At 69.8% G+C, this 115,343-nt stretch carries 86 protein-coding genes and 6 tRNA genes (2 of these 92 running past the window's edge); 27 read left to right on the top strand and 65 right to left on the bottom strand.

Going from position 1 to position 115,343, the window contains the following annotated elements:
• Positions 1 to 60 carry the 5' portion of a hypothetical protein gene (locus D7Y04_RS10305; protein ID WP_121759334.1) on the bottom strand. The gene continues 618 nt to the left of window position 1, outside the view, so 60 of the gene's 678 nt are visible here — the first part of the coding sequence; its start codon is at positions 58 to 60; its stop codon lies off the left edge, out of view.
• A 281-nt stretch (positions 61 to 341) separates the two neighbouring features.
• Between D7Y04_RS10305 and D7Y04_RS10300 the strand changes: the two genes are divergently transcribed.
• Positions 342 to 1,646, top strand: coding sequence for a pectin acetylesterase-family hydrolase (locus tag D7Y04_RS10300; RefSeq protein ID WP_120595624.1), 1,305 nt, complete (start codon positions 342 to 344; stop codon positions 1,644 to 1,646).
• A gap of 94 nt (positions 1,647 to 1,740) precedes the next feature.
• On the opposite strand, the gene D7Y04_RS10295 is transcribed toward D7Y04_RS10300, so the two are convergent.
• From D7Y04_RS10295 to D7Y04_RS10280, 4 genes are all read right to left on the bottom strand, one after another.
• The gene (locus D7Y04_RS10295; RefSeq protein ID WP_120595625.1) at positions 1,741 to 3,120 is read right to left on the bottom strand and encodes a DUF1552 domain-containing protein; all 1,380 of its coding nucleotides are present in this window, start codon (positions 3,118 to 3,120) and stop codon (positions 1,741 to 1,743) included.
• A 12-nt stretch (positions 3,121 to 3,132) separates the two neighbouring features.
• The gene (locus D7Y04_RS10290) at positions 3,133 to 4,755 is read right to left on the bottom strand and encodes a DUF1592 domain-containing protein (RefSeq protein WP_233601343.1); all 1,623 of its coding nucleotides are present in this window, start codon (positions 4,753 to 4,755) and stop codon (positions 3,133 to 3,135) included.
• Positions 4,756 to 4,951: 196 nt separating this feature from the next.
• The gene (locus D7Y04_RS10285) at positions 4,952 to 5,362 is read right to left on the bottom strand and encodes an SET domain-containing protein-lysine N-methyltransferase (protein ID WP_120595627.1); all 411 of its coding nucleotides are present in this window, start codon (positions 5,360 to 5,362) and stop codon (positions 4,952 to 4,954) included.
• A gap of 115 nt (positions 5,363 to 5,477) precedes the next feature.
• Entirely contained in the window at positions 5,478 to 6,515 is a 1,038-nt protein-coding gene (locus D7Y04_RS10280; protein ID WP_120595628.1) for a lysylphosphatidylglycerol synthase transmembrane domain-containing protein, read from the bottom strand.
• 154 nt (positions 6,516 to 6,669) lie between these two features.
• Between D7Y04_RS10280 and D7Y04_RS10275 the strand changes: the two genes are divergently transcribed.
• The gene (locus tag D7Y04_RS10275; RefSeq protein ID WP_121759087.1) at positions 6,670 to 7,041 is read left to right on the top strand and encodes a Spx/MgsR family RNA polymerase-binding regulatory protein; all 372 of its coding nucleotides are present in this window, start codon (positions 6,670 to 6,672) and stop codon (positions 7,039 to 7,041) included.
• A gap of 70 nt (positions 7,042 to 7,111) precedes the next feature.
• Positions 7,112 to 7,969: a general secretion pathway protein GspE gene (locus tag D7Y04_RS10270; RefSeq protein WP_120595630.1), complete on the top strand. Its 858-nt coding sequence runs from the start codon at positions 7,112 to 7,114 to the stop codon at positions 7,967 to 7,969.
• Positions 7,970 to 7,982: 13 nt separating this feature from the next.
• Here the strand turns inward: D7Y04_RS10270 and D7Y04_RS10265 are convergent, their stop codons facing one another.
• Both D7Y04_RS10265 and D7Y04_RS10260 read right to left on the bottom strand, forming a co-directional pair.
• Positions 7,983 to 8,873: a DUF459 domain-containing protein gene (locus D7Y04_RS10265; RefSeq protein ID WP_121759086.1), complete on the bottom strand. Its 891-nt coding sequence runs from the start codon at positions 8,871 to 8,873 to the stop codon at positions 7,983 to 7,985.
• Between the two features lie 102 nt (positions 8,874 to 8,975).
• On the bottom strand, positions 8,976 to 9,770 hold the full coding sequence (locus tag D7Y04_RS10260) for an alpha/beta fold hydrolase (RefSeq protein ID WP_120595632.1): 795 nt from the start codon (positions 9,768 to 9,770) through the stop codon (positions 8,976 to 8,978).
• 337 nt (positions 9,771 to 10,107) lie between these two features.
• Between D7Y04_RS10260 and D7Y04_RS10255 the strand changes: the two genes are divergently transcribed.
• Positions 10,108 to 10,383 (top strand): hypothetical protein, encoded by a 276-nt coding sequence (locus tag D7Y04_RS10255; protein WP_120595633.1) that lies wholly within the window; start codon positions 10,108 to 10,110, stop codon positions 10,381 to 10,383.
• Positions 10,384 to 10,403: 20 nt separating this feature from the next.
• Here the strand turns inward: D7Y04_RS10255 and D7Y04_RS10250 are convergent, their stop codons facing one another.
• Positions 10,404 to 14,393: an AAA family ATPase gene (locus tag D7Y04_RS10250; protein WP_121759085.1), complete on the bottom strand. Its 3,990-nt coding sequence runs from the start codon at positions 14,391 to 14,393 to the stop codon at positions 10,404 to 10,406.
• A gap of 215 nt (positions 14,394 to 14,608) precedes the next feature.
• On the bottom strand, positions 14,609 to 15,757 hold the full coding sequence (locus D7Y04_RS10245) for a hypothetical protein (RefSeq protein WP_121759084.1): 1,149 nt from the start codon (positions 15,755 to 15,757) through the stop codon (positions 14,609 to 14,611).
• A gap of 350 nt (positions 15,758 to 16,107) precedes the next feature.
• Between D7Y04_RS10245 and D7Y04_RS10240 the strand changes: the two genes are divergently transcribed.
• From D7Y04_RS10240 to D7Y04_RS10230, 3 genes are all read left to right on the top strand, one after another.
• Positions 16,108 to 18,135 (top strand): YgiQ family radical SAM protein, encoded by a 2,028-nt coding sequence (locus D7Y04_RS10240; RefSeq protein WP_120595636.1) that lies wholly within the window; start codon positions 16,108 to 16,110, stop codon positions 18,133 to 18,135.
• Between the two features lie 86 nt (positions 18,136 to 18,221).
• Positions 18,222 to 18,722, top strand: coding sequence for a hypothetical protein (locus D7Y04_RS10235; RefSeq protein WP_120577814.1), 501 nt, complete (start codon positions 18,222 to 18,224; stop codon positions 18,720 to 18,722).
• A gap of 201 nt (positions 18,723 to 18,923) precedes the next feature.
• Positions 18,924 to 19,355: a hypothetical protein gene (locus D7Y04_RS10230; protein ID WP_147454533.1), complete on the top strand. Its 432-nt coding sequence runs from the start codon at positions 18,924 to 18,926 to the stop codon at positions 19,353 to 19,355.
• A 7-nt stretch (positions 19,356 to 19,362) separates the two neighbouring features.
• On the opposite strand, the gene D7Y04_RS10225 is transcribed toward D7Y04_RS10230, so the two are convergent.
• A complete protein-coding gene (locus tag D7Y04_RS10225; protein WP_121759082.1) occupies positions 19,363 to 22,323 on the bottom strand; it encodes an ATP-binding protein in 2,961 nt (986 codons plus the stop codon).
• Between the two features lie 380 nt (positions 22,324 to 22,703).
• Between D7Y04_RS10225 and D7Y04_RS10220 the strand changes: the two genes are divergently transcribed.
• The 6 genes from D7Y04_RS10220 (at position 22,704) to D7Y04_RS10195 (ending at position 32,532) form a co-directional block, all read left to right on the top strand.
• Positions 22,704 to 23,684, top strand: coding sequence for a ChaN family lipoprotein (locus D7Y04_RS10220; protein WP_120595640.1), 981 nt, complete (start codon positions 22,704 to 22,706; stop codon positions 23,682 to 23,684).
• Between the two features lie 149 nt (positions 23,685 to 23,833).
• Positions 23,834 to 24,223 carry a hypothetical protein gene (locus tag D7Y04_RS10215; RefSeq protein WP_120595641.1) on the top strand — a complete coding sequence of 130 codons (390 nt, stop codon included), beginning with the start codon at positions 23,834 to 23,836 and terminating at the stop codon, positions 24,221 to 24,223.
• Positions 24,224 to 24,241: 18 nt separating this feature from the next.
• The gene (locus tag D7Y04_RS10210) at positions 24,242 to 24,778 is read left to right on the top strand and encodes a hypothetical protein (protein WP_147454534.1); all 537 of its coding nucleotides are present in this window, start codon (positions 24,242 to 24,244) and stop codon (positions 24,776 to 24,778) included.
• Positions 24,779 to 25,127: 349 nt separating this feature from the next.
• Positions 25,128 to 26,129 (top strand): hypothetical protein, encoded by a 1,002-nt coding sequence (locus tag D7Y04_RS10205; protein ID WP_233601342.1) that lies wholly within the window; start codon positions 25,128 to 25,130, stop codon positions 26,127 to 26,129.
• A 184-nt stretch (positions 26,130 to 26,313) separates the two neighbouring features.
• A complete protein-coding gene (locus D7Y04_RS10200) occupies positions 26,314 to 31,365 on the top strand; it encodes a hypothetical protein (protein ID WP_233601341.1) in 5,052 nt (1,683 codons plus the stop codon).
• Between the two features lie 66 nt (positions 31,366 to 31,431).
• Complete coding sequence (locus tag D7Y04_RS10195) at positions 31,432 to 32,532, top strand: ADYC domain-containing protein (RefSeq protein ID WP_121759079.1); 1,101 nt, start codon at positions 31,432 to 31,434, stop codon at positions 32,530 to 32,532.
• Between the two features lies 1 nt (position 32,533).
• On the opposite strand, the gene D7Y04_RS10190 is transcribed toward D7Y04_RS10195, so the two are convergent.
• A complete protein-coding gene (locus tag D7Y04_RS10190) occupies positions 32,534 to 33,466 on the bottom strand; it encodes a sigma-70 family RNA polymerase sigma factor (RefSeq protein WP_120597798.1) in 933 nt (310 codons plus the stop codon).
• 128 nt (positions 33,467 to 33,594) lie between these two features.
• Between D7Y04_RS10190 and D7Y04_RS46505 the strand changes: the two genes are divergently transcribed.
• Positions 33,595 to 37,524: a bifunctional serine/threonine-protein kinase/formylglycine-generating enzyme family protein gene (locus D7Y04_RS46505; protein ID WP_121759078.1), complete on the top strand. Its 3,930-nt coding sequence runs from the start codon at positions 33,595 to 33,597 to the stop codon at positions 37,522 to 37,524.
• A gap of 9 nt (positions 37,525 to 37,533) precedes the next feature.
• On the opposite strand, the gene D7Y04_RS10180 is transcribed toward D7Y04_RS46505, so the two are convergent.
• Both D7Y04_RS10180 and D7Y04_RS10175 read right to left on the bottom strand, forming a co-directional pair.
• A complete protein-coding gene (locus D7Y04_RS10180) occupies positions 37,534 to 38,052 on the bottom strand; it encodes a GNAT family N-acetyltransferase (protein ID WP_121759077.1) in 519 nt (172 codons plus the stop codon).
• A gap of 10 nt (positions 38,053 to 38,062) precedes the next feature.
• Positions 38,063 to 39,103: a hypothetical protein gene (locus tag D7Y04_RS10175; RefSeq protein ID WP_121759076.1), complete on the bottom strand. Its 1,041-nt coding sequence runs from the start codon at positions 39,101 to 39,103 to the stop codon at positions 38,063 to 38,065.
• Positions 39,104 to 39,250: 147 nt separating this feature from the next.
• Here D7Y04_RS10175 and D7Y04_RS10170 point away from each other — a divergent pair, with 147 nt between their 5' ends.
• Positions 39,251 to 39,541 carry a hypothetical protein gene (locus tag D7Y04_RS10170; RefSeq protein WP_120577824.1) on the top strand — a complete coding sequence of 97 codons (291 nt, stop codon included), beginning with the start codon at positions 39,251 to 39,253 and terminating at the stop codon, positions 39,539 to 39,541.
• A gap of 48 nt (positions 39,542 to 39,589) precedes the next feature.
• On the opposite strand, the gene D7Y04_RS10165 is transcribed toward D7Y04_RS10170, so the two are convergent.
• The 3 genes from D7Y04_RS10165 to D7Y04_RS10155 are packed head-to-tail and all read right to left on the bottom strand — an operon-like array spanning position 39,590 to position 43,600.
• A complete protein-coding gene (locus D7Y04_RS10165; RefSeq protein ID WP_121759075.1) occupies positions 39,590 to 41,092 on the bottom strand; it encodes a putative metal-binding motif-containing protein in 1,503 nt (500 codons plus the stop codon).
• Positions 41,093 to 41,115: 23 nt separating this feature from the next.
• Positions 41,116 to 42,621: a putative metal-binding motif-containing protein gene (locus D7Y04_RS10160; RefSeq protein WP_147477072.1), complete on the bottom strand. Its 1,506-nt coding sequence runs from the start codon at positions 42,619 to 42,621 to the stop codon at positions 41,116 to 41,118.
• Positions 42,622 to 42,673: 52 nt separating this feature from the next.
• Complete coding sequence (locus tag D7Y04_RS10155) at positions 42,674 to 43,600, bottom strand: RluA family pseudouridine synthase (RefSeq protein WP_121759073.1); 927 nt, start codon at positions 43,598 to 43,600, stop codon at positions 42,674 to 42,676.
• Between the two features lie 99 nt (positions 43,601 to 43,699).
• On the opposite strand from D7Y04_RS10155, the gene D7Y04_RS10150 reads away from it, so the two are divergent.
• Positions 43,700 to 44,935: an MFS transporter gene (locus D7Y04_RS10150; protein WP_121759072.1), complete on the top strand. Its 1,236-nt coding sequence runs from the start codon at positions 43,700 to 43,702 to the stop codon at positions 44,933 to 44,935.
• Between the two features lie 4 nt (positions 44,936 to 44,939).
• Here D7Y04_RS10150 and D7Y04_RS10145 read toward each other — a convergent pair whose 3' ends face one another.
• From D7Y04_RS10145 to D7Y04_RS10100, 10 genes are all read right to left on the bottom strand, one after another.
• Positions 44,940 to 46,016, bottom strand: coding sequence for a M20/M25/M40 family metallo-hydrolase (locus D7Y04_RS10145; protein ID WP_121759071.1), 1,077 nt, complete (start codon positions 46,014 to 46,016; stop codon positions 44,940 to 44,942).
• Positions 46,003 to 46,872: a [LysW]-aminoadipate kinase gene (locus D7Y04_RS10140; RefSeq protein ID WP_121759070.1), complete on the bottom strand. Its 870-nt coding sequence runs from the start codon at positions 46,870 to 46,872 to the stop codon at positions 46,003 to 46,005. The genes D7Y04_RS10145 and D7Y04_RS10140 overlap by 14 nt, the downstream gene beginning before the upstream one ends.
• Positions 46,869 to 47,645 carry an SDR family NAD(P)-dependent oxidoreductase gene (locus D7Y04_RS10135; protein ID WP_121759069.1) on the bottom strand — a complete coding sequence of 259 codons (777 nt, stop codon included), beginning with the start codon at positions 47,643 to 47,645 and terminating at the stop codon, positions 46,869 to 46,871. The genes D7Y04_RS10140 and D7Y04_RS10135 overlap by 4 nt, the downstream gene beginning before the upstream one ends.
• An 884-nt stretch (positions 47,646 to 48,529) precedes the next feature.
• On the bottom strand, positions 48,530 to 49,522 hold the full coding sequence (locus D7Y04_RS10130) for a sulfotransferase (RefSeq protein WP_121759068.1): 993 nt from the start codon (positions 49,520 to 49,522) through the stop codon (positions 48,530 to 48,532).
• On the bottom strand, positions 49,522 to 50,391 hold the full coding sequence (locus D7Y04_RS10125) for a family 3 encapsulin nanocompartment shell protein (RefSeq protein ID WP_120599568.1): 870 nt from the start codon (positions 50,389 to 50,391) through the stop codon (positions 49,522 to 49,524). Before D7Y04_RS10125 ends, D7Y04_RS10130 begins: the two co-directional genes overlap by 1 nt.
• A gap of 45 nt (positions 50,392 to 50,436) precedes the next feature.
• Positions 50,437 to 51,480, bottom strand: a complete 1,044-nt coding sequence (gene argC, locus D7Y04_RS10120; protein ID WP_120599569.1) for an N-acetyl-gamma-glutamyl-phosphate reductase — start codon at positions 51,478 to 51,480, stop codon at positions 50,437 to 50,439.
• Positions 51,477 to 52,331, bottom strand: coding sequence for a RimK family alpha-L-glutamate ligase (locus D7Y04_RS10115; protein ID WP_120599570.1), 855 nt, complete (start codon positions 52,329 to 52,331; stop codon positions 51,477 to 51,479). The genes argC and D7Y04_RS10115 overlap by 4 nt, the downstream gene beginning before the upstream one ends.
• Before the next feature lie 9 nt (positions 52,332 to 52,340).
• Positions 52,341 to 52,544 carry a lysine biosynthesis protein LysW gene (lysW, locus tag D7Y04_RS10110; RefSeq protein WP_120599571.1) on the bottom strand — a complete coding sequence of 68 codons (204 nt, stop codon included), beginning with the start codon at positions 52,542 to 52,544 and terminating at the stop codon, positions 52,341 to 52,343.
• A 1-nt stretch (position 52,545) separates the two neighbouring features.
• Positions 52,546 to 53,583 carry a transketolase family protein gene (locus tag D7Y04_RS10105; RefSeq protein WP_120599572.1) on the bottom strand — a complete coding sequence of 346 codons (1,038 nt, stop codon included), beginning with the start codon at positions 53,581 to 53,583 and terminating at the stop codon, positions 52,546 to 52,548.
• Entirely contained in the window at positions 53,580 to 54,527 is a 948-nt protein-coding gene (locus tag D7Y04_RS10100; RefSeq protein ID WP_120599573.1) for a transketolase, read from the bottom strand. Before D7Y04_RS10100 ends, D7Y04_RS10105 begins: the two co-directional genes overlap by 4 nt.
• A 199-nt stretch (positions 54,528 to 54,726) precedes the next feature.
• On the opposite strand from D7Y04_RS10100, the gene D7Y04_RS10095 reads away from it, so the two are divergent.
• Genes D7Y04_RS10095 through D7Y04_RS10085 form a run of 3 tightly spaced genes read left to right on the top strand, consistent with a single transcriptional unit; the run spans position 54,727 to position 69,556 of the window.
• Positions 54,727 to 56,394: an AMP-binding protein gene (locus tag D7Y04_RS10095; RefSeq protein WP_121759067.1), complete on the top strand. Its 1,668-nt coding sequence runs from the start codon at positions 54,727 to 54,729 to the stop codon at positions 56,392 to 56,394.
• A 19-nt stretch (positions 56,395 to 56,413) separates the two neighbouring features.
• Positions 56,414 to 56,677 (top strand): phosphopantetheine-binding protein, encoded by a 264-nt coding sequence (locus tag D7Y04_RS10090; protein WP_120599575.1) that lies wholly within the window; start codon positions 56,414 to 56,416, stop codon positions 56,675 to 56,677.
• Between the two features lie 54 nt (positions 56,678 to 56,731).
• Positions 56,732 to 69,556: a non-ribosomal peptide synthase/polyketide synthase gene (locus tag D7Y04_RS10085; RefSeq protein WP_121759066.1), complete on the top strand. Its 12,825-nt coding sequence runs from the start codon at positions 56,732 to 56,734 to the stop codon at positions 69,554 to 69,556.
• Positions 69,557 to 69,565: 9 nt separating this feature from the next.
• Here the strand turns inward: D7Y04_RS10085 and D7Y04_RS10080 are convergent, their stop codons facing one another.
• On the bottom strand, positions 69,566 to 73,234 hold the full coding sequence (locus tag D7Y04_RS10080) for a type I polyketide synthase (RefSeq protein WP_121759065.1): 3,669 nt from the start codon (positions 73,232 to 73,234) through the stop codon (positions 69,566 to 69,568).
• 137 nt (positions 73,235 to 73,371) lie between these two features.
• Between D7Y04_RS10080 and D7Y04_RS10075 the strand changes: the two genes are divergently transcribed.
• The 3 genes from D7Y04_RS10075 (at position 73,372) to D7Y04_RS10065 (ending at position 75,153) form a co-directional block, all read left to right on the top strand.
• Entirely contained in the window at positions 73,372 to 73,632 is a 261-nt protein-coding gene (locus D7Y04_RS10075; RefSeq protein ID WP_121759333.1) for a phosphopantetheine-binding protein, read from the top strand.
• Positions 73,633 to 73,727: 95 nt separating this feature from the next.
• The gene (locus D7Y04_RS10070; protein WP_120600145.1) at positions 73,728 to 74,327 is read left to right on the top strand and encodes a 2,3-diphosphoglycerate-dependent phosphoglycerate mutase; all 600 of its coding nucleotides are present in this window, start codon (positions 73,728 to 73,730) and stop codon (positions 74,325 to 74,327) included.
• A 109-nt stretch (positions 74,328 to 74,436) separates the two neighbouring features.
• Positions 74,437 to 75,153 carry a DUF4476 domain-containing protein gene (locus D7Y04_RS10065; RefSeq protein ID WP_158627478.1) on the top strand — a complete coding sequence of 239 codons (717 nt, stop codon included), beginning with the start codon at positions 74,437 to 74,439 and terminating at the stop codon, positions 75,151 to 75,153.
• A gap of 10 nt (positions 75,154 to 75,163) precedes the next feature.
• Here the strand turns inward: D7Y04_RS10065 and D7Y04_RS10060 are convergent, their stop codons facing one another.
• Entirely contained in the window at positions 75,164 to 75,667 is a 504-nt protein-coding gene (locus D7Y04_RS10060; protein WP_121759063.1) for a hypothetical protein, read from the bottom strand.
• A 169-nt stretch (positions 75,668 to 75,836) separates the two neighbouring features.
• Between D7Y04_RS10060 and D7Y04_RS10055 the strand changes: the two genes are divergently transcribed.
• Positions 75,837 to 77,288, top strand: coding sequence for a chondroitinase-B domain-containing protein (locus D7Y04_RS10055; protein WP_121759062.1), 1,452 nt, complete (start codon positions 75,837 to 75,839; stop codon positions 77,286 to 77,288).
• Positions 77,289 to 77,346: 58 nt separating this feature from the next.
• Here D7Y04_RS10055 and D7Y04_RS10050 read toward each other — a convergent pair whose 3' ends face one another.
• The 3 genes from D7Y04_RS10050 to D7Y04_RS44395 all read right to left on the bottom strand — a co-directional run bounded on the left by D7Y04_RS10050 (position 77,347) and on the right by D7Y04_RS44395 (position 79,871).
• Positions 77,347 to 77,742: a hypothetical protein gene (locus D7Y04_RS10050; RefSeq protein WP_121759061.1), complete on the bottom strand. Its 396-nt coding sequence runs from the start codon at positions 77,740 to 77,742 to the stop codon at positions 77,347 to 77,349.
• A gap of 50 nt (positions 77,743 to 77,792) precedes the next feature.
• The gene (locus tag D7Y04_RS10045) at positions 77,793 to 78,914 is read right to left on the bottom strand and encodes a cytochrome-c peroxidase (protein WP_121759060.1); all 1,122 of its coding nucleotides are present in this window, start codon (positions 78,912 to 78,914) and stop codon (positions 77,793 to 77,795) included.
• 180 nt (positions 78,915 to 79,094) lie between these two features.
• Complete coding sequence (locus D7Y04_RS44395; RefSeq protein WP_158627477.1) at positions 79,095 to 79,871, bottom strand: hypothetical protein; 777 nt, start codon at positions 79,869 to 79,871, stop codon at positions 79,095 to 79,097.
• A gap of 92 nt (positions 79,872 to 79,963) precedes the next feature.
• Between D7Y04_RS44395 and D7Y04_RS10035 the strand changes: the two genes are divergently transcribed.
• The gene (locus D7Y04_RS10035) at positions 79,964 to 81,103 is read left to right on the top strand and encodes an acyltransferase family protein (RefSeq protein WP_120600166.1); all 1,140 of its coding nucleotides are present in this window, start codon (positions 79,964 to 79,966) and stop codon (positions 81,101 to 81,103) included.
• A gap of 145 nt (positions 81,104 to 81,248) precedes the next feature.
• On the opposite strand, the gene D7Y04_RS10030 is transcribed toward D7Y04_RS10035, so the two are convergent.
• A complete protein-coding gene (locus D7Y04_RS10030; protein WP_120600165.1) occupies positions 81,249 to 82,433 on the bottom strand; it encodes a tRNA-uridine aminocarboxypropyltransferase in 1,185 nt (394 codons plus the stop codon).
• A 115-nt stretch (positions 82,434 to 82,548) separates the two neighbouring features.
• Between D7Y04_RS10030 and D7Y04_RS10025 the strand changes: the two genes are divergently transcribed.
• The gene (locus D7Y04_RS10025) at positions 82,549 to 83,289 is read left to right on the top strand and encodes a 16S rRNA (uracil(1498)-N(3))-methyltransferase (RefSeq protein ID WP_121759332.1); all 741 of its coding nucleotides are present in this window, start codon (positions 82,549 to 82,551) and stop codon (positions 83,287 to 83,289) included.
• Here the strand turns inward: D7Y04_RS10025 and D7Y04_RS10020 are convergent.
• The 15 genes from D7Y04_RS10020 to D7Y04_RS09950 all read right to left on the bottom strand — a co-directional run bounded on the left by D7Y04_RS10020 (position 83,270) and on the right by D7Y04_RS09950 (position 99,008).
• Positions 83,270 to 84,670 (bottom strand): DUF2914 domain-containing protein, encoded by a 1,401-nt coding sequence (locus tag D7Y04_RS10020; RefSeq protein ID WP_222595330.1) that lies wholly within the window; start codon positions 84,668 to 84,670, stop codon positions 83,270 to 83,272. The genes D7Y04_RS10025 and D7Y04_RS10020 overlap by 20 nt on opposite strands.
• Positions 84,671 to 84,751: 81 nt before the next feature.
• Entirely contained in the window at positions 84,752 to 85,069 is a 318-nt protein-coding gene (grxD, locus tag D7Y04_RS10015; RefSeq protein ID WP_120595424.1) for a Grx4 family monothiol glutaredoxin, read from the bottom strand.
• A gap of 17 nt (positions 85,070 to 85,086) precedes the next feature.
• Positions 85,087 to 85,344: a BolA family protein gene (locus D7Y04_RS10010; RefSeq protein ID WP_120595425.1), complete on the bottom strand. Its 258-nt coding sequence runs from the start codon at positions 85,342 to 85,344 to the stop codon at positions 85,087 to 85,089.
• Complete coding sequence (locus D7Y04_RS10005) at positions 85,344 to 85,889, bottom strand: YqgE/AlgH family protein (protein WP_120595445.1); 546 nt, start codon at positions 85,887 to 85,889, stop codon at positions 85,344 to 85,346. The genes D7Y04_RS10010 and D7Y04_RS10005 overlap by 1 nt, the downstream gene beginning before the upstream one ends.
• Before the next feature lie 60 nt (positions 85,890 to 85,949).
• The gene (locus D7Y04_RS10000; RefSeq protein ID WP_014394875.1) at positions 85,950 to 86,399 is read right to left on the bottom strand and encodes a response regulator; all 450 of its coding nucleotides are present in this window, start codon (positions 86,397 to 86,399) and stop codon (positions 85,950 to 85,952) included.
• 65 nt (positions 86,400 to 86,464) lie between these two features.
• Positions 86,465 to 87,277: an ABC transporter permease subunit gene (locus D7Y04_RS09995; RefSeq protein WP_121759059.1), complete on the bottom strand. Its 813-nt coding sequence runs from the start codon at positions 87,275 to 87,277 to the stop codon at positions 86,465 to 86,467.
• Complete coding sequence (locus tag D7Y04_RS09990; RefSeq protein WP_120595427.1) at positions 87,274 to 88,158, bottom strand: ABC transporter permease subunit; 885 nt, start codon at positions 88,156 to 88,158, stop codon at positions 87,274 to 87,276. The genes D7Y04_RS09995 and D7Y04_RS09990 overlap by 4 nt, the downstream gene beginning before the upstream one ends.
• 129 nt (positions 88,159 to 88,287) lie before the next feature.
• Complete coding sequence (locus tag D7Y04_RS09985) at positions 88,288 to 89,949, bottom strand: peptide ABC transporter substrate-binding protein (RefSeq protein WP_120595446.1); 1,662 nt, start codon at positions 89,947 to 89,949, stop codon at positions 88,288 to 88,290.
• 175 nt (positions 89,950 to 90,124) lie between these two features.
• Complete coding sequence (gene lon / locus D7Y04_RS09980; protein WP_121759058.1) at positions 90,125 to 92,584, bottom strand: endopeptidase La; 2,460 nt, start codon at positions 92,582 to 92,584, stop codon at positions 90,125 to 90,127.
• Between the two features lie 194 nt (positions 92,585 to 92,778).
• On the bottom strand, positions 92,779 to 94,965 hold the full coding sequence (locus D7Y04_RS09975; RefSeq protein WP_233601340.1) for a prolyl oligopeptidase family protein: 2,187 nt from the start codon (positions 94,963 to 94,965) through the stop codon (positions 92,779 to 92,781).
• A 191-nt stretch (positions 94,966 to 95,156) separates the two neighbouring features.
• Positions 95,157 to 96,440 carry an ATP-dependent Clp protease ATP-binding subunit ClpX gene (gene clpX, locus D7Y04_RS09970; protein ID WP_120595429.1) on the bottom strand — a complete coding sequence of 428 codons (1,284 nt, stop codon included), beginning with the start codon at positions 96,438 to 96,440 and terminating at the stop codon, positions 95,157 to 95,159.
• A 232-nt stretch (positions 96,441 to 96,672) separates the two neighbouring features.
• On the bottom strand, positions 96,673 to 97,293 hold the full coding sequence (gene clpP / locus D7Y04_RS09965) for an ATP-dependent Clp endopeptidase proteolytic subunit ClpP (protein WP_120557687.1): 621 nt from the start codon (positions 97,291 to 97,293) through the stop codon (positions 96,673 to 96,675).
• 47 nt (positions 97,294 to 97,340) lie between these two features.
• Positions 97,341 to 98,618, bottom strand: coding sequence for a trigger factor (gene tig, locus D7Y04_RS09960; protein WP_121759056.1), 1,278 nt, complete (start codon positions 98,616 to 98,618; stop codon positions 97,341 to 97,343).
• Positions 98,619 to 98,721: 103 nt separating this feature from the next.
• Positions 98,722 to 98,803 (bottom strand) — tRNA-Leu (locus tag D7Y04_RS09955).
• A gap of 132 nt (positions 98,804 to 98,935) precedes the next feature.
• Positions 98,936 to 99,008 (bottom strand) — tRNA-Lys (locus tag D7Y04_RS09950).
• A 333-nt stretch (positions 99,009 to 99,341) separates the two neighbouring features.
• Here D7Y04_RS09950 and bet point away from each other — a divergent pair.
• Entirely contained in the window at positions 99,342 to 100,433 is a 1,092-nt protein-coding gene (gene bet, locus D7Y04_RS09945; protein WP_120595430.1) for a phage recombination protein Bet, read from the top strand.
• 864 nt (positions 100,434 to 101,297) lie between these two features.
• Here bet and D7Y04_RS09940 read toward each other — a convergent pair.
• From D7Y04_RS09940 to D7Y04_RS09875, 14 genes are all read right to left on the bottom strand, one after another.
• The gene (locus D7Y04_RS09940) at positions 101,298 to 102,626 is read right to left on the bottom strand and encodes a serine protease (RefSeq protein WP_121759055.1); all 1,329 of its coding nucleotides are present in this window, start codon (positions 102,624 to 102,626) and stop codon (positions 101,298 to 101,300) included.
• Between the two features lie 176 nt (positions 102,627 to 102,802).
• Positions 102,803 to 102,876 (bottom strand) — tRNA-Arg (locus D7Y04_RS09935).
• 14 nt (positions 102,877 to 102,890) lie between these two features.
• A tRNA-His gene (locus tag D7Y04_RS09930) sits at positions 102,891 to 102,964 on the bottom strand.
• A 94-nt stretch (positions 102,965 to 103,058) separates the two neighbouring features.
• Positions 103,059 to 103,132 (bottom strand) — tRNA-Arg (locus tag D7Y04_RS09925).
• Between the two features lie 39 nt (positions 103,133 to 103,171).
• Positions 103,172 to 103,245 (bottom strand) — tRNA-Pro (locus tag D7Y04_RS09920).
• Between the two features lie 71 nt (positions 103,246 to 103,316).
• Positions 103,317 to 103,907, bottom strand: coding sequence for an RdgB/HAM1 family non-canonical purine NTP pyrophosphatase (gene rdgB, locus D7Y04_RS09915; RefSeq protein WP_121759054.1), 591 nt, complete (start codon positions 103,905 to 103,907; stop codon positions 103,317 to 103,319).
• Entirely contained in the window at positions 103,904 to 104,608 is a 705-nt protein-coding gene (gene rph / locus D7Y04_RS09910) for a ribonuclease PH (protein ID WP_120595432.1), read from the bottom strand. Before rph ends, rdgB begins: the two co-directional genes overlap by 4 nt.
• Before the next feature lie 48 nt (positions 104,609 to 104,656).
• A complete protein-coding gene (locus D7Y04_RS09905) occupies positions 104,657 to 105,463 on the bottom strand; it encodes an N-acetylmuramoyl-L-alanine amidase (RefSeq protein WP_121759053.1) in 807 nt (268 codons plus the stop codon).
• A 63-nt stretch (positions 105,464 to 105,526) separates the two neighbouring features.
• The gene (selD, locus tag D7Y04_RS09900; protein WP_120595434.1) at positions 105,527 to 106,591 is read right to left on the bottom strand and encodes a selenide, water dikinase SelD; all 1,065 of its coding nucleotides are present in this window, start codon (positions 106,589 to 106,591) and stop codon (positions 105,527 to 105,529) included.
• An 8-nt stretch (positions 106,592 to 106,599) separates the two neighbouring features.
• The gene (locus D7Y04_RS09895; RefSeq protein WP_120581232.1) at positions 106,600 to 107,544 is read right to left on the bottom strand and encodes a DUF4388 domain-containing protein; all 945 of its coding nucleotides are present in this window, start codon (positions 107,542 to 107,544) and stop codon (positions 106,600 to 106,602) included.
• Between the two features lie 37 nt (positions 107,545 to 107,581).
• Positions 107,582 to 108,304, bottom strand: a complete 723-nt coding sequence (locus D7Y04_RS09890; RefSeq protein WP_014394857.1) for a lipopolysaccharide assembly protein LapB — start codon at positions 108,302 to 108,304, stop codon at positions 107,582 to 107,584.
• A 37-nt stretch (positions 108,305 to 108,341) separates the two neighbouring features.
• The gene (locus D7Y04_RS09885; RefSeq protein WP_120595435.1) at positions 108,342 to 109,046 is read right to left on the bottom strand and encodes a hypothetical protein; all 705 of its coding nucleotides are present in this window, start codon (positions 109,044 to 109,046) and stop codon (positions 108,342 to 108,344) included.
• The gene (locus D7Y04_RS09880; protein WP_120595436.1) at positions 109,043 to 109,813 is read right to left on the bottom strand and encodes an outer membrane protein assembly factor BamD; all 771 of its coding nucleotides are present in this window, start codon (positions 109,811 to 109,813) and stop codon (positions 109,043 to 109,045) included. The genes D7Y04_RS09885 and D7Y04_RS09880 overlap by 4 nt, the downstream gene beginning before the upstream one ends.
• Positions 109,814 to 109,825: 12 nt before the next feature.
• Entirely contained in the window at positions 109,826 to 110,332 is a 507-nt protein-coding gene (locus D7Y04_RS09875) for a regulatory protein RecX (RefSeq protein ID WP_120595437.1), read from the bottom strand.
• Positions 110,333 to 110,367: 35 nt separating this feature from the next.
• On the opposite strand from D7Y04_RS09875, the gene D7Y04_RS09870 reads away from it, so the two are divergent.
• The gene (locus D7Y04_RS09870) at positions 110,368 to 111,105 is read left to right on the top strand and encodes a hypothetical protein (RefSeq protein ID WP_120595438.1); all 738 of its coding nucleotides are present in this window, start codon (positions 110,368 to 110,370) and stop codon (positions 111,103 to 111,105) included.
• Positions 111,106 to 111,135: 30 nt separating this feature from the next.
• Here D7Y04_RS09870 and D7Y04_RS09865 read toward each other — a convergent pair whose 3' ends face one another.
• The 4 genes from D7Y04_RS09865 to D7Y04_RS09850 all read right to left on the bottom strand — a co-directional run.
• Positions 111,136 to 112,554, bottom strand: a complete 1,419-nt coding sequence (locus D7Y04_RS09865; RefSeq protein ID WP_120595448.1) for a type IV pilus twitching motility protein PilT — start codon at positions 112,552 to 112,554, stop codon at positions 111,136 to 111,138.
• 143 nt (positions 112,555 to 112,697) lie between these two features.
• Entirely contained in the window at positions 112,698 to 113,099 is a 402-nt protein-coding gene (rpsI, locus tag D7Y04_RS09860; protein ID WP_120549158.1) for a 30S ribosomal protein S9, read from the bottom strand.
• A gap of 7 nt (positions 113,100 to 113,106) precedes the next feature.
• On the bottom strand, positions 113,107 to 113,553 hold the full coding sequence (gene rplM, locus D7Y04_RS09855; RefSeq protein WP_120577030.1) for a 50S ribosomal protein L13: 447 nt from the start codon (positions 113,551 to 113,553) through the stop codon (positions 113,107 to 113,109).
• A 169-nt stretch (positions 113,554 to 113,722) separates the two neighbouring features.
• A protein-coding gene (locus D7Y04_RS09850; RefSeq protein WP_120595439.1) for an ATP-dependent helicase crosses the window boundary here: on the bottom strand, positions 113,723 to 115,343 show its 3' portion. 446 nt of this gene lie beyond the right edge of the window; 1,621 of the gene's 2,067 nt are visible here — the last part of the coding sequence; the start codon falls outside the window, past its right edge; the stop codon is at positions 113,723 to 113,725.

The raw sequence follows: 115,343 nt of genomic DNA, 5'->3' as shown, positions 1-115,343 counted from the left end.
CGCCAGGGCCAGGACTCCCGCCGTGCCCAGAGGCAGCTTCCATCGCGCGTGCGTGCTCATGCCCAAGGCCATACCCCGCCCCCCGCAGCCGCCGCAACCCGTGTCATGACCTGCCAGCAACGCACCGCGCAATTGATACAATTAAGACATGACCCCATGCGTCAATTCTCAAATCCTGACTGACGCGCAACGACAATCCCAATCGTTTCGGATGGAATGCTGCACCCAACATGGAATTCACTATTTTCACCGCAAGCGAAGTTTCCCCGCTTACGACTGATAAACAAAGACGTATCATCCCCGGCCGCAACCCTATTCACTCCCCCTTTGGAGGAAGCCGCATGAGAAGTTTTCTCTGGATGAGCCTTCTGGCCCTCTCCGCCCCCGTGGGCGCCGCGCATGCCGAAGTGCTGGTCGAAGGCATCGTCGACGTGCTGGTGGACGGCGGCAACAACTACGCCTGGCAGAAGGTCACGCTGCCCGGCACCAAGTGTGGCAACGGCTCGCAGTACAAGTTCTTCGTGCACAAGACGAACTCGCCCAACCTGCTGTTCATGATGGAGGGTGGCGGCGCGTGCTGGGACTACGATTCCTGTAGCGGCCGTACGGGCATCCTGGGCGCGGCGAACCCCAACGGCATCTCCGACGACTACATGACGCAGTTCACGGCCAAGTACGTGTCCCCCATCGTCAACGGGGCGGACCCGGGCCTGCCCTTCCGTGACCGCAAGGACATCGTCACGAAGGACTGGAACATCGTCTACATGCCGTACTGCACGGGCGACGTGCACATCGGCAACAACACCAAGGTCTACACGGACACGACGGGCGGACAGGCGCCGCTGACCTGGTCGCACTCCGGCTACACCAACACGATGGCGGCGGCGAACTACGCCAAGCAGAACTTCCCCAACGTGCAGAAGCTGCTGGTGACGGGCTACAGCGCGGGTGGCACGTCCACCTCCGCCGGCTACTACTTCATCCGCAAGGCCATCAACCCGGCCAAGGGGTACATGATCAACGACTCCGGCCCCATCTTCATGGCGCCGAACGCGAACTCCCTGTCGCGCCCGCTGCACGACAAGATCCGCTCGTCGTGGAACCTGGACTCGGTGTTCAGCCAGCTGCCGGCCAGCTTCAGCATCAGCGACATGGGCTCCATCAACAAGATGGTCGCCACCGAGTTCCCGAACGATCAGCTCGCGTACACGGGCTACACGATGGACTACAACTACTCGCGCTATTCGTATGAGCGCTTCAAGACGCCCAACGACGAGGCGTCTGTCCACGCGTACTGGAAGACGGACCAGGATGCGTTCGTGAACGAGCTGAACAAGTACAACAACTTCAGCTATTTCATCCCGCACCACCGCGCCATCAACGCCAGCCACTGCAGCACCATCATCACCTTCGTGGGCGCGCACGCCTGCCAGCGCATGGAGAAGAAGTACTGGTACGAGTACGTCAACAGCCCCTGGCAGTCCTGGGCCTGCCACAGCGAGATGGTCCCCATGGACGTCTTCCTGTCGCGCTTCATCAACAGCAACCAGCGCGTCCGCATCTACGAGCCGGCCAACAACTACAACAACGAGGACGCGGGCATGAGCATCCTCGCGCCCCTCATCAACGGCGCGCTCGGCGGGTAGTCCCCACCGTCACTCGCTGAAATGAAAACGGGAGCGGGCCCCAAAGGTCCGCTCCCGTTGTCTTTTCCGGGGCCGTGCAGGCCGCCCGGAGGCGTCAGGTGAGGTTGAGCGTGCCCACGTAGTCCTCGTGGCCGAAGCGGTCCACGTTCACGCCGAAGGCCTGGGCAATGGTGGTGAGCAGCTTGTTGTGCTCCACCGCGCCCACCAGCGGCTTGCCCGGGCCAGCCCAGTCGCCCAGCGGGTCCTTCCCGGGGCGAAGGGACAGCATGCGGCCCATGCGGAACTTCCCGCCCGCGCCGCCCGCCAGCACCGTGGGGATGGACACGTTCATGTGGCCGGCCGCGTCGCCCAGCTCGTTCCCCCACAGGATGACGGTGTTGTCGAGCACCGTGCCGCTGCCCTCCGGGATGGACTTGAGCGTGTCCATCAACCGCGCCACCTGTTCGGCGTACCACCGCTGCACCGCCACCATGCGCAGGCGGATTTCGGTGCGCGCCGGCTCGGACTGGGTGTCCGTGCGGTGGGCGATGTCGTTGTGGATGTCCTCGTCGATGCCAATCCACGGCATGGACGGCCCGGGGATGGTCATGGTCACCACGCGCGTCAAATCACACGCGAACGCACGGGCAATGAGGTCCATGTGCAGCTCGGTGAGGGCGGGCATGTTGTTGATTTCGCCCAGGTCGTTCACCGCGCCGGAAGGCGCCGCCGGCTTCGAGCAGCTGAGCGCGCCGGAGCTGGTGAGCCGCCGCTCGATGTCGCGCAGCGCCGCCAGGTGCGTGTCCAGCTTGGTGCCTTCCGCGGTCGCCAGCCGCGACTTCAGCCGGGTGGCGTCCTTGATGAGGTAGTCCAGCAGGCTCTTGCGCTTGGTCAGCATGGCCTGCGCCTCCGCCTCGGAGCCGCCCATGCTGGCGAAGAGTCGCTTGTAGACGTTGGCGGGGTTCAGCTCGAACGGCACGCGCGAGCCGTTCTCCGTGAAGGAGATGCTGTTGTAGACGTGCTGGGCGCCGAACTGCTCGAAGGCGTGCAGCTGCAGCGAGCGGAACTGCGTGGAGCCGCCCACCGCGTTGCCAATCACCTGGTCCAGGGACGCGTTGTTGGGCAGCTCGTCACCGCTGGACACCTCCACCTGGCTGCCGGTGAGGAAGGTGACGGGGCCGCCCTCGTGGCCGGTGCGGCCGTGCTCGTAGAGGACGCGGTAGTCCAGGCCGTCCAGCACCAGGAGCTTGTCCCGGTGGCGCTGGAGCGGCTGGAGGACGGAGTTCTCGAAGTCGATGTTGAAGCTGGTGTCATTGCCCTTGGGCACCCAGTACTCCGGCAGGAGGCCGTGGGGGGTGAACAGGGCGATGAAGCGCAGGGGGGCGGCGTCCGCCGCTTCGGCCACGGAGCTGGTGAGCAGGTGCGCGAAGGGCGCCGCCATGGCCGTGCCGGACAGGAGCTTCAGGATGCTGCGTCGGGAGAAGTCGCGGGGCATGGAAGTCAAAGCTCAACGGGTGGGCAGACGCCGCTGGGTGAAGGAAGACGAACGCACCAGGCTGACCAGCACTTCGGTGATTTTCAGGCGGTCCGTGCGGTAGGGGCCCGTGCGCATGGCGGCGAGCAGCTCCGTGTCCGAGGCGTGCTCGTCACGCCCCATGGCGTAGCGCACGAACTGCAGTGGCACGCAGTTGGCCAGCTCCTCGCTCGTCGTCAGGTAGCGCGCCAGCTGCGCGCCACCGGTGAAGTCGCCCAGGTTGGTGGTGCCGTCCCTGGCGATCACGGCGCCGCTGGCGTCCACCTTGCGGCCGTTCTCCTCCGTGCGGTGCTGGCCCAGGCCGTCGAAGTCCTCCATGCCGAAGCCCATGGGGTCGATGGTCTTGTGGCAGCTGGCGCACGCGGGGTTGTTGGTGTGCGCCGCGAAGCGCTCGCGGGTGGTGGCGTCCTCCGACAGGGCCGGGGGAATGGTGGACACGTTGGCCGGCGGCGCGGGCACCGTGCGGCACAACATGCGCGTGAGCACGAACTTGCCGCGCTTGATGGGCGAGGACGAGTCGAAGTGGGCGTACGTGGACATCACGCCCGCCTGCGTGAGGATGCCCAGGCGCTCCGGCGGCAGCGTCACGCGGCCCAGGCCCGTGTCGCCATCCACGTTGGTGCGCTCCAGCTCGCCGTAGAAGTTCGCCAGCGTCTCGTCCACGAACGAGTAGTTGGCGCTCAGCAGCTCCTCCACGGAGCCCGAGTGCTCCTTCACGATGAAGTCGATGAACGCGTCGCGCTCGCGGACCATGGAGTCGCGGAAGTCCACGCTGTAGTCCGGGTACACGAGGTTGTTCTTGTTGACCTTGGCCAGGCCGCCCAGCCCCAGCCACTCCACGAAGAACTGGCGCAGCTTCACCTGCGCGGCCTCCGTCTTGAGCAGGCGGCGCGCCTGGGTCTCGCGCTCGTCCGCCGAGGACAGCGTGCCGGCCTTGGCGGAGGCGAGCAGCGTGGCGTCCGGCGGTCCACCGGTCACCATGAAGGACAGCTCGGAGGCGACCTCGTAGGCGGTCAGCTCCACCACCTGGCCCTTGCGGGCGGTCTCCGGCCCCAGCTCCGTGCGGTACAGGAACGACGAGGAGGAGAAGAGCGCCTGGAGCACCAGCTCCGCGCCCGTCGCCATGGTGCCGCCCTTCTTGCCCTCGTTGAAGAGGGCCAGCAGGTCCGTCTCCTCGTCCGCCGTCACCGGCCGACGGAAGGCGCGCTCACCCACGCGCTGGATGAAGGAGCGCGCGCACTCGTCCTGCGTCTTGCCCTTGGGGCACGCGTAGAGGTCACTCAGTTGTGACTTGCCCTGCTCCGCCAGCGTCACCGCGGCGGTGTCGAGCTGATCCGCCAGGAGCGACGTCACCTGGAGACGCTCGTGGGTGGAGAAGCCGAGGATGGTGTCCTCGGCCGCGAAGCCCTGGGCGATGTCGACTTCGGTGCCCAGCACCACGGAGGCGGACTTGTTGTACTCGTCGCGCGTCAGCCGGCGCACCCGAGCGGGCGCCGCCGCGCTTTCAGGCTCCGCGTCCTGCCCACCGATGTTGCCGGTGCAGGCGGAGGCGGACAGCACGAGAGCGGAGGATAGGTAGAAACGACGCAATGGCATGATGTCTGGCATTCCTCGCATCCGCGCGGCCTGAGGCACCGGCGCACAGGCGACCCGCATTGTACTGGTTGCTCCCCACGCGGACACGGGGGAATTCATTTCCGAGCGTTTCCAAGCTTCCCCGAGGAAGAAGCCACCCTCACGGAGCAGGAAGTGCGAACGCACCTGTCAGGTGCGCACACGGTGCGTGCACGACTCAGGGAGGAACTTCCTCACCTCGCGCCTTCCACCAGGTCTCCCCGTAGCTGATGAAGATCTGCTCACCAGGGTGGATGTCCCGCAGTGCGTGATAACGGAACACATCGCGATCTTCCCCGCGGCTATAGGACGCGTTGGGTTCGCTCGCGTGATTGTAGATCATCCCGTAGCCCATCACGAGCGCGACCCAGTCACCCTCGCGGGGCTCTTCGTTGCGGTGCCAGCGAATCTCGAAAACATAGTCGTCGAGCGGTTCACCCCGGAACTGCTGCTGCGGGACCTTGAGGTAGTGGCACTCCTCGATGAGTTCTCCCGCGGCGATGAAGGTGTCCGTGAAGACGCCCATGCCCCACTCACACGGCCGCACCTTCACGCCGGGGTAGAGGAACAGCGCAGGGCCCAGGTTCATGAGTGCATCGCTCTCGCTTCCGGTGGCGTCCACGCGGAAGCGAACCATCGCGCAAGACGGGCGGCCACGGGAAGCGGCGGCGAGGGCGTGAGGCCTTCCGTGACTTCCGGTGAAGTCAGCCTGCCTGCCCCCCGGGCACGGGGCGGCGGCGGAAGGTGTGGCGCAACAGATACAGGCCAGGAAGCAGGGGCAGCCAGAGCGTGAAGCCGCGCAGGAGCAGGGTGCCCGCGAGCGCCGCCTCCACCGGGACGCCGAAGAGGTTGAGCATGCCCACGGACGCGGCCTCGTAGGTGCCCACGCCGCCGGGGATGATGGACACCGTCTCCGCCATGGAGGCCACCATGAAGCTGACGAACACGGTGCTCAGGGGGACCTCCTGCCCCAGTGCGCGGAGCATGGCGCCCAGAGTGGCCGCGTCCAGCACGTAGACGCCCAGTTGCAGGAGGACGCCGCGCGCGAGCAGGCCGGGGTTGAGCAGCATGCCGGGCGGCACCTCCGCGATGGCCTTGAGCAGGGTGCCCAGGGACGGGATGCGCCGGGCGAAGCGGCCCGGCGTCCACTCGCGGTGCCGCGTGGCCCAGAGGATGCCCAGCGGGATGATCAACGCCACCACGCCGAAGCCGGTGACGAGCCATTGGATCCAGTCGTTCAGCTCGGATTTGCGCCAGAGGAAGTAGAGGCTCACGCCCACGCCCAGCGCCTGCGCGATGTAGAAGCACAGCACCGTGAGCAGCACCGCGCCCGCGGCGATGCCGGGGTTCGCGCCTTCACGGCGCAGCCCGCGGCCCACGAGCAGCGACCCGCCCACGCCGCCGGTGGGAATCACCTGGTCGAACGCGAGCTTCATCAGCGACAGCCGCGCCAGCGACCAGAGCGAGGTCTTGATGCGCGCGCGGTGCAGGACCATCCACCAGATGCCCGCCACGCACAGGTACGTGCCCACCTGGCACGCGGCGGCCACCAGCAGCCACGCGGGCCGGGCCTGCCGCAGAAGCTCCAGGAACTGCCTCTCCTCGTTGTGCCGCGAGAGGATGAACGCCAGGAGCCCCGCGAGCACCAACACCCCTGGAATCCACCAACCGCGCCGGCGCTTCGCTGGCACCTCCAGCGGCTCTTCCAGGGTGGGAATGGGTTCGGCGCGAGTGCCCTGCATGCGTCTCCTTCCTGGGAATGGGATGGCTTCGGAAAGGATGCGCTTCCCGGCCCCATGGGGCAGGTCCTGAAGCATGGCGGCCCGCCTGCCCTCCGTGCGAGGAGACAGGCGCCGTGCTGCCTGTTCGCGAGGGCGGTCTGGTAGAAGCCCGCGCATGTCCGACGACATCCTCGTGCTGGCGTACGCCGGCTGTGACACCTGCAGGAAGGCGCTGAAGTGGTTGGAGGCGCGGGGCGTGCCCCACCGCACGCGCGCCATCGTGGACCAGCCGCCCACCGTGGCGGAGCTGCGCCAGTGGATTCCCAGGAGCGGCGTGTCCGTGCGCAAGTGGCTCAACACCAGCGGCCAGAGCTACCGCGCGCTCGGCAAGGAGAAGGTGGACGCGGCCTCCGACGCGGAGCTGGTGGAGTGGCTGGCGAAGGACGGGAAGCTGGTGAAGCGGCCCGTGCTCGTCACGAAGGAGTCCGTCACGGTGGGCTTCAAGCCGGAGACCTACGAGGCGCTCTTCCCCCTTCACGCGTCTTGAGGGCGGGCGGGCGGACGAGCCCCCGTCCGACCGTCGTCGCGTGCGGAGGCGGTTGCCACGTTGAGTGGGCATGGAAATCGGATCCAGACGCCCGTTGGGGGAGATCCTCCTGGAGCTGGGAGTGGTCGACAAAGGCCAGCTCCGGTTAGGGCTGGTGCACCACCACGAGGTCCATGTCCCCCTGGGCCGCGCCCTGGTGAGCGAGGGCGTGTGCTCGGAGGCGGACGTGCTGCGTGGGCTGGCCCTCCAGTTCGACGTGGAGGCCGTGGACCTGGACCGGCATCCGCTCGACCGTTCCCTGACGAACCTGGTGCCCTCGCGCATCGCCCGGCAGTACGGCGTCGTGCCGCTGTGGCTGGAGACGCGCGAGGACAAGGAGGTCCTGCACCTGGCCGTGCCCGCGCCGCTGTCGCTGGACGCGGTGGATGACGTGCGGGCCGTGTCCGGCAAGGCGCGCGTGGAGCCGCACCTGGCCTCCGACAGCGCCCTGTCCCGCGCGCTCAGCGCCCTGTATGGCATCCGGGAGACGGCGGGGGCCGCGCAGGAGCCGCCCCGTCCCGCCGTGCCCAGCCCGCCGCTGATGCTCTACGGCTGGCCGCCCGTCACCGCGGTGCTCATCTCCCGCACGCTGGCGCGCAACGGCATCCCGTCGCGCGTCGCCACGCCGCTGGAGGTGCTGCACACGCGCGACAACGACGTGGTGCTCGCTCCCCTCCAGGCCATGGAGGGGCTGCTCGCGGGCGAGGTCCACATCGAGGGCTCGCTCATCGTCCACGGAACGTCGGACGACGAGGGCTTCGAGCGGGCGCGGAAGCTGGAGGCGCGCGGCTTCCTGGCCAACCCGCGCGACGAGGAGTTGCTCCTGCGCGCCGTGCGCAGGCTGCGTCCCGACGCGGGCAGCGAGAGTTCCTGGCCGCGCCACTCCTGAAGCGGGGAAGCCGCTACGGCGTCGTCGGAGCTTCCTGAGCCGTCGGGGCCAGGGCCTGCATCGCGGGCTTCGCCGAAGCGCCAGCGGGGCGCGTGGTGTGCTTCTCTTCGGGCTCCAGGTGCTCCAGGCCCAGCACGCCCAGCACCTCCGGGTACACCTTGTTCGCGAAGTAGCGCCCGCCGGCCACGGTGAAGTGCACGCCGTCCGTCATGCGCAGGCGCATGGGCTTGCGGAAGCCATCCACTCGGGCCTGCTTCAACGCCTTGCCGCGCGCGTCGGTGAAGTAGGGCCGCGTGTCCAGGTGCACGGCGTCCCCGCGCGCGGCGATGACCTCCCGCTGCAGGTCGCGGATCACCGTGAGCTTCTGCTCGAAGCGCTGGCGGCTCGTGGCGGGCAGCTCCAGCCACACAATCTTGCGGTTCGGCGCGGAGATGGCCGTGACGAAGTCCGTCAGCCGCTGGCGGTATTCGCCCTGCCAGTCCGGCTTGCCCCAGGCCACGGTGGCGCGCCCCTGCCGCGTGTGCAGGGCCTGCCCGTCATTGCCGCCCAGGATGACCACCACGACGTCCGGCTGGTGCTGCTGCACCTCCTGCTGGCCGACCTCCAGCCAGTCAAAGAAGTCCGGGCGCGCCAGGCCCGTGGACGACTTCGCGCGGCGCTCGCAGCGGATGCGAGGGTGCGCGGCGAGCTGGTTCTGGAGGTACTCCCCGAAGCCCGTGGCGATGAGGCTGTCACCCAACAGCAACACGGTGCGGCGGGGCACGGGCGCCGGAGCGGCGGCCTGGGCCGGAGCGGTGGGCAGCACGGGCGAGGCGGTCAGCCCGGGGGCGGATTCCGCGGAGGCCTGCGCCGCCGTGGACAGGAACGCCAGGAAGAGGAGCGCGCGAAGAGGACGGGTCGACATCGGCGGAGGCGAAACTACTTCCCGCGACCGCATCCGTACACCCCCCCGCCAGGCGGGTGGATCCGTCGAACCGCGTGTGGGTTGTCAAGGCCGCGCGCGGCGTCAGGCCACGGAGCCTGCGTCCGCCCCGAGCCCCCGGGCCGTCAGCACCGCGAGCCCCGCGGGCGCGAGCGCCTGGAGCCATGGCGTGAGCAGCCGCGCGCACTCCTCCGGGTGTGAGAAATAGGGAACGTGTCCCGCGCCGCGCAGCAAGTGCCGGGGTGTGCCCTCCGGCAGCGACGCGGCCAGCCGCTCCAACGAAGACGGCGGCACCAGCACGTCGCGGTCCCCCTGGATGCACAGACACGACACGTTCAGCGGGCGCAGGTCCGGCGGCGGAGGCTCCGTATGGATGGAGAACGCGCGCCGCAGCGTCGTCAGCTGCTCCAGCAGCGTGGTGGGCACCACGTCCGCCACCTGATGGGAGGCCACCGGGCGCCACGCCGCCAGCGACGCAGCGACGCGCCCGGGACGTCCCAGCACCGCGATGGGTCCCATCATCGAGATGAGCCTTCCGCGAGGCCCCACGTGCGAGGTGCGTGTGAACGCACCCAGAAAGGCAACGCCGCGAGTCGCGCCACCCGCGGCCAGGTGCGCCGCCACCATGCCGCCAAAGGAGCTGGCCACCACCGCGTCCACCTTGCCCGTGACGCGCAGCACCTGCTCCGCCAGGGCCCTCGCGCCACACGCCGCATGCTCGCCTTCCGGGTACTCGACCATGACGGGACGCGCCACGTCCGTCAGCCGCAGGGCGAGCTCACGAAAGCCTGATCCACGCGCGCCCAGCCCGGGCAACAAGAGGACGCGAGGACCCTCGTCATTCCCTGCCATGTCCGTCAGTTCCACCGTGCGACGCATGTCTCTCGCTTTCCTTGAAACGCGCCGGAGCAAACAACGCAGGCCCCCTGGGTCTGCCCCATCCCACCGGGTGGCCCGCACGACCCACGACCTGGGGGAAATGCTCCCGGTCCCTCGCTTGCCAGGACGGAGAGTGATACATGATTCATCCCACCACCCTTTTCCACCGACACGATTCACGGTGTCCGGAAGCCAAGGATTTTCGCGGTCGGCGTTCTGACAGCGTGGGGGCGAAGGGTTAAGAATGGTCACTGTGAATCTGCATGCCTTCGGGGAGTTTGTTCGCAAGCATCGTCCGGCCCTGGAGGTTCGGGCCACGAGGCTTTGCGCTGGGAGTGTGGTCGACTCCACGGAGCTGGTCGGCGAGACGTTGGAGCGCGCCCTGTCCGTGTTCGAGCGGCTTCAGGACCAGGACACCGCCGCCGTGGCGCAGTGGCTGGATGGCGCCATGAGCCGCTGCTTCTCGCGGATGGGCGGACAGCTGCCGGACGCGCGCGCCGCGGCGCCGGACCTTCAGCAGACGTTCGACCTGCTGCGTGCGCGCTTCCGTGAGGTTTACGCGCAGCCGGCGTTCGGCAAGAGCGCGGGCGTGCCCGGCGGCTGGCGGATGTAACAAGTCCCGCGCCCTGTGTTTCAGGGCGCCGGGCGGTGGCCGGACAGCGTCTCCACGTAGGACGCGGCCACCCGGAGGAAGCGGCCCCCACGCACGCCGGTGAGGTACTGGCGCTTCATCGCGCGGGTGGCACCCACGTAGAACATCGCGCGGCGGATGCGTTCGTTCTCGCGCTCGTTGCGCTGGCGGGAGCCCGCCATCCACGCCTCGATGGAGTCCAGGGCCTCCAGTCCCGCGAAGAAGACGACGGGGCACTCGTGGCCCTTGCATGAGAACACCGTGGTGGCGCGCACGTGGTCCACGCCGCTCACCCGGAAGTCCGTCACGTCCCGCCCGCCCTTGCCGCCGTAGGCCTCCGCGGGCACGCCCGCCTTGCGCAGCGCGTCCGTGAACGACGCGGGCATCACCGGCGCCACCACCAGGATGTCGCTGGGGTGGACGCCCTCCTCGCGCACCAGCCGGGCAACCTCCTTGGCCACCCAGCGCGCCTCGCTGGTGCTGGAGGCGAAGTCCTTCACCTGCGGCAGCACGCCGCCGCGCTCGGTGGACTGCACGCGGTAGAGGCCTTCCAGCGTCTCCTCCGGCAGCCACAGGAGCCGCTCGCGGGCCAGCTCTCCGGCCTTCATGTACTCGCGCATGCCGGGGTCGGTGACGCGGTGCTGGCGCAACGGGTCCAGCACCACGTTGAAGGCCACGTCGAGGATGTCGCGCGTGGCGCGGAAGGTCTCCTTGAGCACGCGGGTGCGGCCGCGGAAGGACAGCCCTTCGGGGAGCTGATCCTTCAAGCTGTCGATGGGCGCCTGGCCGTAGACGTTCTGCGAGTCGTCCATGAACAGCTGGAAGCAGCGGGACTCGCGGCCGTCCTCGCCCACGCGGGGGCGCACCAGCGCGTGCAGGGCCGCCAGGCCCTTGGCGTCCATGTCCTGCGCCTCGTCCACGAAGACGGCGTCGAAGGCGTGGGGTTCCAGGCGCCGCAGCGCGCCCACGTGCTTCACCGTCACCTGCGCCCTGAGCGCACGCAACTGCTCCGGTCCCGCGCGCACGGTGAGCGCCTCCATGAGCAGCTTGTCCACGAGCGGCGTGAGCGAGCGGTTGTAGAAGGACACCAGCACCCGGGCGCGCGGGTTCTCCAACAGGTAGCGCGCGGCCCAGTGCGCCAGCACGTACGTCTTGCCGCTGCCGGCCACGCCGCGCACCAGGTGGTGGCCGTCGTCGAAGCGGCGCTCGAAGAGGGACACCTGCTCCTGCGTGAAGAGCGGTCCGGTGTCCTTGCCGCCCGCGATTTCTCCGCCCAGGCCCACGGGCACCAGTGGCGGCGGCGGTGGCGGCGGAGGACGCGGCTGGGTGGCGAGCAGCTCCAGCTTCGGCGGCGTGCCGGCGTGGACGCGCACGCGAGGGAGCAGCGACAGGAAGCGCGCGGGCACGGGCGAGGCGCGGGCCTCCGCGCGCGAGGCGAGCACCAGCAGGTATTCCTTCGCGCGGCTGGCGGCGACGTTGAGGATGGGCACCAGCGTGTGCGGAGGGAAGGGCCGTCCGCCGGCCACCGTGTCCACCATCACCACGTCGTACTGGGTGCCCTGCTGGCGGTGGATGGTGGAGGCGCTGAACATGTCGTGGCGCAGCCCCGCCGCGTTGCCCAGCTTGCGCAGGAGCGCCGCCTGCGCGCGGTAGGGCGTCACGCACAACACGGTGAGGCCTAGACGCACGGACTGGCGGGCCAGCGTCACGGCGAGCTCCGCGGACAGCTCGCGCTGGTAGCCGGAGCCCGTCTCGCCTCGGCCGTGCGTGAGGCGGCGGGTGTCGCGGCTCAGTCCGTCCAGCACCAGCCACATCGCGCGGGATGGGAAGGCGGGCACGGGCGCGGGCCTCTGGGCCCGGTCCTTCACGATGTCGCCGTCCTCCAGCGCGCCGCCGTAGCAGAAGTGGCTCACCACCTTCGCGATGTCCGGGTGCATGCGGTGCTGGGTGCGCAGGAGCAGCACGTCCGGGCGCTCCGCGTCCTTCACCGCGTCCTCCAGGTGGGACAGGGCGCTGGCGCGCAGCCACGTCTGGGTGCCCTTCCCCGCCCCTTCCGCCGCGCGGCTCACGGGGCCAATCTGCTTGGGGTCGCCCGCGAGCGTCACCTGCCGGGCCAGCGGGGCCAGCAGCGCCGTCGCCGCGCGCGTCACCATGCCGGCCTCGTCCACCACGAGCCGCTGGAAGGTCTCCTCGCCTTCCAGCTCCGACACCAGCCGCAGGGCGCGGTGCACGGTGAGCACCATGAGGGGGCTTTCGCCCTTCTCCGCCTCCTTGAGCGTGGGGTCCTTGACGCGGCCACGCAAGCTGCGCAGCTCCGCCTGCATGCGGGCGAGCTCCGGCGCGGGGCCGCCCCGGGAGCGCTCCAGCGTGAGTTCGCGCTCGCGCTGCTCGATGGTGTTGAGCAGCTTGCTCGTCTTGTTCTCCTCCATCGCCACGGTGGGCAACTTGTGGAGGGACTCGCTGGCGCCATTTCCGCCCCGGAAGATGCTGCGGGCCAGGGGGCGCAGGGGGATGGGGTCGCGCTCCAGCAGGGCGCTGACGCGCATCACCAGTTCGTCCGCGGCGCGGTTGGTGGGGGCCACCGCGAGGATGCGCTCGTTCGGATAGGCGCGCAGGGCTCGGGCGATGAGGTCCGCGACGGCGGTGGTCTTACCGGTGCCGGGAGGGCCCCAGATGCTGCCCCACGGCTGGCGCCACAGCCGGTCCACGGGGATGAGCTCCGCGTCGCGCGGGGACGGCGTGGACGGGAGGAGTTCTCCCTTCGCGCGCGCCAGGGCGTTGGTGAGGTCGGAGGTGCGGTCCTCGTAGGCCGCCGCCGCCGCGCACAGGGCCTCCGCGAAGTCATAGGGCCGGTAGCACCACCGCTCACAGGAGAGGACGCGGCGGTCCAGGTCCTCACCGGAGTCGGAGGAGGCGAAGACGCGGCCGGACTCGAAGTCCAGGTGGACGATGTTCCCGGCGAAGACCAGCTCCTCGCCCAGGAAGCCGAGCAGCGAGCCGCCGGACCAGTCCGGATCCGCGGCGGGAACGGGCACCAGCCCCAGCACGCCGGGACCGGCCAGACCCACCTCGCGTGCCTCCTGGATGCGCTGCGCGCGGTACTGGCTGCGCTCGGCCACCAGCGCGTCGCGCAGGTCCTCCGGAAGATAGACGGGGGCGACCCACTGTTCCCGGCGGCGCCCGGAGGACACGGCGGCCTGCATGGCCTCGCGCTCCGCCGGGGTGACGTCGCCGGATGCTGACACGTCGCGGGCCGGGGCCTCTTCCGGGGGACGCGTTTCGGCCGCGTCGTCTACGCGGATGAGGTTTGGCGCAGGCGGCTTCGGCGCGCTGCCCTTCGACGCTCCCGAAGCGACGTTCGCGTCGAAAGGGCCCATGCCGGGCGTCAGCTGCGCCTCGTCGTCCGGCGCAAGGGCCTTGGCGGATTGCACCGGGGAAGTGCCGGCGTCGGCCGGGCGCGGAGCACCCTCCGCGGACGCACCAGTGGCGACGGCCTCCGACTCGGCGGTGCCAGCTCCGGCCGGGCGAGGAGCATCCACCTCGGCGGCTTCACCCATTGATGCGGCATCAGCGACGGGCTCCGACTCGAAGGTGCCAGCTTTGGCCGGTCGCGAGGGCTCGCGGTTCCGCGCAGGCGCGGAGGCATCGGCCACGCCCGCGTCACCCTGTGCGGCGGGACGCGCGGGCACCGCGCGGTTAACGCGGTGGGAGGCCGGCATGGACGCCAGCGCCGCGGAGTCCAGCTCCCGGAAGGTCAGCGTCCTCGCCTTCGCGGACGCCCTGCCCTTCACCTCCGTCACCTTCGGCGCGGGCTCGGCGTCCTCCGACTCCTGCGGCGGCCACGACGCGCGGACCCGGAGCACGGGCGCGGCGTGTCCCTCCTGGACGTCGGTGTCGTACTCCACGCGGAGCACGGGCATGAGGTCATCCGGAGCACGCTCGTCCCGCGGCGCCTCCCCCTGACCCGACTCCTCGTCCGTCCTGCGCATCATACGGGGTGCTCGCGGCGAGGCCCTTCCTCACTTCGGAAGCGGCGGCGCCGGGAAGCCGGCCAAGCTAGGGGAGGCGTCGATCTGCGTCAACGCGCGCGCGGGCTCCCTCGCACGCCTGCACCACCGGTGAAGCCCTCCCCTTCACGCACGACAGCCCGGGCCGCGCACACTCGCGGACCCGGGCCGTCATTCACCGCCTTGGACCTCCGCGGGGACTACAGCAGCGGGCAGAGCAGCCCGTTGCCGGTGCCCGCCGGGCAACCCTCGCCCTGGCAGTAGTTGGGCCCCAGGCCCACGGAGAGGATGCCCAGGGGGCTGGGCACCTTCACCTTGCAGGTGCCGATGGTCGCGTTACCGGACGCGTCCGCCACCGAGTACACCATCGTGTAGACGCGGCCGTTGCCCAGCAGGCTGGACTCCGCGCGCAGCTGCGCCGACTTGCGGTCCGCGCTCAGCTTGATGTCCTGGCACTTGAAGAGGGCCAGGCTGAACAGCGCGTCCTCGGACTCATCCGACTCCACGCGGATGATGGAGGCCGACTGCTGCAGGTCCAGCGTCCCGCCGCACGTGTCCGCCGCCGGCTGCGCGCAGTCCGCCAGCGTCACCGTCTTGTAGTCCGCGCCCAGGGTGCGGGCCAGCACCAGGTTCTTGCTCGCCCCGGCCACCGGCGCCGTCGCGTCCACCACCGTCACCGTCGCGCTGCACGTGGCCGAGTCCATCCCGTCCGACACCGTGAGCGTCACCGGCGTCGTCCCCACCGGGTACTGGCCCGCCGGGCTGGCCGTGATGCTCAGCGGCTGCGGGAAGCCATCCGGATCATACGAGCCGTCGTCGATGGACGCGGACGCCCCACACGACGCGTCCGCCGCCACCGTCACGTTCTTGCAGAGCGCCACCGGCGCCTGGTTCACCAGACAGCCGCCGCCAGCCGCCAGCGTCAGCGACGCCGTGTTGTTCTCCTCGCTGTCCTCCGGGAAGAAGTCGAACGCGTCCGCGACCACGAACAGCTTCTGCGTGCCCTCCGGGATCTGCACCGCCGTCTCGAACGCGTAGCGCTCCTTGCCCACCAGCCAGGGCACGTTCACCGTCGCCAGGAGCGTGCCGCCCTCGGCCGGGTTCCCCGCGTAGATGCCCGCCACCGACGGGTCGATGCCCGTCGGCGCCTCGTTGACGATGGAGCCCGTCACCGTCGCCACCTGGCCGTCGTCACACGTCACACCGAGCCCGGACACCGCCAGGTCGATGCCCGTGTGCAGCGCGGCCCTGGACTGGCCCGGTGCCGCGCCCTCCTCCAGGGTTTCGGTACCACAGCCACTCAGCATCAGCAGGGAGGCGAAGAACGACAGAGGGCGGCGCAAGGACATGACTCTCTCCAATGAGAAGGGCGGTGCAGGGATGGGGGGAGCGGGCCTGACGCCAGACAATGACAGCCAGGCCCGTGGACAATTCTCTGCCACAAACGGATTTTTCTAGCAATACGGGCAACCTTGTACCCGGGTCCAGGTATACATAGACACCCTATTGGAGCCCCAATGACCCCGCTGTCTGTCTTTGCGAGGAGTCGAGAAACGGCGCACTCCCTGTCTGGGTTTGGACGACCTGACGGGTTGCCGGTCCCTCGGGGCACAGGAGGGCAGGCGGCCGTCGCAGTGGACAGCGCCCGCCCTGATGGGGTTGGTTGGGCCCTCCCCCGCTGTTGAGGGGAACCAAGCCCATGGCCTCCATCACTCCGCGTTACGCCCACCCGTTCCTCCCCGTCACCCGCGCCGACATGCAGGCCCGGGGGTGGGAGCAGTGCGACATCATCATCGTGAGCGGCGACGCCTACGTGGACCACCCGGCCTTCGGGCCGGTGCTCATCGCGCGCTTCCTGGAGGGGCGGGGGTTCAAGGTGGGCATCATCCCCCAGCCGGACTGGCACTCGGCGGAGCCCTTCAAGGCGCTGGGGGCGCCCCGGCTCTTCTTCGGGGTGGCGGCGGGCAACCTGGACTCGATGCTCAACCGGCTGACGGCCCAGAAGAAGAACCGCTCGGAGGACCAGTACAGCCCGGGCGGGCGCACCAACTGCCGGCCGGACCGGGCCTCCATCGTCTACGCGCAGCGCTGCCGGGAGGCCTTCCCGGACGTGCCCGTCGTGCTGGGCGGCATCGAGGCCAGCCTGCGGCGCATCGCGCACTTCGACTACTGGAGCGAGAAGGTGCGCCGCTCCATCCTCTTCGACGCCAAGGCGGACCTGCTGGTGTTCGGCATGGGCGAGCGGCCCATCTGGGAGATCGCCGACCGGCTCAACCGGGGCGAGCGCATCGAGGACCTGAAGGACATCCGGGGCACCGCGCACCTCATCAACGACGCGGCGATGAAGGCCCTGGAGGCGGACCCGGCGAAGCGCGCGGCGGACCACGACAAGGTGGTGGTGCTGCCCTCGTACGAAGAAGTGGTGGCGGACACGCGCGCCTTCGCGGTGATGAGCCGGGACTTCCAGATGGAGACCAACCCCGGCAACGCGCGCGCCATCGCGCAGCGCCACGGCAACCGCGCCATCTACATGAACCCGCCCGCCCGGCCGCTGGAGGACGGCGCCGGACAGAAGCCCGGGGACACGGCCACGGTGGCCATGGACGAGCTGTATGACCTGAAGCTCAACCGCGTGCCGCACCCCATGTACAAGGAGCCCATCCCCGCCTACGAGACGGTGAAGCACTCGGTGGTGCTGATGCGCGGGTGCTTTGGCGGCTGCACCTTCTGCTCCATCACGGAGCACGAGGGGCGCGTCATCCAGAGCCGCTCCGCGCAGAGCGTGCTGCGCGAGGTGCGCGAGGTGCGGCGCATGGGGGACTTCCGGGGGACGATTACGGACCTGGGTGGGCCCACGGCGAACATGTACAAGCTCAAGTGCAAGAGCGAGGACATCGAGAGCCGCTGCCGCAAGCTGTCCTGCGTGCACCCGGGCGTGTGCGAGAACCTCCAGACGGACCACGGGCCGCTCATCTCGCTGATGAAGCAGGTGCGTGAGGAGCCGGGCATCAAGCACGTCTTCATCGCGAGCGGCGTGCGGTACGACCTGGCGGAGCGCTCGCCGGAGTACGTGAAGGAGCTGGCGGCGCACCACGTGGGCGGCCAGCTGTCCGTGGCGCCGGAGCACGTGTCGCCGCGCGTGCTGGAGAAGATGAAGAAGCCCGGCATCGAGAGCTTCGAGCGCTTCCAGAACATGTTCGCGTGCGCCAGCGAGGACGCGGGCAAGGAGCAGTACGACATCGCCTACTTCATCAGCGGCCACCCCGGCTCCACGCTGGAGGACATGGTGATGCTGGCGCAGTGGCTGAAGGAGAAGGGCAAGCGGCCCCGCCAGGTGCAGGACTTCATCCCCACGCCCATGTCGGTGGCGACGGCCATGTATTACACGGGCCTGGACCCGCTGAAGATGGAGCCCGTGTACACGGCGAAGGGCCTGCGGGAGAAGCGGCTGCAGAAGGCGCTGCTGCTCTACTGGAACCCGGAGCACTGGCCGCTGGCGCGGGAAGCGCTGAAGCTGGCCGGGCGCGAGGACCTGATTGGACGAGGGCCGAAGGCGCTGGTGCCGCCGGAGTCCGCAGCGGAGGCCTCGCGCCTGCGCCGTGCCTCGGAGAACGCGGAAGCCGGGGAGGGCCTGGCGACGAACGCGTGGCCCCGCCCGGTGCAGCCGCGTCCGTCCGGGCCTCGGGGTGGTGGCCGCACGCCGCGTCCGGGCCCGCGCGGGCGGTAGGAGCCCCCTGGCTTTCGTTCCGGGGGGAGGCTCGGGTATAGGTGCGCCGCCTTTTACGAGCGGCCACACCGCCGGAGCCCGACACCATGCCCAGGACTTCCCAGGAGCAGTCGCAGGAGCGTCATGCGTTCCTGCTCGACCTCTTCCGCAACCAGCCCGACCTGAGCCGCCAGGACGCCCTGGAGAGCTTCAAGGACCGCTTCGGCGCCACCATCAACCTGCGCACGTTCAACGAGCTGCGCGAACAGGCGAAGAAGGAGCTGTCCTCGCAGCCCGCCGCTCCGGTCGCCGCCCCCAAGGAGGAGCAGGACGTGGAAGTGCAGGACGAGCGGGCCGAGGTGACGGCGGAGGACGCGGGGACGCTGCTGAAGGCCGCGGCGACGCCGGAGCTGCACGCGGGTGCGGTGCCGGCGAAGAAGCCGAAGGCGAAGGGCCCGGGCGCGCGCAACGTGTTCGTGGACGCGTCCGCGGAGCAGCTCCAGTTCCTGGAGCGCATCGTGCAGCAGCTCCAGGAGGCCGGTGCCGCCAACCTGCGCATCGACCACGCCACCGACCGGTGGATGGTGCTGGTGGTGGATTCCAAGTAGTGGGTTGCACCTAGACGGACAGTCAAAGCCAGACATAGGGCCCGCCTCTCCTCCACGGAGAGTGTGGGCCTTGCTGCTTCAGGGGCGGCACAAAGATATACCTAAAGCAGTAATTCAGGACTAGTTTGACATAGCCCTGAAAGACAATTATCCCTTTTGTCTGTGGATGCGCTCCCGCATTCACAGACTCAGGGGAAACCGATGACCCGTTCGATTCCTGCGCTGGCGTTGATGGTGAGTGGGTTGCTGTTCGGCTGTGGTGGGATGCCCGAAGAGGGCGAAACCCAGGAGACGCAGGCCGGCTCGGAGGGCAATGTCTCCCAGAGCACGGTGACGACCATCACCGGCACTGGCGTGAGAGTGGTGTACAACTCCGTCAGCGACTCCTTCACGGTCCATGACACCCTGGCGGATGGCCACTCTGCAGTGGCGCGCATCTACAACGGCAATACCGGGTCCACGACGTACTGCTGGAATTCCAATGGTGCGGGGACCTCCGCAGTCTGCAACCGAGACTACCCGAACAACCCCCTGCTCAGGATCTCGGCATGTACGGGCGAAGCTGGGCCCGGCACGCTCGTCGCGTGCACCGGCGCCGTACCGGTCGACGCGTTCGCTCCCGAAGCGAAGTAACGCTCCGTCAGGCCTGCGGTCCCGCCAGGGGCAGTGACACCGTGAAGGTGGCGCCGCCCCCTGGCGTCTCGGACAGGCCGACGGTGCCTCCGTGGGCCTCCACCACCTGGCGGGCAATCCACAGGCCCAGGCCCAGGCCTCCGAAGTTGCGCACGGACACCGCGCGCTCGAAGCGCTGCCAGATGCGCTCCCGGTCCTCGGGGCGCACGCCCATGCCGTGGTCCACCACCGTCAGGCGCGCGCTCGGGCCCACCTGCTCCACATGCACTTCCACCGGCTTGCCCGGCCCATACTTCAACGCATTGGACAGCAGGCCCTGCACCACCTGCTCCAGGCGCGCCCGGTCGAACCGTCCCCGCACCGGCCCCCCGACTCGCAAGGTCACCTCGCAGCCCTCGCGGCACAGCTCCTCCCGCGCCTGGGCCACCTCCTCCTTCACCAACGCGGCGAGGTCCATGTCTTCCACCTTCAGGTGCACCGGCCCCGAGGACAGCAAAGACATATCGAGCAGCGTCTCCACCACCGTCGCCAGGCGGTGCACCTGCCTCCGCGTGAACAGGAGCCGCTCTCCCAACCGGGCGTGCGCGTCCGGCCCCAGGCCCCTCTCGATGAGATCCAACTGGAGCCGGAAGCCCGCCAGCGGCGTCTTCAATTCGTGGCTCACCACCGACAGGAATTCATCCCGCGCGCGGACCGCGTCCTGCAACACCGCCTCTCGCGACGACAGCTCCGCCACCTCCCTGCGCACCCGCGCCATCTCCAACTGGGTGCGCACCCGCGCCGCCAGCTCGCGAGCGGAGAAGGGCTTCACCAGGTAGTCATCCGCGCCCGCCTCCAGGCCCTCCACCGAGGCCTCCTCGCCCGCGCGCGCTGACAAGAGGACGAAGGGGATGGCCCGCAGCCGGGGATCCGCGCGCAGCTCGCGCAGCAGGCCGAAGCCGCCCAGGCGCGGCATCATCACGTCGCTCAACACCAGGTCGGGCGGGCGCGCGCGGATGGCCTGGAGCGCGGCGTAGCCGTCCTCCGCTGTCTCCACCGTCACCGACGCGTCCAAAAGCCCCGTGATGTACTTGCGCAGGTCCGCGTTGTCGTCCACCACCAGCACCCTCGCGGACATGGGTGGCAGCAGCGGAGTGGCCCTCACGCCTTCTGACGTTCGCGACCCATCCTCCGGGCCCGTCGGCGCCAGCCATCCGCGGATCTCCTCGACATAGGCGGACGCGCTCCGCTCGACGGAGTGCGCGGGACCTCTTTCCTCGGGAACGAGCTGCTCGCGCGGCAGGTGGCCGTTGCCCAGGGGCAGCGCGACACAGAAGGTCGTGCCCTGCCCCAGCACGCTCGTCACGCCCACGGTGCCGCCGTGCAGCTTCGTCAGCTCCTGCACCAGGCTCAGGCCAATGCCGCTGCCCTCATGGCTGCGCGAGCGGGCGTTCTCCACGCGGTGGAAGCGCTCGAAGACATGCGGCAGCTCCGCCTCCGGGATGCCGCTGCCGGTGTCCCGGACCGTCAGCCGCGCCTCGCCGTCCTCGGTGTGCAGCCGGACGTGGACGCCTCCCTCGAAGGTGAACTTCATCGCGTTGGAGAGCAGGTTGAAGACAATCTTCTCCCACATCTCGCGGTCCACCCAGACGGGCTCTGTCAGCGGCGGCAGGTCGAGCGTGAGGGTGAGCTGGGCGCGCTTCGCGATGGACTCGAACTGGCTCACCAGCTCCGCGGTGAAGGCGGACAGGTCCGTGGGCTGGAAGGCCGCGCGCACGCGTCCGGCCTCCGCTCGGGTGAAGTCGAGCAGCGTGTTGACCAGCTTGAGCAGCCGGGTGGCATTGCGCTGCACCAGGGACAGCCGCTCCGCCAGACGCGGGGCCAGCGGCTCCGTCGGATCCGACAGCGCGTCCTCCACGGGCCCGAGCATCAGCGTCAGGGGCGTGCGGAACTCGTGGCTCACGTTGCTGAAGAAGGCCGTCTTGGCCCGGTCCAGCGCCGCGAGCCGCTCCATCCGCTCCACGGCCTCCTGCCGCGAACGCGCGCTGGAGGCGGCCGTGGCCAGCGACCCCGCCACCAGCTCGAGGAAGCCCCGGTACTCCCCCTCGGGGTTCAGGAAGGGGCTCAGGCCCACCACCAGAAAGCCCAGGTCGCGGTCCCCTTCCGCATGCGGCAGCGGCAGCACCAGGGCGGGCCGGGGCGGCTCCGCGACCTCCGACGGCAGCGGTGCGCCAAGCCACCCATTCACGTCGCCCACCCGCCAGGCCTGGCGCGTGCCCGCCACCGGAGCCAGGAGCCCTCCGGCGGGCCCTCCAGCCTCCGGCGCGCGCAGGTCGAAGTGCGCGGGCACCGCCGCGCTCCGGGCACCCATGCCGGTGGAGCCCACGAGCGAGGCCCGTGCCCCGTCCGCGTCCGTGACGTAGAGCCACGTGAAGGGCAGGTCGGCGGGGTTCTCCTCCAGGGCGTCCAGGCCGGCCCGGCACGCCTCCTCCACGGAGCTCGCGCCGCCTGTGCGCTGGGTGAGGAGGTGCAGCGTGCGCAAACGCCGCTGCCCCAGGACCTGCCCCGTCGTCTCCAGGGCCGGCGTGTAGAAGCCCACCACCTTGCCGTCGTCATCCAGCACCGGGGTATAGGACCAGGTGAAGTAGGCCTCCTCGGCGGAGCCACCCCGCTGGATGGGCAGCGACTGGCTCTCCGCCCAGTTCGCCTGCTTCGTGCGCTCCAGCTCGTCGAACATGCTGCCAAGCGGGTGCCACAGCTCCGGGAAGACGTCGCGCAGCGGCCCCAGGGCATGGTCTGGATGCTTGGCGCCCATGATGGGAATGCCCGCGTCGTTATAGAGCTGCACGCGCTCCGGTCCCCAGTAGATGAACATGGGGAAACGCGTCGTCAGGCACATGCTCACCAGGGTGCGCAGCGTCGGCGGCCATGACGCGATGGGCCCCAGCGGCGTCCCGGACCAGTCCCGCTCCAGGATGAGCCGCCCCATCACGCTGCCGCCACGCAACGACTCCAGCCAGCCCTCGGGACGCGGCGCGGCCCCCGCGGCTCCGGCCGGCTGCGGCGCGCTCTGTTCGTTCTTCGGACGGCTCAGGGGGAGGCTCGAAGGGTGCGGGACGCGTGGACGAGGGGACCTGATGTGGACGTAGCCAGCCGGTCTCCCCACTTCAACGCCGGAGTCCGCCAGACGGCCCTTTCCGTCGCCTACCAAGCAGGGCCTCTCAGCCGAGGGGCCTCGAACCTGCCCACCCCTTCTCCATGGGGGCAGGCGGGCCGCCGCTGGTGGACTCCCCGGACGCAGTGTCCGGGAGCAGGGGCCCCGCCGTTTTCAGACGGGCAATCCCCGCGCGGTCTGGGTGAGATGGCGGGATGACGCGAATTCCCTTCGGCCTCGTCCTCGCGCTGTCCCTGGGTTGCGCCAGCAGGCAGCAGCCGTCCCCTCCTCCCGCGCGGGAGTGGGCCACGACGCTGTACCGGGACCACCCGCTGGTGGGGCGCATCTGGGACGTGGCGGGAGGCCGCTTCGTGGACGAGAGCGCCCTGCGCGCGGCCGTGGTGCCCGCGCGCTTCGTGCTCCTGGGCGAACGGCACGACCACCCGGATCATCACCGGCTCCAGGCGGAGCTGGTGCGCGCGAGGACGGACGCCGGTCAGCGTCCCGCGCTCGCCTTCGAGATGCTGGACGTCACCCAGCAGCCCGCCGTGGACGCGGCGCTGAAGGCCTGGCCGGAGGACGCGGAGGGCCTGGCGAAGGCGGTGGACTGGGCCAAGAGCGGCTGGCCCGCCTTCAGCCTCTACGCGCCAGTGTTCGCCGCGGGCCTCCAGGCGCACCTGCCCATCGTCGCAGCCAACCTGCCCCGCGCGCAGGTGCGGGAGCTGGTGATGAAGGGACCGGAGGCTCTTCCTTCCGACCTGCGCTCGCGTCTGGGGCTGGAGGCGCCTGTGCCCGAAGCGGAGGCGAAGGCGGTGCGTGAGGAGTTGGACCGCTCGCACTGCGGACAGCTTCCTCAGGAGATGCTGGAGCCCATGGCGCTGGCGCAGCGGGCGCGCGACGCGATGATGGCGGACCGGCTGCTGGAGACCGTGCCCGCGGACGGCGCGGTCCTCGTCACCGGCAACGGCCACGTCCGGAACGACCGGGGCGTCCCCGCGCACCTGGAGCGCCGCGTGAAGGACGTCACCGTGCTGAGCGTGGCGCTGCTGGAGGTGTCACCGGAGGCGCTGAATCCCCAGGACTACGCGGCTGTCGTTGGCGCCACCACCCTGCCCTACGACTACGTGTGGTTCACGCCGGCCATGCCGGAGGACGACCCGTGCAAGGCCTTGAGGGAACGAAACAAGAAGCAATAAGTCGCACGCATCTCAGGTTCTCATGTCCTGGGATTGCCACACGGGATGCGTAGCAATGTCAGCCCCCATTGCTATGGAAATGTGCAGCACCGGCCGGTGCGCGGCGTCGCCGCGTCTCATGGCCTGCCACAACATCCTGGAGACACATCATGTTCAAGAAGAAGACTGCCATTGCCCTGGGTCTGGCCATGCTCGCGGGAAGCAGCACCGCGTGGGCCGGGAAGACGGGCTCGTATTATCCCGTCGTCATCAACTCCACGGCCAACGTCATCGCGGGGAGCTTCGGGAGCGTCCGCAACAGTCCGGACACCGTCCAATCCCTCGACATCGGCTTCCAGGTCGGCAACGGGTTCTACTACGCCTATATCTATGCGTATGACGCCACCGGGACGATGGCGTCCTGCACGACCTACAACCGGGACATGATCGAGGTCATCAAGTCCGCTTCGCCGGACTCCTACATCATGGCGTACCACGACGGCGCGGGCACCTGTACCAACATCGAGATGCGGACCGCCTCCTACCTGGACCCCAAGTAGCCCCAGGGAGAACGGACCATGACGATGGCATCCAGGGGTTTGTTCCTGGCGGCGCTCGTGGCGTCCGCGGGCGCCGGCTTCGGCATGGCCCGTTGGACCGAGCCCGCCGGGGCCGCCACGGACGCGGAGCTCCCGCGACGGTTGGAGGGAGTGGAGCGGGAGCTGCGCGCATTGAGACAAGGACTGGAGGGCCTCTCCCGCCCGGCGCCGGTGGCCGTCGCGGGGCTGGACGCGAGGGCCCTCCAGGAGGACCTGCGCCGGGTGGTGCGCGAGGAGCTCCAGACCGCGACGGCCGAGGCCCGGGCGGAGTCTCCTCCGGACAGGCCAGAGCCCGCGCCGCCCATCCCTTCCGGAAATCTGGAGGCCTATGCGAAGGCCCGCCGCGTCCTGGAGGGCAGCATCGCCTCGGGACATTGGGGCGACCCGGAGCGTGGTGAATTCATGGCCCAGCGCGAGAAGCTGACCCCACCCCAGCTTCGTGAGCTGCTCACGAAGCTGTCGGTGGCCATCAACCGTCAGCAACTGCGCATCACCACCAGCGGCCCCCCGTTCTGAATCCATCCCGAACGCAATGGATGCGACGGCAATAACAGTCCCGTCGCAATGTCGAATTGAACTGTCAATTCCAGACATCCTCACGTAATCAGTAGCGCATCCGGGTTCCCCGGATCGGCTGTCTTCCCCCCCCTGACAGCCTGAACCACCATCCAAGAGAATGACAATGACGACTCGAAGCCTCGGGTTTCGTGCGTGGCGTTGGAGCGCGGTGCTTTCTTTGGCGCTGACGGGCTGTGCCGTGGAGCCTCAGCCTCAGGAGCAAGCCCCCAATCAGGAAGAGGAGGCAAAGGTCCTGGAAGCGCAGGCGCATGAGCTCACCCCACCCGCGGGGTGTAGTGAGATCACCATGGGTGCGCTGTCGAACGGCGTTCAGCTGACGCCGGTGATGTACGGCGCTCAGCCGACCTATCAGGGCACGTTCAACGGCCTGGGAGATCCGACGCTGAAGGACACCGCGTTCGTCCGGCTGGACGTGAACACGGCGACGGGCGTGCATGACCTGGCGGCCGGCGGCGCCAACACCTTCACCTGCGAGCAGTGCGTCTGGGGCTACCAGGACGCGGGCACGACGGGCCAGAAGCTGTTCGTGGCGGACACCGGCGCCCTGCTGCTGGCGCTCAAGGTGTCGCCGCAGCAGTCGGTGGGCGTGCTCTACAACGTGACGCTGCGTGAGTCGGTGAACGCGGCGCCGCTCAGCGCGCCCTACAAGGGCAGCGCGGTGGTCCCGGGTGGCGAGTGCAAGTGGATCCGCTTCGCGACCTGGAACACCCTGCGTCCCATGGGCTGCGACCCGCGCGAGGGCTCGTGGACGGCGAACGTGCCGGGTCACACCTGCGTGGCGGACAACTACTTCGCGGATGACGGCACGCTGGAGAAGTCGCAGGGCACGGGCACTCAGGGAGCGGCCTGCACGCGCACGCCCGCGGCGGATGCCAACCACCCGGCGACGACGGACTGCGCGCAGGGCTTCGCGTGCTCCGACCTGTTCACGGATGACCGGCAGTGCCTGAAGACGTGCGACCCGATGGCGGCGGTCCCCGGCTGCCCCACGGGTACGGTCTGCGGCGTCTATGGCACGTGCATCGAGCAGTCGGTCCTGGAGCCGCTCGGCTTCGACTTCGACCCCGCCCTGATTGGTGAGACGTGCACCAAGACCTACGCCGAGTTCTGCGGCACGGAAGGGGCGCGGGGCGCGTGCGTCAGCCTGAACGGGACGACGAAGTGCCAGCCGTACACCCGCGCCCGGTCGGAGTGCGGTCCGGGCGAGGAGCTGGGCTTCATCAACTACCCGCTTTCCGGTGGCGGCTACGACCGCACCACCGGCTGGTGCTACCACGACGGTCTGTAGGCCCGGCGTGGGGGCAGCCCGGCCGTGGAGGCCATGGCCGGGCTCCCTGAAGTGACAGTGTCTCCAGGGACGGCACTCCGAGTGGAGGCGGTCCGGTATGCTGACGCACATGCTCTGTCCTGCCTGTACGGAACCGCGTGCGCCAGACTCCGGGCCCCTGTGCCCGGAGTGCGGTGCCGCCCTCGTGCCCGCCGCCGGGCGGCACCTGGATGACTTCGTGCTGGCGCGGATGCGACGGCGCATCGAGCACTGGCGCTTCGACGGCTTGGTGGATCCAGCCACGGCGGACCGGCTGGAGTCCTCGCTCGCGGCGCCTGCTGAAGCGGTCGCGAGCGTTCCGGAGGTGCCCGCGCTGGAGGCCGTGGAGGTTTCGGTGGAACCGGCGCTCGACTCCGCGGCGCGCGTGGAGGCCTGGGCGGATGACGTGGCCGGTTCGCTGCGTCGCGCGGGCGGGTGGCGTCCGGGGTGGTTGGCCGCGATCGCGAACTCGCTGGATGAGACGGCGCGGGCGGAGCGGGAACAGGCGGCGCGGCGGCGGGTGGTGGTGCAGGACGTCGGAGAGTCCTCCCGCGTGGAGGACCTGGGTGAGGATGCTGCCCGGGCCGAGCGCGAACGGGCGGCACGGCGGGTGGTGGCGCTGGATGACGGCGAGTCCTCCAGCGAGGAGGACATGGGTTCGGCGTTGGGGTCGGGTCAGGCGTTGTTCGGCCGGGGGCACCTGGACTCACTGGGAGGCAGTGGGCTGGAGGCGGTCATCGCGCTCGATGAGGGCGACAACCCTCCCCGCCTCAACGAGTACATCTGGTGGTTCCTCGGCGCGGTGCTCGTGCTGGGCGGCTCGCTCATGGGCGTCCGCGAGGCGTGGCGGGCGCTGGGTGGGGTGCCCCGGCAGCTCATCGTCACGGGCGCGCTGCTGGGCTACCACGCGGCCTTCATCGGGCTGGGCACGTTCCTGGCGCGGCGCTCCCGGTCCGCGGGGCGAGTGCTCGCGGGCATCGGGCTTGCCTTGCTGCCGGTGGTGTTCATCGCGCTGTCGGCCCTGGTGGCGCTGAATCCCACGGTGGGCGTTCCCGCCGCGTTCGGTGTCGCCGCCATCGCGCTCCTGCCGCTGCGGGCCGCGGGACGGCTGTGGCGCGGGGCTTCCGCCACGTCCTTCGCGGTGGCGCTGTTCCCGTCGCTTCTGGCGGGGCTCCCGCTGATGGGTTGGGGCGACGCTCCCTGGCTGCGTACGCTGTGCGCGTTCGCGGGCGTGGTGGCGCTGGGGGCTTCGGTGTGGCGGGCGCGGGCGGGCACGGTTTCGTTCGCAGGGGTCGGCGCCGCGCTGTACGGCGCGCTCTGGCTGGCGGTCTTCTCCGTGGCGAGCGGCCCCTCCGGATTCGATGCGCTGGAGCCGGGAGCGCCCCTGTTCGCCGGGCTCGTGCTGTGGGCGGTGGCGATGGGCGCGGTGGTGGCGGCGGGAGCGTCCTCGGAGACCGTCCGGGCGGCGCATCCCCGCGCGGCTCCGGTGTTCGAGACGCTGGCGCACGCGGTGGTCGCCAGCGGCGCGCTCGCGGGGGCGCTCGGCGCCTTCTCGGTCTTCCCGGGCGAGGACACCTGGGTGGATACGGCATCCGTCTGCGCGCCCGTGCTGGCCGCGCTCATCTTCTTCCTGTTGGAGTTCCGCCGGCGGGCCCTGGTGCATCCGGCCGTCATGGCGGCGCTGCTCGCGGGGGCGTTGGTCGCGCGCGTGCAGGCGCCTGATGTTCCGGCGTGGTGGTGCTTCGGCGTCGCGGCGGTGGCGGCCGGGTTGATTCTCCTGGCGCGCGTGACGTTCTCCGCCGTCGTGCGCAACCGGATGCTCGCGTGGGGTGTCTTCGTCTCGCTGGCGACGATGCCCGCGTTCTCCGTGCTGACATGGATGCAGGGGACAAGCGCGCCCTGGCCGCAGGCGTACACGGGAGCGGTCATCGCGTTCGCGGCCCACTTCGCGGGGCGGTGGCGGTGGCGGGGTCTCCACTACCTGGGCGGTGTCGCGTTGCTCTTCGGGGCGCGCTCGGCCGTGGACGGGACTCCGTGGCTCGCGTCCAGCGCGGCGGACCTGGGCGTCTTCGCGCTCGCGGCGGTGCTCTATGGCCTGGCTGGGCTCGCGCAGTCCGCGTGGCTGGATCGTCAGAGTCTGCGTGACGCGTTCCGGCCCCTGGAGGACCTGTCGCTGGTCATCGCCGCGCTCGGGGTGGCTCGGGCGTTGGGGGTCGCGCCCGTGTTGCCGGACGTGCTCGCGGGTGTCGCGGGGCCTTTCTCGACGGTGCTTGCCTGCGTGCCCACGGCGGTGGCCACGGTGGTACTGCTGCTTCGCGTCCGGCGCGATGGCAGCCGGCTCGTCAGCTTCCTGGCGGCCATGGGGCTCGCTCTCACGGTGTCGCAGGGACTGGGCACGGTCTCCGACTTCACTTCGGCACGGGCCGCGCTCGTGGCGGCGGGCCTGGGCTTCGGCTTCGCGCTGTTCGCGATGCTTCGCGGCCAGGGTCTCGACAAGGTGAAGGGCCGGCGGCTGCTGGACGTCTTCCCCCTGCCTTTCGGTGCGCGGGGACAGCCACTGTTCACGGATGGCTTCGCGGGCGCGGCGCTCGTGCAGGCCGTGCTCGCGGTCATCACGCTCGTCAACTGGGTCGCCCTGCCGGACAGCGCCGAGCGTCCAGTGGCCCTGCTCGCAGGCGTACTGCTCACGGCGGGCGCGCTCCTGGCGTTCGTGTCGCGTGGCTTCGTGGCGTTCCAGCTGCGGGGTTCGGTGGTGACGCTCGCCTTGAGCGGTGGGTTCATCGCGCTCACCGGGGCGGTCAATCGCGCGGGCCGGCCGCTTCCGCCCGACGTGTCCGCCTGGAGATTGCCTCTCATCGGCATCGCGCTGTGGTTCCTGGCGCTGGGCCTGCGGCGCGTGGGGCCGTGGGTGGCCCAGCGTCTGGAGAGACCCAGGCACGGGCCGCTGTACCACGCGGTGCCGCACCTGGGCGTGGCCGTGCTGGCCGTGCTGCTCTTGAAGTCCTCGCTCGTCGTGGGCCTGTCGGCTCCGTCACGCGCGCTGGGCCTGGTGCCGCCGCTCCTGGTGCTGGGGCCGGCGCTGCTCACGGTCCTGCTCGCGGCCTCGTTCCGCTCGCAGCTCCTGGCGCATTGTGGACTCCTGCTGGGGATTTCCGGCGCCGCGCTCTGGGCCGCGCAACTGTCGCTGCTTGGAAGTCCGCTGGTGGCTCTGCTGCCTCCCGACGGGCAGTGGATCCGCGCCACGGCGGTGGACAGCATCAGCCCGTCACTGGACTGGCTGCACCCTGCGGCCTGGATGCCTCCGGGCAGCAGCGAGTTCCTCCTGTGGCAGCAGGCGTTCGCCGGCATCGCCGCGGCGGGGCTCGTCTACGCGGTGTTCGCGGTCGCGGTGGCCCGGATGGACGCGGCCCGTGCGTTCTTCCGCCGGCTGATGTCCCTGCGCACCGATGACACCTCGGGGCCCTTCCTCCCGGCCCTGCGCCGGGAGACCCTCTCGGCCGTGGGGCTCGTGGTGGCGGCGGCCTTCTTCCAGCCCGGCCTGGTCTCGGCGCAGCTCGTCCTCGCCATCGGGGCCGTGCTCTTCGTGGGCGGTGCGCGCGGGCCGGGGCGCAGCGTGCTGGGGGTGGGCCTGCTGCTGCTCGTGCATGCCCGTGCCCATCTGGCGCCGAACATCGAAACGTGGCCGGGGCCGACGCTCGCGATGCTGGGGCTCGCGGTGGTGGTCGTGGCTCCGTGGCTCGCGAAGCGGCGGGGGTACGACGTGGGCCGCACGCGGCTGCGCGCCCATCTGGCCGTGATGCCCTGCTTCACCGTGGCGATGCTGTACGCGCTGGCCGTGACAGGGGACACGTCCCCGACGATGGCCGTCCCCGTCCTCGTGTGGCGGATGCTCGGTGGGCTGGGCGGAACGTGGATGGTTTCCGCCGCACTCCCCCTGACGCTGGGGCTCCTCGCGGCGACGCTGCTCGTGGCGGGCTTCCAGTGGCGCGGGGCGCTCGCCGGGTTCATCGCGGGGCTCGGGACGATGGTCGCCGGAGGCGCCGTCGTCTCGATGGGGATGGTGCTCCTCGCGTGGAGCCCCGACCCGGAGAGACCGACGTACCTGGAGCTCTTCACCAAGGCCGGCGCCACGCTGGCGCTGGCCGCCGCGGGGAGCGCGCTGGCCCTCCACGTCGCTCGACGCGTGACGGCCCGCCGCCGGAGCGACGTCGCGGGAGGCATGGGCTGGGGCCGCGACCTGTGGCTGCTGGGAAGCGCGGCGCTGCTCGCGGCCGTCGCCGTGGGAGGCCAGGCCTCCGAGGATGTGCTGCCCGTGGCGCTGGCGGCCATCGGGCTGGCCGTGGGCGTGTCCCTACACGCCGCGTGGCGCGAGCACACGGGCCGCCATGTCTACTTCGTGCAGATGGCGGTGGTGGGCGTCTACGCGCTGGTGCGTGGGCTGTACGCGCAGGGCCTCCGCCCCGAACATGACGCCCTCTTCGCGCTGTCGCTGGGCTTCGTCCTCGTCGGTGTGACGGTGTTGGCGCGCAGGGCGGGCGTGCGTCCCGTGGAGCAGGCGACGCGGCGGTTCGCGGCGCTCCTGCCCATCGCGGTGGCGCTCATCCTCCCCAGCGACGCGACGGGCGACGCCGCCCTGCTCGCCGGAGGCTCCGGCCTGCTGTACGCGGCGCTGGGCGCGGTGGAGCGCAGTCGGATGTTCGGCGCGTTCGCCGCGGCGGCCTGCAACCTGGCGCTGCTCATCGCCGCGCTCGCGTTCGGCCTGGAGGGGCTGGAGATCTACCTGGCGCCGCTCGGGCTGCTGCTCCTGATGATGGGACAGCTCTTCACGTCCAGCCTCCCGCACGCGGCGCGCAACGCGGTGCGCATCCTGGGCGGACTGCTGCTCTATGTGCCCGCGGCGGCGAAGCTGACGGCCAGCATGGGCCAGTCCGAGGATGGCACGTATGCGATTGTCTTCGGCGCTGTCTGTCTTCTGGGTGTGGCCGTGGGCATGGCCCTGCGCATCCGCGCCTATCTGGCGCTGGGGACGTTGTTCCTGCTCCTGGACGTGGTGGCCAACCTGCTCGACGCGGGCTTGCGGGACCACCGCATCGGCTTCCTGGTGATGACGCTCACGGGCCTCACCATCGTCACCGGGCGCGTGATGGCAACCTTGAAGCGCCAGGAGTGGGACCTGCTGCTGCGGCGCGTGCGTGTCCAGCTGCGGGGCTGGGACTGACGGCGCCGTGCGGGGGGCGGACGGATTCCGTGCATCGATTTATGACCCGGGGTCTCATCGGAAGCGATGAACGCGCCCTTCCGAACCCTGCCGGTGTGCCTGTTCCTGCTCCTGTCCGCGCAAGGACAGGCCGCGCCGCCCGCCGCCGCCCCGAAGCCCGGGCCCGCCCGGTCCGTGAGCGGCCCGACCGACGCCGAGCGTTACGCGCGCCGGTGCCAATCCCAGACGGCCCAGCGCATCGCCCGGCCCCAGGGCACGATGCTGTGGGGAACCAAGCGCGGCTGGGATCCTGAGAAGACGACGGAGGAGCGCACCAGCGTGCTCGTCTCCGTGGCGCTGGACGCGCCCCGGCAGGCGGAGGACGGGGTGACGGGCCTGCGCTTCGAAAATGGCCGGCTGTGGGCGGTCCCCCCACCGGAGACCCGGGCGACGGTGAGCGATGTGGTGGGCACCGTGCTCCAGGGCACCGCCAGTGACGGCAAGCCCGTGGAGGTGGCCATCTGCGGCGCGGAGCCCGCGGCGGATGACCCGACCCGCGTCTTCTACCGCATCGAGGCTTGGAACCCCGTGGCGCGCGAGTGGGAGAACCCCTGCGTCGCGCTGGACCGCTCTCCCGCGCCTCGGGCGCTGGCGGCGGGTGGCGTGTGGGACGCGAGCGGCGCCCACGCCGACGCGGCGGACCGGGTCACCTTCGCGTGTGAGAACGGCGCCATCTCCAAGTGCATCCTCTGGGGCTACGCGCCCTGGGCCTCCCGGGATGGGAAGTCGCTGGCCGGACTCCATCAGGCGTGCACGCGGCTGGCCCGCGCGGACTACTGCGGCAACGGCCGGAGCCACACGCGCCAGGACACCACCATCGACATCTACGACCGGATGGGCGTGCTGGAGCGCGCGACGGAAGTCACACGGGAGTGGGATCCGGCGAAGGGATCCTTCGAAGCGGCCTGGGCACCCGACGGCGCCACCTGCCTCTCCCGCACCCGCGACGGCCGCGCGCTGGACGTCATCCTCCAGGAGTGCCCCGGCCGCTTCCAGGCGGACACGGCGGACGCACGCGACGACGGAGAGGTGTGCACGGTTCGCCGAGGCGACGTGAAGCCCGGGGCCGCGCTGCTGCGCAACCTCTCCTATGGCCCCCCGAAAGCGGAGCCCGCGCGGGTGCAGTAGTTCAGCCTTCCGACGAGGGCTCGCGCTTCTCGTCGAGGAGCTGGCTGAGGGTCAGGTCCAGCTGGCTGTCCACGAAGGCGATGAAGCTCTGGAAGTCCTCCGTGGAGAGGCCCAGCTGTTCCTGCAGGCGGCGCCGGGTCTCCGTGTAGACCTGCTGCTGCACCCGCTTCAGCCAGCGGGAGATGGTGGACTGGTTGACGCGGAAGAGCGGCGCCATCTCATAGGTGGAGAGCCGGTCGGCGAAGTGGAGGCGGAGCAGATGGCGGTCCTCGGCCGACAGCGTGGCAGCGGCTTCCCGCACGGCCTGACGGAAGGCCGCGTGGTGGCGGCGCTTCATCACGTCCAGCTCCGGGTCCAGGCCCTGCGCGGGCAGCGCCTTGAACAGCTCCTCCGCGTCGTCCCCCGTAGAAGGCTTCTCCTGCCCACGCAGCTTGTTGGTGATGCGGCTGGCGATGACGACCACCCAGCTCAAGAGGCCGCCACGCCCCGTGTAGTCCGCGATGGCGGGCGCGTGGCCCGCGTTGGCCACCAGGAGCTTCACGCCCACGCGCTGGCGGACCTCGTCGATCATCGCGTCGGGTTGGCGGAGGCTCCGCAGCCGCTCCGGCAGCCGGGCCAGGTAGTGGCGTTCGAAGGCCTCCAGCGCCGCGGAGTGGCCCTGGAGGCACGCGCACGCCAGGTACAACTCCGGCAGGGACAGGGCGGAGACGAGCGGCGCGACGGGCGCGGTGGGGCTCGCCGGGGGGATCCGCTCCGCGACGTGGGTCACGAAGCGCGCGGCGGGGAGCGAAACGCCCGGCCAGCGGGCCTGCGCGTCCTCCCAGGCGCGCGACAGCAGGGCGTCGAGTGCCGCGAGCTCTTCCGGCGAGGGGGCCACGAAGCGCGTCTTCGTGTGCGAGAGGAAGGTCGTGGCCAGTGCGGACACCTGGGACATGGCAACGCAATACCATGCCGCGCCCCGACCCGCCGCCCACGCGCGTCTCCCGCACGGTGCGGGATGTCGTGTCCGCGTGTGTCATTGAACCCCGCGCGCCACGTGGCTAGCGTGAAGGTCCCCACTCCGTGAACGCGCCCCCTTCCAGCTGTCTGACCGACGACATCCTGGTCCAGCTCCTGGAGGATCAGCTGACGGACGAGGCGCTGGCGCAGGTGCACCGCCACGCCGCGGGGTGCAACGAGTGCCGGAGCATGCTGGCCACGCTCACGCCCGGCATCCAGCGCTCGTCCGTGGAGGACCTGGAGCCCTCGGACGAGCGGGAGACGGACCGGCTGCCTCCGCCGGAGCCGGAGCCCTGGACGCCGCCGCCGTCGTTCGATGCGTTCCGCCTGGAGCGCCCGCTGGGCCGGGGCGGGATGGGCATCGTCTACCTGGCGCACGACACGTCACTGGACCGGCGCGTGGCGGTGAAGTTCATGGCGGCGACGCAGCCGGATGAACGCTTCCGCGACCTGTTCACCACGGAGGCCCGGGCGCTCGCGCGGTTGCAACACACGAACATCGTCAGCGTGTTCAGCGTGGGCGCGGTGGACGGCCATCCGTACATCGTCTCCGAGTACGTCGTCGGCGAGACGCTCGCGGAGCTGCCCCTGCCGGTGCCGTGGCGCCGGGTGCTGTCCCTGGGCGTGGGCCTGGCGCGGGGGCTCGCGGCGGCGCACCGCCAGGGCGTCCTGCACCGCGACCTCAAGCCCTCCAACGCGCTCGTCACGCGTGAGGGCGAAGTGAAGCTGCTCGACTTCGGCCTCGCCGAGCGCGTCGAGGTGGGCGCGGAGCTGGCGTCCGGCTCGCCGCTGCTCGTGGGCACCCTGCCCTACCTGGCGCCGGAGGTGCTCACCGGAGGCCCGGCGTCCGCCCGCAGCGACCTGTATGCGCTGGGCCTCATCCTCCATGAACTGTGCACGGGCCAGGTGCCCCGCCGCGCCTCGCGAAAGCCCGAGGACACCCCGCCCCGCGCCGCGCTGGGCACGGAGGTGGATCCCGACTTCGCCGCCCTCATCCAGCGCTGCCTCGCGGTGGATCCGCTGGAGCGCTTCGGTTCGGCGGAGGCGCTGAGCGAATCCCTGGAGCAGTTGGAGCGCTCCATCGCGCCCGCGCCGCTGGCGGCCGGCAATCCCTATCGAGGGCTCGCGCCGTTCGCGGCCGAGCACCGGGCGCTCTTCTTCGGACGCGAGGGCGACATCCGCGCCGTGCTGGAGCGCCTGCGCACGCGGCCGCTGGTGCTCGTCGCTGGCGACTCCGGGACGGGCAAGTCCTCGCTGTGCCGCGCGGGAGTGCTGCCCCGGGTGGCGGCAGGAGACCTGGGCGACGGACGCGAGCCGCACGTCGTCACGCTGTGGCCCGGCCATCGCCCGCTCGAAGCGCTGGCGGCGGCGCTCGCGCCGGTGCTCGGGCACAGGGAGGCGGAGCTCGTCACCGCCCTCACGGACACGCCGGCCTGGCTGGGACAGGCGCTGCGCGAGATGCATGGACGCGGGCGGGGGCTGCTGCTCTTCGTCGACCAGTTGGAGGAGCTGCTCACCCTCGCCGACCCCGGCCAGGCGGCGCACTTCGCCCGCCTCCTGGGAGAGCTGGCCCTGCCGTCGCCCGGAGTGCACGTACTGCTCGCGGTGCGGGGCGACTTCCTCACGCGCCTGTGCGCGCTCCCGGGCCTGGGGGAAGAGGCGGAGCGGGCGCTCTACATCCTCCGGCCGCTGTCGCCCCAGGGCGTGCGCGAGGCCATCATCGGCCCGGCCCGTGCGCGAGGCGTGGCCTTCGAGTCGCCGGAGCTGGTGCAGACGCTCGTCGACTCCACGGCGCATGGCGTGGGCAGCCTCCCGCTGCTCCAGTTCGCGCTCGCCGAGTTGTGGGAGCGCCGCGACGCCGCCCGGGGCCGCATCACGCGCTCGGCGCTGGAGGCGATGGGTGGCGTGGCCGGAGCGCTGTCCCGGCATGCGGACGGAGTGCTCGCGCGCATGAGCCCCGCGGAGCATGCGGCGGCGCGGAGGCTGTTGCTCCAGCTGGTGACGGCGGAGGGCACGCGCATCGAGCGTGGCGCGGAGGACCTCGCGGACGCCTCGGATGAAGTGTCCCGCGCGGCGCTGCGCGTGCTCGTCGAAGGCCGGCTGCTGCACACGCGCACGGTGAGCGGCCTGCCGCGCTGGGAGATTGCCCACGAGTCGCTCATCGCGAGCTGGGGCACGCTGCGCGACTGGCTGGACGACGACATCGGGCACCGGGTGCTGCGCAAGCGCGTGGAGGCGGCCAGCGCGGAGTGGGACCGCCTGCGCCGCTCCAGCGAAGCCCTCTGGGGTCAGCGCCAATTGGATGAGGTGCGCGTGCTGGAGCCCGCAACCCTGGGCAACCGGGAGCAGGCCTTCCTCCGGGCGTCCCACCGGGCCGTGCGCCGAGCGCGTTGGGGACGGGGCCTCACCGTGCTCGTGCTCGCGCTCGCCGTCCTCGCGTCGTATGGCGGCCTCCGGCTCCAGGCATACCTGGAGGACTCGCGCTTCATCGCCGCGGAGCTGGGCGCCGCGAAGGAAGCGCTGGCCTCGGGCCGCACCCTCGCAGCGAGGGCGCTCGCGAACCGCGAGGAGTCGCTGGCCATGTTCGACGGCCGGACGCCCTCCTCGCTGGGCCCGGAGACCGCGACGGATGCCACGGGCCTGCGCAGCGCCGCGGAGAAGCGCTGGACGGAGACGCTCGCCCTGCGCGACCAGGCGGAGGCCGCCTTCACCCGCGCCAGCCGGAGCCTGGAGCGAGGCCTGGACCGCGACCGCCACCATCTCGACACGCGCCGGCTCATCGCGCAGGTCCTGGCCGAGCGCGTCCTCCTCGCGGAAGCGTTCCACCAGCGCCACGAGCGCGACGCGTGGCTCCAGCGACTGGAGCAGGAGGTGGACTCAGCGAAGGAGGGCGAGGCCTCCCTGCGGCGGTTCCGCGAGCCCGCGGAGCTGACGTTCGAAAGCACGCCACCGGGGGCCCGCGTGTCCATCACGCGCGTCCTCCGGAGCGACGGGCCGTTCCGCCGCGAAGCCGCTCCGGGCACCGGAGGCTCGCGCTTCGTCCTCCCGGAAGGTTCCTACCTGCTCCACGTCACGCAAGCAGGACGGGTGCCCATGGACGTCCCGGTGTTCCTCAGACACGGCGAGCGTGAAGCGTTGCGCCTCACGCTCCCCACCCAGGTGCCCGAAGGCTACGTCTACATCCCGCCGGGCTGCTTCCTCCTGGGCAGCGCCGAGCCAGAGGTGGTGCGCCGCTTCACCTTCAGCCCGCCCATGCATCGCTACTGCCTCACCGGCGGCTATCTGGTGGGCCGCGACGAGGTGACGTTCGGAGACTGGCTGACCTACCTGGAAGACCTGCCGCCGGACGCGCCCGCGAGGCGGATCCTCGAACAGCCGCACTTCGGCGACGGAGGCACCATCACGCTGCGGTGGCGACAGGGCACCGGCTGGGTCTTCACCTTCCACCGCACCCGCGAGGAGTTCCGCACCGCGAAGGAAGGCGAGCCCCTGCTCTACGCGGAGCGCACGCGGCACGCGAGCGTCGACTGGAAGCAGCTGCCGCTGTCCGGCGTCTCCGCGCAGGACCTGGAGGGCTACTTCTACTGGCTCCACCGGACGAAGCGGCTGCCGGGAGCGCGCCTGTGCGGCCAGCACGAATGGGAGTACGCGGCCCGGGGCGCGGACGGCCGCCGCTATCCGCACGGCGACCAGCTCCGGCCCGACGACGCCAACATCGACGCGACGTATGACCGGCGGCCGTTGGCCTTTGGCCCGGACGCGGTGGGAACACATCCCGCGTCGGTGAGCCCGTTCGGCCTGCGGGACATGGCGGGCAACGCCTACGAGCTCACGCGCTCCGTGACGCCGGAGTTCGGCAGCGTCGTGCTCCGGGGAGGCTCCTGGTATTACGACTCGTTCGTCGCGGCGAGCGCCGACCTGTCCCCCGGTGACGCGACCGCGCGGGACGTCCGCATCGGCGTGCGCGTCTGTGCTTCGTTCGACCCGCGCTGAAAGCGCTGCTCAGCCAATCACATACACGCGGTTCGGGATGCCGTCCTCGGTGACATGGCGGTCCAGGCGCATCCCCAGCCGCTCCGCCACGCGGACGGACGCGGTGTTCTCCGGGTGGATGATGGCCACCAGGGGAACCTGCGGCAGGTGACGGGCCGCCAGCGCCAGCGCGACGCGGGACACCTCCGTGGCGTACCCGGAGCCCCAGGTCTCGGGCGTGAAGCGGTAGGCCAGGTTGAGCACGCGCTGGCCCTCCAGCTCCTTGTGGCGCACGCCGCTCAGGCCCACGACGACGCCGGGCGCTTCCAGCCGCTCCACCAGCCAGTACCCCACGCCGTCGCGCGCCCAGTCCTCCAGCCAGATGCCCATGATCCGCCGCGCGTCGTCCAGCGTCTGCATGTAGCCGCGGAGGCTGAACCGGTTCGTCGTCGGATCCGAGTGGAGGGCGAAGACCGCGTCCAGGTCGTCTTCGCGAACAGCGCGGAGCAGCAGCCGGTCGGTGGTCGTGCGTTCGAAGTGCTGAAACATGCCGGACAGCTTACGTGAACCAATCCCAGTCGATGTCGTCCGGAAGCGGGGACGGCGCACCTCGGCGCCGGGCGGAGACCTCCTCGCGCCAGGCAGCCCGCCCTCTCGGGAGCGGCCAGGCGCGCGAGACGGTTCCCCTGGGGTCGGGGGTGAAGTTGAGCAGCAGCATGCGGTTGACGCGGTCGACGGTCTCCGGCGTCGCGCCCGCGCGCAGCTGGAACTCCGCGCTGAACAGGGCGCCCTCCTCGCGGACGGCGCTCGCGGCACGCGGCGGGGTGACGAAGGGCCACAAGCCCAGCAGCTGAGGCTCCACGCCTTCGAGCAGCGCCGCGTGCAGCCGGTCATGGCCATCCAGCACCAGCCACTTCGCCAGGATGTCCACGTAGAGCAGCAGCACGGGAGGCAACGTCCCGTCCCGTGCGCGCTTGCGCCAGCTCTTCACGCGTCCATCCTCGGCTGAAGAGGGCGCGCGCAGTCCGAGCACGACACCCGGCGTGTGTTCGGTCCGCGCGTCCCACCAGTCCTCATTCCAGGCGTGGAGGAACCGCGTCACGGCGGACAGCGAGTGCGGCGGCATCGGCGGCTGACCGAAGCCCCATTCCATGGGGGAGACGGGATGCCGCTCCGACTTCTCCGCGGCGATGGCGCGCACGGGGCGCAGACACCAGGACCCTGAGTGAAGCACCGACAGAGGGGCCTCCACGAGCGCACGCGCCACCCGCCACGCCCATGCCTCCCACCAGGGTTCGGTGCCTGGCGCGGCCTCCACGGCCCGGACCTCGGGCGCGGACAGGGCCGGCAGGACATGGGGGACGGGGGCTGTTCCCCGGAGGAACGCGGCGCGGTCCCAGTAGGAATCGATGCGGGCCCAGAGCAGCGTCTGTCCCGCGCCGCGCAACCGGATGCGGTAGTCGGGAGCCGCCTCCAGGTGCACGGCGGGCCTCCGCGCCCAGCGGCCCGCGGCGGGGACGTGCAGCAGCAGACCGGGGCCAGGGGTTTCCAGTCCCCAGCTCCGGGTGTCATCGGCGACGATGGAGACTCCCGCGTTCATGCGCCGCGCTCCTTCAGATGCCCGGCTCACACGGGCTGCTGGAGCGTAACCGACCGCACGCCAGGCATGCGGCCGTGCACGAACGCCTGCCTCCCCCTGCCGTCCCGCGCGGGCCGCCTCCATCTTGGAGGCAGGAGGTGATTCGCGATGGCGGACAAGATTCTCGAGAAGCAGCACGAGCACGAACGCGAGCAGGAGCGCGAGCGGCTGCGCGAACAGGAGCAGAAGGACCTGGCAGTGGAGTCGCATCGCGGCGCCCGTCCCCTGGAGGGCTACGCGGGAGGCCACACCACGTGGACCGGCGACCAGGACGATGAGGCCGCGGCCCGCGTGCACGCAGGTGACGCCGAGGCCTCCCAGGAGGCCAGTGAGCGGCAGGCCCGCCTGGAGCCGCCCGAGCCCGACGCCGAGGACGACGTCGGCCTCCGCCGCGAATAGCCGCCCTCCGCGGGCTTCCACACCCCAGCGCGCCGCGGACCGCCAGGGTCAGGGCGCGCAGTAACGCACGGACTGGAGGGTATGGGTTTCTGCCGGCGTGTCGGTGGCGGTCATCAGGAGCGCCCCCATCCAGTGTCCGGGGAGTTCCTGCATCAGCACCCATTGCGAGAAGCGGTGCAGGGGCATGGGGCCAGGTCCCGGGCTCCAGTCCGCCGCGATGCCGTTCGGTCCCAGGGCCCAGAACCGGCCTTCCCAGTTGAAGAGAGAATCGTCCGTCTTCTCAGGCGACACAGAGTGCACGGCGAGCCAGGCCATCTGGAGCCCGCGCGAAGTCATGGTGGCACCGAACCACGGCGTGTCTCCCTCGCTCGCGGTGGCGAGCGTTGCCGGAACGCCTCCGGTGAAGAGGGACCGGACCTGCTTGAGCTGATGAGGACGGGCCGACGTCTCACGATAGAGCAGCAGTGGCTCACCGGGGGTGCCGCCTGCCCCCGGAGCCGAGCTCAGCAACGTGGCCGTGGGCGAATTCCCCACGTCGAGCGCTCGCTCCGCGCTCATGGCCGCCAGCTCCGAGTTGTAATGCCAGAGCCGGATGCGTGACTGGGATTCCGGACCGTGGTCCTCCACCACCATCACCAGGAACCCTCCATCCCCGAGCGCCAGCGCGGCCGGAGTGGAGAGAAGGACGTGTTCCTGTGTCCTGAAGAGGATCCAGGGTCCGCTCAACCGCTTTCCGTCCGCATCCACGACCAGCCCCTGCGTCTCCCTGTAATCCTCCGTCACCACGTTCCACACCACCGCGAGCCGCTGCCCGTCCAGGGACGTGGCCACCCCCGCGTGGACCGGGAACTGGGGGTATTCGAGAATGACGACGCCTCCCGGGGGGCCGACGGGATTGCCCTGCTCGTCGAGCTGAACGAGGCGTCCTTGCGAGACGGCGGACGGGCTCATGTACCGGCCCACATAGACAAGCGCCGGTCCGCGCGAGGTCCGAACCAGGCGGACCGACGTGACCGGATCAACGCCGGGCGCCACGGGCACCTGCGTCGTGGCCTGCAGCGCCAGGGATTCATCGAGACGGCGAATCTGGACCGTGTCCTGTCCCGCCACGGACACCACGAGGGAGCCCCCTGCCACGGGCAGGCTGTCCACGAGGCTTCCGGTCGGGGGCGTCCCCAGGGGAGCGACCTCCGCCCAGGTGGCCGGATCCGTCATGCCGTCACAGTCGTTGTCCAGACCGTCGCAGCGCGTCTCCGCCGCCTCGTAGTCCGCGCCATAGGAGCGCGCCGTGCACACGGGCTCATAGGCGCCGTCCACCATGGCCCGCTTCGCCCCCGCGCATACGCCCTGGGTCCGCTCGCAGGGCAGGGCTTCCGCCACGCCGCTGTCGACCGTCCCTGCGTCGTCCGTGACGCCCGCGTCGACCGTGACGCCCGCGTCGACCGTGACGCCGGCATCCACCTGGGTGCCGGCATCCGGTGACGTCGACGAGGAACCGCAGCCCGCGAGCAGCAGGGCCACCACCAACGACACACTGCCCCACGGGCTCATTCGCGAATGCATATTCCCTCGCATCAAGGCGCGCAGTAGCGCAGCGAACGCAGGGTGTAGCTCCGGGGACTGTCCGTGGCGGTCATCGTGAGCGCCCCCAGCTGATGCCCCGCCAGCTCATGCAGCCTCACCCATGACGAGGTGCCGTTCATGGGCATGGACGCAGTGCCGGGAGTCCAATCCTTCACGACGCCGGTCGGGCTCCGCCCCCAGAGCCGCCCTTCGACACCGAAGGCGGCATCCCCGCCGGGGTTGGGAACGAAGAGCATGGAGAGCCACGCCAACTGAAGTCCCCGCGAGGTCATCGTCGCGCCGAACAGGGCGGTCTGGCTCTGCTTCGTCGCGGTCAGGCTCTCCGCCATGCCCTGGTTGAAGAGGGACCGCACCTGGAAGAACTGGGGAGTGAGTCCATTCGGCTCCCGGTAGAGCAGCGTCGGCTCGCCCGCGCCGCCCTCTTCCATGGGAGCCGTCAGCATCAGCCTGGGAGCAGCCGCGTACTTCACGGTGAGGATGCGCTCGTCTCCCACGGACAGGAGCTCGCGGTCGTAACGCTGCAGCCAGACGCGCGTGTCATCGAACGAGCCCGCCTTGTTCTCGTTCGTCTTCACCAGGAACCCGCCATCCCCCAGGGCCAGCACCTCCGCCGCGGAGAGATCCAGCGAGTCCGACTGGTGCAGCACGCGGGGAGCCGCCAGGACCTGGCCGGCGGGGTCCACGGTCATGCCCTGCACCTCGCGGGCACCGGCGAGGTCCCACGTCCAGATCACCGCGAGCCGCTCGCCATCCAGGGAGGGGGCCACGTGTCCATTCGCCCAGGTGTAGGGCCCTTCGAAGAGGACGACGCTCTCTCCGACGGGAGCGCCCAGCTCATCCAGTTGCACGAGGCTCCCCCGGGTGAAGTAGCTCGGCTCTGAGTACACGACGATGGAGAAGAGCGCCGGCCCGCGAGCGGTCCGCAACAACTGCGTCCTGGACACGCGAATGGGCGCGGGCGACAGCGACAGGGTCGCCGAGCCCTTCAAGGTCAGGGATGCATCGAGCCGGAGCATCTCGATGGCCGACAGGCCGTTGGAGGAGACGAACAGGAAGCCTCCTTGCACGGGCAGGCTGTCCGCCCATCGGTCATCAGGAGCCCACTGCAACGGCGCGGCATCCGCCCACGTCGTCGGATCCGTCACGCCGTCGCAGTCGTTGTCCAGGCCGTCGCAGCGCATCTCCGACGCCTCGTAGTCCGCGCCATAGGAGCGCGCCGTGCACACGGGCTCGTAGGCACCGTCCACCCACGCCCGCTTCGCTCCCGCGCACACGCCCTGGGTCTTCTCGCAGGGCGCGCCTTCCGGGACGCCGCTGTCCACCGTTCCCGCGTCCGCGACGCCCGCGTCACCCGAGGTGCCCGCATCCGTCCCGGCATCCACCTGCGTGCCGGCATCCTGCTCGGGGCCCGACGGGCTCGTGGAGGATCCACAGCCCGAAACCAACAGGGCCACCACCAACGACAGGCTTCCCCACAACTTCATCCGCGAATGCATGTTCCCCTCTTCGTGCTGCCCTGATCCGACAGGTCCCAGTGCCGAAACGGTATCACGCACCCCCGCGCAGCACCGTGAGCCCCCGCAGGAAGTCCTCCGGCAGCGGCGACTCCACCTGGATGAGCTGGCCCGTCGCGGAGGACGGCACCTCCAGCCGCCACGCGTGCAGGGCCTGCCGCCCCACCGCGAGCGCCGCCGGATGCTTGCGCGCCTCCTCCGTGCCGTAGAGCGAGTCCCCCAGCACCGGGAACCCGGCCTCCGACAACTGCACGCGGATCTGATGCGTGCGCCCCGTGTCCAGGTCGATGTCCAGGAGCGCTCCCTCCCGGAACCGCTCGCGCACCGTGAATGTCAGTGCCGCCCGGCGAGCGGAGGGCACACGGGTCGTGAAGCGGCGCGGATCCTTCGGGTCCCTCGCGTACGGTCCTTCCAGGTGCCCCGTGTCCGGCGGACGCCCGAGCACCAGCGTCTGGTAGCGCTTGTCCACGCGCTTCTCCTGGAACGCCTTCAGGAGCGCCGCCACCGCGTCATCCGTCCGGGCCAATGCCAGACATCCGCTCGTCTCACGGTCCAACCGGTGCACCACGCCCGGCTGGACCACGCCCTCCACGTCGAATGGCGGGCACCGCGCCGCGAGCAGCCCCACCACCGACGCCGCTCGCCCCTCCGGCTCCACCACCAGCCCCGGCGGTTTGGCCACGATGACGAGCGCCGCGTCGTCGTACAGCACCGGCAGCTCCGGGCCTTCCGATGAGGCATGCGGCGACGGCCGGGGCTCCGGCGTCTCCAGGGTGAGCTCCTCGCCGCCCCACAGCTTGCGCGTGGCCTGCGCCTTCTTGCCCCGGATGCGCACGCGTCCTGCGTCCAGCATCGCCCGGGCCCGCTCCGGCGTAAGGCCCGGGACGTGCTTCGTCAGGAACCGGTCGAGCCGCTCGCCGGCAATCTCCCGGGGAACCACGAGAACCTTGAGCCGCGTCATGTCTTTCCCCGTCTCCCAAGGCAGGCAGGGAGTCAACCACCGTGTAGGCGTGCGCCCACCGAGCATGCGTCAGGGACGCGCAGTAGAAGGAGTGTCTCCGTGGCCACCTCCCTGTTCTCCCGTTCGGGCTCCGCCCGGGCCCTGTCTCATCGCGACTTCACCCTTCTCTGGTTGGGCACGCTCGTGTCCAACATCGGCACGTGGATGGAGTCCGTGGCCCTGGGGGTCTACGTCACGCAGGTGACGGGCCAGGCCGCATGGACAGGCGGAGTCGCCGCGCTGACGCACCTGCCTTCGTTGGTGCTCGCGCCGCTGGGGGGTGCGCTCGCGGACCGCTTCGACCGGCGCACCTTCATGGCCGTGTGCGTGTGCATGCAGGCGCTGTTGGCCGCGCTGCTCACGGTGCTGGCTGGCACGGACAACCTGTCGGTGCCGTGGGTGGCGGTCCTCTCGCTGCTCAACGGCGCGTTCAGCACGCTGGTCATCCCCTGCGCCACGGCGCTCACCGTGGCCGTGGTGCCCAAGGAGGACCTGCACAACGCGCTCAGCCTGGACTCGGCGCAGTTCAACCTGGGTCGCATCATCGGGCCCGTGCTGGCCGCGCTCGTGCTGACGAAGGTGGGCATCGAGGGGGCGCTGTTCGTCAACACGCTGTCCTTCCTCGCCGTGCTGCTGGCGCTCGCGGGGATGCGCGGCGCGGCGAGCACCCTGCCGCCCAAGGTGGAGGCGCTGTGGGACGGCATCATGCGCGGCGTGCGCCTGGCGTGGACGGATCCAGGCATCGCGCTCGCGCTGGGCTCCGGGGCGTTGGTGGGGCTGCTCATCTCGCCCTTCGTGGGCCTGGTGCCGGTGTTCGCGCTGAAGGTGCTGGGTGGGGACGCGACCACCACGTCCATGCTGCTCACGGCGCAGGGAACGGGCGCGGTCATCGCGGCGTTCGGCTCCGGAGCCCTCGTCGCGCGGATGGGGCGGCAGGCCTTCCTGGAGGCGGCGCTGCTGCTCGTGGGGCTGTGCTCCGCCGCGTACTGGCTGTCTCCGTCGCTGCCAGTGGCCCTGGTGACGCTGTTCATCCTGGGCGCGGTGTACCTGGTCGCCTTCACGGGCCTGAAGACGGTGTGCCAGGCGCGCACGCCGCCGGAGCTGCAGGCGCGCGTGAGCAGCCTGTTCCTGCTCCTGGTGAACGCGGGCTACATCCTGGGCGTCTGGGGACAAGGCGCGCTGTCAGACCACGTGGGCGTGCGTCCCATCACCGCGGGCTGTGCCCTGCTCTTCTTCGGCATCGTGGTGGGGATGCGGACCCTGCGCGCCCGGGGCCTGGCCGCGCTGGGCACCTGAGCCTTCAGCCTCCCGCGGTCCCCTTCACCGGAAGGAGCGCCAGCACGCGCGCGAGCACCGCGACGCCCTCCTCGTACTCCGGCAGGTCGATGTGCTCGTTGGGCGTGTGGTCCAACGCCGCGTCGCCGGGGCCGTACGCCACGGTAGGCACGGCCCACGTGGAGGCCACGGTGTTCCAGTCGGACGTGCCCGTCTTCAGGCGCAGCGTGGGCTTCACGCCGCGCTCGCGGATGGCCTGCTTGAAGACGCGGGAGAGCGCGTCGTTGCCATTGGTGGACACAGCGTTCTTCCGAGCCACGGTGCGCACCGTCACGGTGGGCACGGTGGCCAGCGCCGCGAGCAGGGCGTCGGTGTCCGTGGACGGGCCGGTGCGGATGCTCACCGCGGCCGTGGCCCACTCCTCCGTCTCCGTGGCGCCGGTGTGGAAGGCGTTGAGGGAGGGCAGGTTCTGCTCGAAGAGGGACGGGCGCTCGCGGTTCCAGTCGTCACACAGGCGCTTGAGGGCGTTCCACGCGTCGATGACGTGCTCGGCGGCGGCGCGGTAGTCGCGGCTCGCGGTGTGGCGGCGGCTGGCGCGGTGCTCCAGGTCCAGGCGCAGCAGTCCCTTGTAGCCGATGGTCACCGCGTGCGCGCCGCTGGGCTCGCCGTTGATGACGAAGTCCGGAGCGTACTGGTCGCGCACATGCAGGGCGCCGCGAGTGATGGCGACCTCCTCCTCCACGCAGCCCAGGAGCAGGAACTGCTTGCCGGCGCGCTCCGAGTCGTCCAGCAGCTCCACGGCTTCGATGAACGCGCACAGCGGGCCCTTCGCGTCCACAGCGCCTCGGCCGTAGAGCTTCTGGCCCTCCAGCCGCACGGGCACTTCGCCGGGCACGGTGTCGATGTGTCCCAGGAACGCGATGACGGTGTCCCCGTCCCCGTAGCGAGCGACGGCGTTGCCCACGGCGTCGGTGTGCGCCCGCCAGCCGCGTGTGCCCAGCCGCTCCACCAGCGCGCCTGCGAAGGAGGCCTCCTGGTGGCTGGGGCTGTACTGCTCCACCATCCACCGCAACAAGTCGACGCCCGGCTCACGCGCCCGCATCCGCCCTGCCTCCATCGCGAAGGGTGAACTTCGTTCCGCCCGCCTCCTCCAGCGCGGAGAACACCGGCCGTGCCACGCGCGACGCGCTCACGTAAGCGGCAGGGACTCCGCCCTGCAGCGCCCGGCGCACGGCCTCCAGCTTGTAGCGCATGCGTCCGCCCGCCAGCGGCATGCAGCCCTCCACGTCGTCGCTGGAGCGCACCAGCGATGCGGGGTCCTTCGGATCCGCGAGCAGCCCCGGCACGTTGGACAGGATGACCAGGGCCTTCGCGCCCAGCGCCGCCGAGATGGACGACGCCACGTGGTCCGCGTCGACGTTCACGAGCACGCCGTCCTCCGTCACCGCGGGAGGACACACGACGGGCACATAGCCGCCATCCAGCAGCGTGCCCAGGAGCGCCGCGTTCACTGAGGAGACCTCACCGGCCAGGTGCTCGCGGTCGATGCGCATCCGCCCATCGGCGTCCTGCAATTTGAGCGGTGGCCGGCGACGCGCGGCGAGCACGCGGCCGTCCGCGCCACACAAGCCCAGCGCGGTAACGCCCTTCGCGAGCAGCGCCAGCACCACGGCCTTGTTGACCTCGCCCACCCACGCCATGGTGAGCGCGCGCAGGGTGGGCGCGTAGGTGAGGCGCACGACGTTGCCGTTCGCGGTGGTGGCCTCCGGGCGCGCCATGCCCAGCGAGCCCAGGAGCCGCTCACCCGCCTCCGAGCCTCCGTTGACGACGACGACGCGCTCACCCTGGCGGACGAGTTCCACGACGTCCGAGCAGACGTTCTCCAGGTCCACGCCCGCCGCGCCGCCAATCTTCACGACGACGGGACGGCGGGGCGAGGCGTCGGAGGTGGCGCTCATCCGATGACGCTCGCGCCACCGTCCACGAGTTGCACGGTGCCGGTGATGAAGGAAGCGCGCTCGCTGGCGAGGAACACGGCAGCAGCGGCGAACTCCTCCGGGAGCCCCACGCGCTTGAGCGGAATGTGCGCGCCCATGGCACGAAGGCCCGCCTCCACGTCACCTGCGCTACCCGCGGTGCGCTCCACCGGAGGCGTGCGCATGTAGCCCGGCGCCAGCACATTGACGGTGATGCCCGCGTCGCCCAGCTCCTGCACCAGCGCGGCGGAGAAGCCGACAATGCCCATGCGAGCGAAGCCGGACAGCGCGAAGCGGGCCACCGGCCGGTGCACCGTCTCCGAGGTGATGAACAGCAGGCGTCCCCATCCGGCCTTCTTCAGGTGAGGGAGCGCCGCGAGCGCCAGGGAAATGGGCGGAAGCAGCACCGCATCCGAAGCGCTCCGGTACGCATCCACGCCAAAGGTGGAGGCCGGGCCCGGAGGAGGACCGCCGCTGTTGGTGACGACGACGTGCAGCGCGCCCAGCTTCGCCACCACGTCATCCACCCAGCGGCGCACATCTGCGTCGTCCTTCACGTCCACGCGAGTCGCCAGCACCCGGCCGCCCCGGGCCACGGACTTGAGCCGAGCCTCCGCCTGGGCCAGCCGGTCCGAGTCCCGAGCACCGATGGCGACATGCGCGCCCTCCTTCGCCAGCTCCTCCGCGACAGCGAGCCCCAGCCCGCTGGAGCCACCAGCGACGAGCGCGACCTTGTTGGCGAGTCCCAGTTCCATCCGCGTCCCTCCAGAAGTTGGCGCACGGTCGCCGCCAAACGAGCACACCGCACGTCACTGAACCGCACCTGCGCGGGTCGAGTCATTCCAGCCCAGCCCCGCACGACACCCGCTCCACCGACCGCACCACGACCCGCCCCCCACCGAACCCGCCCGGCACACGTCATCTCCGACCAGGCCCAGCGCCGACGAATGGCCCGTCGCGGCATGCCCCAGACGCCATCCCGGCCACGTCGCGCCGGACGGAGCCATGTTGAGGGAGCCCTGTCCCCAACCCTGCCCGGCCGTCCCTCGGGAGCCCACCCGCGCCGAGGCACGGCCCGCAAGCATCCCGGACAGCCCTGCGCTCCTCCGGCCCGGCACGGCCCAAACCTGTCCGACTGTCCGACAGGTTCCGTGCCCCAGATGGACCGATGGCCCCCCGGCTGCGGTGCGCCAGAACCTGTCCGACTGTCCGACAGGTTTTCCGCTGCCCGGATGAACCGGCAGCCTCCAACCACGGTTCTCCAAGACCTGTCCGACAGGTTTCCTGCGGCCCAGTTGGGGCGGCAGCCCTCAAGTACTTGGTTCTCCAAACCTGTCCGACTGTCGGACTGGATTCCTCGGCTCGAGCGGGACGAGGTCCCGGGCCCCGGCTCTCCCAAATCGGTCCGACTGTCCGACAGGTTTTCTCGGCTCGGGCGGGACGAGGTCCCGGGCCTCGGTTCTTCAGAACCTGTCCGACTGTCCGACAGGTTTTCTCGGCTCGGGCGGGACGAGGTCCCGGGCCTCGGTTCTCTAGAACCTGTCCGACTGTCGGACAGGTTTTTTCGGTGCGCCTCCGACGGGGGGCTGGCCGGACTCTCGCCTTCGCATCCGCAAGGACAGGGGTCATGTCCGGAGGCTCAGGAACGGGGCTCCGCGCCCGCACCCGGCGCGGCCCCTCCGACGGGAGCTCGCCGTGATCCTCTGAAGTACCCGTACTTCGCCATCAGCGGCCACGCGAGCGCCACGGTGAGCGCCTTCGCTCCGGAGGCCAGTTCCCCCTTCCACGCGTCGTCCTCGCCGCGCAGGAGCGTGGGTCCACTGCGGAAACGGTCCGGGTTGCCGGTAACCGTGTGGTTCTTCCCCAGCATCACCGTGCGCCCCTTCACCGGGTTCTGCGCGCGCGGCACGCCCGCCAGGTCCAGCACCGTGTCCACGGCGCGGTCCGGCGCGGCGATGAAGTCCTCGTAGCGCAGGAAGAGCGACTGGGCCGGGAACCTCCGCGTCACCTCCTCCGACGCGGCGTTGAAGCCCAGCCAGTACGCAGTGCTGCGCGCGGCGGACATGGGGACGACGTACTGCTTCGTCTTCGTCCACGAGTGCGTCACCGCGCGCGGGTCGCGGACCAGGTGCAGGTACAGCGGCCGGATGCCCTCCACTCGCGGCAGCAGCGCCGCCTCGGACGGGAACTTCCCGCTGTCCACCAGCACCGTGCTCCCCGTCGCCCTCGCGATGGTGCGGTACGTCCGCGCGAGGAAGTCCGCGTGCGATTGGAGCGCGTGCGAATCCCCCGCCTCGTCCAGCACCCGCAGCGTGTGCCGCGTGCGCACGGCGGCCTGCTGCCTGAGCACCACCTCCGCCGCATGCGCGCGCGGCGTCAGACCCGCCGGCACGTCGGAGGTCAGCACCGTGTTCCAGATGCCGCACTCCAACAGTTGCTGGCCGCAGCCACACAACGTGTTGGAGCCGTTCCCGTACGCGTTCTTCCACAAGAAGCTCAGCTCCCCCACATGGAAGAAGCCCGGCACCTCGTTGAGGACGTTGCCCAGGATGGTGCTGCCGCTGCGGCACCAGCCGGTGATGTAGAGGACCGTGAGCTGCGCGGCCTCGCCCTTCGCGCTCGCGGAGGCCATCAGGTCAGCGACGCCACGAAGAAGTGGGTGGGCAGGTGCACCGCGAGCGTCGTGTAGACCTCGCCGTAGGCGGCCAGTCCCTCGCGCGGGAAGATGCCCGGCGGCGGCTCCGCGAAACGGATGACCGAGCGCTGGCTGTCATACAGCGTCGCCGCGGCGGTGAAATCCCCCACGATGATGGTGCCCGGGTTCACCATGCGCGTGCGGCACAGGCGGATGCCCATGGCGGCCAGGTCCGACAGGAGCGACTGCTGGCCCACCAGGTGCTCGTAGAAGTCCAACGAGTTGATGACGATGCCGTCCGCGGATCCGCCCATCTGCTCCACCTGCGCACAGGCGTTGAGCAGCGAGGCCACCGCGTTCTTCTTCGCCGGCAGCCGCACGATACCCGGCGTGTGCAGCAGGCCCCGCACGCCGTCCCCGCCCTTGCCGATGCACAGCGCCTGGTTCTCCGCCGTGTTCAGGCGCACCAGCAGCCGGAAGTCGATGAACTGCGCCAGCGACTGGGAATCCTCCAGCAGGTTGCGCGGCACTTGAATCCACGCGCGCGTGGGCTTGAGCGCCTGCGTGTCCTGGTGGAACTCGAAGCCCGCTTCCGGGCGCAGGTCCACGTCCTGCACCGGCCCGGTGGGCTTCGCCTGGGGGTGCGTCTCGTACCAGAAGGGGACAGGGTCGCGCTCGGCCTTGGCCGTCTTGAACATGCCGCGCACCGCGATGCGCGGACGGCGCTTGAAGCCGGGGAACGCGTCCACGATGGAGTTGTCGTAGTCCACGTGCGCCTGCGTGCCGTGCTTCTGGACCGCCGCCGCGAACGCCGCGCCGGGGGACAGCGTCGCGTCCGCCTTCGATTTCGTGCTCAGGATGCTCATGGGGTGAGGCTCCTCGGAGTCAAAAAGCGGGAGTCAGACAGCGGTCTAGAGCGGATGCAGGCCGCGGAAGCCCAGCCCTTCCGTCTCCGGGCGACCCAGCATCAGGTTCAGCGCATGCACCGCCGTGCCGGCGGCACCTTTCACCAGGTTGTCGATGGCCGCGTTCACCACGATGCGGCCCCGCTCCGCGTCCACGTCCACCGACAAGTCACAGTGGTTCGTGCCCAGGAGCGGCCCGGGCTCCGGGAACGGAGACAGGGATGCGCTGGGGCGCAGCAGCCGCACGAAGGGCTTCTCGCGGTAGCGCGTGGCGATGGCGCGCACCACCTCCGACTCCTCCACCGGTCGCGCCGCGAACGCGTGCACCGTCGCGAGGATGCCCCGCACGCCCGGCACCGCCGTGGCGCTGAAGTGGATGGTGGGCTGCTGTCCGGTGACGCGCGCCACCACGCCCTCCAACTCGCCCGTGTGCCGGTGGCCCACCGGCTTGTAGCAGCGCAGCGCGTTCGCCCGCTCCGGGTGGTGCGAGGAGCGGTCTGGCGTGGAGCCACCTCCAGACGAGCCCGTCTTCGCGTCCACCACCAGCACGTCCGGACGCACCAGCCCCGCGTGCAGGAGCGGCAGCAGCGCCAACAATCCCGCGTGAGCCATGCAGCCGGGCACCGCGACGTGGCGCGCATTCGTCAGCGCTTCGCCCATCCACTCCGGAAGTCCGTAGACGAACGCGGGCACGTCATCCGGGCGCGGGTGCTTGCCGTACCAGCGCGCGTGCCCCGCGGCGTCCAGGCGGAAGTCCGCGCTCAGGTCCACCACCCGCTCCGCCAACCGCGACACCTTCGGCCAGCGCTGGAGCAGCTCGCCTTGAGGCATGCAGCTCACCAGCACGTCGCAGGGCTCCAGCGCGTCGTGCGGCGTGTAGCGCAGCGTCCCCACTCCGCGCAGGTGCGGATGCGGGAAGTCCAGGCGCTTGCCGGCGAACTGGCCGGAGGTGGCCTGCACCACCTCCACGGCCGGGTGCGCGAGCAACAGGCGCAGCACCTCGCCGCCGGTGTAGCCCGCGGCTCCCAGCACCGCCACGCGCACGCTCATCGCCGGGCTCCTCCGGCTCCAGAGGCGACGTACTCCGCGATGAGGTCCGGCAGCGGGACGTTCGTCTCATCGATGCTGCGCGCGAACTCCACGCAGTGGTTGATTTCGTTGACGTAGATGTCGCCGCCGCGCGTCTCCAGCAGGTCCACCGCCACCATGTCCCCGCCCACCGCCTCCGCCGCGGCCTCCGCCAGCTTCGCGTGCACCACCGGCACCTCGTAGCGCTCCGGCACGGCGCCTCGCGCGGTGTTGGTGATCCAATGCTCGGAGCGCCGCCTGAGGCCCCCCACCGCGCGGCCGATGACGTAGACGCGCAGGTCGTAGCCCGGCTTGTCCACGTACTCCTGCACCAGCGCCACGTGGTCCTGCGCGCCGCCGGTGCCGAAGCGCGTGGACAGCACGCCTTCCGCGGCGGAGCGCGAATCCAACCGGGCCACCATCCGGCCCCAGCTGCCCAGCACGGGCTTGGTCACCACCGGGTAGCCCTTCTTCTCAATCGCCTCCAGGCACGCGTCCTCGTCGAAGGCCACGAAGGACCACGGCATGGGCACGCCCTTCGCGGCCAGCGCGGCGCTGGTGAGCGCCTTGTCCCCGCACAGGGAGATGGTCCTCGCGCTGTTGAGCACGCGCAGCCCCTTCATCTCCAGGAACGTGGCCAGGTAGCGCGCACGCGTGAAGGACATGCTGCGCATCAACACGGTGTCGGCCTCGGTGACGCGCTGCCGGTCCATGGACAGCACCATCCCGGAGTCCTGCACCAGGTTGACGGCGCAGTCGCGCCTGCGCAGCGCCTCGAGGAGGAGCTTCTCCTCGGTGCGCACGCGCGTATAGACGAGGTCGACCTTGCGCATGGCGCGGGGCTACTCCCCCCAGTCTTCCTCGACCTCGGGTGCTTCCTCGAGCCGCAGAGGGTTCACGCCCACCACCTCCAGCTCGGCGGAACAGCCGTCACAGGAGAGCACCTCGCCCACCATCCGGTTGCCGCCCGGCACCGGCTGCGCGCACAGCGGGCACTGCTCCGGCGGCACGGACTGCGTCATCGGGTTCGGGTTCTGGACCTGCATGTCAGTCCCTCCTCATTGCGGATTCCACGACAAACACCGGGGTTCTTGGGAGCACTCCCAGGATGCGCTCGGCCACCTGCCCGCCCTCCAGCCCATGGCCCTTGAGCAACGCCTCGTGCGAACCGGCGCGCGAGTCGTACCGGTCCTGCAAGCCCACACGCAGCACGCGCCGCTGCAAATCCAGCGAGCACACGGTCTCGCACACCGCGCTGCCCAGTCCGCCCAGCACGTTGTGCTCCTCCACCGTCACCAGGAGCCGCGTGCGCGCCGCCGTCTCGCGCACCGCCTCCTCGTCCAACGGCTTCAGCGTGTGCACGTTGAGCACGCGCGCGGAGACACCTTGTGCATCCAGGAGCTTCGCCGCATCCAGCGCCACGGACACGCCCACTTCGCCGTGCGCCAGAAGTCCCACGTCGTCGCCCTCGCGCAGGAGCGCGGCGCGGCCCAGCTCGAACGGCGGGCGCGGAACGTCCAGCCGGGTGACGCGGTTGCGGCCCAGCCGCAGGTACACCGGCCCGTCGTGCTGGAGCATCGCGCGCGTGGCGTGCACCGTCTCCAGGCCGTCCGCGGGCGACACCACGGTGAGGTTGGGCATCGCGCGCAGCACGGCCAGGTCTTCGATGGCGTGGTGCGTGGGGCCGAAGAAGGCGCCCGCCACGCCGCCGTAGTCGCACACCAGCTTCACGTTGGCGCGCGCATAGGCCAGGTTCAGCCGCACCTGCTCGCACGCGCGCATCACGCCGAACGCCGCGAAGCTGTGCGCGATGACGGTGTGTCCGCCGTGCGCCAGGCCACACGCCATGTCCAGCATGGTGGCCTCGCAGATGCCCAGGTTGAAGTAGCGCTGGGGGTGGCGCGACTCGAACGGATCACCTCCGCCGCCCAGGTCCGCCTCCAGGAAGACGACGCGCGCGTCCTCCTCCGCGAAGCGCGCCGCCGCGTGCCGGAACACCAGCCGGCTGGACAGCTCCGGGTGCGCGGCGAGCCACGCCTCCGGCGTCCGGGCCAGGTCCACCGTCGACTCGAGCGACGCGCTCACTGGCCGTCCTCCCCCAGCGACGCGAGCGCCCGGCGCAGGTGCTCCGGCGAGAACACCGCGTAGTGCGGCCCCTTGCCCTTGAGCATCGGCACGCCCGCGCCCTTGCGCGTCCGCGCGACGATGGCGCGCGGACGTCCGCCCACGACAGGCGCCTCCAGCGCGGCCACCAATGCGGGCAGGTCGTGCCCGTCCACCTCCAGCGACTGGAAGCCGAACGCGTCCAGCCTCTGCACCAACGCCTCCTGCGACAGGATGGATTCGGTGGGGCCGTCGTTCTGTCCGCCGTTGCGGTCGATGATCAGCGTCAGGCCCGTGAGCTTGCGGTGCGACGCCACCTGGAGCGCTTCCCAGTTGGAGCCCTCGCCCATCTCTCCGTCGCCGCAGACGACGAAGGTGCGGTTGGGCTCCCCGCGCAGCACGTGCCCGAGCGTCAGCCCCACGCCCAGCCCCAGCCCGTGGCCCAGGCTGCCGGTGGCGAACTCCACGCCCGGCACCGCCGCGTTCACGTGGCCGGTGAAGATGCTGCCGTCCGCGTTGTACTCGCGCACCAGCGTCTCCACGTCCACGAAGCCGAACTCCGCCAGCGCCGCGTAGAGCCCCGCCGCCGCGTGCCCCTTGGACAGGATGAGGTGGTCGCGCTCCGGTGACTTCGGCGCGCGCGGATCCACGCGCATCACCCGGCCCAGCAGCGCCACCAGAATCTCCACCATCGACAGCGAGCCGCCCAGGTGACAGCCCGACGGTGTCGCCGCCAGCCGCACGATGGTCCGCCGGATCCGCAGGGCCCTCCGGGGCAGCAACGTCAGCCCCGCATCCGACGCGGCGCCCGCAGCCCCGTCACTGGTGCGGGCAGGCACCACCGGGCCACCGGAGGCCGTGGGTTCATCTGGCGTCCGCGCGTCGCGCGACAGCCCGGGGGTCGTTGGATTCGCCGAGAAAGTCATGCCCGTAGCGTCGCTGTTACAGCCCCGGAATCCGGCTGTTGTGAGACACCCTAGGAAATCGCATCATGCGCCGTCAACGCGGATTTTCTTAAGATATGGACGTACGAGAAAAAACCGCCTTGCCCGGTAATCTCGCGGTGTTACACGCGCGGCAGGCTCGGCATTCCCCGGTTTCGCGTCACTCGGAGGAGACCTTCGCATGGGGCAGCGTTTCCATAACGCAGCGGCATTGGAGAAGGGTTCGGAGTACCGCCGAAAGGGTTGGTGGCGTGACACCACGGTGGTTGACGATCTGCGTCGCTGCGTCCAGGCGCACCCGGACAAGACCGCGATCATCGCCGCACGGTATTTTTCCAAGGACATCACGCGGCTGACGTACGCGGAGCTGGCGCGCTACATGGACCGGTTCGCGCTGGGCCTGCGCGACCTGGGCGTGGGGCGCGAGGACATCGTCGCGGTGCAGCTGCCCAACGGGTGGCACTTCACGGCGCTGGCGCTGGCGTGCGCGAGGTTGGGGGCGGTCATCGCGCCCATTCCGCCTGACTACCGGCGGCGCGAGGTGGAGTTCATCCTCGGGCGCACGGAGGCCTCCGTGTACGTGGGCCCCACGTCATGGACGGGGCACTCACACCGGGACATGGCGCGCGACATCGCGGGGGTGCTGCCGTCCCTGCGCCACCGGGTGCTGCTGGGCAGCAACACCGACCTCCAGGCGGGCGAGCGGGACTTCGAGCGCCACTTCATCGAGCGCGAGTGGGAGAAGGAAGCGTCGCTGGAGGGCGTGGCGCCGGCGGCCGCGGACGACGTGTGCAACATCCTCTACACGTCCGGCACCACGGGCGAGCCGAAGGGCGTGGTGCACTCGCACAACACGAACTACGGCATCACGCGCGCGCTGTGCGACACGCTGGGCATCGACGGGACGGACGTGGTGGCGCTGCCGTCGCTGCTGACGGCGTCCACGGGGTTCACGTACTCGTACCTGATGCCCATGCTCCTGGGGGCCACGGCCATCTACATGGACGTGGGCGACCCGGAGCTGACGCTCAAGCTCTTCGAGGAGCACGGCGTCACGTTCACGTACGGCATTCCCACGTACCTGATGAACCTCATCGCGTTGCAGCGAAAGCGCCAGCGGAACACCTCCTCGCTCCGGCAGCTGGCCACGGGCTCCATCCCGGTGCCGCCGCACCTCATCGCGGCGGTGCGCGAGGTGTTCGGCGTGCGGCTGCACACGCTGTGGGGCATGACGGAGAACGGCGCGGTCACCATCACCCGGCATGAAGATGCGCCGGACTGGCCCAGCCAGAGCGACGGGCGCGCGGTGGCGTGGATGGAGACGAAGATCGTCCCCGCGCTCGCGGAGGACGGCACGCCGTATCCGGATGGGACGGGGCGGCTGATGGTGCGAGGCGCCAGCCAGTGCCTCACCTACTTCAAGCGCGACGACGTGTACGCCGCGGCAACGGACGCGGAGGGCTGGTTCGACACGGGCGACCTGGCGCGCGACGACGGGCGGGGCGGCATCCGCATCGTGGGGCGGCTGAAGGACGTCATCTTCCGGTACGGGTACAAGATCCCCGTGGTGGAGGTGGAATCCGCGCTGTACTCGCACCCGAAGGTGAAGGAGGTCGCGGTCGTCGCGCACTCGGACGACAAGATTGGCGGCGAGCGGGTGTGCGCCGTCGTCGTGGTGCGCGAGGGAGAGGCCCCGCCCACGCTCAACGAACTGCGCGACCACCTCAAGCAGCAGGGCATGTCCAACCAGTACTGGCCGGACCGCCTGGACCTCATCGACGAGATGCCCAAGACGGCCACCGGCAAGGTGCGCAAGTATCTGCTGCGCGACAGGCTGAAGCCCGCGTGAGCGGGCGGGAGGAACGGCCATGAACCCGAGCCATGAAGAAGCCACCAGTCCCACGGACACGGAAGCGAAGCTCGCGTCGTGGTGGAAGGAGCTGCTGGGCGTGGAGGTCGTGCGCCCGGAGGACCACTTCCTGGAGATTGGCGGCAACTCCCTGATGGCCACGGTCCTGTCCAACCGCATCGAGAGCGAATTGGGCGTGGAGGTGTCCATGGCGGAGCTGTTCAACACGCTCCGGGCCGTGGCCACGCTGTGCGACGAGCTGCGCCAGGAACAGTCCGCTTGAGCCGAGCCGCCCCCTGAAGGCGGCCCCTTCCCCGCTTTCCCCCCCGAGCGAGACATGACGACCGAGCACCCCGGCTCCCCTTCCGCCTCCGCGCCGAAGTCCCCGGCGAGGCCCCGGCGTCGAGCACCGCCCGTGGTGCCCGTCCCGCGTGACGCCTTGCTGCCGCTCTCCTTCGGGCAGCAGCGGATGTGGTTCATCGAGCAGCTCACGCCCGGGGGCATCTCCTACAACGTCCCGTACTTCGCGCGGCTCACCGGAGCGTTGGACGTCCCCGCGCTGGAGCGAGCACTGGCCGTGCTGGTCGAGCGGCACGAAGCGCTGCGCACCACCTTCGCCATCGTGGACGGTCAGCCGGTGCAGCGAATCGCGCCATCGCTGTCCCTGCCGCTGCACGTGGAGTCGCTGGAGGCACTGCCCGCGTCCGAACGGGAGCAGGCCCTGCGACAAGCCGCGGAGACGGAAGCGCGAGTGCCCTTCGACCTGGGCGCGGGACCGCTGGTGCGAGTGCGGCTCTTGCGACTGGGGGAAATGGAGCACGTGCTGCTCCTGATGCTGCATCACATCTCCTGCGACGGCTGGTCGCTCACGGTGATGGAGCGGGAGCTTCAAGCGCTCTACGCGGCCTTTCGCGCCGGCACGACGCCCGTGCTGCCCGCGCTGCCCGTGCAGTACGCGGATCATGCGGTGTGGCAGCGGCAGTGGATCCAGGGCGAGCATCTCCAGCAGCAACTGGAATGGTGGCGAGGTGAGTTGTCGGGAGCGCCCGCCGCGTTGGAGCTGCCCACGGACCGGCCCCGTCCCGCCGCGCAGTCCACGCGGGGCGCGGTGTACCGCCACACGCTGCCTCCGGCGCTGGGCAAGGCGCTGGAAGCGCTGTGCCGCAAGCAGGGCGTCACGTTGTTCATGGCGCTATTGGGTGGGATGAATCTGCTGCTCTCGCGGCTGAGCGGCCAGGACGACATCGTCATCGGCTCCCCCATCTCCGGACGCACGCGCCAGGAGGTGGAACCGCTCATCGGCTTCTTCATCAACACCCTGCCCCTGCGCGTGCGAAGTGAAGGTGCGCTCGGCTTCGGAGAACTGCTGCACCGCGTGCGCAAGACGTGCCTGGACGCGTACGCGCATCAGGAAGTGCCCTTCGAGCAGTTGGTGGACGCGCTCCAACCCGAGCGCGACCTGAGCCGCCCGCCCCTGTTCCAGGTGTTCTTCACGCTTCAGCACTCGGCCGTGCCCGCGCTGGAGCTGGAGGGGCTGCGCACCTCCGAGCTGGACTTCGAGCCGGGCGTGTCGCGAATGGACCTCACCGTCTTCCTGCGCGAAACGCCGGAAGGGCTGGTGGGGCTCTGGGAGTACAGCACCGACCTCTTCGACGCCGCGACGGTGGCGCGCTTCGCGGAGCACTACACGCGCCTGCTGGAGGCCGCGGTCGCGGAGCCGGAGCGTCCCGTGGCCACGCTTCCGCTGCTCACCGCACAGGAGCGGAGGCACCTGCTCGACCAGGGTACGGGAGCCGCCGTCCCCTACCCTCGCGATGCGTCCCTGCCCGCGCTCTTCGCGGAGCAGGCCGCGCGGACGCCCGGCGCCGTGGCCGTGGAAGCAGGAGGCCAGCGGCTCACGTATGCGGAAGTGGAAGCACGGGCCAATCAGCTCGCTCACCACCTGCGTGGGCAGGGAGTGCGGCTGGGAACACCGGTGGGCCTGTGCGCGGGCCGGTCGCTGGAGATGGTCGTGGCGACGCTCGCCATCCTCAAGGCGGGAGGCGCGTACGTCCCGCTGGATCCAGGCTATCCCCCCGAGCGCCTGGACTTCATGGCGCGCGACGCCCGCATCACCGTGCTCCTGTTGGAGCAGGGACGCGAGTCCTCGCTGAAGGGGTTGGCCTCACGGATCGTGGTGCTCGACCCGTCCTGGCGGGCCTTCGAGGCTCAACCGAAGGCAGCGCCCGAGGTGCACGTCCCCGCCGATGCGCTCGCGTACGTCATGTACACGTCCGGGAGCACCGGGCAGCCCAAGGGCGTGGGCGTTCCCCACCGGGCCGTGACGCGGCTGGTGAAGGGCGTGTCCTACGTCCGGTTCCACGCCGAAGACGTCGTCCTCCAGCTGGCCACCACGTCGTTCGACGCCGCGACGCTGGAGCTGTGGGGCGCGCTGCTCAGCGGCGCGAAGCTGTTCCTCTATCCGCCGGTGACGCCGTCGCTGGAGGAACTGGAAGCCACGCTGGAGGGCGAACGCATCAGCGTGCTCTTCCTCACCACCGCGTTCTTCGAGCAGATGGCGATGAACCGGCCCGCGGCGCTCGCTCGCGTGGGGCAGGTGCTCGCGGGCGGCGACGTGCTGTCCCCGCTGGCCGCGCGCAAGCTGCTGGACGCGGGCCGAGCGGTCATCAACGGCTACGGCCCCACGGAGAACACCACGTTCTCCGCCACGTATCAGGTGAAGCGGGACCTGGATGCGCGGATGCCCGTGCCCATTGGCCGTCCGCTGGAGAATTCCCAGGCGCTGGTGCTGGACGCGCACCTGGAGCCGGTGCCGCCCGGCGTCGTGGGTGACCTGTACGTGGGAGGCGACGGTCTCGCGTGGGGCTACATGGACCGGCCGGAGCTCACCGCGGACCGCTTCGTGCCCCATCCGTGCAGCGACGTGCCCGGTGCCCGGCTGTACCGCACGGGAGACCGTGCACGGTGGCTGCCTTCTGGCGAGCTGGCCTTCATGGGGCGCGCGGACACACAGGTGAAGCTACGCGGCTTCCGCATCGAGCTGGGAGAGATTGAGACCGCCCTGCGTCACCTGCCCGGCGTGGAGGACGCCGTGGCGGAGGTGCGCGAGTACGCGCCCGGCGACAAGCGCCTGGTGGCCTATGTGACCGGCGCGAGCGTGGACGTGAGCACGCTGCGTTCGCGCCTGTCCGCCCAGTTGCCGGCGCCGCTGGTCCCGTCCGCCTTCGTGAAGCTGGACCAGCTGCCACTGACGCCCGTGGGCAAGGTGGACCGCAGGGCGCTCGCCACGCCCGTGGGCGACACGCTCGCGGAGGACGGCTACGTGGCGCCGGTCACCCCGACGGAGACGGCGGTGGCGGAGGTCTGGGCCGCGCTCCTGGGCCGCACGCGCGTGGGCACGCAGGACTCCTTCTTCGAACTGGGTGGGCACTCGCTGCTCGCGACCCAGGTCACCTCCCGGTTGAGGGAGACGTTCCAGGTGGACCTGTCCGTGCGGGCCCTGTTCGAGGCGCCCACGGTCACCAGCCTCGCGGCGCGCATCGATGCACTGCGGAGGGAGAGCAGCCGGATCCAGTCCCTCCCGCTGGTGCCCGGTCCCCGGGACGGCTGGTTGCCGCAGTCGTTCGCGCAGCAGCGGCTGTGGTTCATCTCGCAGCTCGACACGCTGGGGTACTCCTACAACGTGCCCATGGTCACCCGGCTGCGGGGCGCGCTGGACGCGAACGCACTGGAGCGAAGCCTCGCGGAGATCATCCGGCGGCACGCGGTCCTGCGCACCACGTTCGACGAGGTGGATGGTCTGCCGGTGCAGCGCATCGGGCCGGCATGGAACTTCACGTTGGTGCGGATGGACGTGGAGGCCGCGAAGCTCCCGGAGCAGCTGGCCACGGAGGCCCGGCGCCCGTTCGAGCTGCGGCGAGGCCCGCTGATGCGAGGGCTGCTCCTGCGCGTCGCGGATGACGACCATGTGTTGATGCTCGTCATCCACCACATCGTCTTCGACGGGTGGTCCATCGACGTGCTCCAGCGCGAGTTGAACGCGCTCTACCCCGCGGGCGGCCAGGGCATGTTGCCGCCCTTGTCCCTCCAGTACGTGGACTACGCGCGATGGCAGCGTGAGTCGTTCCAGGGGGAGGAACTGGAGGACCAGCTCGCCTGGTGGAGGGAGGCGCTTGCGGGAGCACCGCCCGTGCTGGACCTACCCACCGACAAGCCACGTCCGCCCGTGCAGACCTTCCAGGGCGCGAACTTCGAGGTTCTGCTGCCACAGCCCCTCCACGGCTCGCTCCAGTTGCTGGGACAGCGCGAAGGCGCCACGCTGTTCATGACGCTGCTGGCGGGGTTCCAGGCCCTGCTCGCGCGCTACAGCGGCCAGGAGGACGTCGTCGTCGGGTCGCCCATCTCCGGCCGCAATCGCCGTGAAGTGGAAGGACTCATCGGCTTCTTCGTCAACACGCTCGCCCTGCGCGCGGATGTCGCTGGCACGCGCTCCTTCCGGCAGCTGCTGCGCGGTGTGCGCGAGAGCTGCCTGGGTGCCTTCGCGCACCAGGACCTGCCGTTCGAACAGCTGGTGGACGCGCTCAAGCCGCCGCGCGACCTGAGCCGGACGCCCCTGGTGCAGACGATGTTCGTCCTGCAGCGGGCCGCGACGCCGTTGTCCCTGCCCGGCCTCGCAGTGGAGGACTTCCCATTCCAGTCGGGCGTCTCTCGCTTCGACCTCATGCTGTTCATGCGGCAGACGCCGCAAGGGCTCGTTGCCTACTGGGAGTACAACACCGCCCTCTTCGAGGAGGCGACCCTCGCCCGGATGGCCGGGCATTACGTGCGGTTGCTCGAAGGCGTCACCGCGAACCCCGAACTGCCCCTGGCGGACCTGTCGCTCCTGTCGCGGGAGGAGCGCGAGCAACTCCTGGTCGCATGGAACAGCCGCGAGGAACGGATTCCCACGCAGGGGCTGATCCACGGCTGGGTGGAGGCGCAGGTCGCACGGACACCGGAAGCAGTCGCGGTGACGAACGGAGAGGAGTCGCTGACCTACGCGCAATTGGATGCGCGCGCCAATCAGCTCGCCCATCACCTCATCCTTCTGGGCGTCAGGCCGGGAAGCTCCGTCGGGTTGTGTCTGGAGCGCTCCAGTCTGGACATGCCCGTCGCCGTCCTCGCCACGCTCAAGGCCGGCGCCGCCTATGTCCCGCTGGATCCGAACTATCCGGCCGAGCGCCTGGCCCTGATGGTGGAGGACACGCGCGCTCCGGTCGTCCTCGCACATGAGGGCTTCGTGCGGGCCCTTCCTCCGGACACCTCCGCGCGCATCGTGATGATGGAGACCGTCTCACTGGCCTCCCGTCCCACGTCGTCTCCGAACGTGAAGCTGTCCCCCGAAGCCGTCTGCTACGTCGTCTTCACTTCAGGCAGCACCGGCAGGCCCAAGGGCATCGCCATGTCCCACCGGGGCATCGGCAACATGCTCGCCTGGCAGACCCAGCGCGCGGTCCGCGCCGAAGCCACCACGCTCCAGTTCGCTTCGCTCAACTTCGACGTCTCCTTCCAGGAGATCTTCGGCACGTGGTGCATCGGCGGCCGTCTGCTGCTCAGCTCCGCTGAACTGCGCCGCGATCCACCCGCACTGCTGCGCTTCCTCACCCAGCACCGCGTGGAGCGCCTCTTCCTCCCCTTCGTCGCACTCCAGTCACTGAGCGAAGCGGCCCGCACCGCGACGGAGCTGCCCCCGCTCAACGAGGTCATCACCGCGGGCGAGCAACTCCAAGTGACGCCTGCTCTCGTCGCCCTCTTGGAACGGCTGCCCGGCTGCGTCCTCGAAAACCAGTACGGTCCTTCGGAGACCCATGCGGTCTCCGCGTGGCGTGCCTCGGGAGCTCCGAGCACCTGGCCCGCCCTGCCTCCGGTCGGAACACCGCTGCCTTCGGTCCAGGCCTACGTGTTGGACCCGCGCCGCGAGCCCTGCCCAGTCGGGGTCCCGGGCGAGCTGTATGTGGGCGGTGAAGGACTCGCGCACGGCTACCACGGCCGACCAGACCTCACCGTGGAGCGCTTCATCCCCTCTCCGTTTGGACCCACGCCGGGCGCACGCCTCTACCGCACGGGCGACAAGGCCCGCTGGCTCGCGGACGGACAACTGGAGTTCCTCGGCCGCCTGGACGGTCAGGTGAAGCTCCGCGGCTTCCGCGTCGAGCTGGGCGAAGTGGAGGCGGCCCTGCGCGTCCTGCCCGACGTGCGGGACGTGGTCGTCGTGGTGCGCGAGGACACACCGGGCCACAAGCGGCTGGTGGCCTACGTGGTCCAACCGGAAGCATCCTTCTCACCGGAGGCGCTGAGGCAGGCGCTGGCGCGACGGCTGCCGGAGCACATGGTGCCCTCGGCCCTGGTGCGAATGGACGCGCTACCGCTGGGCCCGAGCGGCAAGGTGAACCGCAACGGCCTGCCCGCGCCCAAGGAAGAAGCCGCGGACGACTCCGGGTTCCTGGCCCCCATGACGGCGGTGGAGAAGGTGATCGCCGACATCTGGGCGTCCCTGCTCGTGGTGCCGCGCGTGGGCCTGCAGGACCACTTCTTCGAACTGGGTGGGCACTCGCTGCTCGCAACACAGGTGGTCTCCCGGTTGCGGGAGGCCTTCCAGGTGGACGTGTCCCTCCGAGTCCTCTTCGAGGCGCCCACCGTCGCGCAGCTCGCCGCGCGGTTGGAGGAGCATCTTCACGGCGCGAACCGGAAAGCCGTCCCGCCGCTGGTGCCCCAGCTTCGCGGCGAGCTCGTTCCGCAGTCGTTCTCCCAGCAGCGGCTGTGGTTCGTCTCGCAGCTGGACACCAGCGCGCACGCCTACAACCTGCCCCTGGTCACCCGGCTGCGGGGACGGCTGGACACGCACGCGCTGGAAGACTCGCTCAACGTCCTCATCCGGCGTCACGAAGTCCTGCGCACCACGTTCGACGAAGTGGACGGCCAGCCGGTGCAACGCATCGGCCCCGCGTGGAAGCTCACCCTGAAGCAAGTGGACGTGGATCCGCGCATTCCGCTCCAGCGTCAGGTGGAGGCCGAAGCGCATGTACCGTTCGACCTGCGGCGAGGCCCCCTGATCCGAGCCACGCTGCTACGGATCGCGGACGAGGATCAGGTCCTCATCCTCAACTTCCATCACAGCGTCTTCGACGGCTGGTCCATCGCCTTGCTCCAGCGGGAGTTGGATGCGCTCTACCTCGCCCGGATCCAGGGCACGGAGGCCGCGCTCCCGCCCATTTCCATCCAGTACGCGGACTACGCGCTGTGGCAGCGCGCGTGGTTGCAGGGCGACGTGCTGGAAGAACAGTTGGCGTGGTGGCGCGAGCAGCTCGCCGGGGCACCGCCCGTGCTGGACCTGCCCACCGACAAGCCGCGCCCGCCCGTGCAGACCTTCCAGGGCGCGTACATCGAAGTCCCCCTGCCACCCGCGCTGACCAGCGCCCTCGTCGCCATGGGCCAGCGCGAGGGCACCACGCTGTTCATGACGCTGCTGGCGGGATTCCAGGCCCTGCTCGCGCGCTACAGCGGACAGGACGACGTGGTGGTCGGCTCGCCCATCTCTGGCCGCAATCGCCGCGAAGTGGAAGGGCTCCTCGGCCTCTTCGTCAACACGCTCGCCCTGCGCGCGGATGTCGCGGGGACGCGCTCCTTCCGCCACCTGTTGCGCGGCGTGCGCGAGAGCTGCCTGGGCGCCTTCGCGCATCAGGACCTGCCGTTCGAACAAATCGTGGAGGCGCTCAAGCCGCCACGCGACCTGAGCCGCGCGCCGCTGATCCAGGCCCTCTTCGTCCTGCAACAAGCGGCTGTCCCCTTCTCGTTGCCCGGGCTCCAAGCGGAGGACGTCCCCTTCCAGACGGGTGTCTCCCGCTTCGACCTCATGCTCTTCGTGCGCGAGTCGGAGCAGGGGCTGACGGCCTTCTGGGAGTACAACACCGCCCTCTTCGAGGAGGCGACCCTCACCCGGATGGCCGGGCACTACGTGCGAATGCTCCAAGGAGCGGTCCGCCATCCCGAGCAGCCCCTGTCGGCCCTGCCGCTCCTCTCCGAAGAGGAACGGCAGCAGGTCGTCGTGACGTGGAACGCCGCGAAGGACCTCTCTTTCGAGCCGGGCCTCATGCACCGCTGGGTGGAGGCGCAGGTCGCTCGGACACCGGAAGCAGTCGCGGTGACGAACAGCGCCGAGTCGCTGACCTACAGGCAGCTGGATGCACGCGCCAATCAGCTCGCGCACCACCTCATCGCCCTGGGCGTCACGCCGGGAAGCTCCGTCGGGTTGTGCCTGGAGCGCTCCAGTCTCGACATGCCCGTCGCCGTCCTCGCCACCCTCAAGGCCGGTGCCGCCTACGTCCCGCTGGATCCGAACTATCCGGCCGAGCGTCTGGCCCTGATGGTGGAGGACACGCGTGCTCCGGTCGTCCTCGCGCATGAGGGTTTCGTGCGGGCGCTGCCACCAAGCACCTCCGCGCGCATCGTGACGATGGAGACCGTTTCGCTGGCTTCCCGCCCCACGTCGTCTCCGAACGTGAGGCTGTCCCCCGAAGCCGTCTGCTACGTCGTCTTCACCTCGGGCAGCACCGGCAGGCCCAAGGGCATCGCCATGTCCCACCGGGGCATCGGCAACATGCTCGCGTGGCAGATCCGCCGCGCCGTCCACAGGGAAGCCACCACTCTCCAGTTCGCTTCGCTCAACTTCGATGTCTCCTTCCAGGAGATCTTCGGCACGTGGTGCATCGGCGGCCGACTGCTGCTCAGCTCCGCCGAACTGCGCCGTGATCCACCGGCACTGCTGCGCTTCCTCACCCAGCACCGCGTAGAGCGCCTCTTCCTCCCCTTCGTCGCGCTTCAATCCCTGAGCGAAGCAGCGCGCACTACGGCGGAGCTGCCCCCGCTCAACGAGGTCATCACCGCGGGCGAACAACTCCAGGTGACACCCGCCCTCGTCTCCCTCTTCGAACGGCTGCCCGGCTGCGTCCTCGAAAACCAGTACGGTCCTTCGGAGACGCACGCCGCCAGCGCATGGCGGGCTTCAGGATCTCCGAGCACCTGGCCCGCGCTCCCTTCAGTGGGAACACCGCTGACCAACGTCCAGACCTACGTCCTGGATGCCCGAGGGAATCCGAGCCCCGTCGGCGTCCCAGGCGAGGTGTTCATCGGAGGCGAAGGGCTCGCGCACGGCTATCACAACCGGCCAGACCTCACCGCGGAGCGCTTCGTGCCCTCCCCCTTCAGCGCCATGCCGGGCGCACGCCTCTACCGCACGGGCGACAAGGCGCGCTGGCTCGCGGATGGACAGCTGGAGTTCCTCGGCCGCCTGGACGGTCAGGTGAAGCTGCGCGGCTTCCGCGTCGAACTGGGCGAAGTGGAGTCCGCCCTGCGCGCCCTGCCTGATGTGCGGGACGTGGTCGTCGTGCTGCGCGAGGACACCCCGGGCTTCAAGCGGCTCGTGGCCTACGTGGTGCAGCCGGAGACGGCCTTCTCCGCGGAAGCGCTGAGGCAGGCACTGGCGCGACGGTTGCCGGAGTACATGGTGCCTTCGGCGCTGGTGCGCATGGACGCGCTGCCCCTGACGCCCAGTGGCAAGGTGAACCGCAACGGCCTTCCCGTTCCGACGGAAGAGGCCATCCCTGGGACCGTCTACGTGGCCCCGGTCTCCGCGGTGGAGAAGCTCATCGCGGACATCTGGGCACCGCTGCTGGGTGTGCCGCGCGTGGGCACGCAGGACCACTTCTTCGAACTGGGCGGACACTCGCTGCTCGCGACCCAGGTGGCCTCCCGTCTGCGCGAGTCGCTTCAGATGGAGCTGCCCGTGCGGGTGCTCTTCGAAGCCCCGACGCTCGCGGAGCTGGCCGCGCGAATCGAAGCCCTGCGCCAGGAAGCCCATCCCCTCCAGGCACCGCCCCTGGTGCGCACGGAGGCCGGAAACTCCGCGCCCCAGTCCTTCCCGCAGCAGCGGCTGTGGTTCATCGACGCGCTCGCACCGGGCGGGTTCGCCTTCAACGTCCCGCTGTTCATCCGGTGCAAGGGACCGCTCGACGTGGCCGCGCTGGAGCGGTCACTCGCGGCACTCATCGACCGTCACGAGTCCCTGCGTACGGTGTTCGCGGAGGAGAACGGCCAGCCCGTTCAGCGCGTCCTGCCCTCGGTTCCCTTCGCGCTCGCCTTCGAGCGGCTGGAGGACGTGCCGCCCCAGCAGCGCGACACCGTCCTGCGCCAGCGGGCCGAGGAGCGGATGCGCCACGTCTTCGACCTGCGCACGGGTCCACTGCTGACGGCGACGCTGCTGCGGCTGGATGCGGAGGACCACGCGCTCTTCCTGCTCATGCACCACATCATCACGGACGGCTGGTCCACGGACGTGATGGGGCGCGAACTGGGCATCCTCTACGACGCATTCACCCGGAACCAGACCCCGCGCCTGCCACCGCTGCCCATCCGGTACACGGACTACGCCCGCTGGCAGCGTGCGACGTTGCAGGGCGAAAGTCTCGACGCGCAGCTCGCGTGGTGGAAGCGGCAGCTGAACGGTGCGCCCCATGCGCTGGAGCTGCCCACCGACCGGCCTCGGCCGCCCGTGCAGGCCCAGGCTGGCGCGGCCCACATGGTGCGGATCCCCGCCGCGGTGGACGCAGCCGTGCGCGAACTGTGTCACCAGCAGGGCGTCACGTCCTTCATGGCGCTGCTCGCGGGGTTCCACGCCCTGCTGTCGCGCTACAGCGGTCAGGACGACGTGGTGGTCGGCTCGCCCATCTCCGGCCGCAACCACCGCGAGGTGGAGGGGCTCATCGGCTTCTTCGTCAACGCCCTGCCCCTGCGCGTGAAGGTCTCCGGCGCCGAGTCCTTCCAGGTCCTCCTCGCCCGTGTGCGCGAGACGTGCCTGGGTGCGTACGCTCACCAGGAGGTGCCCTTCGAACAACTGGTGGACGCGCTCCAGACGCCGCGAGACCTGAGCCGCACGCCCGTGTTCCAGGCCGTGTTCGCCCTCTTCAAGGACTTCCCCGGCTTCCCCCTGCGAGGACTGGAGACAGCGCCGGTGCCCTTTGATCCAGGGCTCGCGAAGCACGACCTCACGCTGTTCATGCGCGAATCCGCCACCGGGTTGCTGACCCACTGGGAATACAACACCGCGCTCTTCGACGCGGCGACGGTGGAGCGTATGGCCGGGCACTACCTGCGTCTGCTGGAGCAGGTGACGCGAAACCCGGAGCGTCCGCTCGCGTCGCTGTCGGTGCTGACAGAGGCGGAGCGCCAGCAGGTCCTCGTCGAGTGGAACGACACCGCGCTCGATGTCCCCTCGGACCTGCGCGTCCCCACGCGCATCGCGGAGCAGGCGCGGCTGAGGCCGGAGGCGCTCGCGCTGGCGGGCGACGGGCAGCGGCTGACGTTTAGGGAACTGGAGGCCCGGTCGAACCAGCTCGCGAACCTGTTGCGTGCGCAGGACGTGAAGCCGGAGACCGTGGTCGCCTTGTGCGTGGACCGCACGCCCGGCTACGTGTGGGGCGCGCTAGGCATCCTCAAGTCGGGCGCGGCCTATCTGCCCATGGACCTGACGTGGCCGGAGGCCTGGTGGCGGCACGTGCTCACGGACAGTGGCGTACGCATCGTCGTCACCCAGCAGGCCTTCGCCTCCCGCTTCGAGGGATGCGGCGTGCGAGTGCTCTGCCTGGACGAGGAGCCCGCGCTGGAGACGCAGCCAATCACCGCGCCCGGCGTGACACTGCACGCGGAGGCGATGGCCTACGTCATCTACACGTCGGGCAGCACCGGCCGTCCCAAGGGCGTCGCGGTGACACACGGCACGCTGGCGAACCTCGTCGCGGGGCTCGGCACGGCGGCGGGGATTGAACCGGGAGACCGGGCCACGCTCCTGACGGGGCTCGCGTTCGACGCGACCGTCTTCGAGACCTGGCCGTCGCTCTCGCATGGCGCCAGCCTCCACCTGCCCACGGACGAGGTGCGTGCGGAGCCCGCCCGACTGGTGCGGTGGCTCGCGGCGGAAGGCATCACGCTCACCACGCTGCCCACGCCCATGGCCGAGGCGGCGCTGGAGCAGCCATGGCCGTCCGGCATGCCGCTGCGCCGGGTGCACGTGGCCGGTGACGTGCTGCACCGCCGTCCGGGACCCGCCGTTCCGGGACAGTGGCTCAACTGCTACGGCCCCACGGAGAACACCGTCATCGCGACCTCCGGCGTCGTGAAGTCTGAAGCACCCGACGGCCTGCTGCCCCCCATCGGAAGCCCGGAGCCCAACGTGCGTGTGTACGTGCTGGATGGCGCGGGACAGCCCGTGCCAATGGGCCTATGGGGCGAGCTGTTCCTGGGAGGCGCCCAGGTGGCGCGCGGCTACCTGGGCCAGCCCGCGCTCACTGCGGAGCGCTTCGGACCGGCTCCGTTCTCCCATGAGCCCGGCGCGCGCCTGTACCGCACGGGTGACGTGGTGCGATGGCTCGCGGACGGGACGCTGGAGTTCCGGGGCCGCGCGGATTCGCAGGTGAAGCTGCGGGGCTTCCGCATCGAACTGGGCGAGGTGGAGGCCGCGCTGCTCTCACAGCCCTCGGTGAAGGAAGCGGTGGCGCAGGTGCGCGAGGACGTGCCGGGACAGCGGCGGTTGGTCGCGTACCTGGTGCTTCGCGAAGGGGCCGCATTCACGGTGGACGCGCTGCGGGCCTCGCTGCGGCGGTCGCTCGCGGAGCACGCGGTTCCGTCGGCGTTCGTGGTGCTGGAGCGGCTGCCGCTCACCGCGAACGGCAAGTTGGACCGCAAGGCACTGCCCGCGCCGGACGTGCACCGGCCCGAACTGAGCGAGGACTACCGTGTCCCCGAAGCCGGCCTGGAGCAGACGCTGGCCGCGCTCTGGGCCGAAGTGCTGGGGCTGGAGCGCGTGGGCGCGAGCGACAACTTCTTCGACCTGGGCGGCAACTCGCTGCTGCTCCAGTCCGTGCACGCGAAGCTGGAGGCACTGGTGGGCCGCAAGGTCCCGCTGATCACCCTCTTCCAGTACCCCACGGTGCGCGCGCTCGCAGGACACCTGTCACCGCCGAAGGACACGCCACCGGCGGCGGCTCCCTCGCCCGCGCAGGACCCGGGAGCGCAGCGGCGAGACAACCTGCGGCGCATGGCCCAGCGGCGCGGTCGTCCAGGCTCCAGCTGAGCGCCTCGTTCACGGAAGGAGCGCCGCGAGCTTCGCGCCCAGCCCTTCAGCGTTCTCGCCCGTGAGCATCGACTGGTGGTCGCCGGGTACGGTCTCCACCCGGAGCACCGCGCCCGAATCCAGCCATTCGAGTTCCACGTGCTTCGGCATGTGCTCGATGACGGTCGCCGCGCGGAAGAACTGGAGGGTGCCGCCCTCGAAGCGGGGCATGGCGTAGTCGCGCAGGGCCGTCATGTTCGCCTCCCAGACGCGCACGTACCGACGCTGCTCCTCCGGATCCGCGAAGACCTGCTCCTGCGCGAAGCCCACTCCGCCCACCTGGGCCCGGGCGATGTCCCCAGGGCCCGGCGTGTCGAGCATCGCGCACAGCGGCACCGCGTGGCCTTCCGCCGTTAGCCGGCGGGCCATCTCGTAGACCACCGCGCCGCCAAACGACGCTCCCACCAGCAGATACGGCCCCACGGGCTGCAACGCGCGCAGGTCCTCCAGGTAGGCCGTCGCCATCTCGTCGACGGACGTGTGCAGCGGTCCGTCTGGCTCCAGGCCCCGGGACTCGAAGGCGTAGGCGGCCCGGCCCGCGTCGATGGCGCGCGCCAGGTCGCGGTAGAACACCGCCTGGCCTCCGGCCGCGTGCACGAAGAAGAGCGGCGGGCCGCGAGTGCCCTGCTGGAGCAACGCGACCCCGGCAGGCAGGGACCGGCCCTCCTCGCGTCCGCCCAGCTTCCGCGCCAACAACTCCACCGTGGGCGCGGTCAGCATCTCCTTCAGCGCGAGCCGCTTGCCGAAGCGTTCGGAGATCATCGCGAGCAGCCGGAGCGCGACCAACGAGTCGCCACCCAGCGCGAAGAAGTCGTCGTGGATGCCCACGTCATCCAGGCGGAACAGCGTCTGGAAGCACTCGACCAGGGACTGCTCCGTGGCGTCACGGGGGGCCACGCGCTCACCGCGACGAGGAGCCTGAGCCTTCGGCTTCGAGGGGCCGGTTGCCTTCGCCTTGGCCGCCATGGCATCGCGTGCGAGGGGGCTCGGCGCGGCATCGTCCAGGCTGTAGTGCTCGCGGTCGAAGCTGTAGGTCGGCAGGTCCACGCGCCGACGCCGCTCGCCGTCCCGGATGTGTTCCCAGTCCACGTCCACGCCCGCGGCCCACGCTTCGCCCAGGGCCGCCAGGGCGCTCCCGGGCGCATCGCCCTTCGTCGGCAGGGTGGCCAGTACGGGCTGCGTCTTGCGCGCCGGATGTTGCCTCGTGAGCGCGGTGAGCGTCGTGCCCGGGCCCACTTCAATCAGTGCGCGGTCCCCGGATTCCAGCAGGCAGCCCAGAGCGTCGGAGAAGCGGACCGTGTGCCTCAGGTGCCGGACCCAATAGTCAGGTGACGTCGCCTCGCGCTCCTGGAGCCACCGGCCGGTGAGGCTGGAAACGACGGGCAGCGAGGGCACGCGAAGCCTCACGCGGGCCACTTCCCGAGCGAAGCCTTCCAGGTACGGCTCCATCATGGAGGAGTGCGCGGCGCGCGCGTAGCGCACCCGCTTGTGCTCGATGCCCCGCGCCGTCAGCGCCTGCTCCGCCGCCTCCAGCTCCGGCAACGGGCCGGAGAGGACACAGGTCTCCGGGCCGTTGATGGCCGCCACCGACACGGCCGGCCCCACGAGCTCCGAGACCTGCGCCACGGGCGCGAGCACGGACACCATCCCGCCCGGTGGCATCGCCTCCATCAAGCGTCCGCGAGCGACAACGAGGCCCAGCGCCTCCTCCAGCGTGAACACACCCGCGAGGCACGCGGCCACGTATTCGCCGAGCGAGTGCCCCAGCAACGCGTCCGGCTTCACGCCCCACGACAGCCACAACTGAGCGAGCGCCCAGTCGCAGACGAACAGCGCGGGCTGGGACCACAGCGGCCGGTCCAGCTCACGGGCCGCCGCGTCGAAGCGCTCGGGTCCGGCGAAGAGGATGTCGCGGAGGTCCGCGCCCATGGGACCGCGAAGCAACTCCGCGCACGTGTCGATGGCAGCGCGGAACGCGGGCTCGCGAAGGAACGCCTCGCCCATGTTCACCCGCTGCGCACCGCCGCCCGGGAACAGGAAGGCCACGCCGCGAGACTCGCCCTCGTCGAACACGGTGCGGATCCGAGGAGGCGCATCAGCACCGGCGGAGGACCGCCCCTCCAGCAGCGCCGTCGCGTCCTCGCCCTGTCGGACCACGACGAAGCGGCGCCACGGGAAGCGCGCACGCCCCACCTGCAACGTATGAGCGACGTCCGCGAGCCAGGCGCCCGAAGCCTCCTGCACGCGCTCCGCGAGCGCCACGGTCATCCGCTCCAGCGCGCCCTCCGTCTTCGCCGACAAGAGCAGCACCTCTTCCCCACGCCGGGGCGCATCCGTCTCCGGAAGGGCCGGCGCCTCCTGCAACACCACATGCGCGTTCGTGCCCCCAATCCCCAGCGCCGTCACCCCCGCGCGCAGCGGCAACGGGCCCTCCCAAGCACGTGCGCTCCCCACCACCTGGAAGGGACTGCCCTCCAGCTCCAGCATCGGATGCGGCTTCGTGAAATGCAGCGTCGGAGGCAGCGTGCGGTGCTCCATCGACAGCACCGTCTTGATCACCCCCGCCACGCCCGCCGCCGCGTCCAGGTGCCCGAAGTTGCTCTTCACCGCGCCCAGGCCACACGCGCCCGGAGGAGCCCCCTCGAACACCTGCTTGAGCGCCGCGACCTCAATCGGATCCCCCAACGCCGTCGCCGTCCCGTGCGCTTCCACATAGGACACGTCCGACGGCGCCACCCCCGCCACCGACAACGCCTCGCGGATGACCGCCGCCTGTCCCTGCACCGAAGGCGCCGCGAACCCCGTCTTCGAGCCCCCGTCGTTGTTCAACGCCGTGCCCAAGACGATGGCGCGGATGCTGTCCCGGTCCGCCACCGCATCCGCCAGCCGCTTGAGCACCAGCATCCCCACGCCATTGCCCACCGCCGTGCCCGTCGCGTTCACGTCGAACGGCCGGCAGCGCCCATCCGGCGCCAGGATGCCGCCCTCAAGTTTGCGATGCGCCCCCAGCTGCGGCGTGCGGATGGACACACCTCCCGCGAGCGCCAGGTCGCACTCGCCCGCGAGCAGCGACTGACAGGCCAGGTGCAACGCCACCAACGACGTGGAACACGCCGTCTGCACCGTCATCGCCGGCCCCGTCAGGTCCAGTTCGTACGACACCCGCGTGGCGAGGAAGTCCCCGGAGAGCCCCAACGCCCCCGCCAGCCCCGCGGCCACATCCCGCCCTCCGTACGTCGTGAAGCCCGCCCCCGCGTACACCGCCGCCCGCATCGGCTGGCCCCGGGGCGCGTACCCCGCGGACTCCATCGCCGCCCACGCGCACTCCAGGAGCGCCCGGTGCTGCGGATCCATCTGCTCCGCCTCGCGCGCCGAGTACCCGAAGAACGCCGCGTCGAAGCCCTCCGCCTCCTCCAGCACCCCCGCCGCGGTGATCCACTCGTCGCCCTGCGGCAGCCCCATCCGCTCCCGGCCCGCCGCGTCCAGCCGGGTGATGGAGTCCACCCCTCCCACCAGGTTGCGCCAGTACTGGCGCGCGTCCTCCGCCCCCGGAAAGCGCAGCGCCAGCCCCACCACCGCCACTGCCATGGGCGCGTCCTCGTCCCCGGCGTCCGTTGCGGCCTCGTTCGCGTGGTCCATGGCTCCCGAGCCTGCCAGGGAAGCCCAGAAACCGGGGGACGCCGAAGCCCGCCTGCTCGCCCTGGCGCGGTCAGCCTTGACGCGGTAGTTCTATTTTCCTCAATTTGCAGCAAATCCAGAATCCGGAGCAGCCCACCATGAGCACACAGAGCGCAGTCCCCTCGCCCATGGAGGCGCGGCTGGCCGGGTACTGGCAGGAGCTGCTGGGGGTGGACGCCGTGCGGCCGGAGGACCACTTCCTGGAGGTGGGGGGCAACTCGCTGCTGGCCACGATGCTGGCCAACCGCATCGAGGACGACCTGGGCCTCCAGGTGGGCATGGTGGACCTGTTCAACACGCTGAGCGCGGTGGCGGCCGTCTGCGAGCGCCTCCAGCAGGAGACCCCGGCCACCAGCTGACACGCCCCGGAGCGTGGCCGCAAGACGACGGGCCGGGCGGGTGGACGGGGCTTGCCTCTTTTCCCCCCGCCCCTGGTTGGGCTAGCAGGGAGGCCATGCCCATCCTCGCCCTCGTCCGTCACGGTCAGTCCCTCTGGAACCTTGAGAACCGCTTCACCGGCTTCGTGGACGTGCCCCTCACCGAGCAGGGCCGCGCCGAAGCCCGCAAGGCCGCCGACTCCCTCCAGGGCGTGAAGTTCGACGTGGCCTACACCTCCGCCCTCAGCCGGGCGCAGCAGACGCTGGCCATCCTGCTGGAGGCGCTGAAGCAGACCCCGCCCGTCATCCGCGACGCGGCCCTCAACGAGCGCCACTACGGCGACCTGCAGGGCCTCAACAAGGCGGACGCCGCCAAGGAGTTCGGCGAGAAGCAGGTCCACGTCTGGCGCCGCTCCTTTGACGTGCCGCCCCCCAACGGCGAGTCCCTGGAGATGACCGCCAAGCGCGTGCTGCCCTTCTTCGACCGCGCCATCGCGGGCGACCTGCGCCAGGGCAAGAACGTGCTCGTCGTGGCGCACGGCAACTCCAACCGATCCCTGGTGATGCGCCTGGACAAGCTGTCCGGCGAGACGGTGGTGGGCCTGGAGCTCGCCACCGGCGTGCCGCTCGTCTACGAGATTGGCGCCGACGGACAGGTCGTCTCCAAGCGCGGCTGAGCCGCCCTGACGGCAGGGCCTTCCTGGGGAAGATGGGAGGGGGCTTGAATGAGCGGCCTTCTTGCCCGTCAGATGGGACGAAGCACGAACACCCCCAAGGATGCACACCATGAAGGCCCTGACCCTCGCCGTCGTCCTGCTCTCCTCCGCCGCGGCCCTGGCCCAGACGGCGCCCAAAACGGCGGACTCAGTCACCATCTCTGGCGGCGCCGAGTTCCGCCGCCCGCCGCCCCCGGGCCAGTCCACGCCGCGCCCGGGACCGATGCCGCAGCCGGTGCCGATGCCGGTGCCCTCGCGCAACCAGGTCGTCATCGACCGTGAGCAGATGGCGCGCCGCATCGACCGGATGGAGAACGCGCTGCGCGACGCGATGTCCCGCACGAAGGACGCCAAGGGCCGCGAGAGCATCCGCAACGCCATGGAGGAGCTGGACAAGCTGAGCGAGTACGTGGACGAGGCCGCGCCGTACGGCACGGGCCTGCCGCCCCCGGGACCGCAGCATCCGATGCCGCCCCCGCCGCCGGTGGTGCGTCCCATCACGGACGTGCAGTTCCGCAACGTCACCGCGGCGATGGTGCGCGAGTCCTTCCCGCGCGAGAAGCTGCGCATCCTGTCGCAGGTGGCCCCGAACGAGAACTTCCTCGTGACGCACATCCTGTCCGTGCTGGGGCAGTTCAACTTCTCCAACGACAAGCTGGAGGTGGTGCGCCTGATGCGGCCCACGCTGCTGGATCCGCAGAATGGCTACCAGCTGTACCAGGCGTTCCCCTTCTCCAACGACAAGCAGCAGCTGCAGGCCATCCTCGACAGCGGCGGGCGCTACTAGCCTTCCCGCGTCACCGCTGGAGCGCGGACCAGATGGTCCGCGCCTCCTGCGAGTCCACGGTGGCGTGGACGCTGGCGAGCACCCGTCCTTCCGCGTCCAGCGCCAGGACATAGGGGGTTTCGCTGGGGGAGAGGCCCAGGGCCCTGGCCATGTCACCGTTCTTGTCCAGCCAGGTGTCCTGCCAGTAGGACTGAGGCACCTGGCCCTTCGCCTTGCCGCGCGCGGTGCCCTCGCTGACGAAGAACGGCAGCTTGAGGGCGATGAGCGACTGGCGGTGCACCGAGTCCGAGACGTGCTGGTCCGCCGCGTCGAACCATCCGCGCATCTGGGCGCCCGCGTCCTTCTCGGTGATGACGACCAGCAGCGTGGGGCGCCCCTTCAACTCCTCGCTCGCATGCTTCCCGTTCGTCAGGTCGCGCGCGGAGAACTCGGGCAGCGACTGTCCCTGGGAAGGCAGCGCGAACGCGCCCGGAGCCGTGAGCAGCACCCCCGCGAGCACTGACACCGTGAGCATGGAGCGTCCCCGTCGCGAGCCTCTGGATTGGCGAGCCATGAGAGGACAGGTGTTCACGCGGATGCGGATTCCCTAGCACCCGGAATGCCTGCGCACGCCCGGCCGCCTGCCCTGCGTGGGGATCCGGTAACGTCAGCGCCCCCCTTCTCTTCGTACCGGGAGTCCCCCCTTGAAAACCCTGTCCCTCACCCTGCTCCTGCTGCCGCTGACGGGCAGCGCGGCCGTGAAGAGCATCACCACCGTGACCGAGCTCCAGACCGCGCTTTCGTCCGCGAAGGCCGGCGATGAGCTCGTCCTGGAGGACGGCACGTACACCGTCAACGCGAACCTCAACTGCGCCGCGGAGGGCACCCAGGCCGCGCCCATCATCGTGCGTGCGAAGAACCGCCACGCGGCCGTCGTGCGCTTCAACGCGCAGGAGGGCTTCAAGGTGTCCGGCCGGTACTGGACCTTCGACGGGCTCACGGTGGAGGGCATCTGCGCGAACGACCAGACCTGTGAGCACGCCTTCCACGTCACCGGCCACGCGGAGAACTTCGTCCTGCGCAACAGCCGCGTGCGCGACTTCAACGCGCAACTCAAGGTGAACGCGTCGAAGAACGCTGGCGGCGTGTGGGAGATCCCGCACCGGGGCCTCATCGAGAACAACGAAATCTACGACACGCACGCGCGCGCGACGGGCACGCCCGTCACCAAGCTGAACATCGACACCGGCGATGACTGGGTGGTCCGCGACAACGAACTGCATGACTTCTCCAAGCAGGGCGGCATCTCCTACGGCGCCTTCATGAAGAGCGGCGGCAATCGCGGCCTCTTCGAGCGCAACCGCGTCCTTTGCGTGAAGGACCAGCCCGCGGGGGACACGCGCATCGGTCTGTCGTTTGGCGGAGGCGGAACCGGGAACGAGTTCTGCGCGCCGGCCTTCGACCCGACCGTGCCGTGCTCGCCGGAGCACAAGGACGGAATCATCCGCAACAACATCGTGGCCAACTGCTCGGACGTGGCCGTGTACCTGAACAAGGCCGCGAACACGCGCGTGCTGTTCAACACGTTCATCGGCACGACGGGCGTGGACTACCGCTACGCCGCGTCCACCGGCGAGGCCATCGGCAACGTGATGTCCGGCCTCATCCGCAACCGCGACGGCTCCAGCGTCACCACGAGCTCGAACCGGATGAGCGTGACGACCGGCGACTGGGCGGGCTGGTACGTGGCGCCGCTCAAGGGCGACCTGACCCTCAAGGGCGACGTGTCGGTCCTCGTCGGCGCGGCCCCGCGGAACACCCTGGTGCCGGAGGACTTCTGCGCGCGCCCCCGGCCCGCCACGACGACGCTGGGAGCCCTGGAGCACTCGCTGGGTAACTGCCCCGCGAACACGGGCGGCGGCACGGACGCGGGCACCGGCGGAACCACGGACGCGGGCACCAGCGTGGACGCGGGCACCGGCACGGACGCGGGCACCGGAACCACGGACGCGGGCGTCGTTCCGGACGCGGGCTCCGGCCCGGAGCAGGAGCCGTCGGACGAAGATGACGGCGGTTGCACCGCGAGCCCGGGCCTGCTGCCCGCGCTCCTCGGGCTGCTCGTGCCGCTGGCCCTGCGCCGGCGCGCGCGTCGCTAGCGGAGGCCTGGCGAGGCGGCTGGAGACCCCAGCCGCTTCGCTCCCTCACCCGCGCGCTTTAGAACGCGGTGGAGACGAACAGGCCCGGGCGGATGGCCAGGATGCCGCCCACCACCAGCGCCAGCGACACCAGCGTGCCCACCAGCGGCAGCACGTAGCCGGGCGGCGTGCGCCGGCGGTTCGCGGACAGGGGGCCCTGGATGGCGCCCACCGCGAGAATCATCATCACGATGTGCCCGATGAGCGCTGGGTAGTACCCGCGCGTCAGCAGCACGCCAATGCCCACGAGCAACTGCAGCTGCATGAAGCCTGAGTAGGACGCGCCGATGATGCGCCCCGCCTTGTCGAACGGGCGCTTCGTGGCAACCGCGAACGCGAAGAACGCGAGCGCGATGACACCGGACAACAGCACCAGGTAACGAAGACCCGAGTGGAGATGGAAGAAGAAGGTCATGGACGCGAGGGTTTAGCACCCGCCGGGCGGGGCGCGACGTTTCCTGCAAGCTACGACGGGTCCGGCTTGGGCGTGCGCTTCGTGCTGGGGGGCAGGGGCGGCGCGGAGATGCGCTCGGTGGGGGGCAGCTCGCCCGTGAGGCTCTTGAGGAAGGCCACCAGGTCGTCCACCTCGCCGTCCTTCAGCGTGCGGCCCAGCTGGTAGCGGCCCATCAGGCGCACCATGGTGGGCAGGTCCTTCACGCTGCCGTCGTGCAGGTAGGGCCCGGTCATCTCCACGTTGCGCAGGGTGGGCACGCGGAAGTAGCCCCGGTCGTCCTCGTTCTTCGTCGCGTCGAAGCGGCCCGCGTCGGTGAGGGCCGGGTACGCCTCCACCAGCCCCAGCTTCTGGAACGAAGAGCCGCCCACCGCCGGACCGTTGTGGCACGTGGTGCAGCCGGTGGTGACGAAGGCCTCCAGCCCGCGCTGCTCCTGCGCGCTCAGGGCCACGTGCTCCCCCGCAAGGAAGCGGTCGAAGCGCGACGGCGTGGTGAGCGTGCGCTCGAAGGCGGCCAGCGCCCGGGCGGCGTTCGCCAGCGTGACGGGCTTGCCCCCCTTGGGGAAGGCAGTGCGGAAGCGCGTGCTGTATTCGGGGATGGAGGACAGCGTGGCCTCGACGCGCTTCGCGTCCGGCATGGCCATCTCCACCGGGTTCATCATCGGCCCTTCCGCCTGGGCCTCCAGCGTGGCGGCGCGTCCGTCCCAGAACTGCGCGATGTAATGGGCCGCGTTGTAGACGGTGGGCGAGTTGCGGCTGCCCTTCTGCTTCTTGTGACCTTCCGACAGCGCCTTGTTGTCCACGCCGAAGGTGTCGAGTCCGTGGCAGCTGTTGCAGGACACGTCGTGGTTCTTCGACAGGCGGGGCTCGTGGAAGAGCATGCGCCCCAGGGCCACCTGCTCCGCGGTGTCGTCGGGCAGCGGCGCCTGGTTGCGAGGCGCCTGGAAGAAGTGCGACGCCAGCTTCACCACCGCCGCGGCATCCGGTGCCGTGGGCTTCGGGGCCTGCTCCACCACGGGAGCGGGCGCGGGCGGCTTCGCCTCCGGAGCCTTGTCTGGGGAGCGCTCACAACCGGCGAACAAGCCCGTTCCCATCACAGACAGGGTGAACCCGAGCAGCAGTCGATTTCGCGTCATGTGAAGAGCCTCCCGGATGCGGCGCGGAGCGCACCGTACCAGTGCCCCGGGCGGCTGGCGTCGCGACAGAACGTCGCACCCACGGCGCGGCCTTTCCCATTCCATCAGTCCGGCAGCGCCTGCCCGGACGGCGGCCCGGCGGACGCGGCCCGAGCCTCCTGCGGAACAATCCCCGCGCCGCTACCTCTTCTTGAAGGTCTCGGTTACACGCAGCGGCGCATCCGCCTGGAAGCGGGGCGTCACGGAGGACGGCGGATGCAGGATGGCGACACGGGCGGCAAGGGGCGGGAGGTGGACGTGCTCGTCTGCCGCAAGTGCCTGACGAAGAGCGCCCGGAGCGGAGGGCAGGACCTGCCGCGCTGGCTCCAGGGGGAGCTGGCCGAGAAGGGCCTCGCCGGTCAGGTGCGCGTCACGCCCACCGGCTGCATGAACCAGTGCCCGCGCCGGCAGGTCACCGTGCTCGTCTCCGACTCCGATGATCCCGAAGGCCGCCTGCTGCTGGTGGAGCCCCGGCTGCAGCGAGACCTGCTGCTGAAGTTCGTGGAGCGCCGCGCGCGCCCGGACGCTCCCGCCGCCACGCCCGGCGACGGCGACGCTCCGGGGGGGCAGGAGCACCTCGGTGATGAACCGGTCCACGAGGAACGAGGCCAGTAGCCCCGTCGCGGTGCCGGCGGTGTCCCACGCCAGGTCCTTCACGGAGAAGACCTTGCCGCGAGCCTTGTCGTACACCTCCTTGCCCAACCCCACGCCCAATCCCAGTCCCACGCCGGTGAGCGCACGCGCGCCCGGCGAATCGAAGAGGACGGCGCCCGCCCCGTAGCCCACGCCCGTGGCCGCCGCGCACGCCGCGAAGTGTTTGGGCTTGTCGCTGCCAAACCAGTCATCGCCGGACGCGGCGCGGACTGAGGCCGGGACAGCGAGGAGCACGAGGGCGGCGAGTGCGGAACGGGCGGACATGCATCCATCCTGTAGCATCCTCCGCGAAGGACGCGACCTGGGCTGAGAGTGAAAATCCGGCGCGTTTCCACGCCTGCCGACCCCCACGGTTGGTGCGTTTTGGAGACGAGGCCCGCACGTGGGCTTATGCTCGGACCGTTTTGAAAGGCTTCGGTCCCTCTCTCAACTTCCGGCAGACCCGGCACCCCGCGTTGGATGGCGCGCGAGGACTGGCCGTGCTCGCCATGGTGATGGGTCACACGCTGGACGCGCTGCTCGCGCCCGCGTTCCGGGACCATCCGTGGATCCAGGAGTACTGGAAGATCCGGGGCATCACCGCGCCGCTGTTCCTGCTGGTGAGCGGCTGGGCGGTGGTGATGGCGCTGGGCACGAAGCCGGGCGCCGCGAAGGACTCCTTCGGCCGCCGGTTCCGCCGCGCGCTGCTGCTGCTCTTCCTGGGCTACCTGCTGCACTGGCCGGGCTGGGGCGCGGTGCGCGAGCTGGGCTTCTCCGAAGCCATGTTGCGCAAGGTGTTCCAGTTCGACGCGCTCCAGTGCATTGGCGCAGCGCTGCTCCTGGGCGCCATGGCGCTGGTGGTGACGCCGAACCGGGGCGCCCGGGCGTTGCTGCTGGGCGGGCTGGCGGTGGGCATCCCCCTGGCGAGCGCCGGGATGTGGGACGCGGGCGCGCACCTGCCGGTGCCGTTGCAGCAGTTCATTGGCAATGGCGAGGGCAGCCGCTTCCCGTTCTTCCCCTGGGCGGGCTTCTTCTTCGCGGGCGCGTTCGCCGCGCACGCCCTTCACCTGCTCAAGCCGGGCCTGCCGCAGGGCTTCTCATTGCTCGCGCTGGGCGGAGCGCTGCTGGCGCTCACCCGTTGGGTGCCCGTGGAGTGGACGCCCACCAGTCCCACGATGGTGATGTACCGCGTGGCGCAGGGCCTGCTGGTGCTGGGCGTCGTGAACCTGCTGCCGCAGCGGGTGAGCGGCCTGCTGGCTCCGCTGGGACGTCTGTCGTTGTGGATCTACGTGCTGCACCTGCCGGTGGTGTACGGCTGGGCGGACATCGCGGGCCTCGCGCAGCGCATCGGTCCCCGGCTGGGCATCGCGGCGGCGCTGGGTACCTCCGTGGCGCTGCTGGTGGGCTGCTATCTCATCGCCCGGATGGGCCGCTGGGTCCGCGAGCAGGCCCGTCCGTGGCGCGCTGGATCCACCACGCTGAACGCCAGCGTCGGCACCGCGCGCCTGGGCCAGTAGCAGGAAGCCCCGTCCGTTCACGCGGCCGGGACGACGGCGCGCAGGGCGGCCACGCTCGCGGCCTCAGCCCTCGGAGCCGGTGCGCGGCAGCTTCGCGGGCGGCTCGGTCGCGTTGCCACGCGCCACCAGCTCACGCGTCACGGCCTCAACCCTCGGAGCCGGTGCGCGGCAGCTTCGCGGGCGGCTCGGTCGCGTTGCCACGCGCCACCAGCTCACGCGTCACGGCCTCCAGTGCGTTGATGCGACGGCCCGCGCGGCCCCGGGCCCACGTCGCTACCTCCGGCGCCTTGAGCAGCTCCACCGCCTGCTCCACGCCGCCCGCCTTGCCCTTCAGCGCCCGCGCGGTCACCAGCCGCACGTTGCGCGCGGCCCTGCGCGTCAGGCCGCTGTTCCACAGCAGATCCAGGGCGAACGAGGTCCACACCGTCAGCTCGTCGTCCGGGCGCAGGAACGCCTCGAAGCGGGCCAGTGCCTGGGCACGCGGCTCACCGGCGCGCAGCTCGTCCTCCGGAAGCTCGACGTGCAGCGACGTGCTGTACGCGAGCGGCTGCTCGGGCGCGATGACCGCCTCGAAGCGCTCGCCCGTGGAGTAGCGGACCGCCACCAGGTGCACCAGCTCCGGAGGGATGCCCGCCTCCAGCGGGTGCGCGTTCGCCTCCGCGTAGAAGAGGACCAGCCGGTCCGCGGCATCCGCCAGCGAGCGCAGCTCCAGCGGCGGGCGCCACTCGCCCTTGTAGATGCGGCGGCGGTTGGGCCCCGTGCGCGTCTCCTGGCGCTCCAGCTGCGTGTCCACCATGAACTCGAACGCGCCCAGCATGCGGTCGAAGTACTCGGGCTTGCCCTCCAGCTGGCCGAGGATTTCCGCCACCGCCTCGATGGTGGAGACGCAGTGGTCCGCCGGCTCCGCGCGGATGCGGTAGTTGCTCGGGCGGCGCGGCACGAAGCCGATGCGCGGCAGCGCCGCGAGCACCGGGTTGCGCATCACCACCTTCTTCGCCTGCGGCCAGGTGCCGTCCACGACGATGAGCGTCTCCGGAGGGTTCGCCTGGGCCTCCTCCACGGAGATGGCGTCCTCGCCCGGGAAGAGCACCGCGACGCGCTCCGGGTTCTTCGCCAGCTCCTCCAGCCGCGCGTGGCCGGAGAAGTCCACGCCCCGGTGCAGCTCCGAGTTGGTCAGCGACAGGTGCGCCATGCGCGCCGTGCCAATGGCCACGCGCCGCTCCCTCGGATGCTGGAGGAACACCACGCGCGTGCGCGTCTGGAGCTGGGGGACATGCGCGCAGTAGCACGCGCTTTCAGGACGCAGACACTTGATGCAGAAGGTACGCACGCCCGGCCCTTTATCACGGCCCCGCCCCGCCCTGCCCCGGTCGACCGGGCACGGCCCCTCCCGGAAGGCTCGCCCCCTCCCCTGCCCGCCCGGGAACGGCTACATGGAGGGGACCGTGAACCTGCTCCTGCTCTTGGACGAGGACTTCCAGCCGGACGGCACCGCCCGGCTCACCGGCCGTCGCGCCCAGCACGCCCGCGACGTCCTCAAGGCCGAACCCGGCGAATCCCTGCGCGTGGGCCGCCTCAACGGCCTCATCGGCACGGGAGAGGTGCTGGAGAACGCCCCCGGCCTGCTCCACCTGCGCGTCGACCTCACGGACTCACCGCCGCCCCGGGCCGGCGTGGACCTGCTCCTGGCCATCCCCCGCCCCAAGGCGCTCAAGAAGGTCCTGCCCGCCGTGGCGTCCCTGGGCGTGGACCGCATCGTGCTGGTGAACGCGGCCCGCGTGGAGAAGAGCTACTTCGACTCCAAGGTGCTCAACGAGGCCTTCGTCCGCGAGCTGCTCCTCCAGGGCCTGGAGCAGGCCCGCGATACGCGCATGCCGGAGGTGCTCATCCGCGAGCGCTTCCGCCCCTTCGTCGAGGACGAGCTGGACGCTGTCTTCGGCCCGGAGCCGCTGCGGCTGCTCCCCCACCCGCCCGCCAGCCTCTCCCTCCAGGCCCGGGACATCACGCGCGCCGCGCGGGTGGTGCTCGCCATCGGCCCGGACGGAGGCTGGGTGCCCTTCGAGACCCAGCTGCTGGAAGCCCAAGGCTTCCTGCCCTTCTCGCTGGGCCCCCGCATCCTGCGCGTGGAGACGGCGGTGCCGGTGCTGCTGGGTCAGGTGACGCTGCTCAAGGCGCCGGCGCCGTAGCCGCGGGGGCCACGGCCTTCGGAGGATGGTCCTTCTCCCAGGCCTCCAGCGGCAGCGGCTTGGTGGTCTTGAGCACGGACACCTCCACCTTGTTGGTGGGCTTCTCCGTGCCCGTGCCGTCGATGACGGTGAAGTTCAGGCGGTTGATTTCATGCCCGCTCTCCGTCTCCACCACGACGCGCCAGTCGCCCGGTTTGAGCGGGATGCCCGGCCGCGCGTAGTAGCGGAAGCCGCCCTCCGAGCCGTTGCTGCTCACCGGGGCACGATAGCCCTTGCCCAGCGCCGTCCAGCCCTTCTCCGGGTGGTCATGGAACCAGCGCACGACCACGTAGTAACTCTCGAAGCCCTTGGGCGCGAAGATGCGGAAGAAGTACACAGGCTGCTCGCCGTTGCGCGCCGTGAACTCCTGGTCGCCGTGGTGGAACGCCGTCCAGACCTTCCACCAGGGCTGCTCGTCCGACGTCAGGCGATACACGCCCGAGGTGCCATAGACGCTCTGGGGGACCTTCTCCACCGCGTGGTAGATGCCGCTGTACTGCACCGCCAGGGGCACCGGCGGAATCACGCCCAGGAAGTAGCACCCGAGCAGCAGCGCCTGCGCGCCGAAGCCAGGCACCGCCACCGTGCGCAGCAGCGCCTTCTCATCCGGCCGCCACCGCTTGAGCACGCGAAGCAGCCCATAGATGCTCCCGCAGCCCAGCACGACGGACAGCGTGAAGATCCACCACCCCACCCGTCCGAACAGCACCGGCAGCAGCGACGCGAAGTACAGCGTCACGCACAGGCTGAAGACGGCCACACGGATGACGGGGCCCAGCTGGCGGAAGCGCGGCAGCTCGTTGGCCACCAGCAGTCCGAACATGCCCGCCATGAACAAGAGCGGCGTGAAGCCCGACGAACTCTTGAACAGGAACAGCGTGAACGCGCTCAGCAGGCTGCCCATCAAGAAGTGCAGCGCGTCCTCGCGGAAGCGCCATACCTTGACCAGCAGCTTCGGCGGCTCCACGCCTTCCGGGTAGCGCTGCTCCAGCACCAGCAGGCCCGCAAGGATGGCCAGGTAGACGAAGTTCTGCACCTCCGTGAGCGCGTCGTCGACGGGGCTCAGCGTGAGGACGTCGTAGAGAAAGCCCGCGAAGAAGAAGAGGGCCATCTCCTGCTTCTCGTACTTCGCGCGGAGGGCCTGCACGCGGTCCACCAGCGTGGGCGTCTTCTCCGTGCTGACGAGGTCGTCCGGATCCGCGACGGCGGCGCCGGGCGTGGCGACCGCGACGTTCGCGCCGGGAGGAAGGGGGCCCCCCTCGACCGGCACGCCGGGCACTTCGGTGGACGCGTCCTGCGGCTTCGACTCAGGCGGTGTGACGGTGAGCACGGCGGCTTTCAACCCCTCTTGGCGACCGCCGCCCAGTCTACGCGGGGGAAGGGGCCCGGGTCTTCCCCCCGGGCCACTACTCCCGAACCGCGCCTACTTGCCGCCGGCGGCGACCAGGTCCTGCAGCTCGCCGCGCTCGGCCAGCTCCGTCAGGATGTCCGACCCACCCACGAACTTCCCGTGGATGTAGACCTGCGGAATGGTGGGCCAGCTGGAGTAGTCCTTGATGCCCTGGCGCACGGCAGGGTCCGCCAGCACGTCCACCGTGTGCACCGGGCCCAGCGGCTGGAGCAGCTGGAGGGCGCGCGCGGAGAAGCCGCACTGGGGGAACAGGGCATTGCCCTTCATGAAGAGGACGATGGGGTGCGTCTTCACCGTCTCGTCGAACTGGGCCTTGAGGGTCGGATCCATGAATTGTTGCTCCTTCTTCAGCGGGGCCCGAGCTTCTTCCACTGCTCGGGCGAATAGGTCTTGAGCGCCAGCGCGTGCAGCTCGCCTGACTTGAGCCACTGCTGCAGCGGCGCGTACACCAACTGGTGCTGCTCCACCATCGTCTTGCCGGTGAAGGCAGGGGAGATGACGCGAGCTTCGAAGTGGTCTCCCGTCCCAGTGGTGTCGTTGAACTCCACCTCCGAGCCCGGCAGGGCGTCCAGGAGGTAACGGCGAAGCGACTCGGCGTCGAGCATCAGTTCATACCCTTTCCCATCACCAGCATGGCCGGGTCCACGCCCAGTCCACGCAGGGTGGCATCCCACAACTTCGCCGGGTCCTGTCCCAGCACCGCGTCCGCGGTGGCGTCGGCGTACAGCCACGAGCCCGCGGCGATTTCATTCTCCAGCTGCTTGGGGCCCCAGCCCGCGTACCCCAGGCAGAAGCGCACGCGCGGATCCGTCCGCTGCAGCAGCGGCCCCAGCGCGTCCAGCGTGACGCTCAGGTAGAGGCCCGGCAGGACGGAGTGCTTCTCCGCGACGGTGTCGTCGTCATGCAGGACGAAGCCGCGTTGAGGCTCCACCGGGCCGCCCACGAACACCGGCTGCGACACGCGGTCCGTCGAGATGTCCATCGACTGACCGCGCGCCAGCTCACCCAGCGTCAGGGGCGCTCCCCGGTTCACGATGAGCCCCATGGAGCCCGTCTCTCCGTGTTCGATCATCAGGATGACCGACCGGTAGAAGTTCGGGTCTCCAAGCTGGGGCATGGCCAGCAGGAAGCCGGAGGCGATGTTCTTCACGCCAGGGAGCATCGGCCGTCCGGCGGGGGTGTGCAACCGGAACCCGCTCCCCTGCTGCGCTCAGTGCCAGCTCTGGTGCTTGGACTTCAGCGCCTTGGCCAGCTTCTCCGGATCCAACGGCTTGCCAATGAAGAGGTCCGCGCCCAGGCCCTTGCACTTGCGAGCGGTGGCCGCGTCGCTCATGGCGCTCACGCCGATGAGCACGGCCTGAGGGAACTTCTCGCGCAGCTTGGACATGAGCGTGGTGCCGCTGCGGCCGGGCAGGAACACGTCCACGATGGCGGCGTCCATGCGCTTGTTGCGCACGGCGAACTCGGCCTCCTCCGCGCTGCCCACGGGCATGGCGTCGTAGCCCCAGGTGCTCACCAGCTCCACCAGGAGCTCGCGGTGCGCGGCGTCGTCCTCGACCACCAGCACCGAGCCCCGGACGGTCTCCTTGCGCAGACCGTCGTCACGCGGACGCTCATCACGGGCAGGCGAGAGGGGGATTTCTTCCGTGGGGAGGGACATGGTGTTCACCTGAGGGCAAAGGGGTTCCGTCCGTGTGAAACCTTTGCCTCAATGTGCGGCATTCCTCACACTTCGCGACGGCTACCTCCCCCCAATGCCTGGGAAGCGAGCGAGGCGCCAAGCACCAGCAGGACGAGCAGTCCCCAGGCGGGAATCACCACACGGCCGCCGCCCTCGTAGATGAGCGCGGCGTAGGAAGTGCCCAGGTAGCGGCCCAGGGACATGGGCTCCATGCGAGCGATGCCGAAGAAGCTCACCGTGGACTCGGTGAGGATGGCGCTCGGCAGGCGGCTCAAGAACACGGCCAGCACGAAGGGGCGCAACATCGGCCACAGGTGCACGCGAAGGACATGCACGCCACCACCGCCCAGGGCCCGCGCGGCGGCCACGTACTCCTGGCCCTCCAGCGTGGCCAGGCGGTCGCGGAACATGCGCGCGGGGCCAGCCCAGCCCACCAGGGCCAGGGACGTCACCATCAAGCCGAAGGGGCCCAGGCCGCCACCCATGCCCGCGTCCATGAGGGATTGGCCCGCGAGTTGGAGCACCATCACCACGAGGACATCCGGAAGGGCGAACACGGCGTCCACCGCGCGCAGGAGCACCTGCTCCGTCACACCGCCGGACAGCCGCGCGAGCGCCGCGACGGCCAGCCCCAGTACGGTGGACAGAGCGCCGGCCGCGAGCCCGATGGCCAGGGATACCCACAGGCCACCGAAGGCCAGCTCGCACACGCTGCGGTCCGGGCGGTTCAGGTCCCAGCCGAGCGGACAGGTGTTCGCGAGTGCTTCGGGGAACAGGCGTCCGGCCACGAGGCTCAAGGCGCCCAGGCCCACGAGGAGGACCAGCCCCACCCAGGCGCGCAAGGGGATGCGGCTCAAGCGCGGGCCTCCCGGGCACGTGGATCCACGAGCATGCGCAACAGCTCCACGGTGAGGCTCACGACAACGAGCACGGTGGCGAAGGTGGTGGTGGACACGACGACGACGGCGACCTGCTTGTTGAGGACGGCGAGCACGTAGAGCTGGCCGAAGTACGGCAGGCCAAAGACGCGCTCCGCGGCGAACGAGCCCGCGAGCAGCGCGGTGGCGACAGGCGTCACGGCGTCCAGGAGCGCGGGCCACACGTTGGGGAGGACATGGCGGCGCAGCACGGTGCCGGGGTCCAGACCCTTGCTGAGCGCGGTGCGCACGTAGTCACGGGACAGCTCGGTCTCCAGGGCATCACCGACGAGCGTGCCCAGGAAGGTCCCCGGCCAGATGGCGATGACGACCGCGGCGCAGAGCTCCGGCAGCAGGTGTCCGCGCTCCACCACGGCGGGGGCCAGGAGCAGTGCGGGGATGAACACGGGAGTTCCGAACGCGATGGCGGGGAGCACGTCCCCGAGCACGGCGAAGCGCCCTCGACGCCAACGGGTGCGCAGGAGCGCGAAGCCCACCGCCCAGGCGAGCGCGAGAGGCAGCGCGACCAGGCCCACGCCCACGCTGCCGGAGAGTTTCTGGAGCAGCTCATCGCCAGTGATGCCCTGAGCGCTGGTGCCCAGACGCTCCCCTGCGAAGAGCTTCTGCCAGGGCCTAAGGAACCCGAGCGGTTCACCGATGCCCAGGTCGCGCTGATACGAAGCCGCCAGCTCCGGAGACACCTGACGCTTGTTGTCGCTCTCCGTGGTGAGCGGCAGCGCGGCCATGAGGAAGTAAGAGGCCACCGCCACCACCGGCACGAGCACGAGCTGGCGCACGAGGCGCGTCGCGATGAGGCGCATGCGCTAGGCCCTCCGCTTCGTGCACGCAGCGAGCAACCCCGCGCCGCGCGACCAGCACTCATGCCGTGGGCCCACGCAGCGCGACGCCACGCCTCGCATCACGGAGCCCGTGTTCATCGTCCGCATGCGCTACGGCCCCTGCCCTTCCGCGCGGGCCGATGGCGTTTCATCCGGTCCCAGCCGCAGTGCGCGCAGCGCGAGGAAGTTGAACGGATCCACGTCCAGGCCGTGCAGCCGCGCCCGCGCCCGGAAGTAACGGTCCGGGTGGTACAGCGGCGCGATGACGGCCTCCTCCCCCACCAGCACCTCCTGGGCCTTCGCGTACAGCTCCCGCGCATGCGCCGGATCCGGGTCGCCGTCCGCCTCCTCCAGCAGCTGCTCGAAGCGGCGCATCGGCTCGCCGCCGCCCTGCGTCTCCCATCCCGTCTGGTGGTTGCCCTGCCGTTCGAACAGCGTGAAGAACGTGTTCGGGTGCGCGTAGTCCGCGCCCAGCCGCCGCAGGAAAAGGTCATACGCACGCGGTCCCTGCGGCGTCCTGCGAGCCACCTCTGCGGAGAAGTCCGACCGCGAATCCACCACCACCTGCACACCCACCTTCGCGAGCTGCGCCGCGATGCGCTCCGCCAGCGCCTCCTCCGGCACGAACGAATCCCCTGCCTTCACCACCAGCCGCAGCGGACGGTCCAACCCCTTCGCCCCCGCCAGCTCCGTCTTCGCCCGCTCCGGCTCGTAGCGAGGCAGCCGAGCCGCCTGCTCCGGCGTCGCAGCATCCGGCAGCTCCGGCGGCAGCAACACATTCGTCGCGCGAGCGGCCGGCAGCAGCCCCGCGAGCAGCGCCTCCCGGTCCAACGCCCGAGCCAGCGCCCGGCGAACCTCCGGCCGGTCCAACGGCGGACGCTCCGTGTTGAAGCCCAGGAAGTACGTGGACAACAGCGGCTCCCGCTTCAGGTCCGCCGCCTTCATCCCGCGCAGCGCCGCCGCGCTGTCCACGAAGACGAAGTCCACCCGGCCCCGCTCATACAGCGCAGGGCCGATCTCCGACTTCATCAGCGTCAGCACCGGCGCTGGCGTCTCCCCGGGCCCCATCGGAGGAAGGAACGCACTGCGCGGGTTGTAGACCAGCCGCACGCGCTCTCCCGCGCGGTCCCACCGCTCGACTCGATAAGGTCCCACCGCCAGCGGGCGCCCATCGCGAGGCCGGTCGAAGTAGTCGCGAACCGCCTCGTCCGACTTGCCCTCCAGGTCGGCCGAAGGCGCGGGAAAGAACAGGTACACGTTCGCGAGCCGCGCCAGGAAGTAGCTCCGAGGCCGCTCCAGCGTCACCCGCAGCGTCCGCGCCTCCACCGCCTCCACCCCGACCCGCGACAGCGCCGCCTTCACCTCCGCCGCAGGAGCCCCGCGCTCCTGCAGCGCGAGCACCTCCTCCGCACCCTGGAGGTCCGCCATCTCGCCGCGCTCGCGGCCCAGCAGCGCCCGGTGCCACCCGAAGACGAAGTCGCGCGCAGTGACGGGCGAACCGTCAGACCACGTCACGTCCTCGCGCAGGTGGAACGTGTAGACCTCATGCCCGGCCGCGTCCGCTTCACGCTCCCACCGCTCCGCCAGGCCCGGCTGGACCGAGTGGTCCGCCCCCAACGTGGTGAGCCCCTTCTGCGTGGCCAGCATCACCGGGTAGTTCACCCAGCTCTGCGGATCCGAATGGCTCCAGTCGAGCGTGGTGGGCATCGCCGGCACCACCACCTTCACGCCCGGCTCGGGCTGGAAGCCGCACGGCCCGCAGGCCGCGACCATCACCAGCACCAGGGAGTAGGACAGGATTCGCGCGCGGGGAGCCACTCCCCGCGTTGTACCCGACCTGCCCGTAAAAAAGAGAGAAGCCAGGAGACCGGCGACTCCTGGTCGGCCGGCATCCTGGCTTCGTCACCACCCATCCCAGGCCCCCTCAAGGGGCCCGGGACTCAAGGCCTCAGGAGGCCGGCACGGAAGGCGTGGACACCGCATCCGGTACGGACAGCCCCATCTTCAGGTTGTCCCCCGCTCCCTTGCGGCCGAACTCCTCCGGCTTCTCCAGGAGCAGCGCCTCACGCAGCACGTCGTCCACGAACTCCACCGGGACGATGCGCAGCGCCTTGCGGATCTTCAGCGGGATGTCCTTCAGGTCCTTCTTGTTCGCCTTCGGAATCAGGACCGTCTTGATGCCCGCGCGGTGCGCCGCCAGCGTCTTCTCCTTCAGACCGCCGATGGGCAGCACGCGGCCACGCAGCGTGATTTCACCCGTCATCGCCACGTCCCTGCGAACCGGCACGCGCGTCAGCGCGCTCACCAGCGCCGTGGCCATGGTGACGCCCGCGGACGGACCGTCCTTGGGAATCGCGCCCTCCGGCAGGTGGACGTGGATGTCGTAGTTCTCGAACACCTTGCGGTCGATGCCGAAGCGCTCCGCGCGGCTGCGCACGTAGGACATGGCCGCCTGGGCGGACTCCTGCATCACCTCACCCAGCTTGCCGGTGATGATGAGCTTGCCCTTGCCCGGCATGGACGTGGCTTCCGTGGTGAGGATCTCACCGCCCAGCTCCGTCCACGCGAGGCCCGTGACGATGCCCACCTGGTCCTCGCGCTCCGCCACGCCGTAGCGGAAGCGGGGCGTGCCCAGGAACTTCATCGCCTGCTTGCGGTCCACCTCGATGAGGTCCCGCTTGCCGTTCTTCAGCACGTCGCGGGCAATCTTCCGGAACACGCCGCCAATCTCACGCTCCAGCGAACGCACACCCGACTCGCGCGTGTACCGGTGCACGATGGTCTTCAGCGCGTCGTTGGTGATGTCGATCTTCAGGTCCGCGAGGCCGTTGGCCTCCTGCTCCTTCGGAATCAGGTAGCGCCGCGCGATGGAGAGCTTCTCCGGCTCGGTGTACCCCGCGATGCGAATCACCTCCATGCGGTCCTGCAGCGGACCGGGGATGTTGTGCATCGTGTTCGCGGTGCAGATGAACATCACCTTGGACAGGTCGTAGTCGAGGTCCAGGTAGTGGTCGTTGAAGTTGTGGTTCTGCTCCGGGTCCAGCACCTCCAGCAGCGCCGCGCTCGGGTCGCCACGGAAGTCCGTGGACATCTTGTCGATCTCGTCCAGGAGGAACACGGGGTTGTTGCTGCCCGCCTTCTTCAGGGACTGGATGAGCTTGCCCGGCATCGCGCCGATGTACGTGCGGCGGTGGCCGCGGATCTCCGCCTCGTCACGCACGCCGCCCAGCGACAGGCGCACGAACTTGCGGCCCGTGGCCCGCGCGATGCTGCGCGCGAGCGACGTCTTGCCCACGCCCGGAGGACCCACGAAGCACAGCACGGGGCCCTTCAGCTTCTTCACCAGCTGCTGCACGGCCAGGTACTCGAGGATGCGCTCCTTCGGCTTCTTCAAGCCGTAGTGGTCCTCGTTGAGCACCCGCTCCGCTTCGGTGACGTCCAGCCGGTCCTGGGTCTCGTCGTACCAGGGCAGGCTGATGATCCAGTCGATGTAGTTGCGGACGACCGTGGCCTCGGCGCTCATCGGGCTCATCATCCGGAGCTTCTTCAGCTCCTTCTTGACCTTGAGCGTGGCCTCCTTGCTCATCCGCTTGTTCTTCAGCTTCTCTTCAATCTCCTGGATCTCGTTCTTGAACTCGTCGCGCTCACCCAGTTCCTTCTGAATGGCCTGCATCTGCTCATTCAGGTAGTACTCCTTCTGGGTCTTCTCCATCTGCTTCTTGACGCGCGTGCGGATCTTCTTCTCCACCTGGAGAATCTCGATCTCGCCCTGCATCAGCTCGTAGAGCTTCTCCAGGCGCTTGGCCGGGGACTCCGTCTCGAGCAGCGCCTGCTTGTCGTTCAGCTTCAGCGACAGGTGCGCGACGATGGTGTCCGCCAGGCGCGCAGGGTCGTCGATGCTGGCGACCTGCATCAGCATCTCCGGCGGGATGCGCTTGTTCAGCTTCACGAAGGCTTCGAAGACGGAGTGGACGGAGCGCACCAGCGCCTCCAGCTCCACGCTCTTCTCCAGCGTCTCCTCGACCTCGTCCACCTCGACCATGAAGAAGGCGTCGTTGGGGTGGAACTTCTTCACCTTGGCGCGGCGCACGCCCTCCACCAGGACCTTCATCGTGCCGTCAGGCAGCGGAAGGAGCTGGATGAGGTGGCCGATGGTGCCGAAGTGGAAGATGTCGTCGGGCGAGGGGTCGTTCGTCTTGGCCTTCTTCTGGGCGGCCAGCAGGATGACCGCCTTGTCATCCGGCCCCTTGTGGGCCATCGCGTCCTTCAGCGCCGCGATGGACTTCTCCCGGCCGACGAACAGCGGAACGACCATGTGGGGGAACACGATGATGTCCCGAAGGGGCAAGAGCGGGATGGTGAGGCCCCGCTTCTGGGCTTCCTTCTTGTCGTCACGTCCGAAGAACATGTATCCGCCACCCGCTGGCCAGCCATACAGGCAGGCCCTTCAAGAGTTGCCCACATGGCGCCCAAGCGCTCATGCAGGGTGAAACGCTGCTCTATAACACGCCGGTCGCAGGACCCGTTCCCCGCTCAAGATTGGGGGTCCGCACCCTGCCTTCAAGGGAACACCGGGAGGCAGGAGTGTGTCCTGCCCCGATTCTAGCGGCTCTCGGCCGCCACCCCGGCATCCGGCCAGGCGACGCCCAGGGTCTGGAAGAGGAAGGCATACATGTCCACGCTGGACTCGATGGCCTTGGCCACCTGGTCCGCCCCGCCATGACCTGCGTTCGCTTCGATGCGTAGCAACGTGGGCGCCGGATTGCCCTTCGCGTTCTGCACCGCCGCCACGAACTTGCGCGCGTGCATGGGGTCCACCCGGTCGTCGTGGTCCGAGCTCATCATCAGCAGGGGCGGGTAGCTCACGTCCTGGCGCACATGGTGGTAGGGCGAATAGGCGTACAGGGTCTTGAACTGCCCGGCGTCGTCCGCCGACCCGTACTCCGGCACCCAGGTCCGCCCGCTGCCGAACAGGTGGAAGCGCACCATGTCCAGGAGCGGCACCCCGCACACCACCGCGCCGTACAGCTCAGGGCGCTGCGTCATGGCCGCGCCCACCAGCAGGCCGCCGTTGCTGCCGCCGTAGATGGCCAGCTTCTTCGCCTGCGTGTACTTCTCCTTCGCCAGGTACTCGGCCGCGCCCGCGAAGTCGTCGAACACGTTCTGCTTGCGCGCGCCCTTGCCGGCCTCGTGCCACGCGGTGCCGTACTCACCGCCGCCGCGCAGGTTGGCCACCGCGTAGATGCCGCCCGCGTCCAGCCACGGCAGGATGCTCGCGCGGAAGCCCGGCTGCATGCTGACCAGGAAGCCGCCGTACCCGTACAGGAGCGTGGGCGCGGTGCCGTCCTTCTTCAGGCCCTTCTTGTAGACGAGGAACATGGGCACCTTCGTGCCGTCCTTCGACGGGTAGAAGACCTGCTCCGTGGTGTACGCGTCCGGGTCCATGGGCACTTCCACCTTCGCCCACAGGTCCACCTTCCCGCTCTTCACGGACGTCCGGTACACCTGACGGGGCGTGGTGAAGGAGCTGTAGGCGAAGTAGGCGTCGTCCTGGTCCTCCAGGCCCAGCAGGTTGCTGGCGGCGCCCACGCCCGGCAACTGCACGGTGCGCACCGGCTTGCCCTCCAGCGTGGTGATGCGCAGCTCCGTCGTCACGTCCTTGAGGTACTCCAGCGCCAGGTGGCCACCCACCAGCGACACGCTCTCCAGCGTGGCCTTGGGGTCCTCCGGCACCAGCTCCTTCCAGTTCGCGCGCTCGGACTTCTTCGGGTCCACGGCGAAGACGCGCTGGCGCGGGGCACCCTCGTCGGTGACGACGTAGAAGCGGTCCTTCCAGGCGAGGACGGTGTACTTGGCGCCGTTGCCCTTCACGAGCAGCCGCCAGTCCTTCTCCGCCGGGTGCTTCCAGTAGACGTCGTTCTCGCTCCAGCCGCGGAGGATGGACGCGAAGAGGTACTTGCCGTCACGCGACAGGTCGCCCTGGAGGAACGTGGTCGGGTCGCCGGTGCGCTCGTGCACCACCACGTCGTTCTTCGGGTCCTGGCCCAGCTTGTGGAACTTGAGCGTGGTGTAGCCCGGGCGCGCGTCCACCGGGATGGAGGAGTCCGTGGGCAGCCACTCGTAGTAGAAGCCCTTGCCGTCCGGCGTCCAGTTGGTGTTGGCGTACTTCGCGCCCTCAATCACGTCCACCTTGGACCACTCACCGGTGTCCACGTCGATGACGTGCAGGGTGGCCTCGTCCGCGGCGTTGGGGCGCACCGGGAAGGCCACGCGCTTGCCATCCCACGACGGCACCCAGCGGCCCAGGGACACCGGGGCGTCCTTGCTCATGACGTTGGGGTCCAGCAGCACCTTCTCCTGTCCGGACTCGCCGTCCTTCCAGTAGACGATGGCCTTCTCCTTGTCCTTGTGGGTCCGCATGTAGAAGTAGCGGTTGCCCCGGCGGAAGGGCGCCGTCACCGAGTCCACGTAGAACAGCTCCGTGAAGCGCTTCGTCAGCGCGTCGCGGCCCGGCATCTTCGCCAGCGCGTCACGGGTGAAGCCGTCCTGAGACTTCATCCAGGCCTGCACGTCAGGGGCCTTCTCGTCCTCCAGCCAGCGGTACGGATCCGCCACGTGCTCGCCGTGCAGCGTATCCACCACCGCGTCGGAGCGGGTCGCCGGGTAGGCCATGCGGGAAGGGCCCTCCTGGGCCGGAGCGCTCTGCGTCGCTGGGGACGCGGCGGGGGCTTCATCACGCGTGGCTTCCTTCGAGGAAGTACAGGCCACGAGCGACAACAGGGCAGGCATGAGGAGCTTTCTCATGGGGGACAGCAGATACAAGAAGCCCCCCGCCCCGGCCGCAAAAAAGCGTGGCCCGTCCCCACGCCCGGAAGCCCGCTTGGAAAAGACGAAGGGCGCGTCCCGGCCCAATGACCGTGACGCGCCCCGTCATCCCCATCAGGCCCTTGCGTGCCCCTAGAGGATGCTCCGCCTCAACGTCAGGCGGATTCCTTCTTCGGCTCCGGCGTCTCCTTGTTGTCCTGCGAGTGCAGGACGACGGGCTCGCTCTTCTTGAGGATGACCTCCTCGGAGATGAGCACCTCGCGGGCCGTCTTGCGGGACGGGATTTCGTACATCACGTCCAGCATGGCCGTCTCCAGGATGGAGCGCAGGCCGCGAGCGCCCGCCTTGCGGCGGATGGCCTCCGACGCGATGGCCTTCAAGGCCCCGTCGGTGAACTTCAGCGACACGCCGTCCAGCTCGAAGAGCTTGCGGTACTGCTTGGTGAGCGCGTTCTTGGGCTCGCCCAGGATGTTCACGAGCGCGCCTTCGTCCAGCTCCTCCAGCGCGGTGATGATGGGCAGACGGCCGATGAACTCCGGAATCATGCCGAACTTGAGCAGGTCCTCCGGCTCCACTTGCTTGAGCAGCTCACTCAGGTTGCGCTGCTTGCGCGACTGGATCTCCGCGCCGAAGCCCAGGCTGCGCCCACCCATGCGCCGCTCAATCACCTGCTCCAGGCCGCCGAACGCGCCGCCGCAGATGAAGAGGATGTTGGTGGTGTCCACCTGCAGGAACTCCTGCTGCGGGTGCTTGCGGCCACCCTTGGGCGGGACGTTGGCCACCGTGCCTTCGATGATCTTCAGCAGCGCCTGCTGCACGCCCTCGCCGCTCACGTCGCGGGTGATGGAGGGGTTCTCCGACTTGCGGGCAATCTTGTCGATTTCGTCGATGTAGACGATGCCCCGCTGCGCGCGCTCGATGTCGTGGTCCGCGGCCTGGAGCAGGTTGACGATGATGTTCTCCACGTCCTCACCGACGTAGCCGGCCTCCGTGAGGCACGTGGCGTCCGCGATGGTGAAGGGGACGTTGAGGATGCGCGCCAGGGTCTGCGCGAGCAGCGTCTTGCCGGAGCCCGTGGGGCCGAGCAGCAGGATGTTGCTCTTCTGCAGCTCCACATCGTCCATGGCGACCTTGGACTCGATGCGCTTGTAGTGGTTGTGCACCGCCACGGAGAGCGTCTTCTTCGCGCGCTCCTGGCCCACCACGTACTCGTCCAGCACGGCCTTGATTTCCGAGGGCCGGGGGATGCGCAGCTTGGTGTCCTTGGTCTCCTCGCGGTCAATCTCCTCCGCGATGATGTCGTTGCACAGCCCGATGCACTCGTCGCAGATGTAGACCGTAGGGCCCGCGATGAGCTTCTTCACCTCCTTCTGCGACTTGCCGCAGAAGGAGCAGCAGAGGGTCTGGTTGTCTCGCTTCTCCACGTTCTTACCCGCCATGAAATCCCTCGCTGCGCCTGAAAGGCCCCAACCCGCTTCGCGTCCGGTCCCCTGCCCACACCAATCTAGTCAGCCCCCATCCGGAACGTCCACGCACCTTCCGGGTACTTAACAAGGGGAAAATACCGGTGATGGGGGAAAACAGAAGGCCGGAGGCGCGGGAGAAGATTCCCAGCACCCCCGGCCGCCGACCGGGTGTTTGACACCCCGGTCCGTTCGGATGTCGGTGTGTCTACTTCTTCTCTTCCGGCTTCACGCCCACGACCTTCCGGGGGTCCTGGATGGCGTCGAGGATGCCGTACGCCTTCGCCTCCGTGGCGCCCATGAAGTAGTCGCGGTCCGTGTCCTTCTCCACGCGCTCGATCGTCTGGCCGGTGTGCTTGACGATGAGCTCGTTGAGCTTGGCCTTCATGCGAAGGATTTCACGGGCCTGGATTTCGATGTCCGTCGCCTGGCCGCGCGCGCCGCCCAGCGGCTGGTGGATCATGATGCGGCTGGAGGGCAGCGAGTAGCGCTTGCCCTTCGCGCCGGCGAGCAGCAGCACGGCACCCATCGAGGCCGCCTGCCCCACGCAGATGGTGGAGACGGGCGCCTTGACGTACTGCATCGTGTCGTAGATGGCCAGACCGGCCGTCACCGAGCCACCGGGCGAGTTGATGTAGAGGTTGATGTCCTTGTCCGGGTCTTCGGACTCCAGGAACAGGAGCTGGGCGACGATGGCGTTGGCCACGTCATCGTCGATCTCCGTTCCCAGCATGACGATGCGGTCCTTCAGGAGCCGGCTGTAGATGTCGTACGAGCGCTCACCCCGGTGGGTCTGCTCGATGACGTAGGGGACGGGCATGAAGGGCATGTCGGATGGACCTCTAGAAGGAACTCAGAAGGCTTGAGGAAAAGACCTCAAGAATACTTCGCCCGGCCCTTGAGGAATTCAATCGTCTTTTCCTCGCGGAGTCGCAGAGACAACCCAAGGCGCTCGTCCGGGCCCTTGAAGTACTTCTTCACCTGGGCGACCGGCTGGTTGGCCTCGATGGCCAGGTCCTCGATGCGCTTCTCCACGTCCTCGTCGGACGCCTGGATGTTCTGCTGCTGGGCAATGGCCTCGAAGAGGAGCGTGCCCTTCACCTCCAGGGTGGCCTTCTCCCGCATCTCGTCGCGCAGGCGGTTGAAGTCCAGGCCCAGCTGGCGCGGGTCGATGCCCTGGCGCTGCATCTGGCGGAAGGCGCCCTCCATCATGGAGTCGATGGCGCGCTCCACCATGGCGCGGGGCACGTCGAACGGGTTCTTCTCCAGCAGCGCCTTGATGAGCCCGTCGCGCTCGTCCACGGTGGACTGGTTCTTCCGGGCCTTCTCCAGGTCCGAGCGCACCTTGGCGCGCAGCTCGTCCACCGTCTGCGCGACGCCCGTCTGCTTGGCGAAGTCGTCGTTGAGCTCCGGCACCACCGCCTTCTTCAGCTCCTTGACGATGATGTGGAAGACGGCCGTCTTCCCGCGGACCTCTTCGGCCTGGTAGTCCTGGGGGAAGGTGTACTCGACGTCCTTGGACTCGCCGACCTTCACGCCCGCCAGCTGCGGGATGTTGCCCTGGATGAGGTCGCCGTCCTGCACGCGCACGCCAATGCCGTCCGCCTTGCTGCCGGGGAACGCATTGCCGTCCACCTTCGCCTCGAAGTCGATGGTGACCTGGTCGTCCTGGGCCGCGGTGTCGCGGTCCGTGACGGGCTCGATGCGGCCCAGGTTCTGGCGCATGTTCTCAATCTGCTGGTTCACCGCGTCGTCCGCGACGGCGGTGTCCACCTTCGTGAGAGACAGGCCCTCGAAGTCCTTGGCCTCCACCTTCGGCTTCACCTCGACGCGGGCCTCGAAGCTGAAGGGGGCGCCGGGCTTGATGCCGGAGTTGGTGACCTGGGGGGAGGCGACGGCCTCCACCTTGTGCTCGCGCACGGCGTCCAGGTAGGCCTTCTGGACGACGCGCTGGATGACGTCATCCTCCACCTGCTCGCGGTACTTCTGCTCGAGGATGCGGCGGGGAACCTTGCCCTGGCGGAAGCCGGGCATCTTCACCTGGCCGCTGAGCGCGGCGTACGCGCGGTTGAGCTCCTCAACGACGCGGGCGTTGTCGACCTCGATGGAGAGCTTCTTCTCAATGGGAGAGAGCTCTTCGACCTGGACCTTCATGCGGGCCTCGCTCGCCGCCTCCACGGGCAGTACGTCCCGGGGCGGCAACCGGAAAGTGGGACGTGCGGCTTTAGGGGATAGGCACGAACGGGTCAACGCGAAATGGGCGAGGAGGGACTCGAACCCTCACACCTTGCGGTACCAGATCCTAAGTCTGGCGCGTCTACCAGTTTCGCCACCCGCCCGACGCGTCGCGCGACCGCCGTCCTACTCCGAAACGTCCGTGGACGACAGGGGCTTTCCCGTGCGGACCTCCCCGCTAGGGAGTGCCGGAAAAGACACAGGGCCCCTTCCGTTTCCAGAAGGGGCCCTGCGAGTGAGAGCGGAGGGAATCGAACCCACAACCTATGGATTAAGAGTCCATTGCTCTGCCAATTGAGCTACGCTCCCGGCTTTGCTTTCGGCCGCGTTGGCTTCGCGACGTCCGAGGTGGCGCGGTGAATACCGGTCGCCGCCCGCCCTGTCAAAACGTTTTTGCACCCTCCTCACATTCTCCGCGGTGGAACCGGATGCCCGGCGTGCGGCCGTCCGTCCCCGCGCCCGGGAAGCGATGCGAAGGGCCTGCCCGGCTCGCATGTTGATCCACGCCTCGGTTCGCGCTGCAGGCCTGTAGCAGGGGGACCGTCCAGGCCCCTGCCCCACGGGTCGTGCGCCGTGTGCCCGGGCAACCATGTGGGCGGGCGAGGGTCGTCCGCCTTTTCGAGCGGTGCTGGAGACACAGTGATGGATGCGAATGTGAAGGCGGAAGGAACGACGTCGCCGCAGGGCGCGGCCTGGAACCGGGAGCGGGTGGAGCTGGTGAAGCGGACCATCTGCCCCCGGGGAATCAGCGAGGACGAGTTCGCCCTCTTCATCGAGCAGTGCAAGCGCAGCGGGTTGGATCCGCTCCTCAAGGAAGCGTTCTGCGTGGCGCGCCGGCAGAACGTGGGCAACCGCGAGCGGCCCAACTGGGTGACGAAGTACGAGTTCCAGCCCTCCGAGGCGGGGATGCTCGCCCGGGCGGAGCGCTTTCCGGACTTCAAGGGCATCCAGGCGAGCGCGGTGTTCGCCGAGGACGAAATCGTCGTGGACCAGGGCAAGGGCGAGGTGGTGCACCGCTTCAACCCGGCCAAGCGCAAGGGCGCCCTGGTGGGTGCCTGGTCGCGCGTGGTGCGCGAGGGGAAGCTGCCCGTCGTCGTGTGGCTCGACTTCTCCGGCTACGTCCAGCAGACGCCGCTGTGGGCCAAGATTCCCACGACGATGATCGAAAAGTGCGCGCGCGTGGCGGCGCTGCGCAAGGCGTACCCGGAGGCCTTCGGCGGACTGTACGTGCGCGAGGAGATGCCGGCCGAGGAGTACGACGCGCACGATGAACCCGCGCCCGCCTCCGGTTCCTATGAGGTGCTGGGCTCGAAGCCGGGCCCGGTGAAGGCGTCCTTCCCCACCCTGGCTCCGGCGCCCGCCCCCGCGGAAGCCGCCAAGGCAGTGGAGAAGGCGCGGACGCTGGAGAAGGAGGAGGCGCGGCTCGACGTGGACGTGCCGCTGGCGCCGGCCACGACGGTGGCGGCGGTGCCGGTGTCCCAGACGCCCGAGCGTTCGAAGGCGAGCGCGGTGGTGGTGGCGTTCGGCCCCCACAAGGGCAAGACGACGTCCGAGCTGTCCGACGAGGAGCTGAGCGAGACCATCGACCTGGCGCACGAGAAGCTGATGGAGCAGCCCCGGGCCCGTTGGGCGAAGGCCATGCGCGAGAACCTCACCGCGCTGGAAGCGGAGACGGAGCTGCGCTGCCAGGCGCCGTCCTCCAAGGACCGCGCCGGGACGAACCCGGAGGCCTGAGGCCGGGTCGTAGCCCCGAAATGAACAACGCCCGCGTCCCGGAAGAAGGGGCGCGGGCGTCTTGCTTTCGTGCGCTCAACATCCGCTTCGTCGTATCCGCCACACCCCTGGCATTCCACGCCGTGCGTCTCCACCTGCACTCCCGGTCAATACGATTGACCAGGATGGAGCAGCGGACATGGCCTGGCGGTGCATCGTGGCGGAGCTGTTCGTGGGTGGGGGACACACGCTTCGGGGCATCCACGGTGGAGGGCGTCTGGGTGGACCGCGCAGGCCAGCCCGGCCTCCCTTTCCTCGCGCTGGCCCAGGCCCCAGCGGGGACCTACAAGCTCGTTCCCCGAGCGGACGAGGGGCTGTTCCTGGGGGTCACGGGCTTCGCTAAGAACTGGGCGGCGGCGTTCGAATCGCTGCAGCGCTCCAGCCGCCCTGCTCCCGCCTGGCTCGCACAGGACGCCGGGCGTCCCCTGCTCCGGCTTCCGGATGGCACGGGCGACTTCCGGTACGCGGTCAGCGGAGGAAGCTACTCGGACTGCCGGCATGACGTGGAGTTCATCGCGCCGTCGGGGCAGTCGTGCGCGCAGTTCCAACTCCCCTCCATGAATTCCGTCGAACAGGTTTGCGGCCCGATGAGCTTGGCCCGGGATGGAACGGTGATCGAGACACTGCGCAGGAGGAGCCGCTCGGATGGCTATTACGACTCCGAGGGGAACCGGCACAGCATCGTCTCGTCCAGTTGCCGGGTCCGGTGGTGGCCGGCGCTGCTCAAACAAAGAGGGTCTTTCAAAGGCAGAGAGGAACAACGCCCGCGTCCCAGCTCAAGGGGCGCGGGCGTTGTCGCTACCGAGCAGGCAGCGCGGCTACGGCCTACGGAATCCCCTGGTAGGCCATGGGGCTGCCCGGAAGACTGTAGGTCCAGAGCACCGGAGGGGCGGACATGTCAACTACGCTGGCGGAGAGGACGCCCGTCGCGTTGTTGCGGAACGCCGCGGGGAGCTGGAACCTGAAACCGTGCGCGCCCGTGAGACCGAATTGCTCGTTGATGTCCGTCCGGATCTGGTCCGTCTGAACAGTGAGGGTCGTACTGGAGATGGGAAACGACGTCCGCATGATACTGACATCGACCGTGACCTGAGCCTCCGGCGTCCTGCGGTCGAAGACCCACCCGGTGACCCAACCCGCGCTGTCGATGCTCTCCAGAGCGCCCGTGAACTTGAAGCAGAGGCGGCCGCTGGTGAATCCCGGCGTGGCGCAAAGCTTGTCGAGAATGGGCCGCATGGCATAGCCCGAGGCGGTTTCACGCCAGAGCGACTCATTCGCTACGTTGCAGGTGTTGGAGCTGTTCGGCACGTAGTCATCTCCACCTGAGCCAGCGAAGAGGACCCCCGCCACGGTATAGCCTCCCTGCGCGTACATGGCACTGCCAGAGTTCCCACCAAACGTATCCAGGTCCGCCTTGAGGTTGTCGTTAGTGGCCAAGGACCGCAGGATGCCCGCTGAATCAATCTTCAGCGGAATCCCACTGGGAGAGCCAATAAGGGCCATGGCCTGTCCTTGAGGGAACGGGTGGTTCCCGAAGGCAACTCGAGCAGGAGTGAATCGCGGCGTCGCCGGACGATCCAGCCGGATGATGGCGTAGTCCTCAATCCAGGACGAGCCACTCTCGCGCCTCCGGTTGAGAACCATCTCCTTGCAGGTGAAGTAGTCCGCGCTCGACATGGAGGCGACCGTCGTGGCGTTGGTACGGTAGTACCCGAAGACCCAAGCTTGCGCGCCACATGACGTCCCGACGCAATGTCCCGCAGTGAGGACAAGGTCGTCGTCAATCAACACTCCTGAGCATTCTCCCAGTGTCGGGTCGTTGTAGAACCGCTCGCCTGAGCAGAGGTCTTTTTTCGCCCCGAGGATCTCGCTTGCAGCGACATTCGCCGACGTAGGTGCCCCAGACCTGGTCATCATGATCGGTGTCGAGTTGATGGCGAGCGCGGCCAGGGTCGCATCAGGATGCGCATAGACATCCTGCCGGTCATCATAGAAAGAGATGACTTTGTCCCGGCGCTCTTCCAGGTGCCTGGAGTCATCCAGGTCTTCCCCGGCGGGTCCACATGCACCAGCCGAAACCCCAGACACGACAGCCATCAACATCGCTACACTTCGCGAAGCGCCCCAGCGCTTGGCGCTCGTCTTGTTTGTCATATTCCCCTTCACGGAAAGCGCGGAGGCTTTTAGACAAACACAGCATGAATGAAAGAAATTATTTCCGCGTGAACAATTCCAGTGCCACACGGAGCGTGGTGGCTGCGGTTGGACGGGAAAACCGAAGCGCGGAGCCAGGAGGCGGCGTCTGACGCGGCTTCAGAGGGTTGAGACAGTGCGCCCAGAGGGACTTGAACCCCCAACCCTCGGCTTCGAAGGCCGATGCTCTATCCAGTTGAGCTATAGGCGCGGGAAGCAAAGAAGGGCGAATGACCGGGATCGAACCGGCAACCTCCGGAGTCACAGTCCGGCGCTCTAACCAGTTGAGCTACATTCGCCGTCACTTCGCACGTCTCACGGCGTTGCTGCGGCGGTCTCCTACCGTGGAAACCAAGGCCATTCAAGGCCCAAAACCACCGGCCAGCAGATTAGCGCCCCAGGCAGGGCTCGAACCTGCGACCCCCGACTTAGAAGGTCGGTGCTCTATCCAGCTGAGCTACTGGAGCTGGCCGGTCCTCACTGCTGAAACATCACGGCACTTCAAATCGGGGCGAGAGGATTCGAACCTCCGACCCCCTGCGCCCAAGGCAGGTGCGCTACCAGGCTGCGCTACGCCCCGAGAAGTGCCGCATTCTTCGCCTAACGCGGACGGACGCGCAAGCTTGCTGTTCCTGACGCCCGCCCGCCCGGTCAAAGCGCCAACAGATGGCGCCGCATCAGCTGGAAGGCCCGGGCCCGGTGCGACACCCGGGACTTCTCCTCCGGTGCCAGCTCCGCCATGGAGCGCCCACCCTCCCCCTCCACCTGGAACACGGGGTCGTAGCCGAAGCCGTTCGTCCCCTTCGGGGCCCGCAGGATGACGCCCTCGCAGCGGCCCACCTCCACCCGGGGCGCGTCCCCCTTCCCGGTCACCAGGGCCAGGGCACAGCGGAAGGACGCGGTGCGCTTCTCATCCGGCACGTCCGCCAGCTCGGTGAGGAGCTTCTCGTACCGGGCCTTGTCGTCCCCCGGCGCGTACCGGGCGGAGAGCACGCCGGGCTGTCCGTCCAGCGCGTCCACGCACAGCCCGGAGTCGTCCGCCAGCGCGGGCAGCCCGGTGGCCTCCGAGTACTCGCGGGCCTTCTTCACCGCGTTCTCCTCGAAGGTGGCGCCGTCCTCCACGGGCTCGGGCACGGGGGGCAGGTCCTTGAGGGACACCACCTCCACCGAGTCGCCCACGAGCGCGCGCAGCTCGCGCAGCTTGCCGGCGTTGCCGGTGGCGAAGAGCAGCCGGGGCTTCATCCCAGCACCTTCGCCTGCGCGGCGGCGAGCTGCTGGATGGCGGCCAGGCCCCCGTCCAGCATCGCGTCCATCGACTTGCGGTCGAAGAGCTTGTGCTCGGCGGTGCCCTGCACCTCCACGATGCGGCCATCGCCCGTGGCCACGAGGTTCAGGTCCACCTCCGCGGTGGAGTCCTCGTCGTAGTCCAGGTCCACGCGCACCTCGCCGTTCACCACGCCCACGGACACCGCGGCCAGCGGCGTGAGGCCCTTCAACAGGCCCGGCTTGTTGAGCGAGCGCATGGCCAGCACCAGCGCCACGTACGCGCCGGTGATGGACGCGGTGCGTGTGCCGCCGTCCGCCTGGATGACGTCACAGTCCAGCGTGAAGGTGCGCACGCCCAGCGCCTGCAGGTCCACCGACGCGCGCAGGGCGCGGCCGATGAGCCGCTGGATCTCCATGGTGCGGCCGGTCTGCTTTCCCTTGGCGGCCTCGCGAGCGCCACGGGTGTGCGTGGCGCGCGGGAGCATGCCGTACTCGGCCGTCACCCAGCCGCTGCCCTTGCCCATCAGGTGCGGCGGGACGCGGTCCTCCACCGAGCAGGTGACGAGCACCTTCGTGTGGCCGAACTCCACCTGGACGGAGCCCTCCGCGTAGCGGTTGACGTTGGGCGTGAGGGTGACAGGCCGGAGGTCCAGCGCACCACGGTTGAACGAACGCACGGGGAAAGGCTCCTGACAGGGAGGGACAGGCGAAGCCCCCACGCTTTATCAGGGCGCGGTGGATCCAGCCACCGGTTGCGAGGGCGAGGAGTCCCTCCGGCGCGTCTCCCGGAGGAAGGCCAACACCCCGTCCGCGATGGCCTCCGCCAGGGTCTCCTGATACGCGGCCTTCCCCAGCCGCGCGCCCTCCTGCGGGTGGGAGATGAAGCCCACTTCAATCAGCACCGCCGGCGCCTCCACGCCCGTGAGGACGAAGAAGGGCGCCTGCTGCACGCCCCGGTCCGCCGCGCCGCTCTTGGAAACGAGGCGCGGGTGGATGGCGTAGGCCAGCCGCGACGCATCCGAGTGCGCCTCCGTGCGAGCCAGGTCATCCAGGATGAAGGCCAGCGTGGAGTGTCCACGCGCCGCACGGGCCGTGGGTGCTTCCGCGTTCTCTCGGTCCGCCACCGCCCGCGCCGCCTCACCGGAGGCGTTGGCGGAGAGGAAGTACGTCTCGATGCCCTCGGTGCGCTCGCGCAGCCGCTTCGTGGGCATGGAGTTGGCGTGGATGGAGAGGAAGAGGTCCGGCCGCTGGATGTTGGAGAACTCCACCCGCTCCGACAGCGCCATCAGCGTGTCGCGGTCGCGCGTGAGGAACACCTCGCTGCCCGCGGCCTCCAGCTTGTCGCGCAGGCGCTGGGCAATCTGGAGCGCGACCTCCTTCTCCCAGATTTCGCCGGGCCCCTTCGCGCCCTCCTTCGCCCCGCCGTGTCCCGGGTCGATGACGATGCGCGCCCCGCGCTCCCCCGCCCCGGCGAGGACCGGAAGGAGGCACGCGAGCATGAGAAGACCGAAGGGGAAGCGGCGCGGCGACATTCGCCCAGGGATGTTAGCGGAGGCCCGGCCCGGAGGCGAAATCCCCTCCCGGGCGTGCGTGCTTCAGCCGATGACGTCGATGCCGGGGCGGCCCGCCTGCACTTCGCCGATGAGGGCCGCGTCCACGCCCGCCTTCTCCAGCGCCTGGATGGCCTTGAGCGCGTGGCGCGCGGGCACGCTGGCCAGGAGGCCGCCGTTGGTCTGCGCGTCCGCGAGCAGCCACTGGATGTGCTCCGGCAGCCCCTCAGGGAACGTCACCTGCTTCTTCACGTGGGCGAGGTTCGTCTTCGTGCCGCCTGGAATCACGCCGGCCTCCGCCAGCGCGGGCACCTCCGCGATGAGCGGGATGCGCTCCAGGTCCACCGCCGCGCGCGTCTTCGCGCCGTTCATCATCTCCAGCAGGTGGCCCAGCAGGCCGAAGCCCGTCACGTCCGTGAGCGCGTTCACCTTGAACGCACCCGACGCGAACACCTCACCGGCCGCCTTGTTGAGCGTGGCCATCTGCGCCGTCACGCGCTTCGTCAGCGCCTTGGACGCGAGCCCCCGCTTGATGGCGGTGGTGGCGATGCCCGTGCCCACGGGCTTGGTGAGCAGCAGCACGTCCCCCGGCTTCGCGCCCGCGTTGGTGAGCACCTTCTTCGGGTGCACCACGCCGGTGACGGCCATGCCGAACTTGGGCTCCGGGTCGCGGATGCTGTGGCCGCCGAGGATGGGGATGCCCGCCTCGTCCGCCTTGGACTGGCCGCCCGCGAGGATCTTCTGCAGCGTCTTGAGCGGCAGCTCGTCCGGGAAGCACACCAGGTTGAGCGCGAACAGCGGCTTCGCGCCCATGGCCCAGATGTCCGACAGCGCGTTGGCCGCGGCGATGGCGCCGAACTGGAACGGGTCGTCCACGAGCGGCGGGAAGAAGTCCACCGTCTCCACCACGGCCATGCCCGGCGCCACCTGGTACACGGCGGCGTCGTCATTCGTGTTGAAGCCCACCAAGGCCTGGGGATGAGACGTCTTCCCCTTCAGCCCGCCCAGGACCTTCGCCAGGTCCCCCGCCTTGAGCTTCGCCGCGCAGCCCGCGCAGTGGCTCATCTCCGTGAGGCGCTTCTTCAGCGCCACCGGCTTCTTGCCCGCCATGGTGTTCCCTACTCCGCGCGCACGTAGTCGCGCTTCATGAGCTGCACCACCGTTTCGGCGGTGAGCACGTCGTCGCCGTCCGAGTGGTCCAGCACGCCGCCCAGCGAGCCGTGGTTGTGCACCAGCTGCAGCACGTCCAGGTGCTCCGGCGTCAGTTCCTTCAAGGGCGCCGTCAGCGGCTGCGCGATTCGCAGCGCCGTGGCCATGGGCGGCAGGTTCGGCTGCAGCCGCTTGAACTCGTCCAGCTGCCGCAGGGCGTCCATCAGGAGCGCTTCGGTGGAGGAGTCCAGCTCCACCATGAACTCCTGCGAGTCCGCCGGGCGCAGCTCGAAGTCACCCTCTTCCCAGGTGACGATGCGGTTGAAGCTCTTCTGCGGGCCCAGGTTGTGGTTGTCGTCGATGACCGCGTAGTACACGCGGCCCTGGCGCAGGTAGATGCGACCCTCGTGGGCGTTGTTCACCACGAGCACGCCGTTCTTCTTGGACGTGTGGAAGAGCTGGAGCAGGTCCGGGAGGGGAATCTCTTCAATCTTCCCCGTCATGGAGCTGGCCTTGGTGGTCCGCGCGGCCTGTGCGGCGGCGGCCTCCTCCAGCTTCTGCTTCACGACGCTCTCGTCCACGGCGGCGCTCTCCGCGCCCTGGTGCACGAGCTTGAGGATGGAGGTCCCGATGAGGATGCGGTCCCCCTCCTTCAGCTTGGCCTGCTTGACCTTCTCGCCGTTGACGAAGGTGCCGTTGGTGGACCCCAGGTCCTCGATGGTGATGGCTCCGTCGGAGAACAGAATCTTCGCGTGCTTGCGCGAGACCATGTCCTCCACGAGCACCATGTCCAACTCGCTCGACCGTCCGACGACGATCTGCTTGTTGGCCTTCAGCGGGAACTCACCGCCCTGGTACTTCCCGGAGATGAACTTGAGGGCAAAGGACTTCGCCGTACCGCCAGGAGTGCTCACGGTGCCGCGACCTCGATGATGGAAGTTGCCATGGTGATCAACCCGTTACTTCCGCCTTGCCCGGGTCCTTCACCAGGTTGAGGTACATCTGCGCGCTCTTGTTGCCGGGGCTGCGCACGAGCACGTCTTCCCAGACCTTCACCGCCTCGTCACGGCGTCCCGCCGAGTACAGGGCGATTCCATAATTGATCCGTCCAGGAATGTACGACGGATTCTGCGCGATGACCTGTTCGTACTCCGCCAGGGCCGCCGCATTGTCGCCGGCGTCCCTCAGGGCATTGCCCAGCTTCAGGCGGATGTCCACGAACTCCGGGAAGTGGGCCAGCGCGCGGCGGTACTCTTCAATGGCCTTGGCCCACACGCCGCTGGAGGCGAACACGTCGCCAATGTCGGCGTACATGTTGGCCACCTTCTTCATGACGTACGGGTCCAGCTCGCCGGGGGCGCCCTTCTGGCGGGACAAGGCGGCCTGGTAGACCTCCTTCGCCTCCGCGTACTTCCCCATGTCGTTGTAGATGACCGCCAGGTTGAGCGCGGCCTCGGTGTACGCGGGGTTGAGCCGCAGCGCGGACTCAAAGGCCCGCTGCGCCCGGGCGAACTGGCCCTGGTCGTGGTAGATGATGCCGAGCATGTTGTAGACGTCGGCGAAGGTCGGATTCTGCTCGACCACCTTCGTCAAGAACTGCTCGGCCTGGGCGTACTGCTTCTTCTCGAAGGAGCCGCGCCCGAGGGTCAGTAGCTGCTTGAGGGCTTCGTCCATGACTCGGCCCGCGCGGGCCCCTGCCTCCTCGGGAAGCCTACATCAGCCCGGGCGAAAACAAGAATTGATCGCCCTCGCGCACGAGCAAAAGCGGTCGCTCACCCCGGGTGTCCACCGGCCGGGCCGGGAGATCGCCCTCCAACCGGTAGTGCTCCGTCACCGTCACCTCGTCCCGCTCCAGGCGCGCGTACCAAGCCTGGACTGTCAGCCGCCGCTTGCTCAAGGGGGCCACCTCCGCCCACGCCCGCCCCGCACCGCCGTCCCCTCCCGGGCCCGCCAGCTGTGACAGCGCCTCCGGCCGGCCTTGCGACAGGGCCTGCCGCCGCGCCTCCAGCGCCGCCACCACCGCCACCAGCCGCGGCGCCACCGAGGACGTGGGCTTCCACCGGCCGGACGCTCGGGTAAAGGCCACCGCCTCCACGCCGGCGGTGCTGACCGTGGTGGCGCCCAGCGCGCCCTCGAAGTCCAGCGTGGTGAAGGCCTCCGCGCGCTGGCCGTCCGGCGCCACGGAGACGGAGATGCGGGCGTACTGGAGCTTCCTCGAGACGAGCGGAGCCTGTGCACCGGGCACGGGCAGGGACACGCCGTCGTGCTCGGCCTGCTTCAGGGTGGTGATGATCTCCGCTTCCGGTCCGGCGGCCGCGCCCAGGAGGCGCGAGCCCAGGAACAGGAGGACACAGGCGGCGGCGAGCACGGCGATGCCGATGCCCCCCAGCCGGCCCCAGTCCTCCGAGCGCCTCACGAGCCCAGCATCTTCTGGGCACGCTGGGCGGCGGGCGTGCCCGGCAAGCGCTTGACGACTTCCCGCAGCGTGTTCTGCGCGCGCTCCGTGTCGTTGAGCTTCACGTACGCGTTGTGGAGGTCGAAGAGGGCCTCCTCTTCCAGCGGCGTGCCCGGGTAGTCCTTGAGCAACCCCTCCAGGCGCTGGGCCACGGCCTTCCAGCGCTCGCGCTTCGCGTAGAAGGACGCGACGTAGAGCTCGTGGCGCGCCAGGCGCTGGCGGGCGTCATTCCGGTGCACCGTGGCGTCCTTCACGTACTGCGAATCCGGGTACTGGCGCAGGAAGACGTTCATGGCCCGGAGCGCGTCGTACATGGGCTTCTGCTCCTTCTCGTAGGAAGGCGGCAGGGCGAAGAACTCCGAGGGGAACTCCTGCACGTAGGAGAGGGCCGCGCGGTAGGCGGCGTAGTCCACCTTGGGGTGCGTGGGGTGCAGCCGCATGAAGGAGTCGAACTTCTCGCGCGCCTCCGGGTACATCTCCCGGGCGAAGTCCAGGTCCGCCAGCTTCAGCTCCGCCTCGCGGGCAGCCTCCAGGTAGGGGAACTTGGCGCGGACGTGGTCGAAGTACTTCTCCGCCTTGAAGTAGTCGTTGTCCTCCATGGCGGCCTCGCCCAGCGCCAGGTTCTCCGCGGCCATGGTGGCGTAATCGGGCTCGCCCGCGGGCCCCGCGGAGAGGGCGGCACAGGCGGACAACATCAGGGCGGACAGGACGAGGACGACGGAGCGCATCACGCCTCCAAACTATTCGTCCTGCCCGGAGGGGTCCAGCGAAGGTTCTCCCACCAGCCGGGTCACGATGTCCGGCGCGAAACCCCGGCTGAGCAAAAGCCGCCCCGCCCTCGCCTGCTCCTTCGCGTCCAGCGGGCGGCCAGCCAGGCGTCGGCGCTCCAACACCTGCCGTGCGGCCTCCAGCGCGTCGAAGCCCACCGCGTCCTTCGCCTCCGACAGCGCCCGCCGCGCCTCCGTGCCCTCCAGCCCATGGGCCTGGAGCCGTTGAAGCACGGCCCGGGGGCCCAGCTTGCCCCTGCCCAGCAGGGCCTGGGCGCGTTCACGCGCGAACTTCGCGTCGTCCAGGTAGCCCCACTCCGCGAGGCGGGCGAGCACCGCTTCGCGCACGGATTCGGAGAAGCCCTTGCGCTCCAGTGCGAGCGACAGCTCATGCCGGCTGCGGCCGCGCGCCTTGAGCAGGCGCAGGCAGGCCTCGGTGGCGCGCTGGACAGCCTCGGGGCCTTCGGGCTCGTCAACCATCGCGGAGTCCCTACCATGTGGTAACAGGCCCCGCCATGCACCCCATCCTCGCCCGCTTCCTCACTGCAGACGCCGCCAGGGAAACGCTCCGCAAGGAGCAGGCGGGTGAACCGCTGACTCCGGAGGAGCAGCACTTCGTGACCGCCGCGAACGCCAACCCCAGGCAGAAGGCCATGCTGCAGGGCGTGAGCGGACGAGCGCTGTCCTCCGACGCCCAGGCCGCGCTGGTGCTGCTGGCCGCGCACGCCGCCGCCCGCGCGCTCACGCAGGACGAGTCCCTGTCCGCCGCGACGCAGAAGGCGCGCGAGGCGCTGAAGGAGGAGGGCGCGAGCGACGAGGAGTCGGACTCCTTCCTCGCGTCCATCCTGCTGGAGGAGGCCTTCGGCTACGAGCAGGAGGTGGACAACTTCGACGCGGACTACGTGAAGGAGTCCCTGGGCGAGGTGCCCGCCCTGGCCGCGCTGTCCAAGGAGTCCGTGGACGCGCTGTTCCTCGCGTTCGCCAAGGCCGCGCCCAACGACGCGGACCGCAAGGCGCGCGAGCACATGGCGCGGGCGCTGTTCGACATCGCCTGGTCGGAAGGCCCCACGTCCATCAACCCGGAGCACCTGGAGACGCTGCTCGACAACGAGGTCCTCCAGGAGTCCGACGAGGCGCAGGACGCGCGCGTGCGCGCCACCGTGTCGCTGCTCCAGACGCTGGCGCACCAGGGACTCATCGGCCCCATGCGCCTCTCCCGCCTGCGCGCGCAGTTGGGGGATGACGACGCCTGAGCGGCGCCCTCCCCCTTCGCACCGGGCTTCCTAGAAGCGTTCGATCTGGAAGTCGTCGTCGCCGCCAGCCGCCGGAGCGGGCGCGGCCACCGGAGCAGGCGTGGGCGGACGGGCCGCCACCTGCGGAGGCAGCGGCCGGCCCTGGACGACGCCGGGCGGCGGAGTGGCGGGACGCGGCGCCGCGACGCCGGGCGGAGGCGTCATGGGCCGGGCGGCCATGGGCGCTCCGGGGCGCGGGGCCTGGGGAACCGGCGCGGGCGTGGGCGCCGCGGGGGCAGCCTGTGCGGGCGCGCCCTTCTGCGCGAAGGACGCCGAGCCCGGGATGGGACGCTCATCGCCGGCCTTGGCGTCGAAGTTGTCCCACTTCGAGTCGGACGTGCCGCTGATGCCGGAGAAGCGCAGCGCGAAGTCGTCCGGGTTGCTGGCCTGACGGTGGGCCTCTTCGTAGGTGACCAGGCCGTTGCGCACCAGGCTCATCAGCGACTGGTCGAACGTCTGCATCCCGTAGGAGTCCGTGCCCTGCGAGATGGCGTCGTGGATCTCCTTCGTGCGGTCCTTGTCCTCGATCATCTCGCGCACGCGCGCGGTGACGCGCAGCACCTCCACCGCCGCCACGCGGCCCTTGCCATCCGCGCGCGGAACGAGGCGCTGGCTGACCACGCCGCGCAGCACGCTGGAGAGCTGCAGGCGCACCTGCTTCTGCTGGTGCGGGGGGAACGCGGACACGATGCGGTTGATGGTCTCCGTGGCGTCCAGAGTGTGCAGCGTGGACATCACCAGGTGGCCCGTCTCCGCGGCGTGGAGCGCCGTTTCGATGGTCTCGTGGTCGCGCATTTCGCCCACCAGGATGACGTCCGGGTCCTGGCGCAGCGCTGACTTCAGGGCCTGCGAGAAGCTCATCGTGTCCACACCCACTTCGCGCTGGTTCACGATGGAGCGCTTGTCGCGGATGAGGAACTCGATGGGGTCCTCGATGGTCATGATGTGGTTGGTTTCGTTGGAGTTGATGTAGTCGATCATCGCCGCCAACGTGGTGGACTTGCCGGAGCCCGTGGTGCCCGTCACCAGCACCAGGCCGCGCTCCTCGCCGCACACCTTCTCCAACACCGGGGGCAACAGCAGGTCCTTCATCGTCATCACCTTGAAGGGGATGACGCGGAGCACGGCGCCCACCGTGCCGCGCTGCTGGAAGACGTTCACGCGGAAGCGGCCCAGGCCCGGCACTCCGTAGGCCAGGTCCACTTCGTTGCTGACCTTGAACTTCTCCTTCTGGAACTCGTTCATGATGCCGAACGCCATGCGCGCCACCTCCTCCGGAGGCAGGCGGCGGCCGTCCTTGAGCGGCACCAGCGAACCATCCACGCGGAACATGGGCGGCAGCCCCGCCTTCAGGTGGATGTCGGAGGCTCCGCCGCGCAGGGCGATCTGCAGGATTTCGTTGAGTTCCATGAGGGTGCCGGGATGGTAGCAGAACGCCCGCGCGCGTCGCGACGGGGCGACGCCCACCCGCTTGCCCGCAAAGCACGACGGCGGAGGCTTCCCGAAGGAAACCCCCGCCGACGAACGGCCGGACAGCTGGCCGACAAGCGCGATTAGCGCTTGGAGAACTGGAACCGACGACGGGCGCCGGGCTGGCCGTACTTCTTGCGCTCGACCGCGCGAGCATCGCGGGTGAGGAAGCCGGCCTTCTTCAGCGCCGGACGGAACTCCGGGTTGAAGGCGCACAGCGCGCGCGCGATGCCGTGACGGATGGCACCGGCCTGACCAGAGAGGCCGCCGCCGCGCACGTTGACCGTGACGTCGAGCTTGCCCTTCTGCTCCAGGATCTCCAGCGGCTGGTTGAGCACCATCTTCGACGTCTCACGGCCGAAGTACTCGTTGATGTCGCGGCCGTTGATGACGACAGCGCCGTTGCCAGGACGCAGCCAGACGCGAGCGGTGGCCTCCTTGCGGCGGCCCGTGGCGTAGAAACCGAGTTCAGGATTGATCGCCATGGTTGTCTTACGCCTCGACCTTGAACGCCACCGGCTTCTGCGCGGTGTGCGGATGAGTGTCACCAGCATACACCTTGAGCTTCGTCATCATCTGACGGCCCAGGGCATTGCGGGGCAGCATGCGGCGCACGGCGTTGAGGATGATGTCCTCAGGGTGACGCTGGCGCAGCTTCTGGAGGTTGGTGATCTTCAGGGCACCCGGGAAACCGGCGTACGGGTGACGGTAGTACTGCTTGTCCGTCTCCTTCGTGCCCGTCACCTTCACCTTGTCGGCGTTGATGACGATGACGTGGTCACCCGTGTCGATGGACGGGGTGTACGTCGGCTTGTGCTTGCCCTTCAGGAGGGTGGCGATCTGACTGGCGGCGCGACCAAGCACCTTGTCGGACACGTCAATGACGTGCCACTGGCGCTTGATGTCCCCAGCCTTGGCGCTGTAGGTCTTCTGCGACATTTCGTGCACTCCAGACTTCGGCGCGGCGCCCAGGTGCATGCCAGGGGCCGCGTGCTCGTGCGTAACCAACCGCGGGTCCTCCGTCCAAAACTCCGACAGAAGCCCGGAAAGGCTGACCCTCCTAGTAGGACGGCGGGATCAAGTCAAGGTTGGGCGTACGGGGGACCCCTCAGGGCGCCCGGCCAGGAGTGCCCGGGCCCGCCCCCCCGGCGGCGGGCTTCTTGAAGCGCTCCTTCAGGTTGGCGAAGAAGTTCTTCTCCTTCTCGTCCGGCGGTCCCTGACGCGGCGCGTCCATGTCCACGATCTCGAAGGCGTCTGGGGGCAGGTCCTCCAGGAAGCGCGAGGGCGTGCGAGGCACTTCCTTGCCGCGCTTCACGCGCACGGTGGAGCGGGTGAGGTAGAGCAGCTCCTTGGCGCGGGTGATGCCCACGTAGCAGAGGCGGCGCTCCTCCTCGAGGTTCTGCGCCTCGCCCTGCATGCCGCCGTGGGGCATCAGGTCCTCCTCCATGCCGATGAAGAAGACGAGCCGGTACTCCAGGCCCTTGGAGGCATGCAGGGACATCAGCGTCACGCGCTTGTTCTGCCCCGGGACGTCCTCCTCTTCCTGGCGCGTGTCCAGGCTGAGGCGGTTCAGGTACGTAAGGAGGCTGGCCTTGGGGCCCTCGCGCTTCTCGAACTTCTCCAGGGATGCGAGCACCCCGTCCACGCCCTTGAGCTTCTTGTCCGCGGCGGTGCCGGAGACGGCCTTGGCGCGGGTGGCCTCGCGGAAGCCAATCTCCTCCAGCAGCTTGTGCGTGGCCTCCGACAGGCGGGGCGTCTGGGTGAAGGCGTCGCGGTAGCGCTCCACCATCTCCACGAACTCCAGCACCTTGCCGCCCGCTCCCGCGGGCAGGTCGTCATAGGTCTCCGCGCGGCGCATCACCGTCCAGAGCGTCACGCCCTCCGCGCGCGAGTGCGCGTGCAGCCGCTCCATGGTGACATCGCCAATCCCGCGCGAGGGCACGTTGACGATGCGCATGAGGGAGATTTCGTCCAGCTTGTTCGCCAGGACCTTGAAGTACGCGATGACGTCCTTCACCTCGCTGCGGTCGAAGAACTCGCTGCCGCCCACCACTTCGTAGGCGATGCTCTTCTCGCGCAGCATCTCCTCCACCGGGTGTGCCTGGCCGTTGGTGCGGTAGAGCACCGCGATGTCGTCCGCGGGGACGCCCAGCGAGATGTGCTTCTGGATTTCGTGCGCGATGAAGCGGGCCTCCTCTTCATCATTGGGGCACGCCACCACCTTCACCAGCGGACCGCCCTTGCGGTCGGTCCACATGCGCTTGTCCTTGCGCTCCGGGTTCTTGGCGATGACGGCGTTGGCCGCGTCCAGCACGCGCTGGGAGGAGCGGTAGTTCTGCTCCAGCCGCACCTCCTTGCCGCCCGGGAAGTGCCGCTCGAAGTCCAGGATGTTGCGCACCTCCGCGCCGCGCCAGGAGTAGATGCACTGGTCGTCATCCCCCACCGCGCACACGTTCCTCGCCTCGCCCGCGAGCAGCTTGAGCAGGTCCAACTGGGCGTGGTTCGTGTCCTGGAACTCGTCCACCAGGAGGTACTGGAAGCGGGCCGTGTACTTGCGGTGCAGGTCCGGGTGCTCGCGCAAGAGGCGCGCGGGCAGCACCAGCAGGTCGTCGAAGTCCACCGAGCCCTGCGCCTTGAGCGCGAGCTGGTAGTCCGCGAAGACCATGGAGGTGATGAGGTCGTAGTCGTCCCCCATCCCCTCCGGCTTGGGCTGGGGCGCCTCGCCGGAG

Origin of the sequence: Corallococcus sp. AB038B (assembly GCF_003668955.1) — a bacterium.
Classification (GTDB): Bacteria; Myxococcota; Myxococcia; order Myxococcales; family Myxococcaceae; genus Corallococcus; species Corallococcus exiguus.
This window is presented reverse-complemented; position numbering and strand designations above follow the sequence as displayed.

Excerpts from the sequence above, each read along its gene's own strand:
- D7Y04_RS10300 (WP_120595624.1), top strand. The coding sequence starts at position 342 with ATGAGAAGTTTTCTCTGGATGAGCCTTCTGGCCCTCTCCGCCCCCGTG.
- D7Y04_RS10295 (WP_120595625.1), bottom strand. The coding sequence starts at position 3,120 with ATGCCCCGCGACTTCTCCCGACGCAGCATCCTGAAGCTCCTGTCCGGC.
- D7Y04_RS10290 (WP_233601343.1), bottom strand. The coding sequence starts at position 4,755 with ATGCCATTGCGTCGTTTCTACCTATCCTCCGCTCTCGTGCTGTCCGCC.
- D7Y04_RS10285 (WP_120595627.1), bottom strand. The coding sequence starts at position 5,362 with ATGAACCTGGGCCCTGCGCTGTTCCTCTACCCCGGCGTGAAGGTGCGG.
- D7Y04_RS10280 (WP_120595628.1), bottom strand. The coding sequence starts at position 6,515 with ATGCAGGGCACTCGCGCCGAACCCATTCCCACCCTGGAAGAGCCGCTG.
- D7Y04_RS10275 (WP_121759087.1), top strand. The coding sequence starts at position 6,670 with ATGTCCGACGACATCCTCGTGCTGGCGTACGCCGGCTGTGACACCTGC.
- D7Y04_RS10270 (WP_120595630.1), top strand. The coding sequence starts at position 7,112 with ATGGAAATCGGATCCAGACGCCCGTTGGGGGAGATCCTCCTGGAGCTG.
- D7Y04_RS10265 (WP_121759086.1), bottom strand. The coding sequence starts at position 8,873 with ATGTCGACCCGTCCTCTTCGCGCGCTCCTCTTCCTGGCGTTCCTGTCC.
- D7Y04_RS10260 (WP_120595632.1), bottom strand. The coding sequence starts at position 9,770 with ATGCGTCGCACGGTGGAACTGACGGACATGGCAGGGAATGACGAGGGT.
- D7Y04_RS10250 (WP_121759085.1), bottom strand. The coding sequence starts at position 14,393 with ATGATGCGCAGGACGGACGAGGAGTCGGGTCAGGGGGAGGCGCCGCGG.
- D7Y04_RS10245 (WP_121759084.1), bottom strand. The coding sequence starts at position 15,757 with ATGTCCTTGCGCCGCCCTCTGTCGTTCTTCGCCTCCCTGCTGATGCTG.
- D7Y04_RS10240 (WP_120595636.1), top strand. The coding sequence starts at position 16,108 with ATGGCCTCCATCACTCCGCGTTACGCCCACCCGTTCCTCCCCGTCACC.
- D7Y04_RS10235 (WP_120577814.1), top strand. The coding sequence starts at position 18,222 with ATGCCCAGGACTTCCCAGGAGCAGTCGCAGGAGCGTCATGCGTTCCTG.
- D7Y04_RS10230 (WP_147454533.1), top strand. The coding sequence starts at position 18,924 with ATGACCCGTTCGATTCCTGCGCTGGCGTTGATGGTGAGTGGGTTGCTG.
- D7Y04_RS10225 (WP_121759082.1), bottom strand. The coding sequence starts at position 22,323 with ATGGGGCGGCTCATCCTGGAGCGGGACTGGTCCGGGACGCCGCTGGGG.
- D7Y04_RS10220 (WP_120595640.1), top strand. The coding sequence starts at position 22,704 with ATGACGCGAATTCCCTTCGGCCTCGTCCTCGCGCTGTCCCTGGGTTGC.
- D7Y04_RS10215 (WP_120595641.1), top strand. The coding sequence starts at position 23,834 with ATGTTCAAGAAGAAGACTGCCATTGCCCTGGGTCTGGCCATGCTCGCG.
- D7Y04_RS10210 (WP_147454534.1), top strand. The coding sequence starts at position 24,242 with ATGACGATGGCATCCAGGGGTTTGTTCCTGGCGGCGCTCGTGGCGTCC.
- D7Y04_RS10205 (WP_233601342.1), top strand. The coding sequence starts at position 25,128 with ATGGGTGCGCTGTCGAACGGCGTTCAGCTGACGCCGGTGATGTACGGC.
- D7Y04_RS10195 (WP_121759079.1), top strand. The coding sequence starts at position 31,432 with ATGAACGCGCCCTTCCGAACCCTGCCGGTGTGCCTGTTCCTGCTCCTG.
- D7Y04_RS10190 (WP_120597798.1), bottom strand. The coding sequence starts at position 33,466 with ATGTCCCAGGTGTCCGCACTGGCCACGACCTTCCTCTCGCACACGAAG.
- D7Y04_RS10180 (WP_121759077.1), bottom strand. The coding sequence starts at position 38,052 with ATGTTTCAGCACTTCGAACGCACGACCACCGACCGGCTGCTGCTCCGC.
- D7Y04_RS10175 (WP_121759076.1), bottom strand. The coding sequence starts at position 39,103 with ATGAACGCGGGAGTCTCCATCGTCGCCGATGACACCCGGAGCTGGGGA.
- D7Y04_RS10170 (WP_120577824.1), top strand. The coding sequence starts at position 39,251 with ATGGCGGACAAGATTCTCGAGAAGCAGCACGAGCACGAACGCGAGCAG.
- D7Y04_RS10165 (WP_121759075.1), bottom strand. The coding sequence starts at position 41,092 with ATGAGCCCGTGGGGCAGTGTGTCGTTGGTGGTGGCCCTGCTGCTCGCG.
- D7Y04_RS10160 (WP_147477072.1), bottom strand. The coding sequence starts at position 42,621 with ATGCATTCGCGGATGAAGTTGTGGGGAAGCCTGTCGTTGGTGGTGGCC.
- D7Y04_RS10155 (WP_121759073.1), bottom strand. The coding sequence starts at position 43,600 with ATGACGCGGCTCAAGGTTCTCGTGGTTCCCCGGGAGATTGCCGGCGAG.
- D7Y04_RS10145 (WP_121759071.1), bottom strand. The coding sequence starts at position 46,016 with ATGCGGGCGCGTGAGCCGGGCGTCGACTTGTTGCGGTGGATGGTGGAG.
- D7Y04_RS10140 (WP_121759070.1), bottom strand. The coding sequence starts at position 46,872 with ATGAGCGCCACCTCCGACGCCTCGCCCCGCCGTCCCGTCGTCGTGAAG.
- D7Y04_RS10135 (WP_121759069.1), bottom strand. The coding sequence starts at position 47,645 with ATGGAACTGGGACTCGCCAACAAGGTCGCGCTCGTCGCTGGTGGCTCC.
- D7Y04_RS10130 (WP_121759068.1), bottom strand. The coding sequence starts at position 49,522 with ATGGCCTCCGCGAGCGCGAAGGGCGAGGCCGCGCAGCTCACGGTCCTC.
- D7Y04_RS10125 (WP_120599568.1), bottom strand. The coding sequence starts at position 50,391 with ATGAGCATCCTGAGCACGAAATCGAAGGCGGACGCGACGCTGTCCCCC.
- argC (WP_120599569.1), bottom strand. The coding sequence starts at position 51,480 with ATGAGCGTGCGCGTGGCGGTGCTGGGAGCCGCGGGCTACACCGGCGGC.
- D7Y04_RS10115 (WP_120599570.1), bottom strand. The coding sequence starts at position 52,331 with ATGCGCAAGGTCGACCTCGTCTATACGCGCGTGCGCACCGAGGAGAAG.
- lysW (WP_120599571.1), bottom strand. The coding sequence starts at position 52,544 with ATGCAGGTCCAGAACCCGAACCCGATGACGCAGTCCGTGCCGCCGGAG.
- D7Y04_RS10100 (WP_120599573.1), bottom strand. The coding sequence starts at position 54,527 with ATGACTTTCTCGGCGAATCCAACGACCCCCGGGCTGTCGCGCGACGCG.
- D7Y04_RS10095 (WP_121759067.1), top strand. The coding sequence starts at position 54,727 with ATGGGGCAGCGTTTCCATAACGCAGCGGCATTGGAGAAGGGTTCGGAG.
- D7Y04_RS10090 (WP_120599575.1), top strand. The coding sequence starts at position 56,414 with ATGAACCCGAGCCATGAAGAAGCCACCAGTCCCACGGACACGGAAGCG.
- D7Y04_RS10085 (WP_121759066.1), top strand. The coding sequence starts at position 56,732 with ATGACGACCGAGCACCCCGGCTCCCCTTCCGCCTCCGCGCCGAAGTCC.
- D7Y04_RS10080 (WP_121759065.1), bottom strand. The coding sequence starts at position 73,234 with ATGGACCACGCGAACGAGGCCGCAACGGACGCCGGGGACGAGGACGCG.
- D7Y04_RS10075 (WP_121759333.1), top strand. The coding sequence starts at position 73,372 with ATGAGCACACAGAGCGCAGTCCCCTCGCCCATGGAGGCGCGGCTGGCC.
- D7Y04_RS10070 (WP_120600145.1), top strand. The coding sequence starts at position 73,728 with ATGCCCATCCTCGCCCTCGTCCGTCACGGTCAGTCCCTCTGGAACCTT.
- D7Y04_RS10065 (WP_158627478.1), top strand. The coding sequence starts at position 74,437 with ATGAAGGCCCTGACCCTCGCCGTCGTCCTGCTCTCCTCCGCCGCGGCC.
- D7Y04_RS10060 (WP_121759063.1), bottom strand. The coding sequence starts at position 75,667 with ATGCTCACGGTGTCAGTGCTCGCGGGGGTGCTGCTCACGGCTCCGGGC.
- D7Y04_RS10050 (WP_121759061.1), bottom strand. The coding sequence starts at position 77,742 with ATGACCTTCTTCTTCCATCTCCACTCGGGTCTTCGTTACCTGGTGCTG.
- D7Y04_RS10045 (WP_121759060.1), bottom strand. The coding sequence starts at position 78,914 with ATGACGCGAAATCGACTGCTGCTCGGGTTCACCCTGTCTGTGATGGGA.
- D7Y04_RS44395 (WP_158627477.1), bottom strand. The coding sequence starts at position 79,871 with ATGTCCGCCCGTTCCGCACTCGCCGCCCTCGTGCTCCTCGCTGTCCCG.
- grxD (WP_120595424.1), bottom strand. The coding sequence starts at position 85,069 with ATGGATCCGACCCTCAAGGCCCAGTTCGACGAGACGGTGAAGACGCAC.
- D7Y04_RS10010 (WP_120595425.1), bottom strand. The coding sequence starts at position 85,344 with ATGCTCGACGCCGAGTCGCTTCGCCGTTACCTCCTGGACGCCCTGCCG.
- D7Y04_RS10000 (WP_014394875.1), bottom strand. The coding sequence starts at position 86,399 with ATGTCCCTCCCCACGGAAGAAATCCCCCTCTCGCCTGCCCGTGATGAG.
- D7Y04_RS09990 (WP_120595427.1), bottom strand. The coding sequence starts at position 88,158 with ATGCGCCTCATCGCGACGCGCCTCGTGCGCCAGCTCGTGCTCGTGCCG.
- D7Y04_RS09985 (WP_120595446.1), bottom strand. The coding sequence starts at position 89,949 with ATGGTCGCGGCCTGCGGGCCGTGCGGCTTCCAGCCCGAGCCGGGCGTG.
- lon (WP_121759058.1), bottom strand. The coding sequence starts at position 92,584 with ATGTTCTTCGGACGTGACGACAAGAAGGAAGCCCAGAAGCGGGGCCTC.
- D7Y04_RS09975 (WP_233601340.1), bottom strand. The coding sequence starts at position 94,965 with ATGCCTGCCCTGTTGTCGCTCGTGGCCTGTACTTCCTCGAAGGAAGCC.
- clpX (WP_120595429.1), bottom strand. The coding sequence starts at position 96,440 with ATGGCGGGTAAGAACGTGGAGAAGCGAGACAACCAGACCCTCTGCTGC.
- clpP (WP_120557687.1), bottom strand. The coding sequence starts at position 97,293 with ATGCCCTTCATGCCCGTCCCCTACGTCATCGAGCAGACCCACCGGGGT.
- tig (WP_121759056.1), bottom strand. The coding sequence starts at position 98,618 with ATGAAGGTCCAGGTCGAAGAGCTCTCTCCCATTGAGAAGAAGCTCTCC.
- bet (WP_120595430.1), top strand. The coding sequence starts at position 99,342 with ATGGATGCGAATGTGAAGGCGGAAGGAACGACGTCGCCGCAGGGCGCG.
- D7Y04_RS09940 (WP_121759055.1), bottom strand. The coding sequence starts at position 102,626 with ATGACAAACAAGACGAGCGCCAAGCGCTGGGGCGCTTCGCGAAGTGTA.
- rdgB (WP_121759054.1), bottom strand. The coding sequence starts at position 103,907 with ATGAAGCCCCGGCTGCTCTTCGCCACCGGCAACGCCGGCAAGCTGCGC.
- D7Y04_RS09905 (WP_121759053.1), bottom strand. The coding sequence starts at position 105,463 with ATGTCGCCGCGCCGCTTCCCCTTCGGTCTTCTCATGCTCGCGTGCCTC.
- selD (WP_120595434.1), bottom strand. The coding sequence starts at position 106,591 with ATGGCGGGCAAGAAGCCGGTGGCGCTGAAGAAGCGCCTCACGGAGATG.
- D7Y04_RS09890 (WP_014394857.1), bottom strand. The coding sequence starts at position 108,304 with ATGGACGAAGCCCTCAAGCAGCTACTGACCCTCGGGCGCGGCTCCTTC.
- D7Y04_RS09880 (WP_120595436.1), bottom strand. The coding sequence starts at position 109,813 with ATGCGCTCCGTCGTCCTCGTCCTGTCCGCCCTGATGTTGTCCGCCTGT.
- D7Y04_RS09875 (WP_120595437.1), bottom strand. The coding sequence starts at position 110,332 with ATGGTTGACGAGCCCGAAGGCCCCGAGGCTGTCCAGCGCGCCACCGAG.
- D7Y04_RS09870 (WP_120595438.1), top strand. The coding sequence starts at position 110,368 with ATGCACCCCATCCTCGCCCGCTTCCTCACTGCAGACGCCGCCAGGGAA.
- D7Y04_RS09865 (WP_120595448.1), bottom strand. The coding sequence starts at position 112,554 with ATGGAACTCAACGAAATCCTGCAGATCGCCCTGCGCGGCGGAGCCTCC.
- rpsI (WP_120549158.1), bottom strand. The coding sequence starts at position 113,099 with ATGGCGATCAATCCTGAACTCGGTTTCTACGCCACGGGCCGCCGCAAG.
- rplM (WP_120577030.1), bottom strand. The coding sequence starts at position 113,553 with ATGTCGCAGAAGACCTACAGCGCCAAGGCTGGGGACATCAAGCGCCAG.